Source organism: Micromonospora sp. NPDC047557, from assembly GCF_043205095.1.
Taxonomy (GTDB): domain Bacteria; phylum Actinomycetota; class Actinomycetes; order Mycobacteriales; family Micromonosporaceae; genus Micromonospora.
In genome coordinates, this window is the sequence record NZ_JBIDDK010000001.1 from 170,301 (window position 1) to 283,662 (window position 113,362).

A 113,362-nucleotide genomic window follows, 5' to 3' on the forward strand; every position below is an offset into this window, starting at 1 on the left:
AGCTCGTCGAGGTCGAGGGCCGCCCGGTGGTGAAGCGCTCCGAGCACAAGGCGACCATCGGTGGGCGCAAGGTCGCGGTCCGCCGGCACAAGCCGACCGGCACCGCCACGGAGGAGATCATCGTCCCCCAGGGTGTGCCCGACCGGCAGGCCAACGACCGGATGCTCCAGCGCTCGTACGTGATCGACGGCGAACCCGTGGGTCTGCCCACCCTCGACGAGTCCCGGGAACACCTGCGCGAGTGCCTCATCTCCATCCCGTGGGAGGGGCTGAAGCTCTCGGCCGGCGACCCGGCCGTGCCGGTCACTGTCGTACCCGCCGCCTGAGCCCGCTGATCCGACCTCGAAGGGACCCCGATGGCCGACGCGCTGATCATCGTGGACGTGCAGAACGACTTCTGTGAGGGCGGCTCGCTGGCCGTCCCGGGTGGCGCCGGGGTGGCCGCCGGCATCTCCCGGCTGCTCGCCGCCGAGCCGGACCGGTGGCGGCACGTGGTCGCGACGAAGGACTATCACATCGACCCGGGCGCGCATTTCGGCGATCCGCCGGACTTCGTCGAGTCATGGCCCCGGCACTGCGTGGTCGGCACCAGCGGCTCCGAGTTCCACCCCGAGCTGGAGACCGGTCGGGTCGAGGCGATCTTTCACAAGGGCGAGTACGCGGCGGCGTACTCCGGGTTCGACGGGCACGCCGACGACGGCGAGTGCCTGGCCGACTGGCTGCGTCGGCACGACGTGGACCGGGTCGACGTGGTCGGCATCGCCACCGACCACTGCGTCCGCGCCACCGCGCTCGACGCCGCCCGGGAGGGCTTCGCCACCACCGTCCTGCTGGAGCTGACCGCCGCGGTCGCTCCGGAGACCACCGACGTGGCGCTGCGGGCGATGGACGGCGTCGGCGTGATCCTGCACGGCGAGCCTGTGATCAGGGCCGCATGAGGCGGTAATGGGTTGGCCAATGGTCCGCCGCCGGTCGAGGATGTCGCCGGAGGTACGGACCAACGTGAACATGAAGCCTTACCGCGCAGCCCTCGCCCTGCCCGGCCTGCGGTCGCTGCTGCTGGTCGCCGTCCTCGCCCGCATCCCGCTCACGGCGACCGGGGTCACGCTGACCTTCCACGTCGTGCTCGACCTCGACCGGGGCTACGGCGCGGCCGGCCTGGTGGGCGCCGCCATCACCGTGGGCGCGGCGATCGGTGGGCCGCTGCTCGGCCGACTGGTCGACCGGCGTGGTCTGCGTCCGGTTCTGGTGCTCACCGCCATCGCCGAGGCGATCTTCTGGTCCACCGCGCCCACGCTGCCGTACCCCGTGCTGCTGCCGGCCGCCTTCGTGGCCGGCTCCTTGGCCCTGCCCATCTTCTCGGTGGTCCGCCAGTCGATCGCCGCCCTGGTCCCGGAAGATCAACGACGGCCGGCGTACGCGTTGGACTCCATGTCCGTCGAGCTGTCCTTCATGATCGGCCCGGCGCTGGCGGTGGCCCTGGTCACCGCGATCTCGGCGCAGACCACCATGTACCTCGTCGGCGGCGGCATCGTCGCCGCCGGGATCGCCCTGTGGCTGGTGAACCCGCCGATCCGCGGTGCCGCCGAACCCGCCGGCCCGCGGCGCCGGGTGCCTCGCCGGGAGTGGCTGACGCCCCGACTGCTCGCTGTGCTGGCGCTCAGCGCCGCCGCCACCCTCGTGCTCGGCGGCACCGACGTCGCGGTGGTCGCCGTCCTGCGGGCCAGTGGCGAGGTCGGCTGGACCGGCGTCGTGCTGGCCGGCTGGGCGATCGCCTCCCTGGCCGGCGGCTTCGCCTACGGGGCGGTGCACCGCTCGCTCTCTCCGCTGGCCCTGACCGCCGCACTCGCGCTCTGCACCATCCCGGTCGGGCTGGGCGGCGCGCACTGGTGGCTGCTCTGCCTGGCGCTGATCCCGGCCGGCGCCCTGTGCGCGCCGACCATCGCGGCCTCCTCCGACGCCGTCAGCCGTCTGGCCCCGGCCGAGGTACGCGGCGAGGCGATGGGCCTGCACGGCTCGGCGGTCACCGTCGGCATCGCGGTCGGCGCACCGCTCGCCGGCGCGGTGATCGACGGCAGCGCGCCGCTGTGGGGCTTCGTGGTGACCGGAGCGCTCGGCGCGCTGGTCACCCTGATCGTGCTCCCCGGCGAGCTGCGTCGCCGTCGCCACGCCGACGCGGCCACCCCGCCGGCGGTCGAGGCCGACCTCACCCCCGCCGCCCGCTGACTGCCGCTGGCTACCTCGGGCGACGGCCCGGGGGCGGCGGGCGGTGAAGCCGGTGGTCGGCGTCCCCGGTCGCTTTCCACACGCGCTGTCTGACCACGTCGGCGGCGCTACGCCGGGCCTGGCCTCGCCGTGCCGGACCAGATCACGCCGGGCCGGCCTGACCGGGCCAGATCACGCCGGGTCGGGCCGGGCCAGGCCGGGCGCTAGCGCTCGGGGGCGGCGCCCCGGATCGCCGTCCAGCCTGAGCGGCGGGCCGCCAGGGGTGCCAGGGCCTCGAACCTCGGGTTGCCGGCATGCACACACGCACCGGACATACCTGTGAGGCATAAATATGACTCACAGGTATGTCGCTCGTCAGTACTGTCGCCTCCGCAAGTCGGCCCAGAGGTGCGACATCGGCCGCGCAACGCCGGCGGAGAGCAGATCGGCCTGGGGTCGAGTCCGGCCAGAGCAGGCCATCGCCGAGCGGGGCCATCAGCGCCGAGCGGGCAGCACGGTAGGGCGGGACCGTCAGAGCCGGGTCGGACCGGGGCTGGGCCAGGCAGGCCGAGGCCCGGCTGGACATGGCGAAGGGCGCCGCTCCCGGTGGTCCCGGGGGCGGCGCCCGTCGTACGGTCGAGCGGGTTGAGCGTCAGTGCCGGTCGATGTCGCTGGCGACGTCCTCGCTGTAGCGAGCGCCGCCGTCCGACTCGCTGGTGAGCGGCTTGGAGCCACCCTCCGGCGGGCCGGCCAGGCTCTGACCGGCGGCCAGCTCCGGGAACTTCGCGTCGAACGCCGGCCGCTCGGAGCGGATCCGGGGCATCCGGTCGAAGTTGCGCAGCGGCGGCGGGCTGCTGGTCGCCCACTCCAGCGAGTTGCCGTGACCCCAGGGGTCGTTCACCTCGACCACCGGACCGGTCTTGTACGACTTCCAGCAGTTGTAGATGAACGGCAGCGTGGAGATACCGGTGATGAACGCGCCGACCGTGGAGATCGTGTTCAGCGTGGTGAAACCGTCGCCGGGCAGGTAGTCGGCGTACCGGCGGGGCATGCCCTCGGCGCCGAGCCAGTGCTGCACCAGGAAGGTGGTGTGGAAGCCGATCATGGTGAGCCAGAAGTGCACCTTGCCCAGGCGCTCGTCGAGCATCCGGCCGAACATCTTCGGGAACCAGAAGTAGATGCCGGCGAAGACGGCGAACACGATGGTGCCGAAGAGCACGTAGTGGAAGTGCGCCACCACGAAGTACGAGTCCGACACGTGGAAGTCGAGCGGCGGGCTGGCCAGCAGCACACCGGTGAGACCGCCGAAGAGGAAGGTGACCAGGAAGCCGACCGCCCACAGCATGGGCGTCTCGAAGCTGATCTGGCCCCGCCACATGGTGCCGATCCAGTTGAAGAACTTCATGCCGGTCGGCACCGCGATCAGGTAGCTCAGGAAGCTGAAGAACGGCAGCAGCACCTGGCCGGTGGCGAACATGTGGTGCGCCCAGACGCTCATCGAGAGCGCGGCGATCGCGACGGTCGCGGCGACCAGACCCTTGTAGCCGAAGATCGGCTTGCGGGAGAAGACCGGGATGATCTCGCTGATGATGCCGAAGAACGGCAGCGCCACGATGTAGACCTCGGGGTGCCCGAAGAACCAGAACAGGTGCTGCCAGAGCATCGGCCCGCCGGTTGCCGGGTCGTACACGTGGGCGCCGAGGATGCGGTCCGCGGCGAGCGCGAACAGCGCGGCGGCCAGCAGCGGGAAGACCAGGATCACCAGAAGGCTGGTGACCAGGATGTTCCAGGTGAAGATCGGCATCCGGAACATGGTCATGCCGGGCGCACGCAGGGTGAGCACCGTGGTGATCATGTTCACCGCGCCGAGGATGGTGCCCAGGCCGGAGATGGCCAGACCCATGATCCACATGTTGGCGCCGACGCCGGGCGAGTGCTCGACGCTGCTCAGCGGCGCGTACGCGAACCAGCCGAAGTCGGCGGCGCCGCCCGGGGTGATGAAACCGGCGGTCGCCATCGTGCCGCCGAACAGGTACAGCCAGTAGGCGAAGCTGTTCAGGCGGGGGAAGGAAACGTCGGGCGCGCCGATCTGGATCGGCACGATGTAGTTCGCGAAGGCGAACACGATCGGCGTCGCGAAGAACAGCAGCATGATCGTGCCGTGCATCGTGAAGAGCTGGTTGTACTGCTCGGGCGACAGGAACTGCAGCCCGGGTCGGGCCAGCTCAGCCCGCATGATCAGGGCCATCAGGCCGCCGACCATGAAGAACACGAACGCGGTGACCATGTACATGATCCCGATCTGCTTCGCGTCCGTGGTACGCAGCAGCCGCGCGATGGCCGACCCCTTGACCGGCTCCCGGACCGGCCAGGGCCGGGTCACGACCGGCTTGGGTGCGACGGTGGTCACGAGTGGCCTCCGGTTCTCGGTTGTCCCGCTCGGCACACGCTGTTTATCGGCGGGCCGTCATCCGCAAGGAGGATAGTCCCCGGCAGGTCGCAGCGCCGCGTGGGGTGGCGTGACACGATCTACTACGGGCCTACAGCGGGCCGACCAGCAACCGGTAATGCTCCCCGAAGATCCGTCCGCCGCGTCCGCGCAGCAGCGGGTCGCGCAGCGCCGGCGGCACGTCCCTGGTCCGGTTGCGGTCCCGGGTCCGGTCGGCCACCCAGCGGGTACGCGGGCGACGACGACTCTCGTACGCCACCAGCGCCGCCTCCACACTGCCAGCGGCGCGCAGCGACTCGGCCAGCACCACGGCGTCCTCCAGGGCCATCGCGGCACCCTGGGACAGGGTCGGCGCGGTAGCGTGCGCGGCGTCGCCGACCAGCAGCACCCGCCCCCGGTACCAGCGGCCCAGCTCGACCTCGTCGGTGATCCCGGCGTGCACCCGGTCGAGCATCTCCAGCACCTCGGGCACCGGGCCCCGGTAGTCGGCGAAGAGTTCGCGCAGCCGGGCCAGCGGGTCGGCGGGCGGCTCGGTGCCCGCCTCGTCGGCGTAGCAGTGCAGCCGCCCCTCCCCGATCGGCACCAGCAGCAGACCGGAGCGCTGCCCGAGCAGGGCGGTCCAGTCGGTGACCGGCGGGCCGTCACGCAGGACGGCCCGGTAGACGACGTGCCCGGCCGGGCGGGGCGGACCGCCGAGCGCGGCCAGGGCCCGGACCGAGGAACGCGGCCCGTCGGCGCCGATGACCAGGTCGTACTCGGTGCTGGTGCCGTCGGTGAAGGTGACCCCGACGGCGCGCGGGAGCAGGTCGAGGGTGCGGACCTCGGCGCCGTGTCGGACGGCGCCGCCGGCGCCGCTGAGCAGCACCCGGTGCAGGTCCGCCCGGGGCAGCGCCCGGCACTCGCCGACGCCGCCCCAGAGGGCGTCGAGGTCCACCTCACAGAGGGGCAGCCCAGCGGCGTCGAAGAAGCGCTGCCGGTGGATCACCTGCCCGAGCGGTCGGACCGGGTCGTGCAGGTCCAGCTTGTGCAGCGCGCGGGCGGCGTTGCCGGGCAGGTACAGGCCGGTCTCGGTCGACTCCCCCGGGGGCAGCTTGTCAGTGACGTCCGGCCGGAAGCCCGCCAGGCGCAGGGCCCGGGCCACGGCCAAGCCGGCGATGCCCGCGCCGACGATGAGAATGCGCAGGGGGGAGCCACCCATGGTGGTGTACGCCTCCGGAGGGGGAGCGGCACGCGTCGGAGGCAACACGCTACTCGGAGCGATCGGCGCACACCAGAGCCCGATCGGCCCGCCGGATCCGCTCGTCGGCTGTCCGCGCCGTTTAGCTGGCCGCCCGTGGACGCCCGTTCGGCGGCCGGATGGCAATCGTCACAATTCACCAGTTTGACGCGGGCGGTTGCGCCTCAGTTTCAGGCATGTAAATGTGTCGTTGAGCGTGGGAGCGCTCCCGCACCACCCCACCACATCCGGCGCCCGGCACGCGCCGAGTCAAGGAGCGTCATGAAACGTCAACTTCGGGCCCTGGCCGCCGCCGGGCTGCTGGTCGCCAGCTCGCTCGTCGCCGTGGCCCTCGGCGGCAACGCCTCCGCCGACACCCAGATCTGCGAACAGTACGGCTCCACCGTCATCCAGGGCCGCTACGTCGTGCAGAACAACCGCTGGGGCACCACCGCCCAGCAGTGCATCAACGTCACCAGCAGCGGCTTCGAGATCACCACGCTGAACGGCAGCAGCCCCACCAACGGCGCGCCCACGGCGTACCCCTCGATCTTCTTCGGTTGTCACTACACCAACTGCTCGCCCGGCACGAACCTGCCGATCCAGGTGAGCCAGATCAGCAGCGCCACCAGCAGCATCTCCTACCGGTACGTCAGCGGCGCCACCTACAACGCGTCGTACGACATCTGGCTGGACCCGTCGCCCAAGCGGGACGGGGTGAACCAGATGGAGATCATGATCTGGCTCAACCGCCAGGGCCCGATCCAGCCCATCGGCTCGGTGGTCGGCACGGCCAACCTGGCCGGCCGGACCTGGGAGGTCTGGCGGGGCAGCAACGGCTCCAACAACGTCATCTCCTACGTCGCGCCGTCGGCGATCTCCAGCCTGAACTTCAGCGTACTGGACTTCATCAACGACACCCGCAACCGGGGAGCGATCACCAACTCCTGGTACCTGACCAGCATCCAGGCCGGCTTCGAGCCGTGGCAGGGTGGCGTCGGTCTCGCGGTGACCTCGTTCTCGGCCAACGTCAACGGCGGCGGCAACCCCACCAACCCGCCGCCGACCACCCCGCCCCCGACCACGCCCCCGCCGGGCGGCAGCTCGGGCTGCGCGGTGAAGTACACGGCGAACTCGTGGAACAACGGCTTCACCGCCGACGTGCAGATCACCAACACCGGGTCCAGCACGATCAACGGCTGGACGCTTACCTACAACCTGCCCGGCGGGCAGACGGTCACCAACGCGTGGAACGCCACGGTCAGCCAGAGCGGGTCCGCGGTGACCGCGCGGAACGTGAGCCACAACGGGTCGATCGCGCCCGGCGGCACGGCCAGTTTCGGCTACCAGGGCACGCTGAGCGGGTCGTACTCGTCCCCGACGAGCTTCTCGCTCAACGGCGCCACCTGCTCCAGGACCTGAGGGGTAGCACCACCGACCGGGGGCGTGACCGTTCCGGTCACGCCCCCGCGGCTTCTCTGACCCTGCCGAGTTCCACTCGGGTTCCTTGATGTCGGGGCATCATCGCACCTGGACACCCCGACTTCCGGGAAGTCGAGTCGATCAAGGCGGGGCGGGAGAGGTCAGACCCGGGTCAGGCGTACGGCGTCGGCGATGACGAGACCGGTCGCGTTGCTCCAGCGGCTCACCGCCACCCGGTTGGCGTCGCCCGCCGGCAGGGTGAACGTGCCGAGCACGCGCCACTGCCCACCGGTCACCCGCTGGTCCACGTACACCGTCTGGTTGCCGGTGGTGGTGGCGACGATGTACGGGGTGGCGCTGTTGTAGCCGCTGTTCGTCGGCCACCACGCCTCGACCCGGTAGGTGCCGGTCGCCGGCACGTTGAACCGGTACCAGGCCGGGTCGCTGGCCGCGACCGGGTCGGCGTAGCGGTAGTCGGCGCCGTACCGCTGGCTGGAGAACGTCGACACGCCCCAGTTGGCGCTGGCGGTGAACCGACCGGAGGTCGTGTTGTCCACCGTGGACGACCATGCCGTACTGCCGCCGGCCATCTTCGCGGCGACGTCGGCGCGCATCACGTTCAGGTCGATGAAGGACGGGTCGATCTTGCCGGTGGTGCTGGTCTCCCGGTGGCCGCGGGCATAGCTGCTGTCTCGGCCGAGGCGGGTGAGCACGGCGGCGGTCGCGGCGATCGACGCGTTGTACTGCGCGGCGGTCATCTCCTGGTCGACGCCGTTGTAGTCGATCTCCCACCCGATCATGAGGGTGTTGCCGTCACCGGCGGAGATGGGTCCGCTGCCACCGCTGACCCCGGCGTGGTTGCAGCGGCCGGCGGAGATGACGTGGAAGACGCCGTTGTAGTCGACGAGCGCCTGGCAGAGCGGACCGGCCAGGTCGGAGCGACCGTTGATGCAGATGCCGAGCGCGGGGTGCGGGTTGCTGGCGCTGGAGGTCGAGGCGGTGTGGTGCCAGAGCACCCCGATCGGGTCGAAGGAGCCGGGTCGCATCCGGTTGAGCCAGTCCCCCTCGACGACGACCTGGACCCCGGCGCCGCGCAGCACGTCCACGAGCCACGGAATGGTCGCCATCAGGAGTCCCGCAGCAGGTCGGCCAGGCACTCGGCCTTCGGCGCGGCGCTCGCCGGGGCGGGTCGGACGGCGAGGGTGGTCAGCGCGGCGACCACCAGGGCGGGGATGCCGAGCACCCCACGACGGCGCAGACGGACGGACGGGGATCGGGCCATGGCGGTCCTCCAGCGGCGACGGGTTCACACGCATCGACGAGCGTGATGACGGCACGCTATACCGTCATGAGCGTCGATGTCGATACCCTTCACATTCGGGCCACGCCTTGAAGGAATCCGCCGATTCAGGCGTCGCCGAGCGCGTCGATGTCGCGCATCTCCTCCGCCGTCAGTGAGAAGTGAAAGACGTCGAAGTTGGCGCTGATCCGCTCCAGGGGTCACCGACTTCGGGGTCACCACGATCTCGTGGTCGATGTGCCAACGCAGCACCACCCGGGCCAAGGACGGGGTCGACCAGATGGGGACCATGATCTGGTTCAACCGGCAGGCCCCATCCAGCCAATCGACGCGCCGCTGGCCTCGCCGGGCGCACCTCAAAGGTCGAGCGCGGCAGCAACGGCCAGATCAACCTGACCTCGTACGTCACGCCGTCGCCGATCGCCAGCCTGAGCTTCGGCACGATGATCTTTATCAAAGACATCAAGTTCCGGGGTGCGATCACAGCGGACCGGTATCCGACCAGCATCCAGGCTGGCTTCGAGCCGTGACAGTGCAGTGCCGGGCTCGCGGTGAGCGGCTACTCGCACGGCGTCAACACCGGCGGCGGCCTTGCCCGCCGCCCAGCCCGACCTCGACCCGCATCACGCCTCCGCCGCCGGCCGGTTCGGCATGCTCGGTGAAGTACCCCGACCCACATCGGGAACAACAGCTTCATGGCCGAGGTGACGATCATCAACACCGGCTCCAGCACCATCAACGGTTGGACCGTGAACTACAACCTGCCCTCGGGGCAGAACGTCACCAACGCGTGGAGCGTCACGGTGACTCAGATCGAGTCCGGGATCACCTCGAACAACGTCAGCTATAACGGGACACTCTCGCCGGGCACCTCGGCCAACTTCGGCCACTAGGCAACGCCGAGCGGGCCTATTCCGCGCCAGCAAGCTGCGCCCTTAACGGGCTACCTGCACCAAGTCCTAATTCCAGGCCTACGACGAGGGGCACGGTTCGTACGGACTGCGCCCCTCGTCGTACCGCCCCGGTTCGTCACGCAGCCGGATGCGACATCACTGACGCGCTGGCACTTTAAGGTGAGGTTGCGCCGGTGGAGCCGTCAACGCAACGACCAACGGGCACCGGAAAGAGCGAACAGCACCTCCCCCGACGGGAGTTGGACCGACCAACTCTCCACATCGGTGGGGACCGAAGCCGCGGTGAAGACGACGAGCCGCAGATCGGCGAAGCGGAACGTGAGGTCTAGGAAGCGCGATACGTGCACCGACGTCAGAGTCCGTCCATCAAGTGCGGGCACCGCGGCTCGGATGTGGTCTCGGTGATCCTCGCAGGCCACCAGAAAATCAGAATCCGATTCGATCCGCCAGGAGCACATCTGCAGCCAGACTAGGCCCCCACCGACGGCAATGCTAACCAGACTGCCGCCGAGTTCGCTCAGCCTCGCTTCGTCGACCGGGAAGCCGACGATCGGCGACATGATGCTTTCGAGGATCGCCACCTCAGCCTCACTGAGGCTCACGCTTGGGCCCCCTCTCCCTCAGCGTCCAAGTCTGGCCGGGACCGACGTCGAGCACCCTCCCATCCGCCATCCGCGCCGACCATTGCTGCCAGCATCGCGGATCCACTCGACTGGTGACGGAAAAGACACGGAGCCGAAGATCGCCGAAAACGAAAATCGTGTCGAGGCTGGGCCAACTGACCGACACGTTCGTCATGGTGGCCCCTTCTAGAACGTGCACCATTCGCGGCAGGTCAACAGGATCGTCGTAGGAGCCGACTAGCATCTGTGCCACGGTCTCCACCCGCCAGGCGACGGAGAAGACGCGAATCGCGGTCACATCGCCCGAGGGTGACTGCAGCTCCAAGATCAGAATGTCGTTGTCACGCACGCGGGCGCCCCGCACAGTCGTACCGTGCAGGGCGCCCAGGATGCCGGCAAGCTGCCGAGGGTCAGGCACTATAAGTCGCAGACCTCTCCAGCGTTACCACCCACATCGGTGATCGCCTCCCGTAACTCATCGCGGCTCACGTTAGCGTTTCCGTCCAGCTTCCGATCACCAATGCCACGGTGCACTTCCTCACGCGCCGCACGGTCCTTGGGATCCAGACCCGCGCGCTCCATTTCGTAAGTTACCTTGCTGTTACTCCTTCTATTGTCACCCCGCTCCATCTTCTCGTACGAATCTTCGTCCCAGTCATCGTAGTCCGAGGGCCGGCGGCCCCCCGTGTTGTGCACCAGCACGGGTGCACCGTCCGCGACGACGTAGTAGGTGTGCACCGAGCGCACCGTGAGATCGTGCATGACTCGGGATCCGGTGTAGGACTCCACAGTCTTGACGATGACCTGCTGACCATGCAGCGATAGCAGCGATTCCCCCGGCTTGAGGTCTGCTGCGAACACCCATTTCTGTCGCTGGGCACTCCAAACGGGATGGTGTTGGGTGGTCTGGACCGTTACTTCCGGCTGCCCCGTCACGACGAGGACGAGGTCGGTCAGGGCGACGTCCTGGTTGGTATATGTCGCGACCACCTGTTCCGGGCCGGACTGCCCCGTTTCCGGATCCGTAGCCCTTACTCTGTCGCCGAGTTCGACCGATTCGATCGGCTTTGTCGACCCGTCCTCGAGCAACACGAGGGTCCCTGGAGCGAAGCTGTGGCAGGCCTTCTTGCCTGCCTTGATGAAGTCCTTCACCCCGGTGATCAGTTTGCCGAGCAGGTCCTTGACCCGGACGCCGAGCTGGTAGCCCTTCTCCCACTTCCACGGCGCGCCGTACTTGCTGGCGAGCTTGCCCAACATGCCACCCACAAAGGAGCTGGCGATGGTGATCACCGTGCTGACACAGCCGCCGACGTCGCCCTTGGTGATGCAGTTCAACGCGTCGGTAATGCCCAGCTCGTCCATCGCGATCTTGGCGAGCGCCTTGCCCGCCTCGAGGAGGACGGCCTTCGCCTTGGCGATGCGCTCCTGCCGGGCCTTCTCCGCGGCCGCCGCCGCGTCACCGCCACCGCCACCGCCGCCACCGTTGTCCTTCGTCCGCGGGTGGTTCTCGGCCGGCGCGTGCGGGTCGTACGCACCCGAGCAGCCGTGGCAACCGTCGTTGTGCCCGGGCACGTCGTGGTAGTTGCCGTACATGTCCTCGTAGTCGGCGCCCGGACCGCAGGCGTCGTCCGAGCAGGCCCGCAGGCCGTCCGGGTCGGAGAACGAGACCGGGTTATTGTTCGCGTACGCGTACCCGTGCATCTGCTGCGGATCGTTGACGTCGATGATCGGGTCGATCGAGATGAACCGGCCGAGCATCGGGTCGTACTCGCGGGCGCCGATGTTCACCAGGCCGGTGCTGCTGTCCTGGTTGCCGTTGACGAAGCCCTTCTCGGTGGGCCACTGCCCCGGTCCGGGCGGGGTCCCACGCGACTCGCCGTACGGCGTGGTCCGCCGGTTGACGATCGCCCCTGCCTCGTCGACGACCGCCTGGCCGGTGCCGTGGTGGTCCGGCGCGACGTAGCGGACGCCGTCGAGCTTGCGGACGATGCTGCCGCCACCCGGGACCGGGTAGTAGCGGGTGCCGTCCGTGGAGTGGGTGGTGGTGTTGAGCCGGATCTCCATGCCCGGCAGGTAGAGCGTCGTCGTGCCGGGCTCCTTGCGAAGGATCCGCGACCCGTCGACGTCGTACACGAAGGACGTCGTCTTGCTGTTGGCGGTGGCCGACTCGAGGTTGCCCTCGGCGTCCCAGACCAGGGTCTGGTCCTCGCCGACCTTCGTGCGCTTGGTGGTGTTACCGGCGGTGTCGTATGCGTAGGTGTAGAGCCGGTCCCCGGACGGGGTCGTCTCGGTCATCTTGTCGACCGTGTGCGGCCGGGCCTGGCCGGCCAGCGGGGTCTCGTAGCTGCGGGCGAGCAACGAGGTGCCGTTCGCGGCGAACTGGGTCTCGGTCTTGCGGTTGCCCGTCGCGTCGAAGGTGTAGGCGTGGTGATACGGGGCCACCCCGCCGATCCCGGTGACGCTGGGGCCGCCGGCGCAGGGGTCGGTCGCCGTGCTCCCCGACGTCCAGGCCCGGTCCATCCGGCGCAGGTAGTCGTAGGTGAAGCACTGCACGTCCCGGGCGCCGGTCGGGGTGTCCTCGATCCGGGTGATGTTGCCGGAATCGTCGTAGCTGTACTTGGCGTCGATGTCGATGACCGGCGCGCCGGACCGTCCAAGCTGGAACCGGCTCAGCCGCTTCGACGCCCGCTCGTACGCGTACGTCGACCAGACCTTCTGCGTGTTGAGCTGCACCTCGGACTGGAGCACCTCACCGGTCGCCTGGTAGGAGACGTCGGTGACGTACGGGACGTCGCTCTTGGTGCTCTTCAGCCGCTCCAGCGAATCGTAGGTGTAGGCGATCGACTCGAACGGCAGGCCGCCGCCCTCCGACATCCCGACCGACTGCACCGTGCCGTCGAAGTTGAACTCCGTGCCGAAGGTGTACAGGCCGGCGAGCTCGGCGCCCGCCTGCTCCGGCACCTGGTAGTACGTCTCGTGCGGCCGGTACAGCTCGTCGTAGGCGCTGTAGTAGGTGACGTACGCGCCACCGTCCGGGGCGTACCGGGTGGTGGAGGAGAGCTGGCCGAGCTTCTCCAGGTCGTACTGCCACTCGCTGAGCAGCTGGCCCGTGTCCGGGTCCTTGCCCTTGTACGTGGCGGTCTTGCGGCCGATCGCGTCGTAGCGGTAGCTCAGCGACGCGCCGACGCCGTTGGTGCTGACCGCCAGCCGGTCCTGGTCGTCGTAGGAGAAGTACGAGTGCCCCGCGTCCGGGTCGATCGACTCGGTCTTGCGGCCCCGCTGGTCGTACCGGTTCTCCCACTGGTTGCCGAGCGGGTCCTTCACCGTCGCGAGCTGGCCGGACTGGGTGTAGGTGTACTCGGTCTTGTCGTACGCGCCGGTCGGGCTGTTGCCCTTGTACTGGAGCAGCTGGGTGGTCTGCCCGAGCGCGTTGGAGATGGTGGTGCGCGGCGTCTCGCCGTCCGGCGGGTCGACCGAGACCCGGTCACCGCCGTACGTGGTGGTGGTCCGCCACTTCTCGCTGATGCCGTCCAGGAAGATGGTGGCCTTCACCCGGTCGGCGCCGTCGTACACGAACGCCGTCTGACCGGTCATGTCCGCCGGCACGGCCGGGTAGATCACGTCGGTCGGCGCACCCGCCACCTGGTAGGTGTCGTACGTCCGCTCGACCTGGCCGGTCGGGGTGTAGAAGGTGTCCGCGATCAGCCGGGTGCCGTCCGGACCCTCGGTCTGCAGCTGCCGGGGTCGGAGCAGGCTGTCGTACAGCTGGTACTCGACGGTGTAGGTGCCGTCGTTGCGCCGCTGCTCGGTCTTCACCGCCGCCGGCTTGTCGGTGCGGATCAGGTAGGTGTACTTGGTGTTCGGGGTCAGCCCGCTGACCCCCGTGCGGTCCGGCATCCAGACCTTGGACAGCCGGCCCAGCGGGTCGTACTCCAGGACGCTCTTCATCCCGTTGGGGTCGACCTGCTGCGTCGGGCTGCCCCAGGCCGGCGCGTACGTGGTGACCGTGTCGTAGCCGAGCGGGCTCTTCTCGGTGACCTGCGTGGTTAGTCCGTTGGTCTCGACGTAGGTGGTGGTGGTAACCGCGCCGAGCGCGTCCTTCGCGGTCAGCGGCCGCCCGAAGCCGTCGAAGGTGCCCTCCGCCACCCGGGTGTACGTCGCCGTCGTGCCGTCGTGCGTGGCCAGCCGCTCCGTCCGGGTGGCGTTGCCGGTGACCTTCGCCTTGGCCAGCACCTGCGCGTCGTAGTAGGTGCGGTCGTCCGAGATGACCTGGGTGGCCCGGTTCGGGGTGGCGGAGCATTTCACCGACACCGACTCGACCTGGGAGACCAGGTCCTTGACGTAGACCGGCTTGTTGTCGCCGTAGGTGGTCACGTCGGTGACGTAGGTGGTGCGGGTGCACGCCTCGTCGCCGGTGACGTCGACGTCGCCCTCGTTCTCGGTCCGGTACGCCTGACCGTAGGTGGTGTCGAAGGTCGTGCTGGTCTTCGTCTGCCGCCAGCCGCCGGCCGCGAGCGCGGTGTAGCCGCGGGTGCTGGCGGTGTTGACGAAGTACGACTCGCTGGCCCCCCAGGCGTGCGACTCGCTGCCGGTCTTGTACCGCCACGGCGTCTTGATCATCTTGCTGATCTCGGTCGCGCCGTCGAACGTCTTGCTCTCGTACTCATAACCGGAGAGCTCGTCGTAGTCGGTGTAGGTGCCGCCGGTGGAGTCGGTCACAGTCACCGAGAGCGGGTTGGTGCTGTCAGGGTCGTCGTCCCCGTGCATGCCCCGCAGGTAGCGGTACTCGGTCTTGGCGGTCTGCGTCTCACCGTCGCCCTTGGTGACCTGGACCCGGCCGTAGCCGCGCCAGTCGCTCCAGGTGAGGTCCTTGCCGTCGCTCAGCCCGTCCGGCTTGGCCTTCCGCCAGGCGGCGCCGTCGAGGTAGCTGTACTTCGTGACCATGTCGGGCGAGCGTGCGGTGCGGTCGGTCTCCACCACGGCGCTGACCACGTACTTGTGGAACCAGTCGGTGACCTGGCTACCGCTGCCCAGCGGGTTCCACTTCACCGGGAAGCAGCGGCGGGTGCTCTTGCCCTCGGTCGGGAGGGTGGTCTCCGTGCAGTCCGGCTTCTCGTAGTTGACGTCGATCTGCCCGCCGCTGTCGGTGTAGACCGTGGCCAGGCGGAAGCGGATCAGCGGAGCGATGAAGTCGCCGGTCCTGTCGATCCGGTTGGGCAACTGGATGGCGCCGAACTCCACGCTCGGCATGGCGGCGCTGCCGCCGACCAGACCGGTGTGGGTGATCTTGTTGAGCCAGAGGGTACGGCTGCCGTCACTGTTGTCCATGAGCAGGTGATCGAGCGCCCACTTGTCGACGTCGGTCCAGGCGGTCGCGCCCCGAATCTGGGTGGTGATGCCGACCAGCCGCTTCCGGGTCCAGAAAGTGGGGGTGATCTGGTCGCCCTTGCACTTGGTGCCCTGGGCGCAGTTGCGGTCCCACGGGACGTCCGGCCAGTACGGGGCGGTGGTGGTGTTCAGGTCCTGCTCGTCGCAGTCGATCGTGCCGCCGGGCAGGCAGCGCTCCAGTGTGCTGAAGACCACCCGGGCCGGGGCGTTGGTGGTGTAGACCTGCCCGTCCTTCTGCCCGTAGTCGATCCGCTTCAGCCAGCCGGCCCGGTGGTACTCGACCCCGTTCAGGTCGGTGCGGTTGCCCCGGGCGTACCAGTTGCTCTCCCGCCCGTAGAAGTAGGACGTGACGTTGCCGTGCCGGTCCTTGACGTAGTCAAGGCTCCAGCGCCACGCCTGGTTGCAGTACGAGTCGGCGAAGGCCGGCTTGTTGCACGGCTCGTTGGCGTCGTCGCCGAAGACCGGGACGGTCCAGGTCGACGACGTCTCCTCCTTGCCCGAGACCCAGCCCGGCAGGCGGTTGAGCCCGAAGTAGTACTCGGTGCCGCCGGTCGTGGTTACCCGCCAGTACTCGCCGACGTCGACGCCGGTCGTCCCCTGATCGCCGTTGGCGGCCCCGGTGAGCTTCTCCACCTTGGAGCCGTCGTCGGAGGCGAACTTCCAGCCGGTGGCGGTCTTGACCAGCTCGGTCGACTTGCCGTTGAGCAGGATGGTGGCGTTGTCGTACGCCCAGCACTGGTCGGCGACCTCGCTGTGGCCGTCGTCGGCGCACGCCTTGTAGCGACGCTCGATGTGGCCCGGCTCGTAGTTGAACCCCTCACCGATCCAGGAGCCCTGGTTGTTGGTGGTCGAGGTGCGCCCGTCGACCGACTGCGAGGAGTACGCCAGCGTGATGCCCGGCCCTCCGCCACCGGGCACCGGGGGCGTCTGCAGCGGGTACGACCAGGAGAAACCGCCGGTGGAGGGGGCCACCGACCACTGCGAGGACGGGGCGAGCTTCGACGCCGCGTAGCTGCCCTGGGAGGACGAGTCACCGGCGGTCAGCGCGTAGAGGCTGCCGGCGCTGTCCGTCGCCGTCACCTCGGCCGAGACGGTGTGCTTCTCGCCGTCGTTGACGGTCGGCAGCGGCTGGGCCGCGCAGTCCTTGCGCTCGGGGGTGCGCAGCGCGCACTCGGGCAGCCGGGACAGCCGCAGCCGGCTGCCGAAGTCGCCGCCGAAGGCGCCGGCCAGCCCGTCGTACCCGACGGAGAGCCGCACGTCGCCGGCGGCCTGCTGGCCGTCGGTGCGGGCGACCCGCACGACCGGACCGTCGACCTTGGCGCGCTCAGCCGTCCCGTGGTCGAGCACCTCGACCCGGACCTTGCCGGGGGGCGTGGCCGGGGCGACCCTGCTCGCGGTGCCGGCGGCGCCGCTCGCGGGCGCGGACACCGCGGCGACGGAGACGGTGAGACCGCCCGCCTTGGCGGTGCGTGCCGCACCGGGCGCGACGGTCCGGGCGCCGGCCGAGGCGGGCACCGGCAGGGCGATCTCGGTGGCGCCGGCGGCCGGCCAGGTGACCGACGCCGGCTTGGTGGTCGCCGCGGCCTCGGCGGCGTTCGGCTTCCGGGGCTTGGCGGGCAGCGGGTCCCGCTCGGGCAGGACCTTGCCGGAGTCGGCGGTCTTGGGGCGGTTGCTGCCCTGAGCGGCAGCGGTAGGCATCTCGACGGCCTGGACGAAGGTCAGGCCCAACATGCCGGCCATCGCCCAGGACACGGGTCGCTTGATCCGGCGTTGCAGCACGCCGGAGGCGCCCAGGTGTCGGGAGAACATCAACCCTCCACGGGTGGTCGGGGATAAGCGGAAGAAGCCGTGGGGGGGGGGGCGGGCGGGGGGGGGCCGCCCCGCGGGGGGGGGGGGGGGGGGGGGGGTGGGGGGTGGGGGTGTGGGGGGGGGGGGGGGGGGGGGCGCCCCGCCGCGGCCCCCCGCGGCCCCCCCCCCCCCCCGCCCCGCCGCGGGCCCCCCCCCCCCCCCCCCCCCCCCCCCCCCCCCCCCCCCCCCCCCCCCCCCCCCCCCCCCCCCGGGGGATCAGAGGTTCGGCTGTTCCTTGACGGTGAGGTTCAACCGCTGGAGCAGGTTCTTGTCGGCGACGCCGGTGTAGACCCGGACATCGTCGATGGCGCCCGAGAGGTGCTCGCGGAACTGGTCGTCGATGAAGGCCCGACCCAACTGGAGCCCACCGGTGGCGTTGAACGGCTCGGTGAGCTGGACCGAACCGACCACCTCGGCGTTCACGTAGAACAGGAACTCGTGCGTGTAGCCGTTGTAGACCAGGGCGACGAGGTCACCCTTGGTCAAGGTCTTCGGGGCCTCGTCCACCAGAGGGGTCAGCTCGACCGCCGCGCCCACCGTGTCGGTGCCCGGCACGGCCAGCTCGTACCGGCCTGCGTTGTTGCACCGGACGATGACCGAGCTGTTGTGCAGGCCCTTCTGCGAGAAGAACGTCATCGGGGTACCCGCGCAACTGCTGGTGAGCTTGACCCGGGCGGTGACGGTGAAGCTGCTGGTCATGTTGGCGTTGAGCGTGGTGCTCGCGTAGCTGGTCGCCTTGCCGGCCAGCTTCAGGTGCCCCCCGCCTAGCAGCGCCGCGGTGGGCGGCGGGAAGACGCCCTTGTAGATCGACGCATCCGGCCCGAGGGTCATCGCCGCCTTGGCGTCGTACTCCGGGCTGCTCGTTCCAGTGGCGGTGTTGAGCTGCCAGTACGCCACCCGGTTGAGGGCCGTTTGCTTCAGCCCGGTGGTCTCGGTGGAGAGGATCGGGCGGTCGAAGAAGGCGACGTCGGCCAGTTCACCGATCCAGCTGTCCGCGTAGCCGCCCTTGACGACGCGCCGGCCGAACTGCACGGCACCCCGGGACTTCGACTGCGACCGCCGGTCGGCGGTGTACAGGTTGGTCCCGTTCACCAGGAGGGAGATCTTCTTGGTGGAGTCGTCGTACGAGGCGGTCAGGTGGGTCCAATCCGTGGTGACCGGGGACGGGGTGGTGCCGGTGGAGAAGACCCGCCACTCACCCAGCGAGATCACGTCGTTGGTCGGGATCCGGAACACCCAGTTCCCGCCCTCCGTACCCAGGCTGAACCCGGGTTCGCCGGTGCCGTCCTGGCTCACGATCGTCTGCCGGCGGGTCGGGTCCGAGGTGCGCACCCAGGCGGTCACCGTGAAGCTGCGTGAGGTGTCCACGGCCCAGAGGGTCTTGTCCGGCTCCTCGGGGTCCATGGTCGTCTTCAGGTAACCGTTCCAGGTGCCGTCGAGTTTCACAGCCGTGTCGAACTGCCCACCGGGACCAGGCACACCGAAGGTGACGCCGCTGCCGGCCACGACGTCGTGGTCCCCGAGCGTGTCCTCCGCCTGCTTGGAGCCGGCGACCTCTGAGAAGGCCCATTGGGACACCGGCGGCCGCTTGCCGACCCGGAAGGTGCAGGAGGCGATGGAGCTGCCCAGACCGGCCTTGTCGACGGCCATGACGTTGAGCGTCCAGGGCCCTTCCTTGGTGGGCTTCCACTGGATGGTGGACGGCCCGCCGGCGGTCGTCGGCCTGATGCTGTTCGCCGAGGACGGGTTGGTGTTGAAGCCCCACCGGTACTCGACCACGTCCGCGGCGGCGGAGTCGAAGGTGAAGCTGGTGGTCAGGCCGAGCTTCTCGTGCCATTCCGCGTCGGTCTTGCAGTCCGGCGAACCGCCGTCGCCGGCGTCGTCCGGCAGGAAGTCGGGCGAGTCGACGTCCGGCGGGGCAGGCTTGGTGGCGTCGTAGATGAACTGGCAGGGGTTACGGGTGCCGTCGGAACTCCACGGTCCCCAACTGGTGTTGTCCGACGCGCGGACCTCCCAGGAGACGACGACGTTCTGCGGGATGTCCGACGGCGCGGTGAGCGTGAAGATCGATCCGCTCGCCTTGAGCAGCGTCGTCGGGTACGACCGCACGGTGTCGGCCTGCGCTCCCGGAGCCCGCCAGGTGAGCCGCCACTCGGCCTTGAGCTGCTCGGTGTGCGCCGATGAGTGGTCCGGGTCGCGGAGCACAGCGGAGAGCTTCGGGATCTTCCACACGTACGGGGCGCCGGAGCCGTAGACGCAGGCGCCACCCGGGTCCGAGGTGAGTTCCGACAGGGCGGGGATCAGCGGGGCGCGGTTGTACTTCACCGAGAGCACGGCATTGTCGCAGAACCGCTTGCTGTGCTGGTAGTTGCCCTCGTTCTCGGCCTTGAGGCCGAGGGTGACCGTGCTCCAGCCGCTCGCCGCCGCGATCTGCACGGCTTCCTTGGCGTCCCAGCTGGCGTTCTGGTTGGTGGAGGTGCAGGTCGCCTGGGTGCTGCTGGGCGCCTTGGTATCCAGCCAGTTGGCGCCACTGCTCCAGCTCGACCCGCCCGGCTGGTTGCTCCAGTTCGTCGACGAGTTGATCGCCTTTGGCAAGAGGTAGAGCTGGGCGTCTTGCGGGGTCGAGTTCCAGGCGTGCTGCATGGTGACCCGAAACTCGGCGCTGAGGATCGTCTTGCCGGAGTACGGCGTGGAGAGGGTGTAGATGACCCGCTTCACCTTGGAGCTGTTGCACAGCTCCGGGCAGAGCCCGATCCGCTCGTGCCGCTTGCCGTCGAACTTCCAGTACTCCTCGTTGGGGTAGCCGCTGTCGACCATGGCCCAGGAGCTGTTGGTGGTGGCCTGCCAGACCGGGTCGAGGTAGACCGGCCAGTTGGTGTCCGGGTCGGCGAGCATCGCCGCGTCCGGGGTGAGGGTGAGCGCGCCGTTGGCGTAGTTCAGCCCCATCGGCGCGACCGTCGAGCTGTCCTCCGGGCCGCGCGCCGTCTCCAGGTCGGTCTCACCGGCGACCGTGGCGGCCGTGGTCGACTCCGCGGCCAACGTGCCGGAGGTCGTCTTCTGGGCGCTGGCCGTCGTGGTGCCGCCCTCACCGGTCGGGGTGCCGTTGTCCCACATGGTCGGCTGGTCGGCCTCCAGCACCGGGTTCCCGGTGGCCGGGTCCAGCGCGACGATGCCGCCCTCGGGCGTCTCCTGGATGGTCAGGTTCTGGCCCGTGACGCCCAGCTTGAGGCCCTGGAGTTCGGGCGTGTTCGCGGCCTCGGGAGTCTTCAGGACGATCACGTGGGAGAAGCCCTCGACCGTCATGTTGACCACGAGGTCGACGTGCGGGAAGACGTCCGGGTAGACGGCCTGGTCGCCGTTGAGCACCGGCGCGGGCAGGGTGTACGGCCAGGTGAGGGTCATCACCTGGTCGTCCTTGCGGACCACCAGCAGCGGGTCCGCCGCGCCGGTGGAGATCCGCATGTCGATGAGCGCGGCCTTCGGAGTGATCGTCCCGTCGGCGTTCTGCGCCAGCGTGGCGTCGGTGGGGACCCAGGCGTCACCCTGGACCACCCGGACCGGCTGGTTGTGCTCGTTGGCGATCAGGTTGCCGTCCGGCTGCGCGAAGACGTCCCGGTACTCGGTGCGGAAGGCGAGCACCTCGACCGGCTGGCCGAGCGACTCGGCGGCGAGCAGCGCCTCGGCCTCGGTCTCCCGGACCGGGTTCTCCTCCACCGCCGCCACCGGCGCGGTGGCCGGCGAGCGGTCCGCGTGGTCGGCGTAGACGGTGGTGGAGAGCAGGCCGGCGAGGCCCACCATGAGGCCGAGCGTGAAGAGCCGGCCCCGCTTTCTGCTATGACGGGCCACCGTCAGGTCCTCCCCCGTTGAACTGCGCGATTCGTTGTGTGCCATCAGTTGATCGCCGCCCCGAAGAGACCCTTGGCCGTCGGCAGCCCGTTCAGGCCGGGCTGCCAGGTCTGCGCGGGCGTGGTCGTCCCGCCGACCAGGCTCGACCAGTTGAAGGCGTAGACCGCGTCGTCGCCGTACGGCGTGCCGACGAAGAGCTGCTTGGAGGTGGCGCTCATCGAGGTGCCGACGAGTTCCTGCTCACGGAAGCTGCCCGGCAGGCTGCTGCCGCCGCGCTGCAGCGTCACCGGCGTGCCGATCGGGTTGGCCAGCGCCGGGAAGACCCGCACCCGCCCCGAGTCGACAGTCGAGGTCCCGGCGTCCTCGCCGGGGACACCGATCGCGAGGAACATCGTCGAGTTGGTGCCCTCGCTGGTCGCGGCGGTGTTCGCCAGGACCACCTTCTCACCGAGGTAGTCGCCGTCCTCCGAGGCGTACGTGATCGACGGCAGTTCGGTGAAGGTGTTGGCCGCGGTCACGTGGAAGCGGTGCACCAGGCCGGCGTCGGTCGTCGGCGCGGTCGCGCCGGAGAGGGTGATGTCCTCCCCCGGCACACCCACGGCGACCAGCGAGTCCTGCGTCCCAGCCGCGCTACCGACCGGGCGGTACGGGACGAGCGAGATCGACTTACCGAAGTTGTCGTTGGCCTCTGGGTTTTCGGAGACACCCGTCTGCCCCTGGTCCAACACGGCGGCGAGGGTGGGCAGCCCGCTGGTCAGCTTGTTGCTGAAGACGTCGACGGTGCCGGCGAACACCTCGGTGCCGATCGCCTCACCGGGGGCGCCGACCGCCCAGTGGTACTTGGAGGCGGCCACCGAGAATCCGGTCCGGTCGTCGATCTCCGCGTTACCGGGGATGCCGTTGCCCTGGCTGATCGCCACGTTCACATTGCCGCGGATGTAGTGCACCATGCCAGCCAGGGCACCGCTCGTGAAGCTCTCCCACGGCACTCCGATGACCAGGTAGGGCTCGCCGCTCGCGGTCCGGCTGCCGGCCACCGAGTAGCCGAACACGTCCCAGGCCTCGGCGACGTCCGGGACGTTGGTGACGTCTTGGTGGTAGACCAGCGAGGCCGGCCCCTGGGCGAGCCCGGCCGGTGAGCCGAGCAGCACGTAGACCGCACCGGCCCCGTCCTGGCCGCTGATGTTTTGGTAGGGCACGCCGACCGCAAGGTCCGTGCAACCGTCGTTGTTGGCGTCGTACGGCGAGATCGAGAAGCCGAAGCGGTCACTGGACCCGGGTGCGCCCGGGACCTTGGCCACCCCCTCCTGCAGGGTGTGCACGGTGGTGCTGCCGCCGTAGGTGACGTGCACCTGACCGGCGCCCCAGAGGCCGTTGACGGTCACCTCCGGGTCGGCGATTGCCATGTCGGTGACGCCGTCGCCGTTGAAGTCGTTCTCCGCGGTGCCGGCGCAGCCGGTGACCGGGGCGACGGTGGTGTAGACCTGCATCTCGCAGAACGGGGACCAGCGGTCGCTACCGCTGACGCCGTCAGCGGCCTTGACCCGCCAGCGGTAGATGCCGCCGTCGACGAAGGCTCCGGCCGGGACCGTGCTCGCGGCGGTGGCGCCGGAGGCCACGGCGCTGTAGCTGGCCGAGCCGATCGCGGTCTCCGCGTTCATCGCCCACCACTCGAAGGTGACCGTCATCGCGGTGCCGTCACCGTCGGACACGGTGGCCTTGAGCTGCGGAGTGAGGGTGTTGACCTGGGGCCGACCCGCGCCGGTGACGCAGCTGGTGGCCGGGACGGTGGCCTGGGTGCCGACGGTCGGCCAGGAGTTGTAGGTGACCGACGCCTTCGGGTCCTCGGCGGGGTCGGTACCTTCGCGGGAGCGGAACTGCTTGAACCCGGCCACGTCGGCCTCGTTGGTGGCCCGCAAGCCCATCCCGGCTCGGGTCTTGTTGGCGTCGGCGGCCCGCTGGAAGAAGGTCTTGCCGTCGATGTTCACCCAGGCGTCGGCGCTGGTGCAGCTCGCGCCACCGCCGGCGGTGGCGGTGGACCGGGCGTCGGGCCCGACCGCGTCCCAGGCCGGCTGGTTGGCGAAGGTCGTGGTGTACGTGGCCGGCGCGGTGGTCCAGATCTCCCACGAGACCGGGGTGCAGACCTGCGACCAGTAGTTCCAGAACGACACGGTGGCCGAGTTGATCTGCTTGCCGGCGAGGACCGTGCTGTCCCAGGTGAGGAACGACCGGGTCAACTTGGGGTTGGTCGGGTCGAGCAGGCCGAGCTGGAGGTTGTTCTGCGTGTTCTGGTCCACGCTCGACCCCTCGGTGACGTACGTGTCGAAGGTGGTGCCGAGCGGGTTGACCGTCGGGTCGATGGTCACCGGGTAGGCCGTCGCCGGGTCGCGCAGCCAGGCGCGGTCCGGCGCGAGGGTCAGCTCGACCGTGTCGCCGCGCTCCGCCAGCTCGGTGCGGATCGGCTTCTGGACGGCGGGGTCACCGGTGACCTTGTGCTTCCTGGCGTCCCACATCAGGGGCGCCGGGATGCGGGCGGTCTGCTTGCCGGCGCGGTCCTTGATCGCGATGGCACCGTCCGTGCCCCGGCTCCAGCCGGCCACGCCGGGACCGCTGAATGGGAAGGTCACGCTCTCGACCTGGGCGGCGGCGGCCCGGTTCTTGACCACCAGGAACTGTTCGAATCCGGTCCGGGTCGCCTCGACGACGAGGTCGACGCCGGGGCGGGCGTCGACGTACGTCGCGCGGTTGCCGTGCAGGACCGGCGTGGGCAGCGCCCCCGTCCAGCCCATGGCGACCCGCTGGTCGGCGGAGCCGAGCGCGGCCAGTTCGTGGGTGCCCGCCTCGCGTCTACCCGAGATGCGCAGGTCGCCGGGGTGAGCGACCGGGGTGACGGAGCCGTCCGTCCCGGCCTTGAGGGTGAGATCGACCGGCACCCAGTCGCCGCCGCGGCGGAACCGTTGCATGCCGGCGGCGATCTCGGCCCGGAACTGCCCGTCGGGCAGGGCGAAGACCTCGGTAGTCTCGCTGGTGAGGCTGTCGACCTGCACCGGTTTGCCGGTCTCCCGGGCGGTCCGCAGGGACACCGCCTGGTCGGACCTGTTCTCCACGCCACCCGTCACGCCATCGGGCCCGGCGGCGAGGTACTCCGCCGGTTCGCCCGAAATGCCAGCCAATGCGACCGCCGTCAGCACGGCGACTCCCGCCGCAAGGCATGAACGTACGGTGGCCGTCTTTCGACGTGCCACGAAAACCCCCCGTGTCTCATCCGTTTGTCGGTCGGGACTGTAGGGAGCGGCCCGCTCTACGCACAAGTAGCGTTACAACTGGTGAGCACAGACGCGGCAATACGGACCTTCCGCCCGCAGCGCTCACTCATCGGAGTTTTACCTGCTCAGAACAGATGCGGCGGGCTCGACGAACAGTCGACCCGGCATCCGCCGAACGACTGGAACGCGCCACCGCCAGACGCCGGCTATTGCTACCCGATCAGCGCGGACAGGTCGATCCGACGGCGAATTGCGGGCTCCGCGGCGAAGCGCCTGGGGTGGACAGGAATCGCGGAGCGGACGATGAGCAATTCACCGACAGCCACCAGCCGGAATTCCTGCATTCGGCCGGCCGAAGAGCCTCGTGGGATGCGCCCGAATAGGGGCCCCCGGACCCACACCCCATCGACGTCCAGGCAGCTCACAGCAACCGCTCCCGACGGCGCACCACCGCTCGTGAATCGACGTCCGGTCGAGGCGCGAATGGAACGATGTCCCGGTGGTCGGACGCATCCGTCGATCGAGTGGAGACATGCTCGGGTGGCGACCACACCGCCGAGGGGGACAACAGCCGCGACCATCGGCGCAGGTAGTTGCCTCAGCCAACCACCCCGCGGAACGCCCACAGGCGGCCGGCAGGTGAATGCCGCCGCCCCCTACGATTCCGGGGCGCCCACCTGCCGGACGGCCATCTTACAATGTGGTCAGTCGCCGAGCGCGTCGATGTCGCGCATCTCCTCCGCCGTCAACGAGAAGTGGAAGACGTCGAAGTTGGCGCTGATCCGCTCCGGGGTCACCGACTTCGGGATCACCACGATCTCGTGGTCGATGTGCCAGCGCAGCACCACCTGCGCCGGGGAGACGCCGTGCGCCGCGGCGATCCTGGTCAGCACCGGATCGCTGAGGTCGCTGTTCTTGAACGGGCTGTACCCCTCCAGCACCACTCCCCGGTCCCGGTGCTCGGCGTGCCGCTGCCTGTCGTACAGCGCAGGGCTCCACCGGATCTGGTTGACCGCCGGGTTCTCCTCCGTCGACTGGATCAACTCGTCGATGTCGCCCGTGCTGTAGTTGCTGACCCCGACGGCACGGGTCAGGTTCTCGTCCCGGGCGGCCAGCAGCTCCCGCCACATCGGGATGCTGGCACTGGCGGACGGCGGCCAGTGGATCAGCCAGAGGTCCACCTGGTCGACGCCGAGCGCCTCCAGGCTGGCCTCCAACGTCTCGCGCTCCCGGCCCGTCCGGTCGGGCGGGAGCTTGGTGGTGATGAAGATGTCCTCGCGACGCAGCCCGCTCTCCTGGACCGCTCGGCCGACCTCCCGCTCGTTGCCGTACATCGTGGCGGTGTCGAGGTGCCGGTAGCCGGTGTCGAGCGCGGCCAGCACGGCGTCGTAGCCCGCCTGGCCGGTGGCCTGCCAGGTGCCGAAGCCGAGCAGGGGGATCCGCACGTCACCCGGGAGCAGGGCGGTGGGCTGGTCGCTGAGGTCCATGAGGTCCGTTCTACCCCGCCGCGCCCCTGGACGCCGAGCGAACCGGACACTCCGGCGACCAGCGCACTGGCCCGGTTTGCCGGAGAATGCGGGTGTGACGGACCGGCTGGAGGAGTACCGGCGCCGGCGCGACGCGGCCCGTACGCCCGAGCCGGTGCCGGAACGCGCCCCCACGGCGACCGGGCCCGACGAGGGCGCCGGCCGCTTCGTCATCCAGCAGCACCACGCCCGCAGCCTGCACTGGGACCTGCGATTGGAGCACGAGGGTGTACTCGCGTCCTGGGCGGTGCCGCGCGGTCTGCCCCGCGATCCGGGCCGCAACCACCTCGCCGTGCACACGGAGGACCACCCGATGGAGTACCTCGACTTCTCCGGCGAGATTCCCGCCGGCGAGTACGGGGGCGGCCGGATGGTCATCCACGACCGGGGCACGTACCGCTGCGAGAAGTGGCGCGACGACGAGGTCATCGTGACCCTCTCCGGTGACCGCACCGCCGGCCGCTACGCGCTGTTCGCCACCGGCGGCCGGGACTGGATGATCCGCCGCACCGATCCCGCGCCGCCGGGTTGGACGCCGATGCCCGAGCTGGTCCGCCCGATGCACGCCACGCCCGCCGCCCGGCTGCCCCGCGACCGCGCCGAATGGGGATACGAGTTGCGCTGGGACGGGGTCCGGGCGATGGCGTACGTTTCCGGCGGGCGGTTGCGGCTGCTCTCCGAGACCGACGAGGAGATCAGCGGCGGTTACTCGTGGCTGCGCGCGATGGCCGAGGCGCTGGCGCCCACCGAGGCGGTGCTCGACGGCGTGCTCGTCCGCATCGACGGCTCGGGCCGGGTGCGTCCCGCCCGCCCGTCCAGCGGTGCCCGGGTCCCGGCCGGCGCCCAGTTCCTGCTCGTCGACCTGCTGTGGCTGGAGGGCGTGAGCAGCGTCGACGTCCCGTACGCGCAACGCCGGGAACTGCTCGATGGGCTGGCGTTGGCCGGTACGCACTGGCAGACTCCGCCGTGGTTTCCCGGTGCCGGCGACGAGGCCCTGCGCACCGGGCGGGAGCAGGGGCTGCCGGGTGTGGTCGCCAAGCGGCTGGACTCGGCGTACGAGCCGGGCCGGCGCAGCCGACGGTGGCTGAGCATCGACGCGGCCTGACGGCGAGGAGCGACGTGTACCTGACCCATCTGGACTGCCCACGCTGCGGCCTGGAGTACGCCGCCGACAAGCTGCAGAACCTCTGCGAGTGCGGCTCGCCGCTGCTGGCCCGCTACGACCTGCCGGCGGTGGCGAAGGCGGTCACCCCGGAGCGCTTCCCGCTGCGTCCGGCCGACCTCTGGCGGTACCGGGAGCTGCTGCCCGTCGCCGACCCCCGGCACGTCACCACGCTCGGTGAGGGCTGGACGCCGCTGTTGCGCGCACCGGCGTACGGCGCCGAGATCGGCATCGCGGACCTGATGGTCAAGGACGAGGGGTTGATCCCGACCGGCTCGTTCAAGGCGCGCGGCGCCGCGGTCGGCGTGAGTCGGGCTCGCGAGTTGGGCGTCGAGCGGATCGCGATGCCCACCAACGGCAACGCCGGTTCGGCGTGGGCGACGTACGCGGCACGTGCCGGGATGGGCGCCACCATCGTGATGCCGCTGGCGGCGCCGACCATCTGCCGGCGCGAGTGCGTGGCCGCCGGAGCCGATCTACGCCTGGTGGACGGGCTGATCAGCGACGCGGGCCGCCGGGTGGCCGAGCTGATCGCCGAGTCCGACGGGGCGATCTTCGACGCCGGCACGCTGCGCGAGCCCTACCGCCTGGAGGGCAAGAAGACGATGGGGTACGAGATCGTCGAGCAGCTCGGCTGGCAGGTGCCCGACGTGATCATCTATCCGACCGGTGGCGGGGTCGGCCTGATCGGCATCCACAAGGCGCTGCACGAGATGCGCGAGCTGGGCTGGGTCGGCGACAAGCTGCCCCGGCTGGTGGCGGTGCAGTCGACCGGTTGCGCGCCGATCGTGCGGGCCTTCGCCGCCGGTGAGTCCCGGGCCCGGCCGTGGGAGGACGCGCACACGGTGGCGTTCGGCATCACCGTGCCGTCCCCGTTGGGTGACGAGCTGATCCTGGCCGCGCTGCGGGCGTCCGCCGGCACCGCGGTCGCCGTCGACGACGCGGAGATCCTGGCCGACCTGCGGGACTTCGCCGCCCGCGAGGGTTTGCTGCTCTGCCCGGAGGGAGCGGCCTGCCTGACCGCGGCGCGGCAGCTACGCGCCGGTGGCTGGATCCGCGCCGGGGAACGGGTGGTGGTGCTCAACACCGGCGCGGGGCTGAAGTATCCGGAGACGGTCGACGTCTCCGGCATACCCGTGCTGGCCTGAGCCGGCACCCCACGGACGGTGGGGTGCCGGCGGCCGAGCCTACTGGTAGATGATGTCGGACGGCGTGTAGAAGCAGTTGACGCCGTCGGCTCCCTCGCCGATCTTGGTCGGCTCGCTGCCCTTGGGTACGCCCTTGTACTTGACGCAGATCGAGGTCTCCCGGTCCGGGTCGCCGACGATGGTGATCCGGCTGAACCGGGCGGTGTCGCCCCAGTTGGTGTTGATGCCGGCGATCGCGTCGGTGTCCCGGACGACCACGTTGTCGATCACCACGTGCCGCTGGTACGACGTGGAGCAGTTGCCGCAGGCCCGGTAGAGCTTCCCGGCGTTCTCCACCCGGAAGTTCTTGATGTAGACGGTGCCTGGGCCGTTGTGCTGGAAGACCTTGTCGCTGGCGGACCGCGCGCCACCGCCGTCGACGGTGTACGTGCTGCCGCCGCGGAAGGTCGCGGCGTCCTCGCCCACGTCCTCCCACCAGACGTTGACGAGGGTGCAGTCGCCCTCGCAGTGCACGCCGTCGCCGGCCGGCGCACCGATGATCACGTTACGCAGGGTGGCGCCGGCGGCCAGCTCGAACATCGGATCCTGGCTCTCGCTCTGCCCGCCGTCGCCGATGCCGTAGTAGCGCTTGAGCCCGCCGTCGAAGGTGCCGCTGACCCCGATCGTCGCGTCCACCTTCTGGCTGCTGGTGGGCGTCGGCCAACCCGCCGGCGGTGGGGTGGTCGGGCCCGACGTGGTGGGTGGCGGCGTGCTCGGCGCCGCGGTGGTCGCCGGTGGCGTGGTCGGGGTGCCGCCGCCGGACGAGTCGACCACCACGTCGTCGAAGCCGCCGCTGGCGTACGCGGTGACCAGGCCGATCCGGCCCGCACTGGCCAGGCTGTTGCTGCCGGAGGCGATCTGGGTGCCGTTGACGAAGCCGCGGATGGTGCTGCCGCTCGCCTCGATGCGCAGGGTGTACCAGGTGCCGGCGGCGACGCCGAGCGACGCGGAGCCGATCGCGGTGATGCTGCTGCCGTTGACCGCCTGCAACTCGGCCCGGCCGGAGCCGAGCAGGGCCAGTCGGTACATCTTGGTGCTGCTGGTGGATCGGGCCGCCAGGCCGACCAGGGCGCTGGACGAGCCGAAGCTCGCCGGCCGGACGCGGGCCTGTACGGAGTAGTTGGTCCAGCTGGTCTGACCGGCGAACTGCCGGGCCAGCTCGCTGCCCGCGTTCGACTGGTTGAGCACGCCCGAGCCGTCGACGGCCCAGGTGCCGCCGGACTTGGACCAGCCGGAGGCGTCGCCGTCGTTGAAGGTGTCGGTGAAGATGGTGGCCGCGAAGGCTGAGGTCATGCCGACGGTCAGCGCCGCCGCCGTCACGCCGGCGCCCACCGCCAGCACCAGTGGTCGTCGGCCGGGGTGTCGTCTCTTGTGCACGGTTGTCCTCCTTGACGCGTGTGGTGGCGATCCCTGGATCTGGCCGCGCGGGAACGTGCCGGCACGGCGCGCTGCCGCGAAGGCGGGGATCGGTGTGCCCCGTCGGATGCCCGGCTCCGACAGTGGGATGAAGCGTGATGAAAGCCGTGGGGAAAGGGCTTTCCCGCCTCTTTCGAGGCTAGGACTGCGCACGCATCAGCGTCAATGCCTGACGCTTGCAGGTCTGTTGCAGGATTTCGGCGGACCAATCAGGAGCTGTTCGGCTCGGTCAGCCGCCAGGCCGCGTTGATCAGCCCGATGTGGGACAGCGCCTGCGGCATGTTGCCGAGCTGCGCACCGGTGGTCAGATCGATCTGCTCGCTGAACAGGCCCACATCGTTGGCGTGACCCACCACGCGTTCGAACAGCTCCTCGGCCCGGCGCGGCTCACCCGCCATCACCAGGCACTCCACCAGCCAGAACGAGCACAGCAGGAACCCGGCCGGATCGGTCGTCCACCGCCGGAGCAGCCCGTTGTCGGTGCCCAACTCCCGCTCCACAGTCGTGATGGTCGACCGCATCCGGGGATCGGTGGCCGGCAGGAAGCACGCCATCGGCAGAGTGAGCACCGAGGCGTCCAGCTCCGGCGACCCGAACGCGCCGGTGAACGCCCCGATCCGGTCGTTCCAGCCCTCGCGCAGCACCGCCGCGCGGATCTCGTCCCGGACGCCGGCCCAGCGCCGTGGGTCGGCCCGTTCGCCGAGCCGGTCGGCGAGCCCCACCGCCCGATCCATGGCCAGCCAGCAGGAGACCTTCGAGGAGAGGTAGTGCCGCTCCCCCTCCCGGGTCTCCCATATCCCCCGGTCCGGCAGATGCCACGTCGCGGCCACCTGCTCGGTCAGCCCGAGCACCATCTCCCGCAGCTCCTCCTCAAAGGTGGCGCCGAGGTAGTCGCGCAGCCTCCACACCGCCGACAGCACCTCACCCGGTACGTCGAGCTGCCGCTGCCGCCAGGCGTCGTTGCCGACCCGCACCGGGCGGCTGTCGCGGTATCCGCGCAGGTGATCGCAGTGGTGCTCGGAGAGGTCACGTTCGCCCTCCACCCCGAAGAGGACCGGAACCGGTTCGTCGCCGAACCGGCCGATCGACCGGGCCGCCCAGGCGAACAACCGCGACGCCTCGTCCGGGCAGGCCGCCACCCAGAGCGCGCGCATGGTCAGTGAGAAGTCCCGCAACCAGGAGTAGCGGTAGTCGTAGTTGCGGTCGCCGCCGATCTGCTCCGGCAACGAGCTGGTCAGCGCTGCGGTCACCGCGCCGCTGCGGGCGTACGTCAGACCGGTCAGCACTGTTGCGCTGTGCCGGACCAGCTCGGGGTACCGGCCGTCGTACCGGTGCGCCTCCCGGAACGCCTCCCACGCCCGCGTCGTCTCGGCGATGGCGACCAGCGGGTCCATCCGGGGCGGCGGGGCTCCGTACGCCTGTCCGAAGGCCGCGTCCATCCCGATCACCTGACCGGCGGAGACCTCGAACTCCTCGGTGACCCGGTCCCGGCCCGCCCGCAGCGGCAGGTCGCCGGCGCGCAGCACCAGCACCACCGGGCCGGCGTCGGCCCGCACCCCGCCGCCCGGCTGCTCGTGCAGGTACGGGGTGAGCAGCCCGTACTCCGGACGGGGCGCGAAGTCCAGCTCCATCCGGACCCGCCCGGACAGGCCCTCGACCACCCGGATGAGCACGGCTGGCGAGTTCATCCCCAACTCGTGGGCGCGCGCGCCGGTCTCGGCGGCGAGCGCGTCGGTGACCGCCACGCTGCCCTGCGGCGTGTGGTGCACCGTGCGCAACACCAGGGTGTCCGGCCGGTACGAGCGCTCCACCCGGAAGCCGGGGCCACCGACGCCGACCGGCGCCAACCGGAAGTGCCCGGCGCGCGGGTCTAGCAGCCGCCCGAAGACCGAGGCGCCATCGAACCGGTGCGGGCACCACCAGTCGATCGAACCGTCGATGCCGACCAGCGCGCCGGAACGGGAGTCCGAGAGGAACCCGTAGTCGGAGATCGCCGGCTGCGTCACCCGCCGGGCGTACCCGGATCGGCCCGGATCAGGCCGCCGCCGTCACGACGTCGGCGGCTCGTCCTCGCCGGCTGCCTCGGCCTTGTCGGCCTCCTCCTTGGTGTGGTGCACGGCCTGGTCGGCGTGCTCCGGAGGGCCGTAGACGGTGTAGAGCACCAGCGGGTTCGGGCCGGTGTTGACGAAGTTGTGCTTCGTGCCGGACGGCACGACGACCAGGTCGCCCGCGACGACCTCCCGCTTCGCACCGGCGACCCGGGCCTCGCCCGTCCCGCTGACGAAGGTCAGGATCTGGTCGATCCCCTCGTGCACCTCCTCACCGATCTCCCCGCCCGGCGGAATGGTCATGATCACCAGCTGGGTGTGCTCGCCGGTCCACAGCACCCGCCGGAAGTCCGGGCTCTTCTCGGCGACCGTCGCGATCGTGAAATGCTCCATGGCCCGCTCATACCCCGTTCGGTCGCGCGTCACGCCGGGACTGGCAGATGGTGGAATTCCCCACGGTCGGCAGGTTTGGATCCGCCCCGACCGGGGATCGACAAGGCTGACCGGCGCGAGCGGCCGGTCGAGCCAGGTCCCCGCTGGCGTACCGCCGAACGGCTGCGGTGGTGGGAGACGGCCAGAGCGCGGCGACGTTCCGACCACTGTCGAGGCGGCGCCGCGCGCTCGTCTGCGCACCCTCAGGCGTCGCGGTGCAGCCAGGCGAGCAGGTCGGGCGGGGCCAGGGCCCTCGCCCGTTCCTCGTAGCGGGCCAGACCGGCCGCGTCCAGCAGGCTGCGCCCCTGCCCCGAGCCACCCTGGCGGAAGAACGCCCGGCGGTCCCGCAGCACGCCCAGCATGTCCGGGGCGAGCTGGTCGGCGCGTTCCCGCATCCGGCCGAACGTGGCCGCCTCGACCAGCGCCGGCCAGCGCTCGGCGGGCACCGGGAGACCCCACCGGTCGGCCAGGCGGCGCATCTGGGCGCCCAGGTCGGCCTGGAGGTCGTCGTAGTGCACCAGCAGAACGTTCGGCTCGTGTCGGCGGGCCCAGGCGTCGGTGAGGTGCCAGAGAACCCCGGGCAGCGAGTCCAGTTCGGCGCGCGGGTCCACCTCGCGGTCGACCCAGCTCGGCAACCACTGCCGCACCGACGGACGGGCCGGGGGCGGTCCCGCCGGCACGGGCTGGCCGGTCAGCTCGGCCATCCGGACGCGGTTCAGGTTGCCGGACTGGTGATAGAGGGACACCGCCATGTCCAGCGGATGCCGCGCCACCACCACGTAGTGCGCCCGAGGGTCGAGCGGCACCCCGTCCAGCGGGGTGTGCGTCTTGATGAACCGGCGGTGTGGTTGGGAGGCCAGCCGCTGGTACACCGCGTCGCGCGGCTCGCCCAGCCAGTCCAGCCAGGGCGACAACTCGGGCAGCGGCGCCGGCAGCTCCGCGGTGCCGAGCACCAGCAGCGCGCAGATCATCTGCATCCAGGTGGTGCCACTCTTGGACCGGGTGCTGATCACGATGTCGCCGTCGCGGAACGGGAACCCGACCCAACGGGCGCTGTCCTCGTCCACGGAGCGGTAACGGTGGGGTGACGCGGACATCGGGCGAGCTTAGTCGCCGAAGCGACAGCAAGGCAGCAGATTTTCCGCCCGGATCGTGTGGACGCATGCGAATGCCTGACTAGATTGAAGTATGGTGCCCGCCCACGGGGGCCGGGCGGCGGAACCGGTCTACCGCCCCATCCTCGCCAGCCGCCGACGCGGCGAGCTGGAAGCGTTGAACCACCTCGACCCCGCGGTCGCCCCACTGCTCGCCCCGATCCTGGAGGTCAGCGCCGTCGACCGCTCCACCAGGGACGCGCTGCGCCGCCTGCCGTCCGGCCTGCTGCCGGCCGTCGACGTCACCGCCCTGCCCGACTCGCCCGACACGGAGCTGGCCCGGTGGGGCGTACCGCTGATGCCGGTCATCGGGCTCGCGGAGAGTGACCGGCGGCTGGTCGCGCACGGCACGGCGGCCCGGGCGTACGCGCGGCGGGCGCTGGTCCGGCTGCGCGCCGCGCACGACCGGGCGGGGCCGGACGCGGACACGACCGCCGTCGAGCGGATCTGGCGGCTCACCGGCCTCGCGCCCGAGGAGTGCGACCTGCTGGTGGACGCGGGTGACGTCTGCTGCCCGGCGGACGTGCGGGTGGCCGAGCCGCGGGTACGCCGGCTGCTGGACTGGGCCCGCCGCCACGCCTGGCGCTCGGCGACGGTGGCAGCCGGCGGTATGCCGCCGACGCTGTCCCGGCTGCCCACCGACGAGCCGGTCCGGCTGGAGCGCTGGGACTGGCAGCTCTGGCAGCGGCTGGCCGACGTCGGGGTGGACTACGGCGACTACGGCGTCGGTCCGGCGCTGTCCGACTCCGGCGATCCGGGCGACCGGACGCCCACCGTGCGGTACACCGCCGACGATGGCTGGTGGGTCTACCGCTGGTCGCGCCGTGGCGGCCGGGGCGACGACCGCTTCGCCGACCTGTGCCGCACGCTGGTGGCGGCGCCGCACTGGTCGAGCGCCGGGGCGGCCTTCTCCTGGGGCGACCACGAGTTGCTGCGCCGCGCCCGTCGGGGCGCCGGCGCCGGGTCGATCGCCAACTGGACGGCGTGGAGCACGTCGCACCACCTGGCGCACGTGCTCGCCACGTTGGTGCGACCGGACGACGCCGCAGGGCCCGAGTGGAACCCTCGGCCGGGCCCGTCGCAGCGAGGGCGATCGCTGCGGTGAGAACCGCCGTGGACGTGCCACCGCAGCCCGGTTTAGGTGCTACTGCCGCTCGGTGAAACCGAACTGGATGATTCCCTCGTCGTCGACGGTGGCGTCCACCGAGGCGTCGCCGAGCAGTTCGGCGGCGTCCGGGTCGAGGAAGATCCGGGCGCCCTGGTTGTCGACGACCTGGTCGCCCTGCTCCGGCTCGGGCACCAGTTCCACGGTGAGCGAGCCGGCGTCGGCGTCGGCGGCGATCCGCACACCGCCGTCCTCGGCCACGTCCTGCTGGTTGGCGAGGTCACGGATGACGAGCACGGCGTTGTCGGTCATGGTGAGCATTGGCGGAACTCCTCGTGGATTCTCGGCTCGCGGTCGGTTGTCGCGCAGACCGGACAGTTGGCCCGCGTACGAGCACGCGTGGGAGGCGACGGGAGGGACGGTCATCGCCGTCGCATCGAATCGGGGCAGCTGACGGGCCCCGTCCCTGCCCACGGTGCCCGCTGCCAGGCGATCCGTCAAATAGAGCCGGATCAGTCGAGCACGGGGGCGGGGGCGAGCAACGAGCGGATCTCGTTGACTGCCGCGCGGCCCGCCCGGTTGGCGCCGATGGTGCTCGCCGAGGGGCCGTAGCCGATCAGGTGGACCCGGTCGTCGGCGACCACGCGGGTGCCGTCCATGACGATTCCGCCGCCCGCGGCGCGCAGCCCGAGCGGTGCCAGGTGGTCCAGCGCGGCGCGGAAACCGGTGCACCACAGGATGATGTCGGCGGGGACGAACCGCCCGTCGGCCCAGGCCACCCCGTCGGGTGTGATGCGGTCGAAGACGGGTAGCCGATCGAGCACACCACGCTCGCGCAGCCGGCGGACCTCGGGTGTGACCGGCAGCCCGGTCACCCCCACGACGCTGCCCGGCGGACGTCCGGCCCGTACCGCCGCGTCCACCCGGGCCACGGCGGCCCGGCCCAGCTCCGGGCCGAACTCGCCGTCGCTGAACTGCGGTGGCCGCCGGGTCACCCAGGTCGTGCTGGCCGCGACGGTCGAGACCTCCGCGAGGAGCTGCACCGCGGAGGTGCCGCCTCCGACCACCACCACCCGACGGCCGGTGAACTCGGCCGGCCCCTGGTAGTCGGCGGTGTGCAGCTGTCGCCCGCCGAAGGACGAGCGACCCGGGTAGTACGGCCAGAAGGGCCTGGTCCACGTGCCTGTCGCGTTGATCAGGGCCCGCGCGGTCCACCTGTCGCGTCCGGCGTCGACGTCGAGTCGGCCGTCCGGGCGGGAACGCACGGCACGGACCCGCACCGGCCGGCGGACCGGCAGGTCGAAGGCCCGCTCGTACGCGGCGAAGTAGGCGCTGACCGCTTCGGCGGCCGGGCGCTGTGGGTCGGCGGGAGGGAAGGGCATCCCGGGCAGGTCGTGGAAGCCGTGCACACGCTCCAGGCGCAGGGTGGGCCAGCGGTGCCGCCACGCCCCACCCGGACCGTCGTCACTATCGAGGACGACGAAGCCGTCTCCGGGAGCGAAACCGGTGCGGCGCAGGTGGTGAGCGGCGCTCAGGCCTGCCTGACCGGCGCCGATCACCACGACGTCGACGGAGTGGGTGTTCACGCGTTGTGTAACGCGATGTCCGGCTGCGCTGTGCCCACCGCGGGTCGTCGCCCTGCTCACAGCGCCGATTCCCCCATCGGTTCGCCCGAATTGTCCATACGCTGAGTGAATGGATGATGCCCGTCGTGCCGCTGCCGAATTCCTCGGCACGCTGCTGCTGGTCTTCTTCGGCGTGGGCGCGGCCGTCGCCGCCCGGGTCCAGGGTGGCGTGGTGGTCGTCGCGCTGGCCTTCGGATTCGTCATGCTGGCCCTCGTCTACACGATCGGCCCGCTCTCCGGCAGTCACGTCAACCCGGCGGTGACGCTCGGCGTGCTGCTGTCCGGCAAGATCTCGGTGATCGGCGCGGTGGCCTACTGGATCGCCCAGTTCGCCGGCGCGGCAGTGGCCGGCTTCCTGCTCTGGGCGCTGACCCGCTGGGGTGACGTGGCGGACCAGACCGGGGCGCTCGGCTCGAACGGGTACGGCGCACACATCAACCGGGGCGGCGCGGCCGTGCTGGAGATCGTGCTGACCTTCCTCTTCGTCCTCGTCATCCTGGTCGTGACGAGCCGCAGCGAGAACCCGGGCGTCGCGGGGGTGGCCATCGGCCTGGCCCTGGCGGCGACCCAGCTGGTCGGCGTGACGCTGACCGGCGCCGCGGTCAACCCGGCCCGCGCCTTCGGTCCGGCCGTCTTCGAAGGCGGCACCGCGCTGCGCCAGCTCTGGGTGTTCATCGTCTTCCCGCTGCTCGGCGGGGCGCTCGCCGCGCTGGTGGCACCGCTGGTGATGGGCGCGCAGCGGCACTACTGGGGCGGGCACGACAGGTCGGTCGGCCGACCGGGTAAACGCGAGCGGCAATAACCTTCGGCCGGGGCTCTTCTCTGGCGATTATCTTCGTGGCAGCATCGGCGCATGCATCGTCGTCTCTTTCCGCGCGCTGTCGCGCTGCTCGCGCTGGCCGTCACCGCGGCCACCGTCGGCGCGTCCGGCGCCACCGCCGAGTCGCCCACCCCCGCGACGACCCGACTGCGCGCCACCATCGACACGATCCTCGCCGACAGCCGGCTGGCCGGCGCACAGACGTCGGTGGTCGTCGTCGACACCAGCACCGGGCAGACGCTCTACGACCGCAACGGCGACCGGCGGTTGGTCCCGGCCTCCAACACCAAGTTGCTGACCTCGACCGCCGCCCTGGAGCTGCTCGGCCCCGGGCACCATTTCAGCACCGACGTCCACACCACCGGCAAACGGCGCGCCGGCCTGCTCTCCGGCAACCTGTACCTGCGCGGCGGCGGTGATCCGACCATGCTCGCGGCCGACTACGACGCCCTGGCCGCGCAGGTCGCCGCCGACGGCGTCCGGGTCGTGACCGGCAACCTGATCGCCGACGACACCCGCTACGACCGCACCCGGCTGGGCCCCGACTGGACCTGGGACGACGAGCCCTACTACTACGCAGCGCAGGTCTCCGCGCTGACCGTCGCGCCGGACACCGACTACGACGCGGGCACCGTGATCGTGCACGCCGCGCCGGCCGGCCGGGCCGGCGCCAAGCCGGTGGTCAGCACCACGCCGCCCACCGGCTACGTCCGCATCGACAACCGCGCCGAGACCGTCAGCGAGGGCGAGACCTCGATCTCCATCGAACGCGAACACGGCGGCAACACGATCGTGGTGACCGGTCAGATCGCCGTCGGCGACGAGCCCGCCAGCGACTGGGTGACCGTCTGGGAGCCCACCGGCTACGCGGCCGACATCTTCCGGGCGGCGCTGCACCGGCACGGCGTGCGGGTGCTCGGCCGGACGGTACTCGGCGAGGCCACCCCGGAGACGGCCCACCCGGTGGCCCGACACGACTCGATGAGCCTCGGTGAGCTGATGACGCCGTTCCTCAAGCTCTCCAACAACGGGCACGCCGAGGTCCTGACCAAGGAGATCGGCCGGGTGCTCTCCGGGGCCGGCAGCTGGTCCGCCGGTCTCACCGCGATCAGCGAGTACGTCGCCGACACCGGGATGGACACCGGGACGCTGCGCCAGCGCGACGGCTCGGGGCTGTCCCGGCGCAATCTGGTGCCGGCGGCAGAGTTCGTCGACCTCCTGGCCGCCGTCCGGGCCGAGCCCTGGTTTCCCACCTGGTACGCGGCGCTGCCCATCGCCGGGCAGCCGGAACGGTTCGTCGGCGGCACGCTGCGCAGCCGCATGGCCGGCACCCCGGCGGCGGGCAACGTGCACGCCAAGACCGGCAGCCTCACCGGCGTCTCCGGGCTGTCCGGCTACGTCACCAGCGCGGACGGCCACCTGCTGGCGTTCTCCATCCTGCTGAACAACTACCTGACGGCGTCGGTCAAGCCGCTGGAGGACCAGATCGCCGTGGCGCTGGCCGGCCATCGGGACGAGGGCGCGAGCGCGGCACGGGTCGCGCCGGCCGCGGTGCCGGAGACGCCGCGTACACCGGAGGGCGTGGAGTGCTCCTGGGTCAAGCCGATCACCTGCTGACCGAGGGCCGGGAATCGGCCTGGCCTGACTGCGGGGTCAGGCCGGGCGGTTCGGTGTGGGGGGCACCGCCGCGGGGTCGCCGCGCTCGATGAGCGCGGCGATCTCGGCGGCCCGCAATCCACGCAGCGCCAGCACCCGAGTCCCCCAGCGGTGCAGCCGGCACGGGTGCGGGCTGGCGTCGTTGCGGCAGACCACCCCGCCGGACCAGCGCCGCGGCGCGTGCACCACCACCGCGCGCACCGCGAACTGGGCGTCCTCGCCCGTCACGTACGGCGGCAGGGGAATGTCGCGGAGCACCTCGCCGGGCAGCTCATCGGCACCGGAGGAGACGGCGGGACGGACGCGGTGGGCGGTACTGCTGCTCATCTGCGCTTCCTCCACAATGGAAGGTGAGACGGGGACAGCAGAAAGTTACGTCGCTGTCGACCGAGAGCGACGGACAAACTGTCCCGCCACGTGGACGGTTCAGCGCAGCGCGACGGCCTGGAGGCCGACGCTGCCGCAGTGCTCGGTGAAGACCTTCTCGACGGTCCAGGTCAGCACCAACCGGGCGTTCTTCGGCACCTCGAAGCGGATGGTGAACTGGGCGCTCTGGCTGGTGTACGGATCCTCCAGGCGTAGGGTGCTGACCGGCCCGCCAGTGGACAGCCGGGCGTCCAGCCGACCCCGTGCCATCCAGATTCCAGCGTAGAGCTGGACGGTGCGCGGCGCCCCACTGCCGGCGACCGTCAGCGTGAACCCGTTGCCCACGCCACAGGTGTAGACGCCGTTGGAACTGCCGCGATCGGACCGCTCGGGTGCGCCGTCGGACCAGCGGACGACCTCCTGATTGCCGTCCCAGCCGACCCGGTTGCCCTTCCCACCACCGTCGACGATCTCCCCGGAGCCGGCGCGCTTGCGAACTGTCGAGTTGCCGCCGCGCAGCCCCCAGTGCATCCAGTCACGGGTGCCCACGGCGGTGAGGTCGACCTCGGCGGGCACCTCGGCGCGGCTCACCGACAGCGGCGAGGCCCCCGGCTTCTTCGGCGGCGGGGCGGGCGCGCTCGTCGACGGTGGCGGCTCGGGCGAGGGCGGCCGCTCCCGGGGGCGCAGACCGGGCAGCGCCGGCCCGGCATCGGTGGCTTGCCCGTCGGCGGCCGGAAGGGCGGACGGTCGGGTGGCTCCGGCGGGGACGCCACCCGAGCCACCGACCGGACCATCGTCCGACTCCGGGCCGGGCCGCGTGCCGACGTACGCGACGAGCAGCACGAGGCAGACGAGTGCGCCGAGCCCTTCCAGCGCCCAGAGCCGCCGCTGTCGGGCGCGGGCGAGCCGGCGCAGCGCCCGGTGGTTCAGCCCGAGGGCGACGCTCCGCGGCCGGTGCGACGGCGGTCGGCCGGTCGACTCGTCCTCGGTCCGCGAATCCGCCCGCGTACGGTCCTCGTCCGCCACCGACCCCTCCAGTCCGCCGCCCGGCCACCACCGCACGCGTCGGGATCGACCGTCCACTGTGGGTCGCTTCACGTTTGCACGGGCGTGGTCGACACGCTAAATCGGGACAGGCTGGCGTGTCCAGTCCGGATCGGGACGGTATGGGACAGCCGGCGGTCCCGCGATCGATCGACCGGGAGCGACCCGTGTCAGCCGATCCGGAAGCCGAGCGCCTGCGCGATGACGAGGGCCTGCTCGGCGTCCACGATGGCGCCGGCCCGTTCGACCGACGTCGGATCCAGCGCGGTGAGGTCGCTGCGCCGCAGGTCGGCGCCGCCGAGACGGCAGTTGTGCAGCTGTGCCCCGGAGAGGTCGACGCCGGTCACCGTGGCGCCGGTCAGGTTGGCCCCGGTGAGGTCGGCCTCGCGCATCCGTACGCCGCTCAACCAGGCGGCGCGCAGGTCCGCGCCGGGCAGCGCGACGAACGACCAGTCGCCGCCGTCGACTCGCAACGGACGAAGCTCGCACTGGACGAAGCTGCTCCCGACCAGCTTGCAGCCGGTGAACTCGGCCTCGAAGAAGTTGCAGCGCCGAAAGACACAGCGGGTGAACGCCGAGTCGAGGTGCCGGGACGCGTTGAACTGCACGTTGCCGAACGTGCAGCCGGTGAAGACCGCCCCGCGGGTGACCGCCTCGGTCAGGTCCACGTCGAAGAACTCGCACGCCACGAACTGGCGGTCGGTCAGCTCCTCGGCGTACCAGTCCTCGTGGCGGAAGGTCATGTCCTCGGTCAACTCCGGCATCCGGCCAGGCTAGTGCCGCCCACCGACGCCCCGGGACGGCCCGGTGTGGGGCGGCCCCTTCCGGTGGCGGCGTACCGGCGAGTAGGTTCGGCGACGTGAGTGTGGCGCGGAGCAAGGACCCCGATCAGATCGGCTTCGACCCGGCGCGGCTGGCGCGGATCGACGAGCACTTCGGCGGGTACGTCGACGACGGCCGGCTGGCCGGCTGGCAGGTGGTGGTCACCCGGCGCGGCGAGGTGGCGCACTCCTCGACGTACGGCCTGCGCGACCGGGAGTCGGGCGCCCCGGTCGAAGCCGACACGCTCTGGCGGATCTACTCGATGACCAAGCCCGTCACCTCGGTCGCCGCCATGATGCTGTGGGAGGAGGGCCGCTTCGAGCTGACCGACGAGATCAGCCGCTGGCTGCCCGAGTTCGCCGACCTGCGGGTCTACTCGAAGGGCTCGGCGCTCAAGCCGTACACCGTGCCGGCGACCGAGCCGATCCGGGTCTGGCACCTGCTCACCCACACCGCCGGCCTGACGTACGGCTTCATGCAGACCTCGGTGGTCGACGGGCTCTACCGGGCGGCCGGCTACGACCTGTACCCGCCGGCGGACGTCGACCTGGCTACCGCCTGCGCGGCCTTCGGCGAGCTGCCTCTGCTCTTCCAACCCGGCACGGCCTGGGGTTACTCGGTCGCCACGGACGTGCTCGGCCGGCTGGTCGAGGTGGTCTCCGGGCAGAGCCTGGACGCCTTCTTCGCCGATCGGATCTTCGGCCCGCTGGGCATGACCGACACCCGCTGGTGGGTCGAGGGCGACGAGGCCGAACGGCTGGCCGCGCTCTACGCACCAGATCCGCGTAGCGGGCGGGCGGTCCGCTACGACCGGCTCGGCGCGCTCGCGCACCACAAGCCCGGCCTGCTCTCCGGTGGCGGTGGCCTGATCTCGAGCGCCGCCGACTACCACCGGTTCACGCAGATGCTGCTGCGCGGCGGCGAGCTGGACGGCGTACGCCTGCTCGGGCCGCGCACGGTGCGATTCATGACCCGCAACCACCTGCCCGGCGGGCAGGATCTGGGCACCCTGTCCACCGGCGGCTTCGCCGAGACCACCCTCGACGGGATCGGCTTCGGCCTCGGCTTCGCGGTGGTCGAGGACCCGATCCCCAGCCGGGTGCCGAGCAGCGTCGGCGAGTACTACTGGGGTGGGGTCGCCAGCACGGCGTTCTGGGTGGACCCGGCCGAGGAGATCACCGCGCTGCTGTTCACCCAGCTCATGCCGTCGAGCACCTACCCCCTCCGCTCCCAGCTGCGCCAACTCGTCTACGCCGCCCTGGTCGACTGACCGGTGCGGGGCCCGTCGACACGCGGGCCCCGCACCGCGGCTCAGCCGAGCTGCTGCGCCTGGATCGCGCGAATTTTCGCCGGCTTGCTGACGGAGAGGTTCGAGATCAGGTACGCCCGCACGCTGCCGTCGGGGAACACCGCCCACAGGTCGGCCACGCCGTCGGCGTTCAGGTCGGCGGCGATGAGGCTGCTGATCGCGACACCGGTGTTCCAGCCCGAGGCGAGCCGGTACTGGGTGTAGGCGAGCGTGCCGGTCCCGTCGCCGTTGTCGGTCATCGTCACGCCCTGCCACAGGTACAGGTCGCCGGTGGTGGCGTTGCGCAGCACCAGGGCCACGCCCGAAGCCAACTCGGTGCTGGCCAGGGTCCAGTTCTGCCAGTCACTGCCGCCGGTCGGGGTGGCGGTGTTCAACGCCACCCGGAAGTAGAGGCCCGCCGCCCAGACGCTCGGGTAGTAGGCCAGTCGGTAGCCGTTCGTCGTGTCGCCGACGATCCCGAGCAGGTCAGGGATGGAGTCGCCGACGCCGTCCGCCACGTACCCGTTGACGAGCTGGATCGGGGCGTTGCCGTAGTCGTCGGCCAGGAACTCGCGCGCGAGGCTGACCGAGGCGTTGTAGGGCTTGGCCATCGTTCCGTCGCCGACACCCTTGATGATGACGCCGCCACCGGCGTTGTCGCCACCCGGGTAGTAGGCCAGGAAGTCCTGGTTCGCGGTGCCCCAGAACGTGCCGGTGATCATCTGGGCGCCGTCGAAGTCGGCCGGCGATTCGTTGCCGGTGACGCCGTTGCCGTAGATGCCGATGTTCACCGCCGGGACCTTCACCCGGCCGGTGCCGACGCCGGTGGTCGCGTTGATCCGGCCCCGCGCCGCCCAGACGCCGGAGTCGAGGCCCGTCGTGGTGCCGCCGGCGGTCACCAGATCCGGTACGCCGTCACCGTTGAGGTCCTTGTCGACCGGGCCGGTGACAGCGGTGGTCGGCGTGTTGACCGGTGCGGCCTGAGCCGGCAGGGCCGGGACGACGGCGAGCGCCAGGGCGGCAGGCACTGTCCAGGCGAGCAGCCGGCGACGGGCCGAGAGGTGCGTCATGGATTCCCCGTTCAGGTCAATGGATCTTGCGCGGCTCACCGTAGTCGATCCACGCCAGTCCGACGTTCCCCCGAACGCCCCGCCGGGTTCGTCATTACGGCATCTCTGGGGCGAGTCGGCCCTAGCCTGGGCTGGTGAGCACCATCGTCGTGTTTGGCGCGGGCGGCACCGCCGGGTCGCGGGTCACCGCCGAGGCGGCCGACCGTGGGCACCGGGTGATCGCCGCGGTCCGCCGCCCGGAGGCCACCTCGTACCTGCCGGCCGGGGTGCGGACGGTCACCGGCGACGCCACCAGCGAGCGCAGTGTCCGGGACCTGGCGCCGGAGGCGGACGCGCTGGTGGTGGCGATCGGCGGCGGCGAGCGCGGGCTGTGGCGCAACGCCGCCGAGAACCTGGTGACCACCCTGCGGTCGATGCCGGCCGCACCGCGGATCATCCATCTGGGCGGCGGGTCCACCCTGCTCACGCCGCGTGGCACCCGCATCCTCGACGAGCCGGACTTCCCGGAGCAGTATCGGGACGCGGCGCTGGGCCAGGCCGACGCCTTGGACTACTACCGCACCGCCGCCGACGGGGTGAGCTGGACCTACGTCTCACCGCCGCCGCTGGAGTTCCATCCCGGCGAGCGCACCGGGCACTACCGCACCGGCACCGACCAGCCGGTCACCGACGACCAGGGCCGGTCGGTGCTCACCTACGAGGACCTGGCGGTGGCGATCGTCGACGAGATCGAGCAGCCCCGGTACGTCAACGCACGGTTCACCGCCGCGTACTGACGATTGCCGTAACCGACTGTCGAGCCGCCGAACCGACCTCCCCTCGCCCCCTGTAGAGCTGCCCCAGATATGGGGCAGACCCAGCGGACAGCACGCAGGGAGCAGCACGGCATCCGCGCACGACGGACGGGCCGCCGCCGTCGCCCGCCCCATATTCGGGGCAGCTCTACAGCACGGCACCCGCGCACGACGGACACGCCGCCGCCGTCGCCCGCCCCATAATCGGGGCAGCCCTACAGCACGGCACCCGCGCACGACCGACACGCCGCCGCCGTCGCCCGCCCCATAATCGGGGCAGCTCTACAGCACGCCAACCCATCCGGCGGGTGCGGGCGCGCTCAGGGGTTCGAGCGCCGCCGGACCTGGGGTGGCGGTCACCGCCGCGTACGGAGAAGGCGCAGTCAGTCGGCGAGGCGGGCCGGGAAGCCGCCGGTGGCGATGGGGCCCCAGGCGTCGATGGTGACCCGGATCAGCGACTTGCCCTGGCGCACCATGGCCGCCCGGTAGTCGTCCCAGTCCGGGTGCTCACCGGAGATGCTGCGGAAGTACTCGACCAACGGCTCCAGCGCCTCGGGCAGGTCCAGCACCTCTGCGGTGCCGTCGAGCTGCACCCAGGGGCCGTTCCAGTCGTCGGACAGCACACAGGCCGAGACCCGGGGGTCACGACGGATGTTGGTCACCTTCGCGCGCTCGGGATAGGTGGACACGACGAGCCGGCCCTGGCCGTCGATGCCGGCCGAGACCGGGGAGGACTGCGGGCGGCCGTCGGCCCGGGTGGTCATCAGCACGACTCGGTGCCGAGGCCGGAGGAAGTCGAGCAGGGTGTCCCGGTCGACCCGGGTGTTCTTCGCGATGCTGGGCGCCATCACTCGTTCCTACCAGGGTGGCCACCGACCAGCGGCGGCAGGTCGGCCGAGCGGCAGGTCGGCCGAGGCGGGTCAGCGGGGGTTGGCGGCGGCGCGGGGCACCGCCTGGGTGGGGACGCGAGGCCGGCCGGCCGGGCGCCAGGCCCGGCCGTTGGCATAGATCACCCGAAAGCCGAGGTACGAGGCCAGCGGCGCCCAGTGCGCGGAGCCCATCCGCAGTTCGGCGGCGTTGTGCCGCTGCCCGTTCGCCAGCACGTCGAGCAGGACGGTTTCGAAGGCAGCCGATTCGACCCAGTCGACGTCCCGGGTGAAACCGCAGATCAGGGCGGCCCCGGTGACCTCCAGGAACTCGCGCAGCACCGCGTCCGACGCGCGGAGGACCGAACAGCTGCCGAAATAGAGCCGGCGTCCCTCGCAGCGGCCGGCCATCAACTCGGCCACCTCGTTCAGCTCCACCGACTGCCAGTCGGTGAGGCAGAGCCGGCTCGGCTCGCCGTGCATGGCGAAGAAGCCGACGCGGTGGTCGGCGTACTGCTTGAGCAGCCAGCGGTCCAGGAAGTAGAACAGCTCGTCGCGGGTAGCCGCGTCCTTGTGGATGAAGCGGATCTTGCCGAGCCGCTCCAGCAGTTCGAGGGTGGGCAGCACGGAACCGCGTTCGTTGAGGTCGCGGTGCCACTGACCCTCGACACAGAAGACGCCACCGCGTGCCACGTGCACCTCCGCCAGTCCGCCGCCCGGGGCTGACGTTACCGGCCCTCGACGGGCGAGGAACATCACCCTGGGTGTGGCCGAATGCGACGTTCGGTGTGGTTCTTGCGGCACCGGGTCGATCGGGGGGAAATGGCTGTTTCACAAATCAGTCGAATTCACAGCTGATGCCCAGCAACGACGAATCATGAGGACAATTCTCGTTAATTGCCGCCTACCGCACGGATCAGTGCGAGGGTGGAAATCACGGGATGTCCCGGTCGATGTCCCGAAGCAACCCCATTCGCTCTCCTATCGGGAGGACTTCTGTGCGCGTAAACACCTTGAAGCGAATTGCTGTCGCTTTCGCCCTGGCACTGCCCGGGGCAGCGATCGCATCGGTGGTCGCCGCGCCGGCAGCGTACGCGGACGGCTGCTACACCTGGAACCGCAACCTGTACCAGGGGCGCTCCGGCGACGACGTCCGTCAGCTGCAGATCCGGGTCGCCGGCTGGGCCGGCTACCGGGACATCGTGGAGAACGACGGTCGCTACGGACCGAAGACCGCCGCCGCGGTCAAGCGGTTCCAGCAGGCGTACGGGCTACGCGCCGACGGTATCGCGGGGCCGCAGACCTACGCCAAGCTGTACCAGCTCCAGGACAACGACTGCACACCCGCGCACTTCACCTACAAGGAGTTGGACAACGGCTGCGGCGGCAGCGGGTGGAGCGGCGGTCCGCTGTCGGCGGACCAGACGAAGCAGAACGCGCTGCGCACCATGTGGAAACTGGAGGCGCTGCGCAAGAGCCTCGGCGACAAGCCGCTGAACGTGTCCAGCGGATTCCGCAGCCGCGCCTGCAACGACCAGGTCGGTGGCGTGTCGGACAGCCAGCACCTGTACGGCAACGCCGCCGACGTCACCTCGCGGACGTCCTCGCTGTGCCAGGTGGCCGAGAGCGCCCGTAACAACGGCTTCAGCGGGATCTACGGACCGGGCTACCCCGACCACGACGACCACGTGCACGTCGACTCGCGGCGCGAGAACAACAGCGACCGCAGCTCGAACACGACGAGCTGGTCCGCGCCGGACTGCGGCATCGGCGCCGGTAACGACTGAACGAGCCGGCCGGTGTGACGTCGGCCCGGCGCGGGTGGGGAATCTCCGCGTCGGGCCGACGTCGTGTCGCCCCGGACAGGGCGGGCGGGGGTGACGCCGTTCAGCTAGCCCGGGGCCAGCGCGGCGCGGTGACGGGGGGAGTCACCGGCCGGCCGGCAGAGGCAGGTCGTACCCCCGCAGGGGTGACCCGCGCGGCCTGGTGTCGCGCCGGCAGCCCGCCGCGGCCGGGAGCCGGCGCCGGATAGCCGGCGGTCGCCGCCGGCCGGGCGCCGGTGGGACGCGCGGACGACGGCCCGGTCGCGGTGAACGGGAAGGGCACGTGCACGAAGGGGTTGCCGTGCTGGATCAACGCCTCGATCTGCCGCTCGTTGAGCCCGTGCGTCTGAAGAACCCGACGCCCCCACCGGTGCAGTCGGCACGGGTAGGAGGCGCCGTCGTTGCGACACAGCGGCCCGGTCGGCCACTCCTCGGCGGTGTGCACGACCACCGCCCGGACCGCGAGCCGGACATCCTCGGGTGTCAGTGGTGCCGGCATCGGCACCTCACCCAGCACCTGGTCGATGGGATCCGTCGACTGCTCACCAACACGCACGGCAGGCCTCCCGCAGCTCGGCAGCGGTACGGCGGACCCACCGCACCGACATCCTCGGGCAGTGGTACGGCCGGCATCGGGCGAAAGTTCAAGCCCCGGCCCCCTAATCGTCCCCCTAACGGGCGCTCAGACGAGGTCGGCGTCGTGCACGAGCAGGGCCACCTGGACCCGGTTGTTGAGATCGAGCCGGGTCAGCAGCCGGGAGACGTACGCCTTCACCGTCGCCACGCTCATGAACAACTCCCCCGCGATCTCCGCGTTGGTGCGGCCCCGCCCCAGCGCGACCGCCACCTGACGCTCCCGCTCGCTGAGCCCATCGAGCAGCCGCAGCGCCCGCTCGCGACGCGGATCCGGGCCGGCCAGACCCGGTGCGGCGGCGGTCACGTGGTCGATCAGCGTGCGGGTCACCGTCGGGGAGAGCATCGCCTCCCCCGCGGCCACCCGGCGTACCGCGTGCACGATGTCCGCCGGAGGGGTGTCCTTGAGCAGGAAACCGGCCGCGCCGGCGCGCAGCGCCCGCAGCACCTGCTCGTCGGCGTCGAAGGTGGTCAGCACCAGCACCTCCGGCGGGTGCGGTCGCGCGCGGAGCGCCTCGGTGGCGGTGAGCCCGTCGACCCGGGGCATCCGGATGTCCATCAGGACCACGTCCGGGGCGTACGCGGCGATCGCCGCCGGAACCTCGCCGCCGTCGGCCGCCTCGCCCACCACCCGCAGGTCCGGCAGGCCGCCGAGGATCATCGAGAGCCCCGCCCGGACCAGCGCGTCGTCGTCCACGATCAGCACCCGCACCGGCGCGGTGGCCTCCCCGGCCCCGCCGGACGGCCCGGTCACGCCGGCCACGGCAGCCAGGCGGCCAACCGGAAGTCGCCAGCCTCGTCCCGCCCGTGCGCCAACCGGCCGCCGGCCAGAGTGACCCGCTCGGTGATGCCGACCAGCCCGGTGCCGGCACCCGGCAGACCGCCGGCACCCGGCAGTTCGACCCCGGCCGGCGTGCCCAGCGGCCACCGGTTGGCGATCGCCACGGTCAGCCCGGCGCCCGGACCACCGGCCACGTCCACGGTGACGGCCGCGCCGGCCGCGTGCTTGCGGGCGTTGGTCAGGCCCTCCTGCACGATCCGGTACGCGGCCCGCCCCAGCGCCGCCGGCACGGCCGCCGGCGCGACGACGGTGTCGGTGACGTTCACCCGCATCCCGGCCGCACGCGACTCCGCGATCAGGGCGGGCAGGTCGGCGAGGGTCGGCTGCGGCGGCTCGGGGGCGTCGCCGACGTTGCCGCCGTCGGCCCGGAGCACACCGATGACCTCCCGCAGGTCCTGCAGGGCGGCGTGGGCGCTGCCCCGGATCACCCCGGCGGCGCGGGCGACCTCGTCGGCCGGCGCGTCGGGGCGGAACTCCAACGCGCCCGCGTGCAGGCTCAGCAGCGAGATCCGGTGGGCCAGCACGTCGTGCATCTCCCGGGCGATGCGGGTGCGTTCGAGGTGCCGGGCCTGGGCGACCCGCAACTGCTGCTCGGCCTCGGCCCGCTCGGCCCGTTCCCGCAGCGACACGATCAACTGTCGCCGGGCCCGGACGAACATCCCCCAGGCCAGCACGGCGAGGGTGATCACCACTCCCCACGCGACGGTGGCCCAGTACGGCCAGTTCGGGTCCGGGCGCGCCCAACTGAAGATCAGGTTGGTGACGAGGCCGGCAGCGGTGAACGCGATCGCGACTGCGGTGCGGCGGTGCACCACGACGGTGAAGTACAGAATCAGCAACGGGACGGCCGCGGCCATCGAGAACGCGCTCAGCGGCAGGGTGGCCACCGCCAACCCGAGCGGCCACCGCCGCCGCACCCACAGCAGTCCGCAGCAGGCCAGCCCGAGCAGCGCGTCCACGCCGACCATCCAGTCGTGCGGCAGCGGAGAGGCCGTCTCCGGAGTGGGCGACAGGGCGTCCACGGTGATGAACAGCACCCACGCCAGCCCGGCCAGGAACGCGAGGCTGTCCACGATCCAGTCGCGGGTGGTGCGGCGGGGGTGTGCCCGGTCACGTTCGCCCGGCACGACCAGCTCCCCGGGCAGCAGCCAGGGGTGTTCCGGGACGGCGAGGCTGGTCACGCGCCCATGCTAGGCAGCAACGGGCACCGGCAACCAGCTACCAAAGTATCGACCCGAGCCTCGACCAAGGTCGGTGCGGCACCGACCGGCGGCCGCAGCGGATGGCCGGGTGGCGCGGGCACGCTCGTCGGCATGATCACCGTGGAGAACCTCACCAAGCGGTACGGGCCACACCCGGCGGTGGACGACGTGTCGTTCCAGTGCGAACCGGGCACGGTCACCGGCTTCCTCGGCCCCAACGGCGCCGGCAAGTCGACAACCATGCGCATGATCTGCGGGCTCACCGCGCCGACGGCCGGCCGGGCCACCGTCTCCGGGCGCCCCTACCGCGACCTGCCCAACCCGGGGCGGGAGGTCGGGGTGCTGCTGGACGCCTCCGCCCAGCACGCCGGGCGCACCGGCCGCGAGGCGTTGACGCTGTCCGCGTACACCATGGGGTTGGACGGGCGCGAGGTCGCCGCGAAGCTCGACCTGGTCGGGTTGAACGCGGTGGCGGCGAAGCGTCGGGTACGGGCGTACTCGTTGGGCATGCGCCAGCGGCTCGGGCTGGCGCACGCGCTGCTCGGCGACCCCCGGGTGTTGATCCTCGACGAGCCGGCCAACGGCCTGGACCCGGAGGGGATCTTCTGGATGCGCGGCCTGCTGCGCGACTTCGCCGACCGGGGCGGCACCGTGCTGCTCTCCTCCCACCTGCTGCGCGAGGTGGAGGCGGTCGCGGACCGGCTGGTGGTGATCGGGGGCGGCCGGATCGTGGCCCAGGGCGACAAGAACGAACTGCTCGCCGGCGGCGGAACGCTCGTGCGGGCCCGCGACGGCTCGGCACTGCGCCGGGCACTGGGCGCGGCGGGTCTGAGCGCCACCGACGGCACCGACGGGCTGCTCGTGCAGGCTGACGCCGAGACGGTCGGGCAGGCCGCCGCGGACGCGGGCGTCGCCCTGGCCGAGCTGCGCCCCGCCGGCAGCGGCGGCCTCGAACAGCTCTTCCTCACCCTCACCGCCGGCGAGTCCACCAAGGAGGCCGTCCGATGACCACCACCACCGCACCCGCCGCCGGCGCCGTCGCGCCCCGGCAGCACCCGGCGGTACGCCGTCCGTCGCTGCTCCGGCTCACCGCCGTGGAGTTGCGCAAGCTCGTCGACACCCGGGCCGGCCGTTGGCTGCTGATCACCATCGGCCTGGTCACCGCCGCGATCGTCACCCTCCAGTTGATCTACGCCAAGGATGCCGACCAGACCTTCCTCAACTTCTTCGTCCCCTCGCTGCTGCCGGTGTCGGTGCTGCTGCCGGTGCTGGGCATCCTGTCGATCACCAGTGAGTGGTCGCAACGCACCGCCCTCACCACGTACGCCCTGGTGCCCCGCCGTGAGCGGGTGATCGGGGCGAAGCTGATCGCCGTGCTGCTCACCGCGCTCGCTTCGGTGCTGGCCAGCCTGGCCGTCGCCGCCGTCGGCACGCTCGTGGCGTCCGCCACCGGTGGCGCGGGCACCTGGCAGTTCGACTGGTCGCTGCTGCTGAACGCGGCGATCCTCCAGGTCGCCAGCGTGCTGATGGGTGCGGCCTTCGGTCTGTTGCTGCTCAATCCACCGCTGGCGATCGTGGGGTATCTGCTGCTGCCCACCCTGTGGGCGGTGCTCGGCGAGATGGTCCGGCCCCTGCGCGGCCCATCCGGCTGGCTGGACACCAACAAGACGATGGAACCGCTGTTCAGCAGCGACGCGCTCACCGGTGAGCAGTGGGGGCGGATGGCGGTGTCCCTGCTGGTCTGGATGGTCCTGCCACTGGCCGTCGGCCTGGTCCGGACGCTCCGCCGCGAGGTGTCCTGACCATGGACCTGGCCGGCTACCGTCCGCGCACCACGGTCAGCGGCGGGCCGCTGGAGCTGGCGGTCCTGTGGGGTGGTTTCCCGCTGCTCGGCGCGGGGGCCGGGTGGCTCCTCGCGGCGACGACAGGCTGGCTCGCCCGGCTGCCCTGGGTGCCGTTCAGCGACCTCGTCGAGTGGCTGGACCGGCTGCCCGAGCCGCAGGCCACCGCCGGCACGATCGCCGTGGGCGCCCTGGCCGGCCTGGTCCTCGCCGGGATCGGCACCGCCGAACGGCTGATCGTCAGCGTCGACGCGGCGCAGGTCCGGCTGCGCCGCGCCGATGAGAACCGGACCGTCGCACGGGCCGACACCCGGGTCGTCTTCGTCGCCGACAAGCACCTGGTGCTGCTCGACGCCGACGGGGCGGAACTGGTCCGGGAGTCGACGGACCTGCCCGCCGCCCGGCTCGCCGCCGCGTTCCGGGCGCACGGCTGGGCCTGGGCGGACGACGATCCGCACCGGTCGGCGTACCGGCTGTGGGTGCCCGACCTGCCCGGTCTGCCCGCCGGCGCGGACGCGCTGCTGCGCGCCCGTGAGCGCGCGGTCGCGCGGGACCGTCGCGATGACGCCCGGGAGCTGCGGCGGGAGCTGGGCCGGCTCGGGGTGGTGCTGCGCGACGAGGGCAAACGCCAGTACTGGCGGGTCGTCGTCCCCGGTGCGGGACAGTCGACTTCGGCCGAGCGGGAGCGGGAGGGGCGGTAGCGTCTGTCCCAGGAGATCCTGGGAGCGCGCGATGACCGAGCAGCAGCCGTACCGGGTGGTGTCCCGACACCCCGGCTTCGAGCTGCGCCGCTACCCGGCTCACCTGGTGGCCGAGGTGCAGATCCAGGCGTCGTTCACCCGGGCCCCGATCGAGGCGTTCCGACCGCTGGCCGCCTACATCGGGGGCGCCAACCGGGCCCGGCACCCGATCGGCTCGGCCGGGCCGGCGATGTCGGCGGCCAGCGACTCGGAGAGGATCGCCATGACCGTGCCGGTGGTCCAGATCGAGGGCGAGCGGCCGGGCGCGTACCTGATCCAGTTCGTCATGCCGGCCACCTTCACCACCGCCACCCTGCCCGAGCCAGTGGACACCCGGGTGCGCATCCGCGAGGTTCCGGCACGCCTGGCGGCGGCGATGCGGTTCTCCGGGCGGTGGACGGAGCAGGCGTTCAGTCAGCGGGCCACCATGCTCGGCCGGTCGGTGACCGCGGCCGGGCTGCAACCGACCGGCGCGATCCGGTACGTGCGCTTCGACCCACCGTGGAAGCCGTGGTTCCTGCGCCGCAACGAGGTAGTGCTGCCGGTCGTGGAGTAGCTAGCGGCGACCGTTGTCGACGGTCGGCCAGGCCAGCAGCAGCGCCATTCCCAGCCCGGCGAGCAGCCCGGCCAGCGAGAGCAGCAGATCGGAGTCGGCGGAGTTGATCGGGCTGTTGCCGGCCAACGCGGTGAACGTCGCGCCGACCGGGAGCAGCACCATCATGGCGATGGTCGCGACCAGCAGCATCGACACCGGGCCCACCAGCGCGGCGAGACCGGCGAGCCCGTGCCGCCGCCACACCGGCCGACCGCCCGGCCAGTCCCACGCCAGCAGGGTGACGCCGGTGAGCAGCACCGCGCCGAGCCCGATCATCGGCAGGATGCGCGGGCCGGGCGGGACCGTCCGGCCCAGCGCGACACCGCCGATGGCGACCGCGCCGAGCCCGACGGCCAGCAGGCAGCGGCCCCGGGTGCGGGCCGGTGCCGCCGCCAGGGCGACGACGACGGTCAGGGCGACCAGGAGTACGCCGGTGGCGAAGGCCGCCGTCGTCAGCTGCGGCTCCCGGTCGGTCGGTGACTCGATACCGGCGGCCACCACCGCCAGCACCCCGGCCACGCAGGCCGCGCCGGTCAACACCCGCCGGTCGGTGCTGGAGGGCCGGCCGCGATCCCGCCACGAGAGGGCGGCGGCCAGCACCCCGAGCACCGCAGCACCGCAGACGGCGAGCAGAATGGTCGACCCCGTGCCGGCCGGGTCGGCCCGGTCGATCGCCACGTCGGCCGCGATCCAGAGCCCGCCGAGCACGACCGCCGGAGCGCTCCACCGGAGCTGCCCCCGGCCGGCCAGCAGCAGCCCGAGCACGATCGCGACGATCGCCACGAACCGCAGATCCCGTGCCCAGTAGGCGTTGTTGCCCGGCAGCCGCTCCGACCACGGGCCGATCGGCTCAGTCAAGGGTTGCCACACCGTCATGCCGACCGCCCAGAGCAGCATGGCGGCGGCACTCAGGAGCAGCCCGACCGGGCGCGCGAATCGCATCCATCGACGGTAGCGGCCCGGCCGGTCTCCCGGAGGCCGGGGACGCGGTCACCCGACGACGCCGACCCATGACCGCGCGGGGCGGCGACGCAGTGACCGCCACGTCGGCACCGCGCTCGCCAGCGCCGCGAGCAGCAGGCACAGCCCCACCACACCGGCGACCACCGACCACGGCACCACCAGGTCGACGGGGGCACCTACCTGCTCGGCGAGGCCGGCGCGGATGCTGAGCAGACCGACGAACGCGACAGCCCCACCCAGCAGCGCGCCGATCAGGACCACCAGTGCCGACTCGGCCGTGACCAGCCAGAGGACCTGCCGTCGGGTCGCCCCGGCCAGCCGGATCAGCCGCAGGTCCGCGGCGCGGCCAGCAGCGGCCAGCAGCAGCGTGTTGGCCACCGCGATGGCGCCGTAACCGGCCGACACCCCGATCAGCAGCAGCGTGAAGAGCCAGACGAGACGGTCCTCGGCGGCGTCCGCCTCGCCCGCCCAGGTCGCGACGTCGACGACCCGCGCGCCGACCGGAGGATCGATCCGGTCCCGGACGTACACCGTGGACGTGAGCGCCGACGGGTCGTGCGTACGCACCACCGCCCGGGGTACGAGCAGGTCGCCGGGGATCGAGGTGTCGGTGACCACGGCGACGACGCGCAGCGACACCGACGTCCCGTCCGCGAAGACCACCGGGTACGGCTCGGACGGCCGCAGGTTCGTCGCGGCGGTGACCACCACCGTGTCGTCGCCGCGCAGGTCGTCGAGCGAGCCGGCGACGACTGTCAGCGCCCGGTTCGCGGCGGCGAAGCCGGCCGGGTCCACGCCGAGCGCGGTCAGCGGCCGATTGGCGGGCGCTGTTTCGGGATCAGTGCGGTAGACGGTGGTGGGCAGGAGGGCGGTGCCACCGGCCCCGGCGACGGCCTGGTCCGACAGACCGGGTGCCCGGTCGGGCACCAGGATCCAGCCGGCGTTCACGTTGTCCGCCCGACCTGCCGCGTAGGCGGCGGTGGTGGTGCCCACCATTCCGGACACCAGCACCGCGAACGCGACGGTGAGCAGCACCGGCGCGGCGATGGCGGCGGTCCGCCGGGTCGCGGTCAACGCCCCGCCCCGGACCAGCATCCCGATCGCGCCTCCGGGCCGCCGCACCGGCGACCGCAGCAGCCGTACGACCGGTCCGACCACCGCCGGGGCGAGCACTGTGGCACCGGCCACCAGCGCCATCACCGCGTACAGGGCGTACTGCGCGGCGATCCGGGCCTCGTCGGCGGTCGCCGTCCCGACGCTGAGCGCGAATCCCGCCGCGACGAGGAGCGCCCCGGCGGCGACGCGAATCCGCCCGATCGGTCGCTGTTCCACCGCGGCCTCGCGTAACGCCTCCAGCGGGCGGACCCGCGCCGCTCGGCGGGACGCCGACCAGACCGCCAGCAACGCGATCACCGGCCCGGCGGCGAGCGAGACCACGACCGGCCAGAGTTCGTAGCGGACCCGGAAGGTCGACGGTTCGTAGCCGACGTCGACGAGCAGTCGACCCAGCAGCGGGGCGAGCGCCGCGCCGACCAGCAGGCCGACGAGCCCGGCTGAGGCGCCGACGGTGAGCGCCTCCGCGTACACCATGCGGCGGACCTGACGTCCGGTGGCGCCGACGGCGCGCAGCAGGCCCAGCTCGCGGCGGCGCTGCGCGATGGTGAACGCGAAGGTGGAGGCGACCACGAACACCGTGACGAAGCCGGCGAGGGCCGCCGTGGCGGTGAGCACCTGCATGCCGATCCATCGGGTACGGGCGTCGCCGCGCGGTTCCAGCGCACCACGGGCAGCACCGGTGAGCACCCGTCCATCGCCGCCGACGACTCCGCGAGCCGCCGTGGCGACCCGCTCGGGATCGGCCCCCGGCGCGAGCACGAGCCCGATGGCCCGGACGCCGGGGGCGAGCGCGGCGGCGACCTCGTCCGCGACGTGGACGCCGGGCCCGTCGACCAGACCGGTGACGGTGTACGGCTGCGCACCCACGGCGGTCAGCAGGGTGACCGGTGCGCCGGCCCGCAGCCCGAGCGCGCGGTCGACGACGACCTCGCCGGGCCTGCGGGGCGGCTCGCCGGCCGTGAGGCGCAGTCCACCCAGTTGGGCGCTGGACCAGCCGTGCCCCTGGTGGGCGTCCTCCCGCCGGGTGTCGCTGGCCGACGGCCGACCGTCGACGAGCGGCTGAGCGTAGAAGGTCCGGTCCGGCACCGCCGCCGCGACACCGGGCAGCGCGGCCAGCCGGCCGACGAGTCCCGCGGTCGCCGTGACGGACCAGGGCCGGGTCGGCACGAAGGCGTCGGCCGACGCGCCCGCCTCGGGGCTCTGCACCACGACCGCCGCCCGCGCCAACCGGTCCGGCACCTGCGGACGCCCGGAGGCGAGGAGCAGGGTGGCCGCCGCGACCAGCGCGACTCCGAGGGCGACGGCCACGAACGCGCTGGCCGACCGCCGGACGGTCACCACGACCGCTGCACAGTCGGCTCGGCCGGGATGGTCTCCCGCTCGGTGATCCGGGCGGCGACGGCAGCGGCGGTGATCCCGCCGGTCAGCTCGTCGACGACGCGACCGTCGGCGAGCAGGAGGACCCGATCGGCGTACGCGGCGGCGGCGGGATCGTGGGTCACCATCACCACGGTCTGCCCGTGGTCGTCGACGAGCGCGCGCAGCAGCCGGAGCACCTGCCGGGACGCCGAGCTGTCCAGCGCCCCGGTCGGCTCGTCGGCGAACACCACGGCCGGACGGGTGATCAACGCGCGGGCCACGGCGACGCGCTGCTGCTCCCCGCCGGACAGCTCACTCGGCCGGTGCCCGGCCCGGTCGGCGAGTCCGACCGCGTCGAGCGCGGCGGCGACGTCCCCGGCCGGCGGGCGGCGGCGGGCCAGGCGCGAGGGCAGCTCGACGTTCTGCGCGGCGGTCAACGTGGACACCAGGTTGAACGCCTGGAACACGAAGCCGATCCGGTCGCGCCGTAGCCGGGTCAGCTCGTCCTCGCCGAGGTCGTCGAGGCGGATGCCGTCGATCGTGACGACCCCCTCGGTCGGACGGTCCAGTCCGGCCGCGCAGTGCAGCAGGGTGGACTTTCCCGAGCCCGAGGGGCCCATCACCGCCGTGAACGTGCCGCCCGCGAAGCTGGTGGTCACGCCGTCGAGCGCCGTCACCCGCCGGGTTCCGGTGCCGTACACCGCCCGCAGCCCCGTGAGGGTCACCGTGTGTGTGGTCATACCGTTACGGTCCCGAACGCGGGGGGTGCGGCGCGTCGTGCCGGGGCGGGCACTTTCCGGCCCTCCCCCGGGCGGAGCCGAAGGCCCGCAAGCGCCGGCGGATCGTCCTCGGGGATGACCACCCACGGGTGGACGCGGCCGGACCGTCCCGCCGATACGGTCTGACAGGTGACCGCTCTCCTGCTGACCCGGCGGCTACGGCCGGTGGACCTGTACATCGTGGACGCCGCGCTCGCCGCGGCGGTCGGCGGGCTGCTCTGCCCGTACGCGGCACTGGAGTCACCACTGCACGGGGGCGTCGACGAACCGCTCTGGGTGTCGGTGCTCGTCGGGATGGCCATCGGGCTGCCGCTGGCCGCCCGGCGACGGTGGCCGATCCCCGTCGCCGTGGCGATCAGCGCCGTCACCACCGTCGCCCTGATCACTGGCGTGATCCCCAACTTCGCCGCCGCCGCGCCGGCCCTCGCCATCAGCCTGTCCTTCTACACGGTGGCCGTGTCGACCACCACGCGTCGGTCGATGCTCTGCGCCGCCGGTTGTCTCGCTCTGGTGAGCGTCGCCCTGGTGCTGACCGCGGGTGACCTCTGGTCGCGGACCGGGGCTGTCGTCTACGCCGCCGTCATGGTCGCGCCGGCCTGGGTGATCGGTTGGCTGATCCGGGAGCGACGCGCCCTCGCCACCCGGCAGAGCGACCAGCTGGTCCGTCAGGCCGCCACCGAGGAGCGGCTGCGGGTGGCGCGCGAGCTGCACGACGTGGTCGCGCACACGCTGAGCCTCATCGTGGTGAAGGCGGCCGTCGCCAACCACGTCGCCGAGGCCGACCCCCGCGAGGCGGGCGCCGCGCTCCGGGTCATCGAGGAGACTGGCCGCACCGCGCTGACCGACGTGCGTCGCGTGCTCGGCGTCCTGCGCGAGGACAGCCCGTACGCGCCGACGCCCGGGCTGGACGAGTTGCCGGTCCTCGCCCGGCAGGCGGCGATCGGCGGCGTCGACGTGCAGCTCGACGTGCGACGGGAGGAGCCGGTCGGGACGGTGCCGGAGTCGGTGGGCCTCGCGGTGTACCGGATCGTGCAGGAGGCGGTGACGAACGTGGTGAAGCACGCGGCGCCGGCAGCCTGCCGGGCCACGGTGACCGTCCTGCCCGACGAGGTGCGGGTGGAGGTGACCGACGACGGCCAGCGGCCGGTCCTGCTCGGCGGGGAGGGGCACGGGTTGATCGGCATGCGGGAACGGGTGGCGTTGCACGGCGGGGAGTTCCGCGCCGGCCCACGCTCCGGCGGCGGCTTCGCGGTGACGGCCAACCTGCCCTACCGGGTGGCCGCGTGATCCGCGTCCTGATCGCCGACGACCAGGCACTGCTGCGTGGCAGTTTCCGGCTGCTTGTCGATCTCAGCCCGGACTGCGCCACCGTCGGCGAGGCGGGCACCGGCGTGCAGGCCGTCGCCTTGGCCGAGCAGCACCGACCGGACGTGGTGCTGATGGACGTCCGGATGCCGGAGATGGACGGCATCGAGGCGACCCGGCGGATCTGCGCCGACCCGGCGACGGCCGGCACCCGGGTCATCATCCTGACCACGTTCGACCTGGACGAGTACGTCTACGGGGCACTGCGCGCCGGGGCCAGCGGGTTCCTGCTCAAGGACACCCCACCGGCGGACCTGCTGACCGGGATCCGGGTGGTCGCCGCCGGGGAGGGCCTGCTCGCGCCGACGGTGACCCGCCGGCTGATCGACGAGTTCGCCCGACAGCCGGAGCCGACCCGGCCGCTGCCCCGACAGCTCGACGGCGTGACCGACCGGGAACGGGAGGTGCTCGCGCTGATCGCAAGGGGCCTGTCCAACGCGGAGCTGGCGGCGCACCTCAACCTCAGCCAGGCCACCGTCAAGACGCACGTCGGGCGGCTGCTGACCAAGCTGTCGGTACGCGACCGGGCGCAACTGGTCATCGTCGCGTACGAGACGGGCCTGGTGGGGCCGGGCGGCCTACGCTGAGCCGGTCGGCCGTGCACCCAGGAGGAGCCATGACCCGGTACGTCGCGCTGCTGCGCGGAGTCAACGTCGGCACCACCCGCCTCGCCATGGCCGATCTGCGCCGGATCGTCACCGACCTCGGGCACGAGGACGTCGCGACGTACCTGCAGAGCGGCAACGTGGCCTTCGGCAGCACCGTGCGCGACGCGGAGAAGCTGGCCGCCGGCATCGAGCGGGCGCTCGCCGACGAGCTGGGGCTGACCGTGCCGGTGCTGGTCCGCAGCGGCCGGGAGTTGGCGGCGGTGGCGGGTGGCAACCCGTACGCCGAGGTCGAGGACGATCCGAAGCTCCTGCTGGTGGCCTTCCTGGCGGCCCCTCCGGCGAAGGCCACGGTGGACGCGCTCGCCGTGCCCGGCGGTGAGAACGTGTCGTTCACGGTGACCGGCCGGGAGGTCTTCCTGCACTTCCCCGATGGCGGCTACGGCCGGACGAAGTTCACCAACGCCTACCTGGAGAAGAAGCTCGGCGTGGTGGCCACCACCCGCAACTGGAAGTCGGTACGCGCCCTGGCGGAGCTGGCCGCCGGCTGACCGGGCGGGCGCGGGCGCCCGCCCGGAACCGGTCAGAAGTGGTACGCGGTCTCGTACTCAGGCACCAGCACCCGGCTGCGCGGCGAGATCCGACGCACCGCCGCGATCATGTCGTCGAGCCGGTTGCGGTCGGCCGGCGCGACGACCGGCGGGTTCTGCAACGGCGTCTCGAAGTTGTCCCAGTGCACCGGCACCACGACCTTCGGGTAGTCCAGACCGGCCAGCAGCCGGGGCAGGTAATCGCCGGTGGTGGTGGCGCTCTGCATGGCCACCATCGCCACGTCCGGCGCCAGGCCGGTGAGGTTGCGCTCGGCGACGTCGCTGGCTCCGGTGAAGTAGACCGACGGGCCGCGCTCGACCCGCAGCAGGTAACCCAGCGTGTCGCCCTCCGGGAGGTCGGCGATGGTCGCCGGCCGCGCCGGCTGGCTCACTCGCACCCCGGGGAAGGCCACGGAGTACGACGCGTTGCGGCTGTGCAGCGAGCCGACCACCTCGACGCTGTGGTCGCCGAAGTCGAGCACCTCCCCGCCCTTCACGGCGCTGAGCTGCGTCGACGGCACCCCGTAGGCCAACCCCAGGTGGTACGCGGTGAGCGTGCCGAACACCCGCGCGCCGGTACGCGCCGCGATGTACGGGACGTCCATGAAGTGGTCCCAGTGGGTGTGCGTGACCAGGACGGTCGTGGCCTTCTCGACGCGCGGGTCGATCACGTCGGCGCGCACGGTCAACGGGGTGTCCGTCTTGAACGCGCCGGTGAACAGCCCGGTGTCGATCCGGCTGAGGAACGGGTCGACCAGGACGGTCCGGTCGGCGATGTCGATGCGCCAGCCGGCCGTACCCCACCAGCGGAAGCTGACCGCGCCGGTGCGGCGGCGCTCGGGCGTCGGCGCGGCGGCCGGCGGCGCGGCCTGGGCCGGGGTGGTCGAGGTGGCGGCGAGGCCGCCGGCCGAGACCAGGGCGGTGGTGGCTGCGGCGTCCCGCAGGAAGCGACGGCGGTCGAGGTTGGACATACGGATCTACTCCCCGTGCTCGGGTGATCGGTCGGCACGAGCCAACCAGCGCCACCGCGTCCCGGTCCAAGATCGAACGCTGTCAGCTCCCATATGGCATGGCATATCGTGCCTGCTCAGCGACTGCCCTTCGGCGCTCGGACGCCCGGAAAACTCAGTCGCCGCGCAGCGCCTCGACGGCCGTGCGAGCGGCCTTTCCCACCGCCAGGTCCACGTCGATCCGGCGCGGGGTCAGCTCGTCGGCGCGGGCGAAGACGGCGATGGCGTACCGGCCGCCGTCGGGATATTCGGCGACGCCGGCCTCCAGGTGCAGGCCGGGCAGGGTGCCGGTCTTGCCGGAGACCCGGACGCCGGGCGGGAAGCCTGCGGCCAGCCGGGTCCAGAAGAGCTGCCGGGCCATCCAGCCACGGACCATCGCGCAGGCCGCCGCCGTCCCGGCCTCGTCCCGCCAGATCAGGGTGAGCAGCCGGGTGATCTCCCGGGCGGTGCTGCTGGTGCTGTGCGCGGGGTCGAAGACCCGCATGGCCTGGACCCGCTCCGCCGGCAGCGTCGGGAAGATCCGGGCGAACTCCGCCTCGGTGCGCGCGCCCACGTCGGCGAGCATCATCTCGACCAGCTCCCGAGGACCGCCGAGAAGGCGGGTGCGGGTGAGGCCCAGCTCGGCGGCGAGCATCGGCAGCAGGTCCGGGCCGACCCGGCGCAGCAGCAGGTCGGCGGAGGTGTTGTCGCTTACCGACATGGCGAAGTACGCGAGGTCGCGCAGCGACACCTCGGCGTCGTCGACGCAGCCGGCCAGCCCCCACCCGCCGAGCCGGTCGGCGGCGGTGACCAGGACCCGTTCGGTGGGGTCGAGCTGGCCGGCGTCGACCTGCCGGGCGAACTCCAGCACCAGCAGGATCTTGAAGATCGACGCGATCACCACCTGCTCGTCGGCCCGCACCCCGACCTGCCGGTCCACCGCCGCTGGGCCCACGGTGTCGACGTCCACTGCGTCCAGGTCCACGGCGTCCAGATTCACGGCGTGCAGGCTGGCGGTCACCCCGACGTCCGCGAAGATGGCCTCGATCCGCTCCCTGACGTCCACCCGGGCACGGTATCCAGTGGCGGTGGTCCGCCGCTGGCGTAGGGTCCGGGCCGTGGACCTGCTCCGGCACCTGCGGCACTTCGTGGTGGTCGCCCACGAGCTGCACTTCGGGCGGGCGGCCGAACTGCTCGGGATGGCCCAGCCGCCGTTGAGTCAGTCGATCCAGCGGCTGGAACGCGAGCTCGCGGTCGAGCTGTTCGACCGCTCCCGCCGCCAGGTGCGGCTCACCACCGCCGGCGGTCTGCTGCTCGCCGAGGCAGAGGAACTGCTCGCCGGCGAGGGCCGGCTGCGCAACCTGATGGGGCAGGTCCGCGCGGGCGAGCTGGGCATCCTGCGTGCCGGTGTTCCGCCGGAGACCCCGGCGGTGACGTTGCGCGCGCTGCTGGACCAGCTCACCGGCCGGGCGCCCGGCCTGGACGTGGAGCTGCACGAGCTGACCACCGCCGAGCAGGTGCGGATGCTCACCGAGCGAAGGTTGGACGTGGGGCTCGTGCACCATCCGGTCGAGGCGGACGGGCTGCGCTTCGGCGCCCCGGTGGACGTACCCCTGGGGGTGTTGCTGCCGCGGACCTCGCCGCTGGCCCGCGGCCGGGAGGTGCCGCTCGCGGCGCTCGCCGGCCTGGACCTGGTGGCCGCGCCCCGGGCCACCGCGCCGGGCTGGCACGACCACCTGCTCACGGTGTGCCGGCGGCACGGGTGGCGGCCGGCGCGGGTGCGGCCGGCGCGCAACCCGGAATTCCTGTTCGGGCTGGTGCTGGCCGGCGGTGGGGTGGCCGTGGAGCCGGCGACGCTGGCCCGCCGGGAACCCCGGATCGCGTGGCGACCGATCGCCGACACCTCGCTGACGAAGCGCACCTCGGCGGTCTGGCCGCAACGGTCAGCGCATCCGGCGGCCCCGATGGTCGGGCAGCTCGCCGCCGAGGTGCTGGCCGTCGCCGAGCCGTCGCCGCCCACGCCGCCCTCGGTGCCGGCGGCACGGCCCTGGCCGGTGTTGTTCGACACGACCGGGTGAAGCGGGCCGACGTTGCGCTCGTCACCTCGCGTTGGGCGGTGAATCGTCCACCCGCCCGGGTATGGATGACGGATAACGAAGACGCGAAGGAGCCGCAGTGGCACTCACGATTCCTGACATCAGGCTGAACGACGGCACCACAATCCCGCAGCTCGGCTTCGGGGTGTTCCAGATCGAGCCGAAGGACACCGTCGCGGCGGTGACCACGGCCCTCGAGGTGGGCTACCGGCACATCGACACCGCCGAGATGTACGGCAACGAGGCCGAGGTCGGCGAGGCGATCCGCATGTTCGGCCTCGACCGGGACGACGTGTACGTGACGAGCAAGTTGAACAACGCCTTCCACCGCCCGGACGACGCCCGCGAGGCGTTCGACTCGACGCTGTCGGCGTTGAAGATGGACTACATCGACCTGTTCCTGATCCACTGGCCGCTGCCAACCCTGTACGACGGCGACTACGTCTCGACCTGGAAGGTGCTGGAGGAGTTCCAGCGCGACGGTCGGGCCCGCTCGATCGGCGTCTCCAACTTCCAGGTGTCGCACCTGCAGCGGCTGATCGACGAGGCGAGCGTGGTGCCGGCGGTCAACCAGATCGAGGCGCACCCGTACTTCACCAACGACGAGGTCCGCGCCTACGGCCGCGAGCACGACATCGCCACCGAGGCGTGGTCGCCGATCGCGCAGGGCAAGGTGCTGGACGACCCGACCATCGTCGACATCGCCGAGCAGGTGGGTCGCACCCCGGCGCAGGTCGTGCTGCGCTGGCATGTGCAGCGCGGCGACATCATCTTCCCGAAGTCGACCACGCCGAAGCGGATCGAGGAGAACACCCGGATCTTCGACTTCGAGTTGGACGACGCGGCGATGGAGCGGATCACCGCACTGGACAAGGGTGAGGCCGGGCGGCAGGGCCCGAACCCGGACATCTTCGCCTACGTGCCCCGCTGACGCTCGAATGACGGTGCTGCCGCTCGGTCATCAATGTGACTGAGCGGCAGCGCGCTCCTTCTCGGAGGTTCAGGAGCCGACGCGCTCGGCGAGTCGGCGGAACACCGCCTGGGTCGGCGAGTCCGGCTCGGCAACGTAGACGATTAACCGCTGCTCGGTCTCCGGCACCAGCAACACCCGGCACTCGAACTCCAGCGGCCCCAGCTCGGGATGCGCCACCCGCTTCACGACGGGACGGCGCTCCTCGACCTCGTGCTCGGCCCACAGCCGGGCGAAGTGGGGCGAGGTGCCGAGCAGTTCGGTGACCAGCTCGCGGATCGCCGGGTCCGCCGGATAGCGGCCGTAGGCGGCGCGCAGGTCCGCCACCGTGCTGTGCACGAACCGGCGTACGTCGGCATCGGTCCAGTGGGCGTCGGTCATCGGCTGCCGGAACGTCCAGCGGATCATGTTGCGCCCGGCGACCGGCACGTCCGTGAGATCCCCCACGAAGTGCGTGGCCAGACGGTTCCAGGCCAGCACGTGGTACGCGGCGTCGACGAGGTACGCCGGGGTTTCGGTCATGGCGTCGAGCAGGTGCCGCAGCCCAGGGGTGACCTCCCGGCTCGGGCCGACGGTCGCGGGTGGGTGCTCCCCGGCGATCCGGAACAGATACTCCCGCTCGTCGCGGCTCAGCAGCAGCGCCCGGGCCATCGCGGCGAGCACCTGTCGGGACGGGTGTGGCCCGCGGCCCTGCTCCAGGCGGATGTAGTAGTCGATCGACATCCCGGCGAGCTGAGCGACCTCCTGTCGACGCAGTCCGGGGGTGCGCCGACGTATCCCGTCGGGGAGGCCGACCTCGGCGGGGCTCAGGCGGGCGCGGCGGGTGCGCAGGAACGCCGCCAGTTCGTCGCGTCGCAGGCCGCTGCTCGTCATCCCCCCAGCATGCCTCGGGTGGGGTCAGCCAGGGTGGTACCGCCGGTCCCAGGCTCGGCCCGTCCCTGTCCGCGGGCCGTCGCCGGGGTGAGGCTCGACGGCATGACCAACACGATCGCCCTGATCACCGGGGCCAACAAGGGAATCGGCTTCGCCACCGCACGACAGCTCGGCGGCCTCGGGATGACCGTCCTGGTGGGCGCGCGCGACGCCGAGCGGGGCCGGGCCGCGGAGCGGGAGCTGCGCGACGGCGGCGCGGACGCGGTGTTCGTGCCGCTGGACGTCACCGACGCCGAGTCGGTGACGGCCGCCGTGAAGCGGGTGGAGGCGGAGTACGGCCGGCTGGACGTGCTTGTCAACAACGCCGGCATCGTGCTCGCCGACGGTGCGCGAGGGCTGCCCAGCGAGACGACAGTGGCGACGCTGCGCCGGCTGTACGAGACGAACGTCTTCGGGGTGGTGACGGTGACCAATGCGCTGTTACCGCTGCTGCGCCGGGCGCCGGCGGCGCGGATCGTCAACGTGTCCAGCGAGGTCGGCTCGATCGCCGTGATGACCGACCCGGACGGCGCGCTGTTCGGGTTGACCTCCGTGCCGTACCCGTCGTCCAAGGCGGCGCTGAACATGCTCACCGCCATGTACGCCAAGGAGTTGCGGGACACCCCGATCAAGGTGAATGCGGCGAACCCCGGCTACTGCGCCACCGACTTCAACGGCAACAGCGGCTTCCGCACGGCCGAGCAGGGCGCCGAGGTGAGCGTGCACCTGGCGACGCTGCCGGCCGACGGCCCGAGCGGGCTGCTCTGGGGCTTCCAGATGGACGCCGGCGGCGGGTACGGCGTACTCCCCTGGTGAGACGCGCGCTTGACCTGGAGTGCACTCCAGCCGCCACTGTGGTCCTCGGGCGCCCACCGCCAGGGCGCACGAAAGGAGATCTGATGCGGTACCGCACCATCGGCACCGACCCGGCGACCCGGCGCGAGGTCAGCGTGCTCAGCCTCGGGGCCATGCTGTTCGGCAGCGTCACCGACGAGGCCACCTCGTACGCCATCCTCGACCGGTACGTCGAGGCGGGCGGCACCTTCATCGACACCTCGGACAACTACGCGTTCTGGGTCGACAGCTCGCAAGGCGGCCAGAGTGAGGAGCTGCTCGGGCGGTGGCGGCGCAGCCGGGGCATCGGCGCCGAGATCGTCATCGCCACCAAGCTGGGCGCCCGCCCGCTGGCCCCCGGCACCAGCTACCTGGACAACGCCGAGGGCCTGTCGGCGAAGGTGATCCGCGAGTCGGCGGAGCGCAGCCGCGACCGGCTCGGCGTGGAACGGCTGGACCTGCTCTACGCACACATCGAGGACCGGACGGTGCCGCTCGCGGAGACCGTGGAGGGCTTCGCCGAGCTGGTCGCCGAGGGGACGGTGGGCCTGCTGGGCGCGAGCAATCACCGGGCCTGGCGGGTGGAACGGGCCCGCGCGCTCGCCGCAGCCGCCGGCCTGCCGGGGTACGAGGTGCTCCAGTACCACCGCAGCTACCTGCCCAACCGCACCGACCTGATCAGCGAGCTGGACCCGGACGGCGAGCCCGGCGGTGTCGGCGGTGACCTGCTCAGCTATCTGCGCGCCGAGCCGGAGCTGACCCTGGTGGCGTACTCGCCGCTGCTCAAGGGGGCGTTCAGCCGGGCGGACAAGCCACTCAGCGACGCGTACGACCTGCCGAGCGCGCCCCGGCGGCTGGCCGCCCTGCGGGAGGTGGCCGGGCAGACCGGCGCGACGGTGAACCAGGTGGTGCTCGCCTGGTTACTGGGCGGTGACCTGCCGTCGATTCCGCTGGTGGGCGCGTCCTCGGTGGCCCAGCTTGAGGAGAGCCTGGCCGCGGTGGACCTGGAGTTGACCGCCGAGCAGCGACACCGCCTCGACACCACCTGGTGACCTGCGACGGCCGCCCCGCCGACCTCAGTCGTCGGCCGGCGGGGCGGTCAGGTCGAGCTGCCAGTCGTTGGCACGCATCAGGTGCCCGGGTGGGTACTCGAAATCCGTCTCTCCCAGCAGGGTGAAGCCGGCCTTGCGGCAGACCGCGTTCGAGGCGGGGTTGTCGACGGACGGGTACGCGTGCGCGTAGCGCCGGTCCCGTCGGGCGCGGACCACGTCGAGGGCCGCGCGCACCGCGACGGTGGCCAGCCCCTGCCCCCGGTACGCGGGCAGCACGGCCCAGCCCAGCTCGTACACCGGTTGGTCACGCCACTCGCGGCTCCAGTAGCCGACGCTGCCCGCCCGCGCGCCGTCCGGCAGCACCAGAGTGAACATGCACCCCTGCCCGCCCTCGGCGAAGTGCACGTACCGGTCGTGCCGGGCGAGCACCTGCTCGTCGGTCTCCGGGCCGCCGGTGTGCCTGCGCGTGTCCGGTGAGTTGAGCTGCCGCAGCAGGTCGAGGTCGTCCTCGCGCCACGGCTCGATGCGTACCTGTGTCATTCCGTCCCCTTCGTCGACCCCAGTCAAGCCGATCCCACCGACATTGCGTCCCGGAACGGCGCCCGCTAGTTCCGATCTAGCGGCGGTCGGTCGTCACCTCGCGCCTTGTGGTGGGCGGCGTCGTTGATTTCACCAACCACGACGTCCCGGCCATCGGACGAGAGGTACGGATGATGAACAGACGCTCCACCGGACTGGCCATCGAGGCCGAAGGGCTCACCCGCTCGTTCGGGGAGACCCGGGCGCTGGCCGGCATGGACCTGCGGGTGCCCGCCGGCACCGTCTACGGCCTGCTCGGCCCGAACGGGGCGGGCAAGACCACAGCGGTCCGGGTGCTGGCGACGCTGCTGCGCCCCGACGGCGGCACCGCGCGAGTGTTCGGGCACGACGTGGTGACCGAGGCTGACCAGGTCCGCAGCCGGGTCAGCCTCACCGGCCAGTACGCCTCCGTCGACGAGGACCTGACCGGTACGGAGAACCTGGTTCTCCTCGCCCGCCTGCTCGGTCTGCGCAAACCGGCCGCCCGCGAGCGGGCGGCGGCGCTGCTCGCCGCGTTCGGTCTGACCGAGGCGAGCGACCGTCAGGTGAAGAAGTACTCCGGTGGGATGCGGCGGCGGATCGACATCGCCGCGAGCATCCTCAACACGCCCGACCTGCTCTTCCTCGACGAGCCGACGACGGGTCTCGACCCGCGTAGCCGCAACCAGGTGTGGGAGATCGTCCGGGCCGTGGTGTCGCACGGGACGACAGTGCTGCTGACCACCCAGTACCTCGACGAGGCCGACCAGCTCGCCGGGCGGATCGCGGTCGTCGACCACGGCCGGGTGATCGCGGAGGGCACCCCGGGCGAGCTGAAGTCGTCGGTTGGCTCCGGCACCGTCCACCTGCGACTGCGCGACCCCGGTCAGCGGCCGCAGGCCGAAAAGGTGCTCCGGGAGGCACTCAACGTGCCGGTGCAGCTCCCTGCGGATCCGGTCGCGTTGACCGCCCGGGTCGGCGAGGCGGGCACCGACCTCGACGCCAGCGCGCAGGCCGCCCGCGCGCTCGGTGACCTGGCCCGCGCCGGCATCGTCGTCGACGACTTCTCCCTCGGCCAACCGAGCCTGGACGAGGTATTCCTGGCCCTGACCGATCATCCGGCCGTGTCGGCCGACGAGCGCGACGACGAGCTGGAGGCAGCCCGATGAGCGACACCACCACCACTACCGAACGGGCGCCGTCGGTCTACGTGCCGTCCGCCGAGGCGCTGGCGACAGTCCTCGCGCCGGGCGCGCGACCGTCCCGACCCAGCGCGCTGGGGGCGTCGCTCACCTTCGGTTGGCGGGCCCTGCTGAAGATCAAGCATGTGCCGGAGCAGCTGTTCGACGTGACCGCGTTCCCGATCATCATGGTGCTGATGTTCACGTACCTGTTCGGCGGCGCCCTCGCCGACAGCCCGCGCGATTACCTGCAGTTCTTCCTGCCCGGCATCATGGTGACAAGCGTCGTGATGATCACCATGTACACCGGCGTCGGCCTCAACACCGACATCGAGAAGGGCATCTTCGACCGCTTCCGGACGCTGCCCGTCTGGCGGCCGGCCGCCCTCGTCGGCATGATCTTCGGCGACGTGCTGCGCTACGTCCTCGCCGCCCTGGTCATCCTCGGCGTCGGGTTGGCGCTCGGCTTCCGACCCGCCGGCGGCGTCGCCGGGGTGGCCAGCGGGATCGGGCTGCTGGTGATCTTCTCGTTCGCGTTCTCGTGGGTATGGACGTTCTTCGGGCTGATCCTGCGCAGCGAGAAGTCGGTGATGGGGGTCAGCATGATGGTGCTGTTCCCGCTGACGTTCCTCAGCAACGTCTTCGTCGAGCCGAGCACCATGCCCGGCTGGCTCCAGGCGTTCGTGAAGGTCAACCCGGTGACGCAGCTGGTGGCCTCGGTGCGCGCGGTGATGGCCGGCGAGTCGGACCCGTCCGCCACGATGTGGCTGCTGGCGTGGAGCGTCGGCTTCGTGCTCGTCTTCGGCACGTTCACCATGTACAAGTACAACCGCCGCTGACCCGTCGGAGCCAGCGGCGGGATCAGAGCCGCCAGCGCAGTGGCTCGGGCGGCAGATAACGGCAGGTGCTACCGGTCGCGACGGACTCCCGCAGGTGACCGCTGAGCAGCGGATGGCGTTCGTCGAGCTTGCGCAGTGTGTCCCTGATCCGCGCGGTGACCGTCTTGCGGGCCCGCTCGGCCTCGTCGCCCAACCGCCGGCTCCGGCCGGCCAGCCCCGCCGCGGCGCGCAGCTCGTCGAGCAGCGCGCCGCGCTCGGCGTCCAGCGCGGCCACCCTGCGCTCGTCGCCGCGCGCGGCGGCCCGGTCGATCTCCTCGTCGAGGCGGGTCAGGTGCCGCCGGTAGCGGGCCTTCGCCTCGTCGTCGAGGACCGGATCGCCGCCCATCCGGCGGGCGGCCACCAGCTCCGGCCCGGCGGCCGGATCGAGCAGCTCCACCGCCGGCACGTCACGGCCCGGTCGACTCAGCAGCAGGTGCAGGTCGTGCAGGCCCTTGGCGTCGGGCAGATGCGCCACGACACCGGCGTACGCGAGCTGCCAGACCGGGCCGTCGCGCCGGAACGCGTACGCCTCGGCGGGCGGGTCGGACGGCGTCACCTGACGCCGCCCGACGACCTGGCCCGGCTCGGTGGCCCGGCCCGGAAGGCCGACCCGGTCTGGCCCGGCGTCCTCGCCCCGGCCGGTGTCCTCGTCCCGGCCGGCGTCCTCGTCCCGGCCGGCGTCCTCGCCCCGGCCGGCGTCCTCGCCCCGGCCGGCGACGTGGCCCGGCTCGACGCCGGCCGGTTCCGGGACGGCGAGCCGGAGGAGCACCTGTCGCATGCCGAGGGCGGTGGCGTCCCGCGTGGTGGCGGCGCGCAGCTCGGCCAGCGTCGCGGCGTCGCCCGGGTGGTCGCGGCCGGCCAGGGCGTTCACCAGCCCGGCGCGGGCGATGAGCGACCAGGGTCGGGAGCCCATCCGGTCGGCGGCCTCGCGGGCCGCCGTGAATCCGGCGATCGCGTCGTCCCAGCGTTCCTCGGCGGCGTCGACCACGGCGAGCCAGTGATCGATGGGCCCACTGATGTCGCAGCCGAAGAGCCCGACCGCCCACTGGCCCCGGTGCGGGGTCAGCGCCGCCCGCGCGTCGCGGCAGCGCCGCGGATCGCGGGACGCGGCGGCGGCCTGCGCCCGCAGACGCAGCCACAGCGGTGACACCGGGCGCGGGTAGTGGATGTCGGCGGCCTCGATGACAGCCGTCAGCCGCACCGCCGTCTCGTCATCGCCGCGCTCGGCCGCCGTGATGGCCGACAGCAACTCCCGGTAGGGGTAGTCGGTCGGCGCCCACTCGCGCAGCAGCGCGTCGATCTCATCGAACCGCCCCTGCAACAGCAGCCGGGCCCAGCGCAGGTGATGGCCCATGAAGGCGAACTCGGCGTGCCCCGGGTCGGACAGGTCGGCGATGACTGTGAACCGCTCGTCGGCCTCGGCGAAGTCACCCCGGAATGCCGCGATGATCCCGCCGTCGACGGCCGCCGCCATCCGGGGACGGGCCATGTCACCCTGCTGACCCACTGTGACGAAAGCGGTGAACTCCTCGACGAAGCGGGGGTCGCCCAGTTCCAGCAACGCCACCCAGCGCAGCGAGGTGGCCCAGAGCTCGGTCTCCCGGTCGCCCGAGCGGCGGGCCACCTCCCTGATCTCGGCGGTGAGCGCGGCTCTCGCCGCCGCGGTGCCCAGGCCCCAGGTGGTGTCGTGGCGGGCCCACAGGCTGAAGGTGAGCGCCTCGTCGTCGCGGCCGGAACGGGCGATGGTCTCCGTCGCGGTGATCAGATCGGCCACCAGCGTGGCCACCGACGCGGTGGCGGACGGCTCGCCGATCAACCGCTGGTACGCCTCGCGCACCAGATTCGCGGTGTCGACCGAGCGGATGGTGTCCACCTGGCGCGACCGGTGAACGGTGAGCGCGACGCGGGCCAGCAGCACCGGGTCGTCGAGCGTGCGGGCCAGCGCCGCGGCCTCGGCGAGCAGGCGTACGGCCTCGTCCCGACCCGCGTGGTGATATTGCACCTCACCGAAGTCGACGAGTAGCCGGACCCGCTGCGCCGGGTCCTCGACGATCTCCAACGCCCGGCGGAAGTGCACCCCGGCCTCGTCGGCGGCGAGCCGGGCGAACGCGTCCCGCCCGGCGGCGACCAGCAGCTCGACGACCCGGGCCCGGTCGAGCGCGGCGCCGGCCAGGTAGGCGTGTCGAGCCAGGTCGGCCGGGATCAGCCGGTCCGTCAGCGCCGCTGGCGGGTCCACCGCACGGACCACCGCGGCGTGGCGAGCCTGCCGGTCGTCGGCAGTGAGCCCGTCGTAGAGGGTCTCCCGGACCAGGTCATGGGCGAAGGCGAACCGGCCGCCGCTGCGGGCGACCACCAGCCGGGCCGTCACTGCCTGGTCGAGCAGCGAGTCGACCTCCGCCGCCGGGGCCGCCGCGCTGGCGGCCAGGACCTCCCGGTGGAACTCACGGCCGAGCACGGCGGCGACGGTCAGCGCCTCGACCACCGCCGCGGGCAACTGGTCGAGCCGCCGGCGCACCGCCTCCCGTACTCCGGGCGCGATGGTGCCGGTCGTGCCGTCGGCATGCCACAGCCTCGCGGTCTGTTCGACGAAGAACGGGTTGCCGCCGGTACGCCGGTGCACCTCGTCGGCCAGGTCGGCATCGGGCTCCCGCCCGGCGGTACGCGCCATCAACGCGGCCACCTCGTCGCGGGCGAGGCCGGTGAGAGTGATCGTGGTGGCCTTGGCGACCAGCGGCATCAGCAGCGGGCGCAACGGGTGCTCGCCCGCCTCCACCTCCGCGTCGCGGTACGTGCCGATCAGCAACAGCCGCTCGAACCAGGTGTGCTGGGCGGCGAACGCGAGCAGCCGCAGCGAGGCCGGATCGGCCCAGTGCAGGTCGTCGAGGACGACCACCACCGGCCGGTGCGCCGAGACCGCGACCAGCGCGGCGGTCACCGCGTCGTACAGGGCGAACGCCTCCTGGTCGGCGACGTGGCTGCCGTCGTCCGGAGCTGTCCAGGTGGCGGCGAGGCCGGGCACGTCACCGGTGCCGGTCTCGCCGAGCAGGGCGGCGAGGGCCGGCTCGGCGTCCGGTCGGGCGAGCGCCCAGTCGTCGGCGGAGCGGCGCAGGGCGCGCAGGACCTGCACCCACGGCCAGTAGCCGGGGGCGCTGTCGGAATCCCAGCAGGCCGCGCCGAGCACGAGCGCGCCACGCCGGCGGGCCTCCCGCGCCACCGACGTGACGAGGGTCGTCTTGCCGATGCCCGGCTCGCCGGTGACCAGGACGAAACCGCCGTGACTCGTGGCGGCCCGATCCAACTCGGCGCGCAGCAAACCCGCGGGGTGATCCCGCCCGATGATGGCGTCGCCGACGCGCGCGTCCATGGTTCCCAGACGGTACTGGACCCCACCGACGTTGAGCGTTGAGGCTATCCCATGAGTCCGTATCCTTCCCTATCAGGTTAGGATAGGGAACGATGACGGAAGAAATGTACTCGGTTGAACAGGTTGCCGACCGGCTCGGCCTGCACGTACGGACGGTGCGCGGCTACATCCGCTCCGGCCGGCTGCGCGCCGTGCGGATCGGCAAGCAGTACCGGATCGCCGCCAGCGATCTCGACGCGCTCACCGGACGGCCGCCCGCCGCCACCGCGGCCAGCCAGGCCGAGGTGTCGAGCATCGTGCAGATCGACGGTGTCGACCGGGCCGCCGCCGACCGGCTCGGCACGCTCGTGCTGGCCAGCATCAACACCGGGCACGACCCGGCCCGGCCGCTGCGGGTGCAGACCGTGCACGACGATGACCGCCGCCGCCTGAAGATCATCATCCTCGGTGATCCCGCCGGCACCGCCGAGGTGCTGCACCTGCTCGACGCCGTCCTCAATGCCGACAACGGCCTACTCCACCGGGAGGTCCACGATGCCTGACGAGATCCAGGAACGCGCCGGAGTGCCGGTGCTGGTCTGCGACCCGGCCGGCCCGACCGTCGCCACCGAGCAGGACGCGCTGGACCTGATCGGCGCGGCCTTCGCCGGCGCGCAGGTGGTCGCCGTGCCGGCCAACCGACTCGACGAACGCTTCTTCTCGTTGGGCACCCGCTTCGCCGGCGAGGTGATGCAGAAGTTCGTCAACTACCGGCTGCGCCTGGTCGTCGTCGGTGACATCTCGACGCACCTGGATGGCAGCTCGGCGCTACGGGCCCTGGTGCACGAGTCGAACCAGGCCGGGCACATCTGGTTCGTGCCCGACCTCGACGCCCTCGACGAGCGCCTGCGCGCTATGGCGTAGCCGCCTCGGCGTCGTGCACGACAGCCATCTCGACCGCGTCCGGTTCAACGCCTCTGACCTGTGCCTGCTCGGCCGCCCAGCGCAGGTACGCGAGCCACTCCTCGGACAGCCAGCCGGAATGACGACCGACGCCGGCCTCGCTGGGGAGACGGCTGGCCACGACGCGGTCGAGGATCAACGGCTGCACACCGCCAGCCCCTCGCCGGTAGCCGACGAAGTAGAGGACCTTCGTGAACAGCCCCGGCCCCAACCACGGCAGGCGAGCGTGGTTGGGGTCGCGGAAGCGGCGGTACGCGGTGCGCAACGCGGCCTCGCTGGGTGCTGATGCGGACACCTCCTCAAGCGCGTACGCCAGGCGTTTGCCATCGGGGTCGGCGCCGAGCGACCTGGCGGCGCGCCACGGCCCGTACCCGATGGGGCCGTAGCCCCAGACCAGCACCGCGGTCAGCAGTTGCCGCGCGCTGGCGTTGCTGGCTCGGTACGCATCGGCAACGGCGAAGACGTCGCGCCGCCAGACGTCGCCGCTCATCGGAAAGGTGTCCGGCCAGGCGTCCGGCGGCAACCCCGCCCGCCATTGGTCCAGCTTCACGGTGATCGGGGCCTGCTCCCCCGGTAACGGCCTCTGCATGGCTACCTCCCTCAGGTCGCGCGGTTGGGCCTACGCCGTTCGGACGCTACGGTCGGGCACTCGTGCACGCCGTCCGCTGACGCCATATCGCGGTATCGAGCGTCTGCCTGCCCTCCGCGCATCTTCCGCACGGTCAGGTCGGCGAGTCGAACGCATCCCCCGGCGACGGGACCACGCAGTCTGTTCGGCATGGGCCAGAAATCGTCATCGCAGTGGTGTCCGCCACCGTGTCGCTGATCAGCGTCGCGGTGACGTACCGGACTGAGCGGCCTTCTGCGACCGCCTCGAAACCGACCCGAGGTTCGCATCCTGGTTCACCCACCCCCTGGCGGAGGTGGACGACGTGGAAGCCCAAGGCCACCGCGGAAATGAGCGGCTGGTACGCCTGCAGAACGAACTCGTCGAGCTCATCGAACTGCTCGGCCCCAAGGGTGAATGGCTCCCGTTGGAGCAACGCGAGCGACTGCCACGATCGACCCCGCTCCTGCCCACCTCACGGACACCGGACGGCTGACGTTCGCCGGGTGGCTCGTGACTAGCCGCCGGGTGACCGGGTACGCGCGGTGCATGGGTAGCCACAAGCAGAACAAACACGACAGCGGCGGCGAGTCGGCACGAGGCCGGCGCCATCCGGGCAGCGGCGCTCCGGGCCGTCAGGGTTCAACGGTGGAGCACTCGCCCGACCAACGGCACCGCCGTACCGCGACCGGCCCCGCTGGCACTGAGCGGGACATGGGTCGAGCCAAGGTCTCCGGCGATGGACGGGTCCAGCGCCAGGGTGGCTCCTGAGCTGCCGGTCAACGGTCTGGCCCCCCGCGAACGCGCGGGGCGGCCACACCGGATGAGTGACTGCTACGCCGTGGCGCAGATGGCGTACGCCGTGTCGGACCAGTTGCCGGCGAACGCGTCCTTTTCGTACGCACCCGTGGCGGCCGACGTCGGGGCGGTCGCGGGACCACCGTTGGGGCGGGAGCCGTCCACGATGCCCTCACCGGTGACACCGTTCAGCTCGTAGCCCGCGCCGGTCAGCACCTTCCGATGGGCAGGTCGCTGTGGCGCTGTGGCGCTGTGGAAGTCTGCGGAGTTGCTGACGCTGGTGGCGGAGACCCGCACCAGACCGGGGACCGCTGCGGATGCCAGGCTCGCAGGGGCCATTAGGTAGCCGCCTGACCAGGCATTATTTCCAAATCGACTACGTCGTGTCATCGACCGGAAGCGTTCAGATCCGGCGTCACCTCGACGCTTAACGGTGCCCCTTCTGCTCCCGACGCATCCTCGTTACTTGGGGACCTGTCGGTTGAAGCGGGGTTTCAAGGCCACTACCAGGGATTCCTTCGCGCCCTCCGGGTTGTCGGTTTCGTGCCAGCGGACCTCGCGCTGAGCCAACCAGTCCGCAACGTCGGAGGCGGTCGCCTCGGTGCCCCGCTTATCGATTTCGTGGCCGACCTGTTCGTGCAGGACCGACGCGATTCGGTCTCCGGTCAGATGCTGCCGAAGGCGATCCCGCAGATTTTTCGTTCGTCCCACATAGATGACCACACCGCGCTCCAGGACCACATGCACGCCGGGTGAGCGGGGAGCGCGGGCAACCGTGTCCCTGGTGTATGGCTGCGGTGCGGTGAAGTCGGCCAGCAGATCTACGGCATCGGGCATCCCCGAACGCTACCGATGCGAATCCGTTTCCGTGATCCCGTCAGCGCCGGGGATGCCCATCGTCATACCGCCGGAGGCAAATGACTCGACGTCACCGCCCGTAGGTGGTCACGGTCTTCGGTCGAGACTTCTTGTAGTAGAGCAAGCCATATACCGGCAGCCAGCATCCACCGGTGAGCACGGAGAGCGTGATGTGGGCTACGTGGAACCCGGTGCCGATGTACTCCCTGGTGTAGACGGGTGGAGGCATCGGCGCGGCGAACTGCGGTGGATAGGGCGCCTGCTGGGCCGGGTACGGGTATGCCTGGTGGGGCGGAATCGGCGGTTGGGGCGCGTACGGCCCCGGCGGATACGCGGCCGGAGGGCCGGAGTAGGGCACAGCCGACTGCGGCGGGTAACCCACCGGCGGGCCCGAGTACGGCACAGCCGACTGCGGCGGATGAACGGCGGGCGGACCGGAATACGGCGCGGCCTGCGGCGGTGGATATTGGCCGGGCGCGGTCGGGTACGACGCGGTCGGTGAGATCGGCTGAGTCGGGTCCGATGGCTGCGGGTAACCATTGCCCGCGTCAGGTGACGGATTGGGTTGCACAGGAACACCCTGGGTGGTCCGATCCTGAATGGGCCATCGCCTGGACGGTTGACCATACTCAGCAATCAGCCAACCCAGGGCCTTGATCATTTGTGCGGTGGTACCGAATAGTTGGACCGACACGCTCGGCTCGTGGTGCCCGAATGGGCCTTAACGCGCACCTCGCCATCACCGGCACCCAACCGGTCCTTGAAGAGCTGCTCGGGTGACCCCGACGTGGGAGGCAGTAGCAACTGTTGCGGCAGGGCAGGCCTTGCCTTGCCCCCTATGCCTCCCGACCGAAGAAGGTCAAGCAAGCGACCCGGTCGGGGGTGAGCGGCCCGGTCAGGGTGTGTCGACTGCGGTGGACGGCCATCAGCGGGTGAAGCTCGCGGGCAGGTGGATGCGGGCGGCGGGGACACCGAGAGCGAACAGCCGTGGTCGCGCAGCGGCCAGCATCGCGGGTGGGCCGCAGAGGTAGACCTCCTGGTCGGGCTGGTGGTGGTCGAGGGCGATGGTGAGGGCGTCGCCCTGCTCGGCCGGCTCCGCCCAGGGGTCATCGGAGAACGCCGGCACGATCGTCAGCCAGTCGTGTGCGCATTGCAGCTTGTCGAGGGCTATCGCGTCGTACAGGTCGATGAAAGCGCGGACGCCGACGACCAGGGTCACCTGCCGGCCGTCTGGTGCGGCGGCGACCTGTTCGACCAGGGCGCGCAGCGGCGCCAGACCGGTGCCACCGGCGACGAGCAGCAGATCGCCGGTACGCGTCGGGTCGAGGCGTAGGCCGGTGTTGCCGGGTGGGCCGAGCCAGAGCAGCTCTCCGGGGCGTACCTCATGGACCAGGCGGTGGGAGAGGGCGCCGGCGGGTATGGCGCGGACGTGCAGCTCGACGGTGCCGTCGGCGCGTGGGAGGTTGGCCGGCGAGAGCCAGCGCCAGCGGCCGGGCAGGCGTGGTGTGCAGACGGGGACGGCCTGGCCGGGGTGGTGGGGCAGCCGCCGCCAGGGACGTACCGTGAGGATGGCGATGCCGGGCGACGGCCGTTCGTGGCCGATCACCTGGGCGGGCCACCAGGCCGGGCCGTCGCCGACGCGGGCGGCGGCGCGACGGACGGCGTGCGTGGCGCGGTCCACGGCGCGCTCCCCGACGGTCGTCCACAGGGGATGCGGCGCGTGCCGGGCCAGGGCGGCGAGCAGCGCGTCGCCGATGGTGGTGGCGTGTGGGAGCAGGTCGTAGCGGCGGTACGCGCGGCCGAGCACCATGAGCAGCGCCGCGCGGCCCGCCCGGTCGTCATCGCCGGCCACGAGACCGCCAAGCGCGGCGAAGAACAGCGACGCCTCGCGCTGCGGCAGCAGCCCGGGGCAGCGGTCCTCCAGGGTGCACCAGAAGTCGGCGGCCGCCCGGTCGTCGACCGACGCCCAAGCGGCGGCGAGGCTCATGCGGCCACCTCGAACGCCCGCCTGACCTGGGCAATCCGGCCGTCCGGCAGCTCGGCCGCCCTCAGGACGCCCTCCAGGTAGTCGACGACCCGCCGATGCTGCGCCTCCGACAGCCCCAGGCCGCACCATTGGGTTGCGTTCCCGTCGAGCACGGTCACCAGGTGCGCGGCGAGCCGGCCCAGATCAACCCCGATGAGGTACGGCGACAGCTCCGCGTCCGCCGCGACCAGGCGCAGCCAGCGGGCGACCAGGTTGGCCGGTGTCGTGGGTTGCTCAGGGGTGGTCATGGCGGCTCCGAGACGTCGACGGATCAAGTGGCGCCGGGGCGGGCGGGTGCGGGGCTGCGCCGTTGAGGGCCAGCGCAGCTCCGGAGCCAGCACCCGCCCCGGGCCATGCGTCCACCCTGGCCAGGCCCTCGGCTTCCCGGTATGACTACTCGCTGTATCTGCGCTGTACCTGCGCTGCACCGGGAGCCGATAGGCTGCCCGAAGCGCCATGATGCGATGGGAGGCGAGAGCTTTGCCGACTGTCGAGGCGTGGACAGGTCGCGAAACCCGTGCGCTGCGACAAGCGCTGCGGATGAGCATTCGCGACTTCGCGGAGAACCTCGGTGTCAGTGAGCGCACCGTCTCCAAGTGGGAGGCAGGCCGAGAAGCGGTTCACCCTCGGCCGGAGATGCAGGCCGCTCTGGACACCATGCTGAGCAGAGCCGGCAGTCAGGTGGCAGATCGGTTCGTCAGCGCCACCAGCAGAGCCGTTCCACAGCTCAGCACCGTCAGTACGGGCTACCGGGTCCAGTCCCACAAGTTCATACCGGCCTACGTGGGTGCAGCCGCAGCCGCGGAGTTGATGGCGCAAGGAGCCTTCCAGCCACGTCATCACGAGTGGCTGGACGTCGCAGTCGCGGGGTTGCCACACCCCGGGGGAACGTGTATCGCTCACGTCTTCGCCTGCGGTGTCGTAGTACTGCACATCGCGCAGAAACTGCACTTTCCTACTCTGGCCGCCCTGGCGGCATGGCGATACGCCAGCTACGAGAACGACGTACCCTGGGCTGCCGAGCAGGTTACGAGGCTTCTCTTACGTCTTCCGTCGTCCGCTCACGTCGGGCCCGAGTATGTGCTGTCGATGTACGTCCTGGAGGAATCGGCATGGACCGGCGACGAACTTGAGAACGCCCTGCGCCTGATGAGCCTGCCGTCCGTGCTGGTCAACCGTCAGGCACTGTCCCTTCCCGAACCAGTGGGTGACCACGTCGAGCGCCGATTGCTAGCCGAAGGCTTCGATCAGCCCTCCCTTCAGCCCTTTGGTGTGCAGGGAGTCTCGGTCGGCTATGCCAGTTGGGCAGGCGTGGCCTACCACGCCCTGTCACCCGAGCGGGCGCTCATGGTTGACGACCTGGTGTCCTGTGAGGTGGACGTGCAGATGCTCTGGGCCTACTGCCGCCACATCGAACGCCAGGTCGAAGACGGACGAGACCCGGTCATGCCGCCAGAGTTCGGCTGGCGTTTTCTGCGCGCTGCCCACTCCCGATTGACGACAGCCAGGGCGCGCGAGACAGCGCAGCACTGCATGATGCGCGAGGCGACGCTCTCAACGAGCGGCCTACCGGCACGTCTGATGCAGGCGCAGGTCGCCCTTCGCGAGACTGCGGCGTTGAGTGGCAGAGTCGACGAATGAGCGAGAGACACGCCGCGCTGATCGTCATCGACATGCAGAACGGCTTCATCAACGATCGAAGCCGCGGCGTCATCCCGAAGGTCGTCGAGCTGGTCGAGCATTGGGAGGCGACCGGGCGGCCGGTGGTGTTCACTCGCTACCACAACTACCCCGGCAGCCCATTCGAACGACTGATCCATTGGTCCTCGGTGCAGCATCCTCCCGAGACGGAGATCGTGCCCGAGCTGGCGGAACATGCGAGCCGCGCCAGAGCGGTGATCGACAAGAAGATCTACTCGTACTTTTCATTCGATGGCGCTGCCCTGACGGAACAGGAGGGATGGACCGACCTGCTGTTCTGTGGTGTAGCGACGGAGAGTTGCGTGTTGAAGTCAGCGGTCGATGCCTTCGAACGTGACCTGACACCGTGGTTCGTGACGGACGCGTCCGCCAGCCACGGCGGACAACCCGCACACGAGGCGGGCCTGTTGGTTGCCCGCCGGTTCATCGGAGCCGGACAGCTCATCGACGTTCAGGACGTGCGCGACAAGCTGTGAGAGACGCGACGACAGCCGAACGCCCCGGCGCCCGATCAGACGGCAGCCAAGTCCGGCAGACTGCGGGCATGACCGAACGCCCGGTGCTGTATCTGGTCGTCTGCGCCGCAGGTCCGGCGGAGCACATCGACGAACTGGTCGACCTGCTGATCGCCGACGGATGGCGCGTTTGCATGATCGTCAGCCCCACGGCCGCGCCATGGCTTGACCGGGCGGCGTTGGAAGCCAAGACCGGCTACCTCGTACGCGTCGAGTGGCGGATGCCCGGCGATCCCGAGCCACACCCGCCGGCTGATCTGGTGCTGGCCGCACCGGTCACGTTCAACACGGTGACGAAGTGGGCGCTCGGCATCAACGACACGTTGGCGCTTGGAGTCCTCAACGAGTCGCTCGGGGCGGGCCTACCGATCGTTGCCTTTCCGCACGTCAAGCCGGAACTGGCCGCCCATCCGGCTTACCTGGGCCACTTGACGGTGCTGCGCGGTGCGGGTGTTGCCGTGGCCGACGGAAGGGCGCTGAACCCGGCCGGGCGGGATCGGTGGGACGTCGCCATCGAGGCCGCGCGCTTGGCTCGACGGCCCTAGAAGGCAATCTCTGTCGACAATCGAGCTGCGCTGGTCTTCACGGGCGGGACCGGCGGGCGCACTTGGCACAACTCCTTCGGGTCCCCCGCGAAGACGGACGCCCGACGGCAATGGAAACAACGCCTACACCAGCCCGCACGAAGGGAGGAGAGCCAAGGGTAGGTTTCTGCTGGTTCCGTCGCTTCATTCGCTTGGGTTCCGGGCTTCGGGAGGCTGCTCCAGATTCTGCTGACGCTTCTTCTGTTCGGACTTCAGGCGGTGCACTTCCTCCACAAACTCAGCCAGAGCCTCCCCCTCCTGATCCTCTCCGAACCGCTTGTAGCGTCCGACACCAACTTCGACAGCTTCCCATTCATTTTCGATGGCATCTGCGGTTTGCTGTAGGTAAAAGCTCCGCTCCTTGTATTTATAATAGCCCATAAAACCGCTTGAGATACCTACAGCCAGCGTGAGGCCGAGAGTGACCCACCGCAAAAAGTTGAACTCCGCAACCAACCCGGCCGCTCCAGTAGCAGCTATGGAACCAATAATCAAGACGCCTTGCAATATGTTATTAAACCGCCTGTATCCCTTACTCTCAAGCCGGAGTCGGTCGATATCAAAGAAGGCATCCTCCTTGTACGCGATGCGCCTCACTTTGGTATCAGTATCGACACGCGCCAGAAAATGCTTGCGATTATCTCTCTGCCGAGCCAGCTTGAGCTCTAGATCGCCCTCCTTTAGATATTCCACCTTCCCGCTAGGCAACCTCTCCGGATAACCTGCATGCGTCTTGAGGTAATACGATGCGATACAGAAAGCGATGGCAACCGGGATAGCCGGAAGGTATACAGCTTCAAGCACCACTTCCGGTATTCCCGGAATCCAATAGAGCATGTACAGGACAACTCCGAGGAGCGGACCTAGCAGCATCGATACGTTCGACCACGACTTCCGACTCCGTGCAACAGCGAGGCGATGCTCGGTCTCGCGGACCTGGTGAGTCAGCAGCAGCAGTCGGTCATTCCCCCTGTATTGCGCTGCGCTGCTGTCCGCCGATTCCTCGACTGAAGGGTCGCGCTCATCATCTTTCCCCGCCATCGTTATACCTCCCCGCTTTCGCGATCCCTTCAGGACCGATGATCGCCAGTGCCAGGCGTTAAAAGCACTACAAAATCCGCCACCCGGAGAACCCAACCACCCGAGGAGGCCGACAGCCCGCTACAAAAATCAGCAACCCTGATAACTTCGCCCTGAGGCAGTCCGCCACAGTCAAGCGAGACCGTTCTGCCACGTCGATAATGTGCCGAAATCTGAATTACCGCCTCGCCGTAAAGCCGAGGCCTACACCGGACGGGCTCCGACATGTCCATCCCAGGCGCTTCGCCTTGCGAAACCCTATAGGGATACATTTTTGCGAGGTTGTCAATAACGACATCCACTTGCCTAGAGACTGGCAATGGGGTTGCCTCATCGTAACCGTTCGGAAAATTCCTAGCCAGCCTTACCCCACCTCGCACAGCAGCGGCAAACATGCGAGAAAGGGTTGCCAGACAAATCAGAATAATTAGGCACAGCGCCGTGGCAGCCAGCAGCAAGAGGTTGTCTTTCACGTAGATGGAACCCCTCACACGGCGTCATCACGTCGACCGAATCTACACGTTCTTGAAAGCAGCAAGAGATCCATCTTATGAGTCGTTGATCCACTCTGTCCAGAGGTGTCGGGCTCCCGACAGAAGAAGGAGGCGCCTGCTCCAGCCAGACCTGTTACTACCGACGCCGCGAGAGACATGACCTATGAGAATATCGGAGAAATCAATACCCACCGGGCTGCGTTTTCGGCGCAAATCGGATAGCTTGCTCTAATGGTTGACCTTGGCCGGGGTATCTACGAGCAGCTGATCACTCGCGAGCTGGCCGACCAACTCCAGCACGTCGACCCCGCCCTGATCCAGCAGCACAAGCTCGACCCAGCCGACGCGCACCACACCCTCGCCCGGCACATCGCCACCCTGGCCGCCCGCGCCCTTCAGGCCGTCCCCGGCGGCGACGACAAGCTCCACCACCAGGTCGAAATGGCGAACCGCATCGCCGACGCCATCGCCTCCCTGAGCCCAAAGGCGGCGACCGACGACGACCAGGTAACCGACGCCAAGCACCTGCTCCACGCCATCGCCGCTCCGCCGACCCCTCCCGCGGAGCCGACTTTCCCGCAGCGCCCCACCACTCCCCTCTCCACCGGTGCCCTACTGGTCAACGGCCGTCACCAGCCCCGTATCGGCCACGAGGTCAACCACGAGATGGCATCGGCCGAGAGCGTCGACCTGCTCTGCGCGTTCATCAAGTGGTACGGCCTGCGCATCGTCGAGCCGGCTATCCGCGAGCTGATCGCCCGAGGTGGCAAGGTCCGCGTCATCACCACCACCTACCTCGGCGCGACAGATCAGCGAGCGCTCGACCGGCTGAAGGAGTTGGGCGCCGAGATCAAGGTGTCGTACGAGACGCGGACCACTCGACTGCACGCCAAGGCGTGGCTGTTCCGCCGCCACAACGGCACCACCACCGCGTACGTCGGCTCGTCGAACCTGTCGAAGACCGCCCTGGTGGACGGCGTGGAGTGGAACGTCCGCATCTCGAATATCGAGCAGCCGCACGTCATCGACACGTTCACGGCGACGTTCGAGGACTACTGGAACGATCCGGCGTTCGAGGCGTACGACACGGAACGGGACGCCGAGCGGCTGCGGCACGCACTCACCGGGGAGCGTCGCGACGGCGCACCGACCGAGATCTCGAACCTGGACGTGCGCCCGTACCCGTATCAGGCGGAGATCCTGGCCGACCTGGACGCCGAGCGGTTGGTGCACGGGCGCTGGCGCAACCTCGTCGTGATGGCGACGGGCACCGGCAAGACCGTCGTCGCCGCCCTCGACTACCGCCGGCTGCGACGCAACAACGGAGTGGACTCGCTGCTCTTCGTTGCCCATCAGGAGCAGATCCTGCGGCAGAGCCTGTCGACGTTCCGGCAGGTGATCGGGGACGGCAGTTTCGGCGAGATGCTGGTCGCGGGCGAGAGGCCGAACGGCTGGAAGCACGTCTTCGCCTCCATCCAGTCGCTGCACCGCCGCGAGGTCGACCCTGAGGCGTACGACATGGTGATCGTGGACGAGTTCCACCACGCGGAGGCACCGACGTACGCGCGGCTGTTGGAGCGGCTGCGTCCCCGCGTACTCCTGGGGCTCACGGCGACTCCCGACCGGGCCGACGGCGCCGACGTGCGCCGGTGGTTCGACGGTCATGCGGCAGTTGAGCTGCACCTGTGGGACGCGTTGGAGCGGCAGTTGCTCGCGCCGTTCCAGTATTTCGGGCTGCACGACGACGTGGACCTGTCGCACGTCACCTGGAAGCGCGGCCAAGGCTACGACCTGTCCGAGCTCACCACCCTCTACACCGCCGACCATGCCCGGGCACGGACAGTGTTGCGAGCGGCTCGCGAGAAGGTGGATGTCGGGCGAATGCGTGCGCTCGGGTTCTGCGTGAGCATCAGGCACGCGGAGTTCATGGCGGACTGGTTCAACCGGCACGGCGTAGCGTCGGCGGCGGTGACCTCGCGGCCAGGCACCGACCGGACGCGGCTGCTGCGGGACTTCAAGGCGGGCAAGCTGCGGGTGCTCTTCACCGTGGACCTGTTCAACGAGGGCGTCGACCTGCCGATGGTCGACACGATCCTGATGCTGCGGCCCACCGAGAGCGCCACGATCTTCCTGCAACAGCTCGGCCGCGGCCTGCGCCTTGACGACGACAAGCCCTGCCTGACGGTGCTCGACTTCATCGGCGGGCAGCACGCCAACTTCCGCTTCGACCTGCGGTGGCGTGCCCTGACCGGGGTGAGCCGGAGGGCCATCACCGAGGCGGTCCGCGACGACTTCCCGAGCCTGCCCAGCGGCTGCCACGTCGAGCTGGACCGCGTGGCAAAGGAGGTGGTGCTCGCCAACCTGAAGAGCGCGCTGCCCACCTCGAAGGCCGGCCTGGTGGCCGAGCTGCGGCAACTCGGGGACGTCAGCCTGACGACGTTCCTGCGCGAGACCGGCCTGGAGATCGAGGACGTGTACCGGTCGGCCAGCGTCGGCGGCTGGACCGGTCTGCGCCGAGTCGCCGGCATCGAGACGTCCGCGCCCGGCCCGGATGACCGGGAGTTGGCCCGGGCCATCGGCCGCATGCTGCACACCGACGACACCGACCGGCTGGAGCTGCTGACCCAGGTCGCGGCCGGCCCGCCCGCGCCAGGCCAGCAGGTGTACGCGGGCAACGGCCGCCTGGTGGACATGCTGCACTTCAGCCTCTGGGGGCCGAACGCCCCGCTGGCCACGCGCGACGAACGGCTGGCGCGGCTGTGGAAGGAGCCGGCGCGCTGCGCCGAGCTGCGGCAGGTCGCCGAGGTGCTGCGCGATCGCATCCACCGGGTCACGCCGACTGCTGCCGCGGGTGCCGTGCCGCTGCGGGTGCACGCCCGCTACAGCCGCAACGAGGCGTGCGCCGCCTTCGGGATGCCCAACCCGGGCTCGCTGCGCGAGGGGGTGAAGTGGTTGCCCGACGCCCAGGCCGACCTGTTCTTCGTCACCCTGGTCAAGTCGGAGGCGCACTACTCCCCCACCACCATGTACGCCGACCGGGCCATCACCGACACGCTGTTCCAGTGGGAGTCGCAGAGCACCACCTCGGCGGCCTCGGCGACCGGGCAGCGCTACACGTCGCGCGGTTCGACAGTGCACCTGTTCGTCCGGGAGACCCGGATCGCCGACCGCGACCTGGGCGCGCCGCCGTACCTCTACGCCGGCACCATGACGTACGAGTCGCACACCGGCGACCGGCCGATGCGGATCCTCTGGCGGCTCCACCACGCCCTACCCGCCGACGTCTACGCCACCGCCCGCACCATCGCCGCCTAGTGCTGCTAGGGCAGTGGGTCGGGGATCGTCGTGTCGATTCGAATCCCGCCGTGCAGTGCCACTAGCCCGGCTGGCCGGCGGCACGGGCGTGTCGCCCGCTGGTCGGCCGCTCGTCGCCGTGCCCCGGCCACCACGCCTTGTGCCCGATCAGCGCGGTCAGCGCGGGAACGAAGAACATCGACATCACGAACGCCGACAGCACGATGCCGATCGCCACCGCGAAGCCCATCTGCTGCAGGAACGAGATCGGCGCGAGCAGCAGCACCGCGAACGTCCCGGCCAGGATCAGTCCTGCTGCCGCGACCGTCGGACCGGCGTGCTGCACGCCGATGGCGGCTGCCTCATGTGGCTCGTTGCCCTCCCGCGCTTCCTCGCGTAGTCGGGCAATCATCAGGATGTTGTAGTCGGTCCCGATGGCCACGACGAAGAGGTAGAGGATGATCGGCAACTGGAAGGTGACACCGGGCTCGCCTTGCAGCCCTTGGAAGAGGTAGACGGTGGCGCCCAGCGTGGCGGCGAAGTTGAGCAGCACCGCGATCACGAGGTAGATCGGCGCGACCAGGCTGCGCAGCAGCAGCGCGAGGATGAGCGCGATCAGGCCGGCCGCTACCGGCAGGATCACCGACAGGTCGCGGTTGTTCGCCGAGTTGATGTCCGCGAAGATCGCGGTGGTCCCGCCGACCAGCGCCCGGGTGCCAGGCGGCGCCGACGCATGCACGGCGCCGCGCAGGTCCTCGCGGACGAGGGTGATCGCCTTGTTGGAGACCGGGTTCTCGTTGAGCAGCAGGTTGACCCGGGCCACACTCGGGTCGGTGCTGCGCTCCGGAGGCTGCGCCTGACCCACACCCGGGGCTTTCGCTACGGCTGTAGCAAAGTCGTTGACCTGTTGCTCGGTCAGCGGCGACCGGTTGGTGGTGGTCAGGTAGACCTCGGTCGGGGCGAGCGCACCGGCGGCGAACCCGCGCTGGAGGTCCTGCGCGGCCTTCGCCGACTCGGTGTCCTGTGGGAAGCCGGCGCTGAAGTCGTAGTCGGCCTTGTAGCTCAGCACGCCTGCGGCGAGCGCGACCAGGATGACACCAGAGATCGCCGCGACGAGTGCCGGCCGGCGCCCGACGGTGGTGCCGAGCCGGTGGGACAGGGTGGCCTTGGGCGTACGCTGCCACGCCTTCGACGGCCAGAAGACGTACCGGCCGAGCAGGGAGACGACTGCGGGGACGAGGGTGAGCGAGGTGACAAGCATGACGCCGACCGCGATGGCGAGCGCCGGGCCGAGCGAGCCGAAGAAGCCCAGGGAGGCGAGGAGCAGCACGAGGAACGCGACGATTACCGCTCCGGCGGCCGAGGTGATGACCTCGCCGACCCGCTGGACGGTGACGATCATCGCGGTGCGCTTGTCGTCGCCGGCGCGCAGCCGTTCCCGGTAGCGGAAGAGCAGAAACAGGATGTAGTCGGTGCCGATGCCGAACAGCACGATCAGCAGGATCGTCTGCAGGTCCTGGCTGACACTGAGGTCGAATGCCTTGCCGGCGGCGGCGACGAGACCCGTCGTGATGCTCAGGACGACGCCGACGACCACCACGGGCAGCAGCGCCGCGATGGGGCTGCGGAAGATGATCAGGATCAGTCCGATGATCAGGATGATCGTCGCGATGCCGACCACGGCGAAGGCGTTGTTGAAGGTGTCCTCGTTGTCGACGAAGCTCGCCACGTCGCCGGCCACGCCCGCGGACAGTCCACTGTTCGCCAGCTCCGGGCCAATGTCCGTCCGCAGATCGCGGACGGCGTCGAGCAGCGTCGGATCGTCGGGGGTGGGGGCGTCCAGCCCGACGTTGATGATCTGCACCGACTTGTCCGGCGCCACAGCTGGCGGACCGGTCAGGTAGCCGGACGTGTGTGGGATGTTCTTGGCCTTGAGCGCCTGGGCGAGCTGGCCCACCCTCGCCTCATCCGCCGGCGTGAGTTTCTGACCGTCGGCGCGCTTGATCACGATGACGGCGGTCGCGGTGGCCTGCTGCGGAAACGCCTTCTGCCCGAGCTCGGTGGCCTGTACGGACTCGTACGAGCGGGGCAGGAAGCTCTCCTGATCCGCTGAGGTGATGTCGCCCAGCGATGGTGTGGTGAGGATGATGGCGGCCGCCGCCAGCACCCACCCGGCAATCACCCACCACGCTCTGCCCACAACGAATCTGCCCAGCCGCTCGAACATGGTTTCCCCCGTACGTTCGACACCACCGTCGTCTGGGCCTGGAGCGCCCAGGGCGCACACCCCATCACTCTTGCGGGCGGTCTTCACTACCCGCTGTGCAGATTACAGTCGTCCGCCACTCCTTTTCGGATGCATGGCCTTCGAGGGCTGCGGGAGTTTCAGCTGTTGGAGTCGGCGAGCACCGCGAGCACCCACCGGTTGTCGTCATCGGACAGCTTGTTGACGCCCCTACGCCGGCACTGAGGCGTACTCGGCGTGGCGCCGACGTGGATAGGCGAGCCTCGCCGCGCACCTCGACGCTTGCCGCCGAGGGCGCGGCGATCGACAGGCGGCTCCGATCGGAGCCGTACGACCTGCGGTTATGTCCTACGACTGCTCACGGGCTGGCGCAGGTCGGTGACGCGTTTGCTGGCGTACCGGACCCGAGGAAGCCGAAGCTCGTCGTGCCGCCCGGGGCGAGCGACCCGTTGTAGGAGACGTTGCGTACGGTCGCCGTTGAGCCACTGGTGCTGAGGGTGCCGTTCCAGACCTGACTGATGCTCTGACCGCTGCTCAGGTTCCACCTGACGGTCCAGCCGTTGATGGCGGCGGTGCCCGCGGTCACGGTGACCTCGCCCTGGAAGCCGCCGGACCACGAGTTGACAGTGCGGTACGTCGCGGTGCAGGCAGCGCCGGAGGGCGGCGGCGTGGTCGGCGCACTAGTGGTGGGCGGGGCGGACGTGGGCGGGGTGGACGTGGGCGGCGGGGTGGTCGTGGGTGGTGACGTTGGCCCGTCCGGCGGCACCAGGGGGCAGGTGGCGTTGTACCGCGAGACGCCGGTGCTGTCGGCCAGTGGGCAGAGGAACTGGGTGTAGCGGGTGTCGTTGTCCAGGAACGTCTTGAGCCACGGGATCAGGAGTCGCATCTCGGTGGGGTTCGACCTGGTGAACGAGAGGTGGTCGTTGCCGGCCAGCTCCGCCCAGGCGTGTTCCACGCCGGCGGGCAGGGTGTTGTAGATGCCCTGCACGTAGGAGGGCGTGACCGTGCCGTCGTTCTGTCCCGACAGGAGCATGGTGGGGACCTGCGTGGTGGACATGTTCAGGTTGTTGCCGGGCGTACCGGGTGCGAGGCCGACCGCCGCCTTCAGGGTCGGCCGCCGGAGGGCGGCGAGGAGGGTTCCGGCCCCACCCGCCGAGTGGCCCATGACGCCCAGCCGGTTGGGGTCGACCCGGTTGCGGATCGGGCTGGTTCGGGTGAGGTAGTCCAGTGCCGCGAGCAGCTGAGTGGCGCGGGCGTCGGCGCCGTCGGTGCGGCTGTTGGTCTCGATCCCGATCACCACGAACCCGAAGGACGCCAGCCAGGGGCCCATCCAGGCTTCCTCGTTGGCGAACAGGGCGGAATAGCCGGGAACGATCGCTACCGCACCCCAGGTGCCCAGGCTGGTGTCGGTCGGGTAGTAGACGTACCCACCGTTGAAGCCGTTGCCGGCGGGCACTGTCGCCTGTGTCGTGGCGAACGGGCCGCGGGTGGCGGCGACGCTGGCCGGGGTCGGATCCGGACCCCGCTGGTACGGGCTGTCCGCGGCGGCCGCGTCCCGTGTCGCTGTCGCCAGCGCCAAGCCGAGGACCAGCGCGAGCGCGGCCGTCAGCCACCGTGTTGGCTGCTTCATCGACGGCTCCACTGCTGGTTGGCCTGGCCGGTGCAGGTCCAAAGGACGAGCTTCGTGCCGTTGGCGGTGCCCTGGTTGTACGGGTCCAGGCAGAGGCCGGACTGCACGCCGGTGATGGTGCCGTTGGCGTTGACGTTCCACTGCTGGTTCGTCCCGCCGTGGCAGTCGTAGATGGTGACCTGGGTGCCCGGGGAGGTGCCGTAGCCGGCGGCGTCGAGGCACTTGTTGCCGTAGACGGTCAGCGCCTTGCTGGACGTGTAGGTCCACTGCTGGTTGGTGCCGCCGTGGCAGTCCCACAACTGCACCTGGGTGCCGTTGGTGGTGGTGGAGCCGGGGACGTCGACGCACCGGCCGGACCGGGTGCCCACGATCGTGGTGCTCTGTCCGCCGCCGCCGCTGCTCGGGTTACCGATGCTGCCGGGCACCGACTGCAACGCGCTGTACCAGCGGGCGGCCATCTTGTCGTAGCCGCCGGCGGTGGGGTGGACGCCGTCGATCAGGTCGGCGGTGGTGAGAGCGCTGTGCATGTCGACCAGGTGCACCCGCTTGCCGGCGTTGACCTTGCTCTGGACGATGCCGGGGATAGCCGCGTTGAAGGTGCGGGCGGCCGCGTCCTGTCCGCTGTTGGAGAGCGGGATGATCTGCGCCACGAACACCTCGGCGGTGGGCACCGTGGCAGTGATCTTGTCGATAAGCGTGGAGAGCCGGTTCGGCGCGGTGCTCACGTTGTAGTTCTGCAGGATGTCGTTGGTGCCGATGTGCAGCAGGACGGTCTGCGGTCGTTGGGTGTTCAGCCAGCCGACGATGTTGGCGTCGATCTGGTCGATGCGCCAGCCGGGATGCCCCTGGTGGTCGTGGTCGCCCAGGCTGGCCGGCCCGTTGAACTGCGATCCGACGAAGTCCACTGTGTACCGGCCGCTGGCGAGACGCTGCCAGAGCCCGATGCGGTACCCGCCGGGCACCTGGGTGCCCTCGGTGATGGAGTCGCCGAGCGGCATCACCCGCACCCCGCCGTTGGATTCCGCGTTGGCCGGCCCGGTGGGTGTCACCACTGAAGCGATCACGACACCGAGCGCGGCGAGCGTTGCGAGCCATCGTGCCCTCGTTCGCATAGCTTTCTCCCCTGGGTTGGTCGAGCTGGCCGAGGGCATGGGCCGACCGGTGGGGCCGCCACGGGCAGCCGGCAACCGTCTGGGAGCGGGGCCGGCCGGACCGAGCAGCCGCCGGCTGCCGGGCGTTCACCCGGCGCGCGCCGATCGTCACATCGGCACGGCGTCACTGCCTCAGCACTGGGACGAGTGTGAGCGTTAACAGCGATGATTGTAGATACATTGGATTGCTCTGGTCTACCGGCAACGTCGGGGCCGGTTGCCGAGGGATCACGCGTTAGGTTACGAAGATGGAGCAGCGGATCAGCCTGATCACTCTCGGTGTCTCGGACCTGCCACGCGCCAAGGCCTTCTACGAGCACCTCGGCTGGCGCGGCCAGGAGGTCGAGGGGACGGTCTTCTTTCAGGCCGGCGGCCTGGCCGTCGTCCTGTGGAGCCGCGACAAGCTGGCCGCCGACGCGGACGTCCCCAACCCGGACACGGGTGGCTTCGGCGGAATGACCCTGGCCCAGAACGTCCGCTCACGCGCGGAGGTCGACGAGGTGATGGCCACCGCGGGCGAGGCCGGGGCCGAGGTGACCCAGCTGGCGCGGGAGACGTTCTACGGCGGCTACGCCGGCTACTTCGCCGACCCGGACGGTCACGTCTGGGAGATCGCCTGGAACCCCGGCTTCACGCTCGGCCCGGACGGCTCGCTCACTCTGCCCGACTTCGGCGCCACGACCTGACCCGAGCCGCGGCAGCCACCGCAGCGGCGGCGGCAGCGGCGATCAGGCTGAGCCCCAAGGGCGGGACGGCAACGGCCCCGCGATCACGGCCCGGCCGGCGGGCAGAGCAGTCGGTCCACCAGCGGTAGCAGCGGATCCAGGCACGCCGTCAGCAGCGTGGAATCGGGCGTCGTGGTGGGTGACGGGGACGGCGCGGCGGGCCGAGCTGCCGTCGGCGGGGCCGCCGGCGTCGGAGCGGACGTCGGCGTCGCACTGGCCGACGAAGTGGGAACGCTGGCCGACGGGGTGGGAGCGCTGGAGGGCACCGGCTCGGTCGAGGCCACCGCAGCGGGGGTCGGGACCGGAGCGGCAGCCACAACCACGTTCGGGCCCGACGTGACGGGCTGCGGCGGGCTGGCCGCCGGTGCCCGCGCCGGCTCGGGCGGCCGGGTGGGCGTGACCGGTGCCGGAGGTGCCACCAGGACGATCGGTGCCCGCAAGGGGGCGAGCACACTGGTGTGCCGTACGGCCGGCTCGATGGGCGCGATGGTCGCCGCCTCCGCCCGTCGCAGGGGGCCGGTCTGCGACGGTCCCACGGCGCCGGGGCCCAGCGCCGCGAACACCACAGCCGCGACTGCGGCGACGGCGAGCGCCCGGCGGTCGGGGCGTACCGCCGTCAGTGGTGCGTCGGCCGGCCCGACCGTCGGCAGGGGCACGGGCGGGGATGCCTGGTGCGCTGCCAGCAGGGCGTCGAGCTGCGCGGTGACGGCGGCACGATCCCCGGCAGCCGAAGCAGCCGCCAGGGTGAGATAGAAGCGGACGTTCACGGCGGTGCTGGCCGGGACCAGCAGCCCGGAGAGTCGGCCGTCGTCGTGCAGCAGGGTGACCGGCACGCCGGGGTGGTGGGCGACGCCGCGCAGGTCCGCGTACCGCCACTCGCGCCGGTGCTCGCGGCCGGCGAAGGCCACGCGGTGGCTGGTCACGACGGCCATGCCACTGTCGACGGTCCGCAGGCCCGCCGGCAGGGCCGCGTCGGGTGTCTCGGCGAAGGCGCAGCCGCCGGGCGTGGGCAGGCCGGCGACGTGCCGGGCCTCCGCCTCGACCAGCTCTGCGACGGGTACGACCCGGAAGACGAGTTCGTCGACGTCGAGGTCGACGGGGAGGCCGGCGCGTGGCTGCGTACACCCGAGGAACCCGGCGGCTTCGATCCGTAGCCGGACCAGGTGGTCCCCGCGTCGGCGCCAGGCGGCGCTGGCGTCGCGGTACGCGCGCTGACGCCGCTTGTTCTCGCGCTCGGCCCAGGCGAGCCGCCAGGAGGTAGGTGCCAGTGCGGTCACGGTCACACGCGGTACAACCGCTCACGTACGTGACAGGCAACGCTCGTCGAATCGATGTTTCCCTTTGCGCCCGAAAGGAGAGAATTGACGGACGCCGGCGGCCGCTCCGGCGGAGAACCGGAGCAGCCGCCGGTCAGGACGGGAAGAGGGCAGCCCTACGAGCGCAGCGAGGTGAAGAACTCCCTCAGCTCACCGGCGAGCAGGTCCGGTTCCTCCAGCGGCATGAAGTGCCCGCCTCGGCCGGGTTCGCTCCAGTACCGGATGTCGGTGCAGGCCCGCTCGGCGATCTCCCGGGGGAAGTTGGCCTGCGAGGGTTCGGTGCTCACCGTGAACGCGGCGGGCACGGTGATGTCGGGCCGTGGGGTGTTGTGGCCGAAGTCGACGTACTGCCGGAACGACGAGCCGATCGTGCCGGTCACCCAGTAGAGCGTGATGATCGTGAGCAACGTGTCGGTGTCGAAACTGTTCGACAGGTCGCCACGGTTGTCGCTCCAGTCCCGGTACTTGTCGACGAGCCAGGCGGCCAGCCCGGCCGGGGAGTCGGCGAGCGCCGCCGCGAGGGTGTCCGGCCGGGTGCCCATGATGGCGCTGTAGCCGCCGTCGGTTTCGTCGTACGCGGCCTCGGCGTCCAGAAACGCCTGCTCGGCCGCCGACAGCGGTCGGTCGTCGAAGCTGGCCGGGAACGGTGGATGGATCATGTGGATGCCGGCCACCTGCTCTGGATAGAGGGCACCGAGCCAACCGGTGACGACCCCGCCGACGTCGCCGCCGAAGGCGCCGTACCGCTCGTAGCCGAGCACGTCGGTCATCAACTCGTGCAGCGTCCGGGCGAGGACCGCCCGGGTCAGCGGCACGTCGGGCAGCTCCGAGTAGCCGAAGCCGGGCAGTGAGGGCACCACCACGTCGAACGCGCCGCCGAGAGGGCTGGTCAGCCGGTCGACCAGGGGCAGCATCTCGACGAAGCTGCTGGGCCAACCGTGGCTGAGGAGCAACGGCGGCGGCGCTGGCGTGCCGGCCGGACGGGCCGCGCGGACATGTACGAAGTGCAGCTTCCGGCCGCCGACGAGCGCCAGATACTGGGGGTACGCGTTGAGCGCGGCCTCCCGGGCACGCCAGTCGAACCCGTCGTGCCAGTAGGAGACCAGGTCCCGCAGGTAGTCGGGATCGGTGCCGCCCTGCCAGGGTCGGTGGCCGTTGCGGTCGGTGAAGCGGGTACGGGCCAGTCGGGCCCGCAGGTCGTCGAGGACCGCATCGGACACGTCGATGCGGAACGGGGAGACAGACATTGATCCTCCGATAAAGGAGGGCGCACTCCCCGACGCGAAGACGTCAGCTGCGGGGGACGGACGAGAAGGGCGCCCAGGCGTGACAACTGGTGTTCACGGGGCTCACCTCCTTCTCGTCGCTGACGCGGATCACCGTACCCCGGTCAGCCGGCGCGCCGCCGATGGGGCAGGGGGCCGAGCAGTGGTCCGTCGGCCGGAAACCGCGACCGGGTACGCGGCGGGTACGCCTCGCAGTGCCCGGCCCACTGGTCGGCGGCGACGGCGAGGGCGTCCGCGGAGACGGTGAGGACCAGCGGATAGACGGCGTTGGTCGGCCGGCGCATCCACGGGGGTAGCGACTCGGCGGAGAACTCGACTGTCAACTCCAGCCGGCGGCGGCGGATCGCCCGGGTGCGCAGGGCCAGGTTGGGCTCGGTGAAGCGGACCATGGCCGGCGGCGGGGTCGGGGCGCCGGCCGCCGTCGCCTGACCGTGCAGCCAACTGCCCAGCGCGCGGGCCTCCTCGACCAGCAGGCTCGGGTAGTGGTGCGACCAGGTCTGGCCGTCGGCGGTGCGGGCGTCCACCTCGATGACCAGCCAGTCCTGCCATCCCGGCGCGGCCCGCTCGGGATCGTCGGGCGGGTCGATGCCAGGCTGGTAGCCGACCGGGCGGATCCGCACCCGGGCACCATCATCGGACCGGATCTCCACCCGATCATTCTGGCCGACCGAAGCGGACAATAACCCCCAAATCACGTTACTGAGTGATGGTCCGCCGGACGCCTCGATGGTCGGCGCACGCGCGCGCCCGGCCACCGGTCAGGCTGACCGAGCCGTCCCGGCACTGCACCAGATAGCCCCGGCCCGCCCAGAACTGCGGCACGCAGTCGAACCAGTCGCAGACCTCGGCGGCCGGCCGTCGGATCCGGGTTCCGGCACAGAAGTCGTACCCCAGGGGATTTTCCGGCGCGCCGCAGCGCGGCCCGGGGGTCGCGGTGGACGACGGGCGCGGCGACGACGGCCGCTTCGGCGCGGTGGTGCGCGCGGGCGGCGGGGACGCCGGGCGCAGCAGCGCGGGAAGCGCGCTGGGGGTCGACGCCGGAGTGGCCGCCACCGCGACCTCCGCGCTGCCGGTCGGGTCCGACGGGCTCGAGTCGACGAGCGCCACCGGCACCAGCAGCGCGATGCCCGCGGCCACCGCGATGGTCCGACGACCACCGGGAACGAGCGAGGAGAGCCGGGCCTGCGCCGGCGTGGTCACCGCCGGCCGGAACGGCTTGAGCTGGTCGTGCTCCGCGATCAGTTCGTCGAGCTGGGCGAGCACCGCGGCGCGCTGCTCGATCGCGTCGGCGAAGGCCAGCGTCAGCTTGAACCGGAAGTCCGCCGCCGCGTCGGTGGGCAGCAACAATCCGGAGGTACGCCGCCGATCCAGCACCTGGATCAGGGTCACCGGCGCCGCCGGGTCGTGGGCCAGGCCGGTCATCCGGCCGTACGCCCAGTCGCGCCGGCCGCGTCCGCCGAGCAGGACCAGCCGACGGCTGGTGATGACGGCCATGCCGGCATCGGTGACGCGTACGCCGTCGGGCCGGCGTGGGCGCAGCGGCGCGGCCGGCGCGGCGACCGTCAGGTCCGGTGCGGGCAGCACTGTCGTGTGTCGCACCTCGACCAGTTGCGCGGCGGGCAGGGCCCACAGCACGACCTCGTCGTCGACCAGCTCGAGTGGCAGGCCCGCGCCGGCCGCCGCGGAGCCCTGGAAGTCGGCGGCCAGGGCGCGCAGCCGCCGTAACTCGTCGTCGCGTCGCCGCCAGGCCGTCTCCGCGCCGCGGTACGTGCTGACCCGCCGCACGTTCTGCCGCTGCGCCCAGCGGTATCGCCACGTGGAACCCGTCGATTCAGTCCTTGCCACGCCGACTCCTTCGCCGCGCAGGCCACCAATCCGGGGTGCACTCGGATTAACAGTGTTGACGGTCGGCCGGGACACGCCAGGACCGGCGAACTATCCGAATGGCGGAGCAACCCGGACGATAGGGCGATACTGCTGCGTCGATTCACCTTCCGCCGTGTCGTGCGGGGCGGTCGCTGTCTCGGTAACGTCAGCCGCAGCCGGGTGGCGACGCCGCCGCACCGCCCGCACGGAGGGGGTGAGGGTCATGCCGCCAGACACCCTGCCCGGTGTGGTCATCGGGGTCGACATCGGCACCACGAGCACCAAGACCATGGCGTACGACACCGAGGGGCGGCTGCTCGCCAGCCACTCCGCCGCCTACCCCCTCGACGACCCGCACCCGGGGTACGCCGAGCAGGACCCGGAGGTGATCCTCGCCGCCGTCGTCGAGTCGATCCGGGCCGTGGTGACCGAGCTGACCGTCCCGGTCTCCGGCCTGGCCTTCTGCTCCGCCATGCACAGCCTCATCGGGCTCGACGCGGCCGGCAACCCGCTCACGCCGTCGGTGACCTGGGCCGACTCCCGGGCCACCCGCCAGGCCGAGCGGCTGCGGGCCGTGCCGTCCGGGCTGGCCCTGCACCGGCGCACCGGTACGCCCATGCACCCGATGTCGCCGCTGCCCAAGCTGCTCTGGTTCGCCGAGCAGGAGCCCAAGCTCTTCGAGCGCGTCGCGCACTGGGTCGGCATCAAGGAATGGGTGCTGCTGCGACTCTGCGACGCGCTGGTCACCGACCACTCGATCGCGTCGGCCACCGGCCTGATGAACATCCACACCCTGGAGTGGGACACCGAGGCGCTGACCATCGCCGGCATCACCGAGGAGCAGTTGCCCCAACTGGTCGCCACCACCGCCGTCCTGCCCGGCCTCGCCCCGCAGGCCGCCACCGCCCTCGGCCTGCCGCCGCGCACCCCGGTGGTGGTCGGCGCCGGTGACGGACCGCTGGCCAACCTGGGCCTGGGCGCGGTGCACCCCGGCATGGTGGCCTGCTCGATCGGCACCAGCGGCGCCATGCGGGTCATGGTCGAACGCCCCGGCGTGGACCCGCTGGGCGGGGTGTTCTGCTATGCGCTGACCGAGGACCGCTGGGCGGTCGGCGGCGCGATCAACAACGGCGGCATCGTCCTCAAGTGGGCGAGCGAGGCGCTCGCGCCGGAGTTGGGCGAGCACCCCGAGGAGGAGCTGGTAGCCCTCGCGGCCCGCGCCCCGGTCGGCTCGGGCGGGCTCATCATGCTGCCGTACCTGCACAGCGAACGCGCTCCACACTGGAGCGCGCTGCCCCGCGGCGCGTACGTCGGGTTGACCCACGGGCACCGCCGCGAACACCTCGTCCGGGCCGCGATGGAGGGGGTCTGCCAACAGCTCGCGCTGGTGCTCACCTCCGTGCGCGCCGCCGGGAACGAGGTCCGCGAGATCCGGGCCGGTGGCGGTTTCGCCCGCAGTGGCCTGTGGCGGCAGATGCTCGCCGACGTGCTCGGCATGCCGGTGAGCTTCCCAGCCGGCCGCGAGGGGTCGAGCTTCGGCGCCGCGCTGCTCGGCATGCAGGCGCTGGGCCTGATCCCCAGCATCGACGTGGCGGCCGACCTGGTCCGCATCGAGGAGGTCATCCGCCCCGACCCGGCCGCCGCCGCCACGTACGCGGCGCTGCTGCCGCTCTTCGCCGAACTGTACGACGCGCTGGTGCCCACCTTCACGTCGATGCGTCGGCTGGCACCCAGCCTGCCCGCCGAGCCGGCCACCCCCGCAGGACCACCGATGTAGGCCCTTCGGCCGGCCCCGCCCAAGCCGACCCCCGTCCCGAAGGTCGTGATCGCCGTGCTTCCACCCCTCGCCCTCGCCGAACCGCTGACCTCCCTCGCCACGCCGACCTCCCTCGCCACGCCGACCTGGCTCACCGCGCCGGCCTCGCTCGCTGCGCCGGCCGAGCCGGTCACCACCGCCGGCGACGGCCAGCTCATCGCCGCCGCGCTGCTCGGCATCGTCGCCGTGGTGCTGCTGATCGCCTGGGCCAAGGTCCACCCGTTCCTGTCGCTGATCCTCGGCGCGGCGGTGCTCGGCGTGGTCGCCAGCGTCGCGCCCGACAAGATGATCACTTCGTTCACCGGTGGCGTCGGCACCACTGTCGGCGGCGTCGGGCTGCTGATCGCGCTGGGGGCCATGATCGGCGGTCTGCTCGCCGAGTCCGGTGGCGCGGACGGCATCGTCAACCGGGTCGTCGGCCGGGTGTCCGGCCGTGCGCTGCCCTGGGCGATGGCCGGGGTGGCGGCGCTCATCGGGTTGCCGCTCTTCTTCGAGGTCGGCGTGGTGCTGCTGGTGCCGATCGTGCTGCTCGTCTCGATGCGGACCGACGTACCGCTGATGAAACTCGGCATCCCGGCGCTGGCCGGCCTGTCGGTGCTGCACGGCCTCGTGCCACCGCACCCCGGCCCGCTGGTGGCGATCTCGTCGCTCAACGCCGACCTGGGCCTGACGCTCGGGCTGGGCCTGCTGGTGGCGATTCCCACGGTGATCATCTCGGGGCCGGTCTTCGGCAATTTCATCGCCCGGTACGTGCCGGCGACCGCGCCGGCCGCACTGCTGCCCACCCGCCGCCAGCCCGCCACCCCCGCGGGCACAGCCGAAGCGACAGGCAGCGCCGGAACGACGGGCACGGCTGGGGCGCCGGGGCGGCGCGATGTGGACGGTGACCTGCTCACCGACGACGATCTCGTCAACCCGGGCGGCGGTCGACCGGGTGAGCCGGTGGACGACAGCGGCACGGAGACCGCCCGGCGTACCCCGGCGTTCTGGCCCGCGGTGATCACCGTGCTGCTGCCGGTGGTGCTGATGCTGCTCCGCGCGATCGGCGAGCTGACGCTGGACGAGGGCACGGCGGGCCGCAAGACGCTCGACATCGTCGGTACGCCGATCGTGGCGCTGCTCGCCGGGGTGATCCTTGCGATGTTCACCCTCGGCTACCAGGCCGGCTTCAGCCGGTCCCAGGTCTCGTCGGTGCTCGGCGGTTCGCTGCCCCCGATCGCCGGCATTCTGCTGATCGTGGCGGCCGGCGGCGGGTTCAAGCAGGTGCTGGTGGACGCCGGGGTGGGCAACCTGGTCGCCGACGCCGCCAAGGACGCGAACCTCTCCCCGCTGCTGCTGGGCTGGCTGGTCGCGGTCGGCATCCGGGTGGCCACCGGCTCGGCGACGGTCGCCACCATCACGGCGGCGGGCATCGTGGCACCGCTCGCCGCGACCCTGGACCGGCCGGGGGTGGCCCTGCTGGCGCTGGCCATCGGCTGTGGGTCGCTGTTCTTCTCGCACGTCAACGACGCCGGGTTCTGGCTGGTCAAGGAGTATTTCGGCCTGACCGTCGGCCAGACCATCAAGAGCTGGTCGGTGATGGAGACGCTCATCTCGGTGGTCGGCTTCGCCGGCGTACTCCTGCTCGATCTGCTGGTGTAGCGCGCAGGGCGGGTCAGGCCGCCTCGACGCCGGAGATCAGATAACGGTGCACGTCGGCGTCGAGGATGGCCGCCGTCTGGGCGTCGCTCGGCCCGGCGCCGCGGAACGCCGCCAGCTGCTCCGGGGACTCCCAGCGCTCGAAGACGTGGATGCGGCCCGGGTCGAGCGGGTCCGCCGCGAGCAGGAAGTCGAGGCAGCCGGCCGCCGCGCGGGCCTGTTCGATGACCTGCCGGCAACCGGCGAGGTAGTCGTCGCGGGCGTCCGGCTCGACGAGCAGACTGCCGGCAATGATCAACATCGGTGCCTCCCCGGGCCGGGTATCGCTGATGCCCTTGATACCGCAGAGTCATCTTTATACCTCTGAGGTATGTCCCTCCCGGGGACATCCGCGCCCGGACGGGTGACGGCTGTCCCGGCCGCCCCATCCGCCTCCCCCGCTTCTTATCGTGCAAACGTGAGAAAAAGCGACAAGAAGCGCTCATCTTTCCTGTTCGCGCCGCACCCCCACGTACCCCTGGGGTGGCTGGCGGCGGCGGTCGCGCTTGTCGTCGTCGCGACGACCGGGCCGGCCACCGCCGACGGCCCCGGCCCGGACCGCCAGACCACCCCGGGGTACGGAACCGAGCCAGCCAACGACGGGTCGGCGGGGAACGACGGACCGGCCGACGGGAACGGGCCGGTGGACGGGGGCGGGCGCAGCGACGAGCCGGGCGTGGAGCCCGCGCCGGAGCGGGCGCCGACAAGTGAGGTGTCCTGGCTGTCGTTTCCCGGCGGGGCGTTCGCGGTGGACTCGCTCGGGCACACCGTGCGATACCGGGCCTGCGACGGTGACACCGGCCGGGTCGCCGATCCGGACATGCGGGTCGCCGCCGGGGTGGCCAGCGGCGAGGTCACCGTCGAGGGCAGGAGCTTCCGCTACCGAGTGCCGCTGATCGGGCGCAGCGCGGGCACACTCGTGGTGTCCGGGCCGCAGGCTCAGCCGGTGGAGCTGCGCGGCGTGGTGGTCACCAGCCCGCAGCCACCCACCGACCCGGTCGAGGGCGCCCGGCTGTTCCCGCTCAGCGGGCAGCTCGCCCGGGTGGTCGCCGACGCCAGCCTCAACCCGTCCGGCGCCACCGTCCGGGACCTGTCCGGCCGGTACGGCGACCAGCAGATCTCGGTGAACGGCGCGCTGCGCCCCAAGGCCGCCAGCGTCATCAAGCTGTGGATCCTGGTGGAGCTGCTGCGCCGGGTCGACTGTGGACAGGTCTCGCTCGACGACGGCGTGCTGGTCACCCCGGCCGACGTGGTCGGCGGCACCGGCCAGCTCCAGTTCGAGACGTTCCCGCAGGTGGTCACGCTGTACCGGCTCGCCCGGTATCTGATCAAGTACAGCGACAACGTCGCGGCCAACGTGCTGATCACCTACCTGGGCGGGTTCGCCCCGGTCAACGCGCTGATCGACTCGATGAACCAGCGGTCCACCATCCTGGCCCGCCGGATGCTCGACAGCGCGGCGGCCCAGCGCGGCGAGGAGAACTACACCAGCCCGGACGACGTGGTGTCGCTGCTCGGCGCGGTCTGGGACGGCGAGATTCTCGCCCCGGCCTCCCGCGACCTGATGATCGGCTTCATGCGGGAGCAGACCCTGAACACCAAGATCCCGGCGGCGCTGCCACCCGGGGTTCCGGTGGCCCACAAGACCGGCGACCTGCCGGACGCCTCCCACGACGTCGGCTACTACCTGATCCCCGGCACCGAGACCGCCGTCGCGTTCCTCACCGCCGGCCCGATGGCGACCGGCGACGAGACCGTCCGCCGGATGGCCCGGACCGTCTACGACTTCCTGGTCACCCCGAGCGACGAAGCGGTGGAGGAGTGAACCGGCGTCAGGCGCCGGGGATGTTCGCCGGCGGGTCCTCCCCGACCAGGTCGGCCGCCGGCGGATCGGCCGTCACCGGCAGCCCGAAATCCGAGTACGTCAGGTCGAGTTGAGCCGTCTTGTCCTGCTCGGTGGCCAGCTCGATCCGGTAACGCACCAACCGACCCTGCTCGTCCACGCTGGCGGTGAAGGGCACCTTCGCGGCCCGGTCGCCGAGCACCCCGCCGATCCCGCCGCCCAGCACGGCGGCGCTGTCGCGCAGGTCCAGCGTGCCCGCGTACTCCCGGGTGCCGGTCTGGCGGACGGCGGCCGGCGCGGTCAGCGTGCTGGCCAGCCGGGTGTTGTCCAGGCCCTTGTTGGTGACCGGCCGACCCGGCCTGCCGACGTGCCACCAGGTCTTGCCGTCCCAGACCGGGATCCGGCGGTCCGGGGCGCTGACCCGCACGTAGACGTCCGGACCGGTGGTCAGCCGCTCGATCTTCACCTCGCCGTTGGGCACCTTGAGCGAGGTGGTCTCCGTGCCGCGTCGCGCCTTCGGGTCCCACACCAGGACCGTGGTGTCCCCCTCGGCCGTTCCGCCGCTGCCCACCGTCAGCCGGTACGGCTGCTCGTCGAGCTTCGCGGCGGCGGCGACCAGCACACCGGCCGGATCGGTCGGGGCCGGAGCCGCGCCGGTCGCCGCGGTCGACGTGCCGGCGGACGGGCGGCCCGCGTCAGGCTCGTCACCGGCGGCGACCAGGGCCCACACGCCGGCCGCGACCGCCACGACGAGGACAGCGCCGACGGCGACCAACTTGGGCTTCTGCACGGTCATCTCCCCTGAGCGGGGCGCGCCCGCCGGCCGGTCGCCGATCGACGCGTACCGCGGTGCGGTCCGGCCAGAGTAGCCGGACCGCACCGACCGCCGTTTCCGGCCGGCCACCTCGTCGATCAGGCGCGGCTGATCGCGTTGGCGTGGATCGCCTCGTGCACGTACGCCGCGAGGCCGGGAGCGATGTTCTCGTAGTACGCGGTGAACCGCTCGTCGGCCAGGTACATGTCGGCCAGCCCCGTGTGCATCTCGTACGAGCACTCGTAGAACCACCGGCTGATGAGCTGCCGGTGCTCCTCGGCCAGGTCCATCGCCTCCGGGCCGTCCGCCGGTGCGCCCGAGGCCAGCAGCGCGACGATCCGCCGGCCCCAGTCCTCGTTCTCGGCCTTGTGCCGCAGCCAGTCGTCCTTGCGGTAGCCGGCGACCCGCCGGTTCGACTCCCGGTACGCGTCGGTGTCCCCCCAGCGCCGCTCCGCCTCGGCCTCGTGCTCCTCCGGCCTGAAGTCGCCGAAGACCTCGAACCGTTCCTCCGGCGTGAGTTGGATGTTCAACTTGCTCGCCTCCATCGCGAACTCGACCGCCGCGACCATCTCCTGCAACCGCTTGATCCGTACCGTCAGCAGCTCGTGCTGTCGGCGCAGGTGCGCGGCCGGGTCGGCCGCCGGGTCGTCGATGATCGCGGTGATCTCCTCAAGTGGGAAACCCAGCTCGCGGTAGTACAGGACGAGTTGCAACCGTTGCAGGTCCGCGTCGTCGTAGCGGCGGTAGCCGGTCGGCGTCCGGCCGCTCGGCGAGAGCAGGCCGATCTCGTCGTAGTGGTGCAGCGTCCGTACCGTCACGCCGGCGATCTTCGACACCTGACCCACCGTGTACGCCATGGTTCCCCTCCCTTCCGGGAACCAGGCTCCCGCCTGCCGTTACGTCAGGGTCAAGCCCGATTCTGACCCACCGTGGCGGGGCTGTCCGGACGCCCGTACAGATAGCCCTGACCGCGTGGGCAGCCGATCGCGGCGACCGCGTCGTGCTGGCGTTCGGTCTCCACGCCCTCGGCGATCACCGCCAGGTCGAACGCGCCGGCCAGCCGGGTGACCATCTCCACCGTGGCGTACGCCCGGTCGTCCGTGCCCAGCCGCGCCACGAACGACCTGTCGATCTTCAGCTCGGTGGCCGGGATGCGGTGCAGGTAGCTCAACGACGAGTAGCCCGTACCGAAGTCGTCGATGGCGATCTGGATGCCCAACTCCCGCAGCTGGTGCAGCCGTTCCAGCACCGCGTCGGTCCCCTCGATCAACGCCGACTCGGTCAGCTCCAGCGTCAACGCGCGCGGCGCCAGCCCAGCGCTGGCGGTGGCCGCCGTGACCGTGGCGATCAGGTCGGGCCGGCGCAGGTGTGCCGCGGCGATGTTCACCGCGACCGTCGCCTCCGGCGCGCGGGCCCGCCAGGTCGCCGCCGCCCGACACGCCTCGTGGATCACCCAGCGGTCGATCGGGAGGATCAGCCCGGTCTCCTCGGCCAGCGGCAGGAACTTCGCCGGTGGCAGCATCCCGAGCCGAGGGTGGCGCCAGCGCACCAACGCCTCGGCGCTGCGGACCGCGCCGCTGGACAGGTCGACGATGGGCTGGAACTCCAGGTGCAGTTGCTCCTCGTCGACGGCCCGGCGCAGGTCGGCGATCAACTCCGCCCGCGACACGGCCGACTCGCGCAGGCCCGGGGTGCACGTCCGGTACGCGGACTTGCCGGCCGCCTTCGCCGCGTACATGGCGATGTCGGCGTCGCGCAGGAGGTCGGTGTGCGAGGCGTGCTGCGGCCCGTACTCGGCGATGCCGATGCTCGCCGACGGGTGCACGCCCACGTCCTCGTCACCGTCGGAGGGCCGCAGGGCATCCAGCAGACGTTCGGCCAGCCGCTCCGGCGACACCGGCCCCTCCCCCTCGACCAGCACCGCGAACTCGTCCCCGCCGAGCCGGGCGATGGTGCCGTCGCCACCCACCGCCGTCCGCATCCGAGCCGCCAAGCCGGTCAGCAGGGTGTCGCCGGTGGCGTGCCCGAACCGGTCGTTTACCTGCTTGAACCCGTCGAGATCGAGCAGCAGGACGGCCACCGGCCGGCCGTCGCGCAGAGCCAGGCGCAGCAGCCTGTTGAACAGCAGCCGATTCGGTAGGCCGGTGAGCTGGTCGCCGTACGCGAGCCGGCGCAGTCGCGCCACCAGGCGCAGGTTCTCGTTGGCGGCCAGCCCCTGACGCACGGCGAGAGCCGCGAGCAACGCCATCATGGTCACGAAGACCAGCGGCGGGGTCTGGCCGGTGGGCCGGCGGGCCAGCAGCACCGCGATGATCGCCCCACCGACCGGCAGGTACGGCAGCGCCACCCGCCACCACGGTGGCAGCGGCGACTCCGCGGTCTCGTCGGTGCCGTCGCAGTCCGGCGGCGGCCGGTTCCCGGTGGCCAGGCCGATCAGCAGGTAACTCAGCGGCCAGCACAGGTCGATGGGGTGACCGGCGGCGTAGTCACCGCGGGCGACCAGCGAGACGTAGACGACGTCGGCGACCACCCGGATGGTGAGGCTCACCGCGAGCACGCTCATCGGCCGCCACAGTGGTCGCGTCGGCCCGGCCACCGCCACCAGAATGGTGAGCTGCATCAGGTCGAACATCGGGTAGAGCAGCCCCAGCGTGCGCGCCGGGTCGGCCAGCTCGGCGGCGGCGACCCCGCGGAACACCAGCACCCAGCCGATCGGCACCAGGGCCAGCGCGACGATCACGCCGTCCAGCAGCGTCCGGGCCCGCCCCACCCCGGTCCGGGGCCCGGACGGCGAGCTGAGCAGCGCGGCGGTGCCGGTGAGGATGCCGGCGGTGAAGACCACCCCGACCAGCGGGGTGTGCGGCAGGTCGCCGCCGACCAGCCGCTGCGCGGTCCAGAGCGCCCGGCCCAGCGCGGCGAGCGCCATGGTCACGGCGAGCAGCGTCCAGAACCTGCGCAGCGCGGTCGGGTGTCGCCGGGCCACACCGGCACAGGCCACGGTCGCCCAGCCGGCCACCAGCAGCGCGCCCACGTCGCTGACCAGCGCGGCCCCGGGCAACGCCGCGACCAGCCAGAACGCCTCCAGGAGAACCACCGAGCCCGCGGCGACCAGCCCGACGCGGCTCAGCCGGGTCGGCGCGACGCGAGTGGTCCGCGCAGCCTGCTTCACGTCCTGTCGCGACACGGTCGCTCCGGATCTTCGTCGTACGTGCACCCTCGGCGGACCTGTCCACGGCAAACCCCGAAAGCCTAGCCAGCGCCCCGGGTGCCCGCCAAGGTCCGGACGGCCGCGCGAGTCGACCCGGTCCGGTCAGCGGCCCGCGGAGCGGTTCCACGGCGAGCGCGGCAGCGTGGTGCCGGCCGTCGGCCGACGGGCGCGTCGGCGCCTGCGCCGGCCCGGGGTGCAGGGTGGACGGCGAACGGTGTGCACCGGAGGGCCGGCGGGCCGGGGTTGCCGGCCGATCAGCCAGCACAGGAAGCGGGCCATCTGCGGCTCAGCCGACCGGGAGGCGCTGAGCGTCGGACTTGGCGATCTCGTACTGCGCCCCGCAGAACGTGCACTGCTGCGCGTACCGGGTGCGGATCGGGATGAGCGGGATGAAGAAGAGAGTGAACTTGGTCGACCGGCGGGTGATGACCTGCGCGGCGTGGTTGCCGCAGTGGCGGCAGACCTGCTGCACGACGCCGGACCGGTCGACCTTCGTACGCAGACCGAAGATGAAGAACATCGCCCGCCAGTACCCACTTGACCGCTGGAAGTCACCCGATCGCAGCGGCAGATCGTGCTCGATCCAGGATGTGGTGGCCTCCGGTGTCAACGAGGCCACCACATCCCTGATCGAGCACGATCACGGCGCGACGGTCAGCTGGCCGGCTCGGGCTCCAGGCCGGGCACCTCGGTCGCGAGCCAGATCGGCTGCCAGCCCGGCACCTCGTGGAAGCGGCGCAGCTCGGCCAGGCCGGACACCGACCCGGTCCAGGCAGCGTACGGGGGGTTGGTCTCGTCGAAGCCGCTCTGCACGAAGGTGAGCGTGGTCCGGCCGTTGGACTCGGCCAGCTCCCAGTTCGTGACGCCGGTCGGTCCCCAGTCCACGGACATCCTCCGGCCCGGCTCCAGGTCGACGATCTTGGCCGCGTACCCGCTCTCGAAGCCGCCCATCGCGTACCGGCCGCCGACCCACGGCTCGATCCCGATGGGGTAGCCGAACCAGGCGCTGGCCTGCTCGGAGTCGGTCAGCGACTCCCACACCTTGTCGATGGGGGCGGCGATGACCAGCTCGCCGCGCAGGTCGGCGGAGGTGAAGTCGGTGCGCGGCAGCAGGGGCCGACCCTCCAGGTGGGCGGCCAGGTTGGCGATGGACAGCGCCCAGTACGTCTGGAGCACGCCCCGGATGCTGGAACCGCTCATCGCCTCGGCGAAATCGAAGTGGCTCTGGGTCAGCGTCAACACCGTGCTGTCCGTGCTCTCGGCGGTCAACTGGAGCTCGGTGGTGGTCTCCACCCCGTCGAGCAACCAGCCGAAGCGCAGTGTGTCGTCGTCGGCGTGCAGCAGGCGCTGGTGCGGGGCGTCACCCTCGGGCGTGTAGCGGCCCCAGAACTCGTACCGCCGAGGCAGCTCGACCTCGGCGTGCTCGGCCAGCCAGAGTCGCAGCTCGGCCGGGTCGGTCAGGGCCTCGCGGACGCGCCCGACGGGCGCGGAGAGGCGGGCCTGGACCTTCAACGCTTCACTCATTGTCGTTCCCTTTCGGATAGCAGGCGACGGCGAGCTTGAAGGCGTCTCCTTCACTGCCGCCGTAACGGGCGAACAGGTCCTGAAGTGCGGTTTGCAGGTCGTGCAGGAACTGCGGGCGCTGCTCCGCGGGCACCCGGATCTCACCGGAGACCCCGATGGACGGCAGCTCGGGCGCGGCCCGGTCCAGGGCGGCGACGTCGGCCTGGACCTCCTCCATCAGGTCGAGCAGGTAGCCCAGGCTCAGCTCGTCGCGGGCCCGGCGCAGCCCGATCCGGCCGACCAGCCGCGGGGAGAGCCAGTAGGACCGGGCGGCGGCCTGGTAGATGCCTTCGGTGATGCCGCGGACCTTGCGCTCGTTGACCAGCTCGACCAGGCCGGCCGCGACGAGCTGCTTGACGTGGTAGTAGACGCGCTGCGGCGTCTGGTCGAGTCGGGCCGCGACCTCGGTGCAGGTGCGCGGTTCGGCGAGTTGCCGCAGCACCTCGACACGCTGCGGCTTGAGCAGGACTTCGGCCTGCTCGATCTGCTCCAGGTACAGGACGTCTCTCATGGCAAAATCAGTTTGTACGTACAAAACTTGTTTGTCAATCGCTTCGCGAGAAGCCGCGCCGACTTTCTCGACGCGGCTTCAGGCGACGTTCAGCAGATGATCAGGGCAACCAGTCGGGGCGCAGCGGGTAGCCGTTCACACCGTCCGGGCCGTTGTGGGTGGCGAGCACCTGGTGCAGTTGGATGCCGTTGCGCTCGAACGCCATCCGCGACCCGGCCATGTAGAGCCCCCACACCCGGGCCGTGCCCGCGCCCACCTCCGAGACGCAGAAGTCCCAGTGCTCCACCAGGTTGCGACACCACGCGGCCAGCGTCAGCGCGTAGTGCTGGCGCAGGTTCTCCTCGTGGTGCACCTCCAGCCCGGCATCGTGCACCTCACTGATCAGCCGACCCGGGCCGGCCAGCTCACCGTCCGGGAAGACGTACCTGTCGATGAACGCGCCCGAGCGGTGGGGCGCCCGGTTGTCGGCCCGCGTGATGGTGTGGTTCAGCAGCCGCCCACCCGTACGCAACCGCGACCGCAGCGCCCCGAAGTAGGACGGGTAGTTGCGCACCCCGATGTGCTCGGTCAGACCGATCGAGGAGATCGCGTCGAACTGCTCCGCCGGCGCGTCCCGGTAGTCCAGGTGCCGCACCTCGGCCAGCTCGGTCAGCCCCTCCCGCTCGATCGCCGCCTGCGCCCACTGCGCCTGCGCCTTCGACAGGGTCACCCCGAGCGCCTTCACGCCGTACTCCCGCGCGGCGTGCCGGACCATCCCACCCCAGCCGCAGCCCACGTCGAGCAGCCGCATGCCCTTCTTGAGCGCCAGCTTGCCGGCGACCAGGTCGTACTTCGCCGACTGGGCCTGCTCCAGCGTGTCGTCCGGGGACCGGTAGACCGCGCAGGTGTACGTCATCGACGGGCCGAGCACCTTCTCGTAGAAGGCGTTCGAGACGTCGTAGTGGTGCGAGATCGCCGTGCTGTCGCGCACCCGCGAGTGCCGCAGCCCATTCATCACCCGCTTCCAGCGTGGAAGCGCCTCCTGCGGAGGAGCCGGTGGCGGCAGCAGCCGCTCCCAGCCCAGCCCACGCACCAGCGCCACCCCGTCGGCCACCGACGGTGGGCGCAGCCGCAACTCGTCCTTGAGCACCCGCAGCGCCTCGTACGGGTCACCCGGGTGCACCCCCTGCAACGCCAGGTCACCGCTGACGTACGCCCGGGCCATGCCCAGGTCGCCGGGGGCGGTGAGCAGGTACGACAAACCCCGCTCGGAACGGATCGACAGGGTGATGCCGGCGTCGGCCGGGCCGACGGCGCTGCCGTCGTACCCGGTGATCCGCACCGGCAGCGGCCCGGCGGTGACCGCGCGGACGACGTCCGCCACGGTCGGACCGGTGCGCCGGCCCCCCGCCGGCGGGGTGGCGGGAACGCTCGCCGCCCCCTGGTCTCGATCGGTCAGGCTCATGCTCGTGCTACCGCCTTCTCGTACAGTCCCGTCAGCCGGTGGTCCGGGTCGTAGCGGTCCTTCACCGCGCGCCAGGTTTCGCCGCCGTAGAGGCGATCGAAGGCGTCCCGGTCGTAGTACGCGTCGGAGTAGAGCGACTTGTGCCCGCCCGACTCCGACACCCTGCGTTCGATCGTGCGGTTGACGTCGCCGTCGGCGGCGCCGGGCGCGATCGGCACGCTCCCCCAGAAACCAATGTTGACGTAGTCCTGTCCCGCGTGGAGCGGATACAGCGGCCACGACCGCGCGGAACCGGGACCCTCCGGTTCGCGCAACCGCAACGGGCAGAGCCACACCGGGGTCATCCCCACGCTGTCCGCGAACCAGCGCAGGAAATCGGCCGTGCGGTCCAGCGGGATCTCCACGTCCTGCACGACCCGCTCGCGGGCCGGCTGGCCGCGCAGCCGGTCGATCCGGGCCGCCACCTGGTGCCGGTGCTCCAGGCGGACCAGTCGGTGGTAGACGTCGCTGCGCCGGTAACGCGCCGGCCAGAGCCTGCGCACGACCGGGTGCTGCGCGCCGAACGCCGCCGAACACCAGAACCAGTCGGTGTCCCAGCGCCACAGATAGTCGTACGCGGTCAGCACGTCCCGGGTGCGCCGGCGCAGCGACCGGTAGTAGATCTCCTGGCCGGTGTAGTCGCTGGGCGGGTCGGCCGCGGCGGTGAAGGTGCCCAGGATCAGGTACGCCTCACCGGGGCTGAACATCACGCCGTCCATCACGTCGACCGGTTCGCCGGCCCAGGACCGGGTGGCGGTCACCTCGGCGATCGCGTCGGTGAGCGCCTCCAGCTGGGTGAACCTGATGTTGCGCAGCGCCACGTACCGGCCGACCGGTTGCAGCTCGATGCGCAGCCGGGTGGCGTACCCGAGGCTGCCCAGCGAGTTGGGGAACGCGGTGAACAGGTCGGCGTGCTCCCCGTCCGGCCGGGCGGTGACGATCTCGCCGGAGCCGGTGAGGATGTCCATCTCGCGTACCGACTCGTGGGGCAGGCCGTTGCGGAACGAGGTCGACTCGATCCCGAGGCCGGTCACCGCCCCGCCCAGGGTGATGGTGCGCAGTTGCGGCACCACCAGGGGCATCAGCCCGTGCGGCAGCGTCGCGTCGACCAGGTCCTCGTACGTGCACATGCCCTGCACGTCGGCGGTCCGGGCGGTCGCGTCCACCGCGAGCACCCGGTTGAGGCCACTCACGTCGAGGCCCGGGGTCCGGGGAGCGGACCGGGGGCGGAACAGGTTGGAGGTGCGTTTGGCCAGCCGGACAGGCTCGCCCGTGGGCACCGCGGCGTACGACCGCCGCAGCGTGTCCACCGCTTCATCATGGTCAATGGGGTGATCCACACGCTCCGCGCGCATGTGATCACCTTACGCCCGCACCCCGGAAACGGTGGGATGTCAACGCCTGCTGTTTCCCGTCCGACGCCAGGTTGGACGGTTACCGTGGCGGGCATGCCGTCGCCCGCGATCGCCGCCCTGGACTCCGCCGGACTGCCGTATCGGCTGGTCAGCCACGGTGCGGTCGGCAGCCTCGCGGAGGCCGCCGCGGCCCGTGGCGTGGCCGTCCCGGATGTGGTCAAGACCATCGTCGTCCGCCGGGGTGCCGACGATCACCTGTTCGTGCTCACCCCCGGCGACCGGGTCATCTCCTGGCCCAAGCTGCGCGCCCTGCTCGGTGTGCAGCGCATCTCCATGCCGGACGCGGCGGGGGCCCTGGCCGCCACCGGGTACGAGCGCGGCACCATCACCCCGTTCGGCGCGAGCACGGCCTGGCCGGTGATCGCCGACGAGCGCCTGCGGGGCCGCCAGATCACCCTGGGCGCGGGCGAGCGGGGTCTCGCCGTCGCGGTCGACGCCGACGCCGCGATCGCCGCGCTCGACGCCACCGTGGCCGACGTCACCGACCCGCAGCCCACCCGCTGAGCACTGCCGGCCGGCGGCGGGACGGCCTAGTGTTGGGGCATGCCGAAAGCCGTGTGGAACGACCTGGTCGTCGCCGAGAGCGACGACACCGTGCTGGTGGAGGGCAACCACTACTTCCCCCGCTCCGCCCTGCGCGACGACCTGATCCGCGAGTCCGCGACGCACACCGTCTGCCCGTGGAAGGGCACCGCCTCCTACTACTCCCTTGAGCACGAGGGCAGCAGCAGCCAGGACGCGGTCTGGTATTACCCGGACCCCAAGCCGGACGCCGAGATGGTGCGTGACCGGGTGGCGTTCTGGAAGGACGTCCGGGTCGTCGACTGACCCACCGACTGGCCGTGCCTGACGGCGGTGGGTGAGGATGGCTCGTATGCCCGCGCCCGAGGAACGCCCCGACCCCGTCGGCACCGTCTACGGCGGGCGTCGACGGGCAGCACGTTCCGGCCCGCTCGCCGATCCGCTGCTGCGGGTGGCGTTGGCCCTCGGGCTGGTGGGCGTACTCCTCGGTGTGGTCTTCGCCACCGGCCTGCTCGACGGTGACGACAAGCCGGTGGTGCCCGCCACGGTCACCGCGCCGTCCAGCGCGGCCGAGCCGACCACCCCGGCGGCCGAGCCGAGCCCGACCCCGTCGGTCGAGCCGTCGCCGACCCCGTCGGCCACCCCGGCCGTCCCGACCACCGGGCCCCGCGTGCTGCGGTCGCCCTCCGGGCTCTGCCTCGGGCTCGACGGTGACGGCGAGAAGGCGCAGGCCGAGTTGGCCGCCTGCACCGGCGGCCCGGAGCAGCAGTGGGTCGTCAACCCGATCGGAACGGACGCGCTGACGTTGACCAACGCCGCCTACGGGCAGTGCCTCGACGTCGAGGGCGGCAGCGGTGACGACGGGGCGACGGTGCAGCAGTTCCCCTGCCACGGTGAGGCCAACCAGCAGTGGCGGCTGAGCCCGACCGGCACCGGCCCGGTGCTGGTCGTCGCGGTGCACAGCGGTAAGTGCGCGCAGGCCGACGACGACGGCGCCGAGGCCGGGGACGAGATCCGGCAGCGGCCCTGCGACGGCCGACCCGCCCAGCAGTGGACGCTGAGCTGACTCAGCCCCGGAAGCTCCACGCCCGGGGTGCGGTCGCGGCGACCAGGACGGCCTCCGGCACCGGCCGGCCCGGCCGTCGACGCAGCAGCAACGACAGCCCGGCGGCGCCGATCGACAGGGCGCCGGCCACGTACCAGGCCAGCGCGTAGTCGCCGAGCCGGTCGCGGACCAGCCCCGCGCCGGTCGCGGCGATGGCCGCCCCGAACTGGTGCGCGGCGAACACCCAGCCGAACACCACCGCCCCAGCGCCGCCGAAGTACTCCCGGCACAGCGCGACAGTCGGCGGCACGGTGGCCACCCAGTCCAGGCCGTAGAAGACGATGAACACCAGGATGCTCGGCTCGGCCGTGCCCGCGAACAGGCTCGGCAACACCAGCAGCGACAACCCGCGCAGGGCGTAGTAGGCGCCGAGCAGCAACCGGCTGTCCACCCGGTCGGTGAGCCAGCCGGAGGCGATCGTGCCGACGATGTCGAAGAGCCCCACCAGCGCGAGCAGGCCGGCGGCCGTGGTCTCGGCCATGCCGTGGTCGTGCGCGGCCGGCACGAAGTGCGTACCGACGAGGCCGTTGGTGGTGGCGCCGCAGATCGCGAACCCGCCGGCCAGCAGCCAGAACGGCCGGGTCCGGGCCGCGGCGGCCAGCGCGCCCAGCGCCCGGGTCGCCGCGCCGCCGGTCGGCGGCGGCGCCGCGACGACCTCGGTCGCGCCGTATGCGGGCAGGTCGAGATCCGCCGGGTGTTCGCGCAGCAGCCACACCACCAGGGGTACGACCGCCAGGGCGGCTCCGGCCACGACGAGCGCCGCCGTGCGCCACCCGTGGTCGCGCACCAGCACGGCGATCAGCGGCAGGAAGATCAGTTGGCCGGCCGCCCCGCCCGCGGTCAGCACCCCGGTGACGAGGCCCCGTCGACGGACGAACCAGCGCCCGGTGACGGTGGCCACGAACGCCAGCGCCATCGAGCCGGTGCCCAGGCCGACGAGGACGCCCCAGCACAGCAGCAACTGCCAGCTCGCGGTCATGAAGACCGTCAGGCCACTGCCGGCGGCGACCAGCAGCAGCGCCACCGAGACCACCCGGCGGATGCCGAACCGGTCCATCAGCGCGGCGGCGAACGGCGCGGTGAGCCCGTAGAGGAGCAGGTTGACCGAGACCGCCGCGGAGATGGTGGCGAGCGGCCAGCCGAACTCCGCGTGCAACGGGTGCAGCAGCACCGACGGGGTGGCGCGGAAGCCGGCCGCGCCGACCAGCGCCACGAAGGCAACGGCGGCGACGAGCCAGGCGGGATGCAGGCGACGGTTCTTGGTCACGCTGATCAGTCTGGGTCGCGCCCTCGATGGCGACGAGTGGCCGGAAAGCCATCATGCGCAATAATCGGGCCATGAGCACTGGCCCGCACCGGATCGCCGTCCTCGCCCTCGACCAGGTCGTCGGCCTCGATCTGGGCACCCCGTCCCAGGTCTTCAGCACCGCCCGGGGCGCGGACGACGAGTACCGCTACGACGTGCGGGTGTGCACCCCGGGTGGGCGGCCGGTCCGCAGCACCGCCGGCTTCCAGGTGCTCCCCGACCACGGGCTGGAACTGCTCGACACCGCCGACACGGTGATCGTCCCGGGCATCCACGACGGCGCCGCGCTGACCTCGGGCAGCATCGAGCCGGAGGTGGCCGAGGCGCTGCGGTCGGCGTACGAGCGGGGCGCGAGGATCATGTCGATCTGCACGGGCGCGTTCGTGCTGGCCGCGGCCGGCCTGCTCGACGGACGCCGGGCCACCACCCACTGGGCGTACGCCGAGCGGTTCCGCCGCCTGTACGACCGGGTGGACCTCGACCCGGACGTGCTCTTCATCGTCGACGACCGGGTGTTCACCTCGGCCGGAGTGGCCGCCGGCATCGACCTCTGCCTGCACGTCATCCGCCTCGACCACGGCAGCGAGGTCGCCAACCGGGCGGCCCGCCGCTGCGTGATGCCGCCGTGGCGCGACGGTGGGCAGGCGCAGTACATCGAGCAGCCGGTGCCGAAGGCGACCGACACCAGCACGGCGGGCGCCCGGGAGTGGGCGCGGCAGCGGCTGCACGAGCCGATCGCGCTGCGCGACCTGGCCGAGCAGTCGCGGATGAGCGTGCGCACCTTCACCCGACGCTTCCGCTCGGAGACCGGCCTGAGCCCCGCCCAGTGGCTGTTGC

Annotated in this window: 99 protein-coding genes and 1 pseudogene (2 of these 100 only partly in view); 42 read left to right on the plus strand and 58 right to left on the minus strand. The window is 71.3% G+C overall.

Features of this window, described 5'->3' with window-relative positions:
* The 3 genes in view from ACGGAQ_RS00760 to ACGGAQ_RS00770 are tightly spaced (at most 40 nt apart) and all read left to right on the plus strand, a layout consistent with a single transcriptional unit that may run on beyond the window.
* Positions 1–326, plus strand: partial view of a nicotinate phosphoribosyltransferase gene (locus tag ACGGAQ_RS00760; protein ID WP_354855127.1) — the end only. Its footprint begins 961 nt before the window's first position; only the last 326 of its 1,287 coding nucleotides appear in the window; its start codon lies beyond the left edge, outside the window; the stop codon is at positions 324–326.
* 30 nt (positions 327–356) lie between these two features.
* Positions 357–938: an isochorismatase family protein gene (locus ACGGAQ_RS00765; protein WP_393043351.1), complete on the plus strand. Its 582-nt coding sequence runs from the start codon at positions 357–359 to the stop codon at positions 936–938.
* 40 nt (positions 939–978) lie between these two features.
* Complete coding sequence (locus ACGGAQ_RS00770; RefSeq protein ID WP_393045597.1) at positions 979–2,226, plus strand: MFS transporter; 1,248 nt, start codon at positions 979–981, stop codon at positions 2,224–2,226.
* A gap of 631 nt (positions 2,227–2,857) precedes the next feature.
* Here ACGGAQ_RS00770 and ctaD read toward each other — a convergent pair.
* Together ctaD and ACGGAQ_RS00780 are read right to left on the minus strand one after the other, a co-directional pair.
* Positions 2,858–4,615: a cytochrome c oxidase subunit I gene (gene ctaD, locus ACGGAQ_RS00775; RefSeq protein WP_393043353.1), complete on the minus strand. Its 1,758-nt coding sequence runs from the start codon at positions 4,613–4,615 to the stop codon at positions 2,858–2,860.
* A gap of 130 nt (positions 4,616–4,745) precedes the next feature.
* A complete protein-coding gene (locus ACGGAQ_RS00780) occupies positions 4,746–5,852 on the minus strand; it encodes an FAD-dependent monooxygenase (RefSeq protein WP_393043354.1) in 1,107 nt (368 codons plus the stop codon).
* 300 nt (positions 5,853–6,152) lie between these two features.
* On the opposite strand from ACGGAQ_RS00780, the gene ACGGAQ_RS00785 reads away from it, so the two are divergent.
* A complete protein-coding gene (locus tag ACGGAQ_RS00785; protein WP_393043356.1) occupies positions 6,153–7,292 on the plus strand; it encodes a cellulose binding domain-containing protein in 1,140 nt (379 codons plus the stop codon).
* 161 nt (positions 7,293–7,453) lie between these two features.
* Here the strand turns inward: ACGGAQ_RS00785 and ACGGAQ_RS00790 are convergent, their stop codons facing one another.
* Positions 7,454–8,419, minus strand: coding sequence for an N-acetylmuramoyl-L-alanine amidase (locus ACGGAQ_RS00790; protein ID WP_393043358.1), 966 nt, complete (start codon positions 8,417–8,419; stop codon positions 7,454–7,456).
* Complete coding sequence (locus ACGGAQ_RS00795) at positions 8,419–8,574, minus strand: hypothetical protein (protein ID WP_393043360.1); 156 nt, start codon at positions 8,572–8,574, stop codon at positions 8,419–8,421. Before ACGGAQ_RS00795 ends, ACGGAQ_RS00790 begins: the two co-directional genes overlap by 1 nt.
* A 362-nt stretch (positions 8,575–8,936) precedes the next feature.
* On the opposite strand from ACGGAQ_RS00795, the pseudogene ACGGAQ_RS00800 reads away from it, so the two are divergent.
* Both ACGGAQ_RS00800 and ACGGAQ_RS00805 read left to right on the plus strand, forming a co-directional pair.
* Positions 8,937–9,122, plus strand: a pseudogene (locus ACGGAQ_RS00800) (glycosyl hydrolase family 5); the annotation flags it as partial.
* Positions 9,123–9,287: 165 nt separating this feature from the next.
* Complete coding sequence (locus tag ACGGAQ_RS00805) at positions 9,288–9,485, plus strand: cellulose binding domain-containing protein (RefSeq protein WP_393043362.1); 198 nt, start codon at positions 9,288–9,290, stop codon at positions 9,483–9,485.
* Between the two features lie 203 nt (positions 9,486–9,688).
* Here the strand turns inward: ACGGAQ_RS00805 and ACGGAQ_RS00810 are convergent, their stop codons facing one another.
* The 6 genes from ACGGAQ_RS00810 to ACGGAQ_RS00835 all read right to left on the minus strand — a co-directional run bounded on the left by ACGGAQ_RS00810 (position 9,689) and on the right by ACGGAQ_RS00835 (position 25,964).
* Positions 9,689–10,108, minus strand: coding sequence for a hypothetical protein (locus ACGGAQ_RS00810; RefSeq protein ID WP_393043364.1), 420 nt, complete (start codon positions 10,106–10,108; stop codon positions 9,689–9,691).
* Positions 10,095–10,478, minus strand: a complete 384-nt coding sequence (locus ACGGAQ_RS00815) for a hypothetical protein (RefSeq protein WP_393043366.1) — start codon at positions 10,476–10,478, stop codon at positions 10,095–10,097. The genes ACGGAQ_RS00810 and ACGGAQ_RS00815 overlap by 14 nt, the downstream gene beginning before the upstream one ends.
* Before the next feature lie 68 nt (positions 10,479–10,546).
* The gene (locus tag ACGGAQ_RS00820; protein ID WP_393043367.1) at positions 10,547–17,326 is read right to left on the minus strand and encodes an RHS repeat-associated core domain-containing protein; all 6,780 of its coding nucleotides are present in this window, start codon (positions 17,324–17,326) and stop codon (positions 10,547–10,549) included.
* A 255-nt stretch (positions 17,327–17,581) separates the two neighbouring features.
* Complete coding sequence (locus tag ACGGAQ_RS00825) at positions 17,582–21,163, minus strand: LamG-like jellyroll fold domain-containing protein (RefSeq protein WP_393045599.1); 3,582 nt, start codon at positions 21,161–21,163, stop codon at positions 17,582–17,584.
* A 92-nt stretch (positions 21,164–21,255) separates the two neighbouring features.
* Positions 21,256–24,456, minus strand: a complete 3,201-nt coding sequence (locus tag ACGGAQ_RS00830) for a DNRLRE domain-containing protein (RefSeq protein WP_393043369.1) — start codon at positions 24,454–24,456, stop codon at positions 21,256–21,258.
* 725 nt (positions 24,457–25,181) lie between these two features.
* Entirely contained in the window at positions 25,182–25,964 is a 783-nt protein-coding gene (locus ACGGAQ_RS00835) for an aldo/keto reductase (protein WP_363939234.1), read from the minus strand.
* Between the two features lie 94 nt (positions 25,965–26,058).
* On the opposite strand from ACGGAQ_RS00835, the gene ACGGAQ_RS00840 reads away from it, so the two are divergent.
* Together ACGGAQ_RS00840 and ACGGAQ_RS00845 are read left to right on the plus strand one after the other, a co-directional pair.
* Positions 26,059–27,108, plus strand: a complete 1,050-nt coding sequence (locus tag ACGGAQ_RS00840; RefSeq protein WP_393043371.1) for a DNA polymerase ligase N-terminal domain-containing protein — start codon at positions 26,059–26,061, stop codon at positions 27,106–27,108.
* A gap of 14 nt (positions 27,109–27,122) precedes the next feature.
* Positions 27,123–28,313, plus strand: coding sequence for a threonine synthase (locus ACGGAQ_RS00845; protein ID WP_393043373.1), 1,191 nt, complete (start codon positions 27,123–27,125; stop codon positions 28,311–28,313).
* 39 nt (positions 28,314–28,352) lie between these two features.
* On the opposite strand, the gene ACGGAQ_RS00850 is transcribed toward ACGGAQ_RS00845, so the two are convergent.
* The 4 genes from ACGGAQ_RS00850 to ACGGAQ_RS00865 all read right to left on the minus strand — a co-directional run bounded on the left by ACGGAQ_RS00850 (position 28,353) and on the right by ACGGAQ_RS00865 (position 33,345).
* On the minus strand, positions 28,353–29,729 hold the full coding sequence (locus ACGGAQ_RS00850; RefSeq protein ID WP_393043374.1) for a pectate lyase: 1,377 nt from the start codon (positions 29,727–29,729) through the stop codon (positions 28,353–28,355).
* Between the two features lie 248 nt (positions 29,730–29,977).
* Complete coding sequence (locus tag ACGGAQ_RS00855; RefSeq protein ID WP_393043376.1) at positions 29,978–31,774, minus strand: glycoside hydrolase family 15 protein; 1,797 nt, start codon at positions 31,772–31,774, stop codon at positions 29,978–29,980.
* Between the two features lie 42 nt (positions 31,775–31,816).
* Positions 31,817–32,209, minus strand: a complete 393-nt coding sequence (locus ACGGAQ_RS00860; protein ID WP_354855826.1) for a cupin domain-containing protein — start codon at positions 32,207–32,209, stop codon at positions 31,817–31,819.
* Positions 32,210–32,451: 242 nt separating this feature from the next.
* Positions 32,452–33,345, minus strand: coding sequence for a sulfotransferase domain-containing protein (locus ACGGAQ_RS00865; protein WP_393043378.1), 894 nt, complete (start codon positions 33,343–33,345; stop codon positions 32,452–32,454).
* 91 nt (positions 33,346–33,436) lie between these two features.
* Here ACGGAQ_RS00865 and ACGGAQ_RS00870 point away from each other — a divergent pair, with 91 nt between their 5' ends.
* Positions 33,437–34,507, plus strand: a complete 1,071-nt coding sequence (locus tag ACGGAQ_RS00870) for a hypothetical protein (RefSeq protein WP_393043380.1) — start codon at positions 33,437–33,439, stop codon at positions 34,505–34,507.
* 39 nt (positions 34,508–34,546) lie between these two features.
* Here ACGGAQ_RS00870 and ACGGAQ_RS00875 read toward each other — a convergent pair whose 3' ends face one another.
* Together ACGGAQ_RS00875 and ACGGAQ_RS00880 are read right to left on the minus strand one after the other, a co-directional pair.
* Positions 34,547–34,828 carry an adhesin gene (locus tag ACGGAQ_RS00875; RefSeq protein ID WP_393043381.1) on the minus strand — a complete coding sequence of 94 codons (282 nt, stop codon included), beginning with the start codon at positions 34,826–34,828 and terminating at the stop codon, positions 34,547–34,549.
* A 191-nt stretch (positions 34,829–35,019) separates the two neighbouring features.
* Positions 35,020–36,093: an NAD(P)-binding domain-containing protein gene (locus tag ACGGAQ_RS00880; RefSeq protein WP_393043383.1), complete on the minus strand. Its 1,074-nt coding sequence runs from the start codon at positions 36,091–36,093 to the stop codon at positions 35,020–35,022.
* A 109-nt stretch (positions 36,094–36,202) separates the two neighbouring features.
* On the opposite strand from ACGGAQ_RS00880, the gene ACGGAQ_RS00885 reads away from it, so the two are divergent.
* Positions 36,203–36,934: an MIP/aquaporin family protein gene (locus ACGGAQ_RS00885; protein WP_393043385.1), complete on the plus strand. Its 732-nt coding sequence runs from the start codon at positions 36,203–36,205 to the stop codon at positions 36,932–36,934.
* A gap of 51 nt (positions 36,935–36,985) precedes the next feature.
* Positions 36,986–38,569, plus strand: a complete 1,584-nt coding sequence (gene dacB, locus ACGGAQ_RS00890) for a D-alanyl-D-alanine carboxypeptidase/D-alanyl-D-alanine-endopeptidase (protein ID WP_393043387.1) — start codon at positions 36,986–36,988, stop codon at positions 38,567–38,569.
* 36 nt (positions 38,570–38,605) lie between these two features.
* Here the strand turns inward: dacB and ACGGAQ_RS00895 are convergent, their stop codons facing one another.
* The 3 genes from ACGGAQ_RS00895 to ACGGAQ_RS00905 form a co-directional block, all read right to left on the minus strand.
* Positions 38,606–38,935: a hypothetical protein gene (locus ACGGAQ_RS00895; protein WP_357493960.1), complete on the minus strand. Its 330-nt coding sequence runs from the start codon at positions 38,933–38,935 to the stop codon at positions 38,606–38,608.
* A 99-nt stretch (positions 38,936–39,034) separates the two neighbouring features.
* Positions 39,035–40,000: a hypothetical protein gene (locus ACGGAQ_RS00900; RefSeq protein ID WP_393043389.1), complete on the minus strand. Its 966-nt coding sequence runs from the start codon at positions 39,998–40,000 to the stop codon at positions 39,035–39,037.
* Positions 40,001–40,188: 188 nt separating this feature from the next.
* Positions 40,189–40,782 carry a pentapeptide repeat-containing protein gene (locus ACGGAQ_RS00905; RefSeq protein ID WP_354855835.1) on the minus strand — a complete coding sequence of 198 codons (594 nt, stop codon included), beginning with the start codon at positions 40,780–40,782 and terminating at the stop codon, positions 40,189–40,191.
* A 95-nt stretch (positions 40,783–40,877) separates the two neighbouring features.
* On the opposite strand from ACGGAQ_RS00905, the gene ACGGAQ_RS00910 reads away from it, so the two are divergent.
* The gene (locus tag ACGGAQ_RS00910) at positions 40,878–42,110 is read left to right on the plus strand and encodes a serine hydrolase domain-containing protein (protein WP_393043391.1); all 1,233 of its coding nucleotides are present in this window, start codon (positions 40,878–40,880) and stop codon (positions 42,108–42,110) included.
* A gap of 41 nt (positions 42,111–42,151) precedes the next feature.
* Here ACGGAQ_RS00910 and ACGGAQ_RS00915 read toward each other — a convergent pair whose 3' ends face one another.
* Positions 42,152–43,198, minus strand: coding sequence for a hypothetical protein (locus ACGGAQ_RS00915; protein WP_393043393.1), 1,047 nt, complete (start codon positions 43,196–43,198; stop codon positions 42,152–42,154).
* A gap of 134 nt (positions 43,199–43,332) precedes the next feature.
* On the opposite strand from ACGGAQ_RS00915, the gene ACGGAQ_RS00920 reads away from it, so the two are divergent.
* Complete coding sequence (locus tag ACGGAQ_RS00920) at positions 43,333–43,974, plus strand: NAD(P)-dependent oxidoreductase (RefSeq protein WP_393043395.1); 642 nt, start codon at positions 43,333–43,335, stop codon at positions 43,972–43,974.
* A gap of 401 nt (positions 43,975–44,375) precedes the next feature.
* Here the strand turns inward: ACGGAQ_RS00920 and ACGGAQ_RS00925 are convergent, their stop codons facing one another.
* Both ACGGAQ_RS00925 and ACGGAQ_RS00930 read right to left on the minus strand, forming a co-directional pair.
* A complete protein-coding gene (locus ACGGAQ_RS00925; RefSeq protein WP_354855839.1) occupies positions 44,376–44,840 on the minus strand; it encodes a PPOX class F420-dependent oxidoreductase in 465 nt (154 codons plus the stop codon).
* A 72-nt stretch (positions 44,841–44,912) separates the two neighbouring features.
* Positions 44,913–45,551, minus strand: coding sequence for a DUF6642 family protein (locus ACGGAQ_RS00930; RefSeq protein ID WP_393043398.1), 639 nt, complete (start codon positions 45,549–45,551; stop codon positions 44,913–44,915).
* Between the two features lie 305 nt (positions 45,552–45,856).
* On the opposite strand from ACGGAQ_RS00930, the gene ACGGAQ_RS00935 reads away from it, so the two are divergent.
* Positions 45,857–46,645, plus strand: coding sequence for a D-Ala-D-Ala carboxypeptidase family metallohydrolase (locus tag ACGGAQ_RS00935; protein WP_393043400.1), 789 nt, complete (start codon positions 45,857–45,859; stop codon positions 46,643–46,645).
* 100 nt (positions 46,646–46,745) lie between these two features.
* Here ACGGAQ_RS00935 and ACGGAQ_RS00940 read toward each other — a convergent pair whose 3' ends face one another.
* The 3 genes from ACGGAQ_RS00940 to ACGGAQ_RS00950 form a co-directional block, all read right to left on the minus strand.
* Complete coding sequence (locus tag ACGGAQ_RS00940; RefSeq protein ID WP_393043402.1) at positions 46,746–47,237, minus strand: hypothetical protein; 492 nt, start codon at positions 47,235–47,237, stop codon at positions 46,746–46,748.
* 126 nt (positions 47,238–47,363) lie between these two features.
* A complete protein-coding gene (locus ACGGAQ_RS00945) occupies positions 47,364–48,086 on the minus strand; it encodes a response regulator (RefSeq protein ID WP_393045601.1) in 723 nt (240 codons plus the stop codon).
* Positions 48,065–49,336, minus strand: coding sequence for a sensor histidine kinase (locus ACGGAQ_RS00950; RefSeq protein ID WP_393043404.1), 1,272 nt, complete (start codon positions 49,334–49,336; stop codon positions 48,065–48,067). Before ACGGAQ_RS00950 ends, ACGGAQ_RS00945 begins: the two co-directional genes overlap by 22 nt.
* 132 nt (positions 49,337–49,468) lie before the next feature.
* On the opposite strand from ACGGAQ_RS00950, the gene ACGGAQ_RS00955 reads away from it, so the two are divergent.
* From ACGGAQ_RS00955 to ACGGAQ_RS00970, 4 genes are read left to right on the plus strand one after another with little or no spacing between them, the layout of a single operon-like run.
* Positions 49,469–50,365, plus strand: coding sequence for an ABC transporter ATP-binding protein (locus ACGGAQ_RS00955; protein ID WP_393043406.1), 897 nt, complete (start codon positions 49,469–49,471; stop codon positions 50,363–50,365).
* Complete coding sequence (locus tag ACGGAQ_RS00960; protein WP_393043408.1) at positions 50,362–51,159, plus strand: ABC transporter permease; 798 nt, start codon at positions 50,362–50,364, stop codon at positions 51,157–51,159. Before ACGGAQ_RS00955 ends, ACGGAQ_RS00960 begins: the two co-directional genes overlap by 4 nt.
* Before the next feature lie 2 nt (positions 51,160–51,161).
* Positions 51,162–51,899 carry a hypothetical protein gene (locus tag ACGGAQ_RS00965; RefSeq protein WP_393043410.1) on the plus strand — a complete coding sequence of 246 codons (738 nt, stop codon included), beginning with the start codon at positions 51,162–51,164 and terminating at the stop codon, positions 51,897–51,899.
* Between the two features lie 31 nt (positions 51,900–51,930).
* Positions 51,931–52,494, plus strand: a complete 564-nt coding sequence (locus ACGGAQ_RS00970) for an SOUL family heme-binding protein (protein ID WP_393043412.1) — start codon at positions 51,931–51,933, stop codon at positions 52,492–52,494.
* Here ACGGAQ_RS00970 and ACGGAQ_RS00975 read toward each other — a convergent pair whose 3' ends face one another.
* The 3 genes from ACGGAQ_RS00975 to ACGGAQ_RS00985 are packed head-to-tail and all read right to left on the minus strand — an operon-like array spanning position 52,495 to position 56,711.
* Entirely contained in the window at positions 52,495–53,475 is a 981-nt protein-coding gene (locus ACGGAQ_RS00975; protein WP_393043414.1) for a hypothetical protein, read from the minus strand.
* A gap of 48 nt (positions 53,476–53,523) precedes the next feature.
* Entirely contained in the window at positions 53,524–55,953 is a 2,430-nt protein-coding gene (locus tag ACGGAQ_RS00980) for an FtsX-like permease family protein (protein ID WP_393043416.1), read from the minus strand.
* Positions 55,947–56,711, minus strand: a complete 765-nt coding sequence (locus ACGGAQ_RS00985) for an ABC transporter ATP-binding protein (RefSeq protein WP_393043418.1) — start codon at positions 56,709–56,711, stop codon at positions 55,947–55,949. Before ACGGAQ_RS00985 ends, ACGGAQ_RS00980 begins: the two co-directional genes overlap by 7 nt.
* Positions 56,712–56,879: 168 nt before the next feature.
* On the opposite strand from ACGGAQ_RS00985, the gene ACGGAQ_RS00990 reads away from it, so the two are divergent.
* Genes ACGGAQ_RS00990 through ACGGAQ_RS01000 form a run of 3 tightly spaced genes read left to right on the plus strand, consistent with a single transcriptional unit; the run spans position 56,880 to position 59,271 of the window.
* Positions 56,880–58,037, plus strand: a complete 1,158-nt coding sequence (locus ACGGAQ_RS00990; protein WP_393043420.1) for a sensor histidine kinase — start codon at positions 56,880–56,882, stop codon at positions 58,035–58,037.
* Positions 58,034–58,702 carry a response regulator gene (locus ACGGAQ_RS00995; RefSeq protein ID WP_393043422.1) on the plus strand — a complete coding sequence of 223 codons (669 nt, stop codon included), beginning with the start codon at positions 58,034–58,036 and terminating at the stop codon, positions 58,700–58,702. The genes ACGGAQ_RS00990 and ACGGAQ_RS00995 overlap by 4 nt, the downstream gene beginning before the upstream one ends.
* Positions 58,703–58,731: 29 nt before the next feature.
* Positions 58,732–59,271 (plus strand): DUF1697 domain-containing protein, encoded by a 540-nt coding sequence (locus ACGGAQ_RS01000; protein WP_393043424.1) that lies wholly within the window; start codon positions 58,732–58,734, stop codon positions 59,269–59,271.
* A 32-nt stretch (positions 59,272–59,303) separates the two neighbouring features.
* On the opposite strand, the gene ACGGAQ_RS01005 is transcribed toward ACGGAQ_RS01000, so the two are convergent.
* Together ACGGAQ_RS01005 and ACGGAQ_RS01010 are read right to left on the minus strand one after the other, a co-directional pair.
* A complete protein-coding gene (locus ACGGAQ_RS01005) occupies positions 59,304–60,281 on the minus strand; it encodes an MBL fold metallo-hydrolase (protein WP_393043426.1) in 978 nt (325 codons plus the stop codon).
* 154 nt (positions 60,282–60,435) lie between these two features.
* Positions 60,436–61,365, minus strand: coding sequence for a serine hydrolase (locus ACGGAQ_RS01010; RefSeq protein ID WP_393043428.1), 930 nt, complete (start codon positions 61,363–61,365; stop codon positions 60,436–60,438).
* A 52-nt stretch (positions 61,366–61,417) separates the two neighbouring features.
* On the opposite strand from ACGGAQ_RS01010, the gene ACGGAQ_RS01015 reads away from it, so the two are divergent.
* The gene (locus ACGGAQ_RS01015; protein ID WP_393043430.1) at positions 61,418–62,377 is read left to right on the plus strand and encodes a LysR family transcriptional regulator; all 960 of its coding nucleotides are present in this window, start codon (positions 61,418–61,420) and stop codon (positions 62,375–62,377) included.
* Positions 62,378–62,474: 97 nt separating this feature from the next.
* Entirely contained in the window at positions 62,475–63,326 is an 852-nt protein-coding gene (locus ACGGAQ_RS01020) for an aldo/keto reductase (protein ID WP_393043432.1), read from the plus strand.
* Between the two features lie 69 nt (positions 63,327–63,395).
* Here ACGGAQ_RS01020 and ACGGAQ_RS01025 read toward each other — a convergent pair whose 3' ends face one another.
* Positions 63,396–64,238, minus strand: a complete 843-nt coding sequence (locus ACGGAQ_RS01025) for a helix-turn-helix transcriptional regulator (protein WP_393043434.1) — start codon at positions 64,236–64,238, stop codon at positions 63,396–63,398.
* Positions 64,239–64,340: 102 nt separating this feature from the next.
* On the opposite strand from ACGGAQ_RS01025, the gene ACGGAQ_RS01030 reads away from it, so the two are divergent.
* Entirely contained in the window at positions 64,341–65,093 is a 753-nt protein-coding gene (locus tag ACGGAQ_RS01030) for an SDR family oxidoreductase (protein WP_393043436.1), read from the plus strand.
* An 83-nt stretch (positions 65,094–65,176) separates the two neighbouring features.
* Entirely contained in the window at positions 65,177–66,163 is a 987-nt protein-coding gene (locus tag ACGGAQ_RS01035) for an aldo/keto reductase (RefSeq protein ID WP_393043438.1), read from the plus strand.
* Positions 66,164–66,187: 24 nt separating this feature from the next.
* On the opposite strand, the gene ACGGAQ_RS01040 is transcribed toward ACGGAQ_RS01035, so the two are convergent.
* Positions 66,188–66,703, minus strand: a complete 516-nt coding sequence (locus ACGGAQ_RS01040) for a GNAT family N-acetyltransferase (RefSeq protein WP_393043440.1) — start codon at positions 66,701–66,703, stop codon at positions 66,188–66,190.
* Positions 66,704–66,876: 173 nt separating this feature from the next.
* Between ACGGAQ_RS01040 and ACGGAQ_RS01045 the strand changes: the two genes are divergently transcribed.
* Positions 66,877–67,890, plus strand: coding sequence for an ATP-binding cassette domain-containing protein (locus ACGGAQ_RS01045; protein ID WP_354855897.1), 1,014 nt, complete (start codon positions 66,877–66,879; stop codon positions 67,888–67,890).
* On the plus strand, positions 67,887–68,741 hold the full coding sequence (locus tag ACGGAQ_RS01050) for an ABC transporter permease (RefSeq protein ID WP_393043443.1): 855 nt from the start codon (positions 67,887–67,889) through the stop codon (positions 68,739–68,741). Before ACGGAQ_RS01045 ends, ACGGAQ_RS01050 begins: the two co-directional genes overlap by 4 nt.
* 22 nt (positions 68,742–68,763) lie before the next feature.
* Here ACGGAQ_RS01050 and ACGGAQ_RS01055 read toward each other — a convergent pair whose 3' ends face one another.
* Complete coding sequence (locus ACGGAQ_RS01055; RefSeq protein ID WP_393043445.1) at positions 68,764–72,144, minus strand: ATP-binding protein; 3,381 nt, start codon at positions 72,142–72,144, stop codon at positions 68,764–68,766.
* A 92-nt stretch (positions 72,145–72,236) separates the two neighbouring features.
* Between ACGGAQ_RS01055 and ACGGAQ_RS01060 the strand changes: the two genes are divergently transcribed.
* Positions 72,237–72,686 carry a helix-turn-helix domain-containing protein gene (locus ACGGAQ_RS01060; RefSeq protein ID WP_393043447.1) on the plus strand — a complete coding sequence of 150 codons (450 nt, stop codon included), beginning with the start codon at positions 72,237–72,239 and terminating at the stop codon, positions 72,684–72,686.
* A complete protein-coding gene (locus ACGGAQ_RS01065) occupies positions 72,679–73,047 on the plus strand; it encodes a DUF4180 domain-containing protein (protein WP_393043449.1) in 369 nt (122 codons plus the stop codon). The genes ACGGAQ_RS01060 and ACGGAQ_RS01065 overlap by 8 nt, the downstream gene beginning before the upstream one ends.
* On the opposite strand, the gene ACGGAQ_RS01070 is transcribed toward ACGGAQ_RS01065, so the two are convergent.
* On the minus strand, positions 73,037–73,675 hold the full coding sequence (locus tag ACGGAQ_RS01070) for a hypothetical protein (protein WP_393043451.1): 639 nt from the start codon (positions 73,673–73,675) through the stop codon (positions 73,037–73,039). The genes ACGGAQ_RS01065 and ACGGAQ_RS01070 overlap by 11 nt on opposite strands.
* A 343-nt stretch (positions 73,676–74,018) precedes the next feature.
* On the opposite strand from ACGGAQ_RS01070, the gene ACGGAQ_RS01075 reads away from it, so the two are divergent.
* Positions 74,019–74,189, plus strand: a complete 171-nt coding sequence (locus ACGGAQ_RS01075; RefSeq protein ID WP_393043453.1) for a hypothetical protein — start codon at positions 74,019–74,021, stop codon at positions 74,187–74,189.
* A gap of 338 nt (positions 74,190–74,527) precedes the next feature.
* Here ACGGAQ_RS01075 and ACGGAQ_RS01080 read toward each other — a convergent pair whose 3' ends face one another.
* The 5 genes from ACGGAQ_RS01080 to ACGGAQ_RS01100 form a co-directional block, all read right to left on the minus strand.
* On the minus strand, positions 74,528–74,707 hold the full coding sequence (locus tag ACGGAQ_RS01080) for a hypothetical protein (RefSeq protein WP_393043455.1): 180 nt from the start codon (positions 74,705–74,707) through the stop codon (positions 74,528–74,530).
* A 246-nt stretch (positions 74,708–74,953) separates the two neighbouring features.
* Positions 74,954–75,328 carry a GIY-YIG nuclease family protein gene (locus tag ACGGAQ_RS01085; protein ID WP_393043457.1) on the minus strand — a complete coding sequence of 125 codons (375 nt, stop codon included), beginning with the start codon at positions 75,326–75,328 and terminating at the stop codon, positions 74,954–74,956.
* 91 nt (positions 75,329–75,419) lie between these two features.
* Positions 75,420–76,010, minus strand: coding sequence for a hypothetical protein (locus ACGGAQ_RS01090; RefSeq protein WP_393043459.1), 591 nt, complete (start codon positions 76,008–76,010; stop codon positions 75,420–75,422).
* Between the two features lie 264 nt (positions 76,011–76,274).
* Complete coding sequence (locus ACGGAQ_RS01095) at positions 76,275–77,336, minus strand: FAD-binding oxidoreductase (protein ID WP_393043461.1); 1,062 nt, start codon at positions 77,334–77,336, stop codon at positions 76,275–76,277.
* Positions 77,333–77,623, minus strand: coding sequence for a hypothetical protein (locus ACGGAQ_RS01100; protein WP_393043463.1), 291 nt, complete (start codon positions 77,621–77,623; stop codon positions 77,333–77,335). The genes ACGGAQ_RS01095 and ACGGAQ_RS01100 overlap by 4 nt, the downstream gene beginning before the upstream one ends.
* Positions 77,624–77,834: 211 nt before the next feature.
* On the opposite strand from ACGGAQ_RS01100, the gene ACGGAQ_RS01105 reads away from it, so the two are divergent.
* The 3 genes from ACGGAQ_RS01105 (at position 77,835) to ACGGAQ_RS01115 (ending at position 80,136) form a co-directional block, all read left to right on the plus strand.
* Positions 77,835–79,016 (plus strand): helix-turn-helix domain-containing protein, encoded by a 1,182-nt coding sequence (locus ACGGAQ_RS01105; protein ID WP_393045603.1) that lies wholly within the window; start codon positions 77,835–77,837, stop codon positions 79,014–79,016.
* On the plus strand, positions 79,013–79,552 hold the full coding sequence (locus tag ACGGAQ_RS01110) for an isochorismatase family cysteine hydrolase (RefSeq protein WP_393043465.1): 540 nt from the start codon (positions 79,013–79,015) through the stop codon (positions 79,550–79,552). The genes ACGGAQ_RS01105 and ACGGAQ_RS01110 overlap by 4 nt, the downstream gene beginning before the upstream one ends.
* A gap of 68 nt (positions 79,553–79,620) precedes the next feature.
* Positions 79,621–80,136, plus strand: coding sequence for a flavoprotein (locus ACGGAQ_RS01115; RefSeq protein ID WP_393043467.1), 516 nt, complete (start codon positions 79,621–79,623; stop codon positions 80,134–80,136).
* Between the two features lie 183 nt (positions 80,137–80,319).
* Here the strand turns inward: ACGGAQ_RS01115 and ACGGAQ_RS01120 are convergent, their stop codons facing one another.
* Entirely contained in the window at positions 80,320–81,216 is an 897-nt protein-coding gene (locus ACGGAQ_RS01120; protein ID WP_393043469.1) for an SLATT domain-containing protein, read from the minus strand.
* Between the two features lie 29 nt (positions 81,217–81,245).
* Positions 81,246–81,650 (minus strand): cell division protein SepF, encoded by a 405-nt coding sequence (locus ACGGAQ_RS01125; protein WP_393045605.1) that lies wholly within the window; start codon positions 81,648–81,650, stop codon positions 81,246–81,248.
* Between the two features lie 330 nt (positions 81,651–81,980).
* Here ACGGAQ_RS01125 and ACGGAQ_RS01130 point away from each other — a divergent pair, with 330 nt between their 5' ends.
* Positions 81,981–85,064 carry a DUF3427 domain-containing protein gene (locus tag ACGGAQ_RS01130; protein ID WP_393043471.1) on the plus strand — a complete coding sequence of 1,028 codons (3,084 nt, stop codon included), beginning with the start codon at positions 81,981–81,983 and terminating at the stop codon, positions 85,062–85,064.
* A 61-nt stretch (positions 85,065–85,125) separates the two neighbouring features.
* Here ACGGAQ_RS01130 and ACGGAQ_RS01135 read toward each other — a convergent pair whose 3' ends face one another.
* From ACGGAQ_RS01135 to ACGGAQ_RS01145, 3 genes are all read right to left on the minus strand, one after another.
* Complete coding sequence (locus ACGGAQ_RS01135; protein ID WP_393043473.1) at positions 85,126–87,225, minus strand: MMPL family transporter; 2,100 nt, start codon at positions 87,223–87,225, stop codon at positions 85,126–85,128.
* 421 nt (positions 87,226–87,646) lie between these two features.
* Positions 87,647–88,918 (minus strand): cellulose binding domain-containing protein, encoded by a 1,272-nt coding sequence (locus ACGGAQ_RS01140; protein WP_393043475.1) that lies wholly within the window; start codon positions 88,916–88,918, stop codon positions 87,647–87,649.
* Entirely contained in the window at positions 88,915–90,030 is a 1,116-nt protein-coding gene (locus ACGGAQ_RS01145) for an RICIN domain-containing protein (RefSeq protein ID WP_393043477.1), read from the minus strand. Before ACGGAQ_RS01145 ends, ACGGAQ_RS01140 begins: the two co-directional genes overlap by 4 nt.
* Positions 90,031–90,317: 287 nt before the next feature.
* Between ACGGAQ_RS01145 and ACGGAQ_RS01150 the strand changes: the two genes are divergently transcribed.
* Positions 90,318–90,755 carry a VOC family protein gene (locus ACGGAQ_RS01150; RefSeq protein ID WP_393043479.1) on the plus strand — a complete coding sequence of 146 codons (438 nt, stop codon included), beginning with the start codon at positions 90,318–90,320 and terminating at the stop codon, positions 90,753–90,755.
* A gap of 83 nt (positions 90,756–90,838) precedes the next feature.
* Here the strand turns inward: ACGGAQ_RS01150 and ACGGAQ_RS01155 are convergent, their stop codons facing one another.
* The 4 genes from ACGGAQ_RS01155 to ACGGAQ_RS01170 all read right to left on the minus strand — a co-directional run bounded on the left by ACGGAQ_RS01155 (position 90,839) and on the right by ACGGAQ_RS01170 (position 95,241).
* The gene (locus ACGGAQ_RS01155; RefSeq protein ID WP_393043481.1) at positions 90,839–92,071 is read right to left on the minus strand and encodes a hypothetical protein; all 1,233 of its coding nucleotides are present in this window, start codon (positions 92,069–92,071) and stop codon (positions 90,839–90,841) included.
* A gap of 155 nt (positions 92,072–92,226) precedes the next feature.
* The gene (locus tag ACGGAQ_RS01160) at positions 92,227–93,357 is read right to left on the minus strand and encodes an epoxide hydrolase family protein (RefSeq protein ID WP_393043483.1); all 1,131 of its coding nucleotides are present in this window, start codon (positions 93,355–93,357) and stop codon (positions 92,227–92,229) included.
* A gap of 143 nt (positions 93,358–93,500) precedes the next feature.
* Entirely contained in the window at positions 93,501–94,046 is a 546-nt protein-coding gene (locus tag ACGGAQ_RS01165; protein ID WP_393043485.1) for a hypothetical protein, read from the minus strand.
* Between the two features lie 46 nt (positions 94,047–94,092).
* Positions 94,093–95,241, minus strand: coding sequence for a hypothetical protein (locus ACGGAQ_RS01170; RefSeq protein WP_393043487.1), 1,149 nt, complete (start codon positions 95,239–95,241; stop codon positions 94,093–94,095).
* 244 nt (positions 95,242–95,485) lie between these two features.
* Between ACGGAQ_RS01170 and ACGGAQ_RS01175 the strand changes: the two genes are divergently transcribed.
* Positions 95,486–97,039 carry a gluconokinase gene (locus ACGGAQ_RS01175; RefSeq protein WP_393043489.1) on the plus strand — a complete coding sequence of 518 codons (1,554 nt, stop codon included), beginning with the start codon at positions 95,486–95,488 and terminating at the stop codon, positions 97,037–97,039.
* 195 nt (positions 97,040–97,234) lie between these two features.
* Positions 97,235–98,719, plus strand: coding sequence for an SLC13 family permease (locus ACGGAQ_RS01180; RefSeq protein ID WP_393045607.1), 1,485 nt, complete (start codon positions 97,235–97,237; stop codon positions 98,717–98,719).
* 13 nt (positions 98,720–98,732) lie between these two features.
* On the opposite strand, the gene ACGGAQ_RS01185 is transcribed toward ACGGAQ_RS01180, so the two are convergent.
* Positions 98,733–99,017 (minus strand): antibiotic biosynthesis monooxygenase, encoded by a 285-nt coding sequence (locus ACGGAQ_RS01185; RefSeq protein WP_354855893.1) that lies wholly within the window; start codon positions 99,015–99,017, stop codon positions 98,733–98,735.
* A 156-nt stretch (positions 99,018–99,173) separates the two neighbouring features.
* On the opposite strand from ACGGAQ_RS01185, the gene ACGGAQ_RS01190 reads away from it, so the two are divergent.
* Positions 99,174–100,580 (plus strand): serine hydrolase, encoded by a 1,407-nt coding sequence (locus tag ACGGAQ_RS01190; protein ID WP_393043491.1) that lies wholly within the window; start codon positions 99,174–99,176, stop codon positions 100,578–100,580.
* 7 nt (positions 100,581–100,587) lie between these two features.
* On the opposite strand, the gene ACGGAQ_RS01195 is transcribed toward ACGGAQ_RS01190, so the two are convergent.
* The 8 genes from ACGGAQ_RS01195 to ACGGAQ_RS01230 form a co-directional block, all read right to left on the minus strand.
* Positions 100,588–101,388, minus strand: coding sequence for a hypothetical protein (locus tag ACGGAQ_RS01195; RefSeq protein WP_393043493.1), 801 nt, complete (start codon positions 101,386–101,388; stop codon positions 100,588–100,590).
* A 122-nt stretch (positions 101,389–101,510) separates the two neighbouring features.
* Positions 101,511–102,269 (minus strand): MerR family transcriptional regulator, encoded by a 759-nt coding sequence (locus tag ACGGAQ_RS01200; protein WP_393043495.1) that lies wholly within the window; start codon positions 102,267–102,269, stop codon positions 101,511–101,513.
* 50 nt (positions 102,270–102,319) lie between these two features.
* Entirely contained in the window at positions 102,320–104,596 is a 2,277-nt protein-coding gene (locus ACGGAQ_RS01205; protein ID WP_393043497.1) for a putative bifunctional diguanylate cyclase/phosphodiesterase, read from the minus strand.
* Between the two features lie 310 nt (positions 104,597–104,906).
* The gene (locus ACGGAQ_RS01210; protein WP_393043499.1) at positions 104,907–105,239 is read right to left on the minus strand and encodes a zinc-ribbon domain-containing protein; all 333 of its coding nucleotides are present in this window, start codon (positions 105,237–105,239) and stop codon (positions 104,907–104,909) included.
* Positions 105,240–105,274: 35 nt separating this feature from the next.
* A complete protein-coding gene (locus tag ACGGAQ_RS01215; RefSeq protein ID WP_393043501.1) occupies positions 105,275–106,144 on the minus strand; it encodes an SRPBCC family protein in 870 nt (289 codons plus the stop codon).
* Positions 106,137–106,694: a helix-turn-helix domain-containing protein gene (locus ACGGAQ_RS01220; protein ID WP_354860773.1), complete on the minus strand. Its 558-nt coding sequence runs from the start codon at positions 106,692–106,694 to the stop codon at positions 106,137–106,139. The genes ACGGAQ_RS01215 and ACGGAQ_RS01220 overlap by 8 nt, the downstream gene beginning before the upstream one ends.
* Before the next feature lie 100 nt (positions 106,695–106,794).
* On the minus strand, positions 106,795–108,138 hold the full coding sequence (locus ACGGAQ_RS01225; protein WP_393043503.1) for a class I SAM-dependent methyltransferase: 1,344 nt from the start codon (positions 108,136–108,138) through the stop codon (positions 106,795–106,797).
* Positions 108,135–109,532 carry an FAD-binding oxidoreductase gene (locus ACGGAQ_RS01230; RefSeq protein ID WP_393043505.1) on the minus strand — a complete coding sequence of 466 codons (1,398 nt, stop codon included), beginning with the start codon at positions 109,530–109,532 and terminating at the stop codon, positions 108,135–108,137. Before ACGGAQ_RS01230 ends, ACGGAQ_RS01225 begins: the two co-directional genes overlap by 4 nt.
* 93 nt (positions 109,533–109,625) lie before the next feature.
* Between ACGGAQ_RS01230 and ACGGAQ_RS01235 the strand changes: the two genes are divergently transcribed.
* From ACGGAQ_RS01235 to ACGGAQ_RS01245, 3 genes are read left to right on the plus strand one after another with little or no spacing between them, the layout of a single operon-like run.
* Positions 109,626–110,096, plus strand: coding sequence for an aminoacyl-tRNA deacylase (locus ACGGAQ_RS01235; protein ID WP_393043507.1), 471 nt, complete (start codon positions 109,626–109,628; stop codon positions 110,094–110,096).
* A gap of 39 nt (positions 110,097–110,135) precedes the next feature.
* A complete protein-coding gene (locus ACGGAQ_RS01240) occupies positions 110,136–110,420 on the plus strand; it encodes a DUF427 domain-containing protein (RefSeq protein WP_387112130.1) in 285 nt (94 codons plus the stop codon).
* 46 nt (positions 110,421–110,466) lie between these two features.
* Positions 110,467–111,180: an RICIN domain-containing protein gene (locus ACGGAQ_RS01245; RefSeq protein ID WP_393043509.1), complete on the plus strand. Its 714-nt coding sequence runs from the start codon at positions 110,467–110,469 to the stop codon at positions 111,178–111,180.
* 1 nt (position 111,181) lies between these two features.
* Here ACGGAQ_RS01245 and ACGGAQ_RS01250 read toward each other — a convergent pair whose 3' ends face one another.
* Positions 111,182–112,486, minus strand: coding sequence for an MFS transporter (locus tag ACGGAQ_RS01250; protein ID WP_354860780.1), 1,305 nt, complete (start codon positions 112,484–112,486; stop codon positions 111,182–111,184).
* Between the two features lie 53 nt (positions 112,487–112,539).
* Between ACGGAQ_RS01250 and ACGGAQ_RS01255 the strand changes: the two genes are divergently transcribed.
* Positions 112,540–113,362: the 5' portion of a GlxA family transcriptional regulator gene (locus ACGGAQ_RS01255; RefSeq protein ID WP_393043511.1), read on the plus strand. 185 nt of this gene lie beyond the right edge of the window; the window shows 823 of its 1,008 coding nt (coding positions 1–823); it begins with the start codon at positions 112,540–112,542; its stop codon lies beyond the right edge, outside the window.

Bases quoted from the DNA above. Each gene is read 5' to 3' on its own strand.
- ACGGAQ_RS00765 (WP_393043351.1), top strand. From the start codon at position 357: ATGGCCGACGCGCTGATCATCGTGGACGTGCAGAACGACTTCTGTGAG.
- ACGGAQ_RS00770 (WP_393045597.1), top strand. From the start codon at position 979: ATGTCGCCGGAGGTACGGACCAACGTGAACATGAAGCCTTACCGCGCA.
- ACGGAQ_RS00780 (WP_393043354.1), bottom strand. From the start codon at position 5,852: ATGGGTGGCTCCCCCCTGCGCATTCTCATCGTCGGCGCGGGCATCGCC.
- ACGGAQ_RS00785 (WP_393043356.1), top strand. From the start codon at position 6,153: ATGAAACGTCAACTTCGGGCCCTGGCCGCCGCCGGGCTGCTGGTCGCC.
- ACGGAQ_RS00790 (WP_393043358.1), bottom strand. From the start codon at position 8,419: ATGGCGACCATTCCGTGGCTCGTGGACGTGCTGCGCGGCGCCGGGGTC.
- ACGGAQ_RS00795 (WP_393043360.1), bottom strand. From the start codon at position 8,574: ATGGCCCGATCCCCGTCCGTCCGTCTGCGCCGTCGTGGGGTGCTCGGC.
- ACGGAQ_RS00805 (WP_393043362.1), top strand. From the start codon at position 9,288: ATGGCCGAGGTGACGATCATCAACACCGGCTCCAGCACCATCAACGGT.
- ACGGAQ_RS00820 (WP_393043367.1), bottom strand. From the start codon at position 17,326: ATGTTCTCCCGACACCTGGGCGCCTCCGGCGTGCTGCAACGCCGGATC.
- ACGGAQ_RS00825 (WP_393045599.1), bottom strand. From the start codon at position 21,163: ATGGTGGGCCTCGCCGGCCTGCTCTCCACCACCGTCTACGCCGACCAC.
- ACGGAQ_RS00835 (WP_363939234.1), bottom strand. From the start codon at position 25,964: ATGGACCTCAGCGACCAGCCCACCGCCCTGCTCCCGGGTGACGTGCGG.
- ACGGAQ_RS00860 (WP_354855826.1), bottom strand. From the start codon at position 32,209: ATGGAGCATTTCACGATCGCGACGGTCGCCGAGAAGAGCCCGGACTTC.
- ACGGAQ_RS00865 (WP_393043378.1), bottom strand. From the start codon at position 33,345: ATGTCCGCGTCACCCCACCGTTACCGCTCCGTGGACGAGGACAGCGCC.
- ACGGAQ_RS00870 (WP_393043380.1), top strand. From the start codon at position 33,437: ATGGTGCCCGCCCACGGGGGCCGGGCGGCGGAACCGGTCTACCGCCCC.
- ACGGAQ_RS00875 (WP_393043381.1), bottom strand. From the start codon at position 34,828: ATGCTCACCATGACCGACAACGCCGTGCTCGTCATCCGTGACCTCGCC.
- ACGGAQ_RS00885 (WP_393043385.1), top strand. From the start codon at position 36,203: ATGGATGATGCCCGTCGTGCCGCTGCCGAATTCCTCGGCACGCTGCTG.
- dacB (WP_393043387.1), top strand. From the start codon at position 36,986: ATGCATCGTCGTCTCTTTCCGCGCGCTGTCGCGCTGCTCGCGCTGGCC.
- ACGGAQ_RS00895 (WP_357493960.1), bottom strand. From the start codon at position 38,935: ATGAGCAGCAGTACCGCCCACCGCGTCCGTCCCGCCGTCTCCTCCGGT.
- ACGGAQ_RS00905 (WP_354855835.1), bottom strand. From the start codon at position 40,782: ATGCCGGAGTTGACCGAGGACATGACCTTCCGCCACGAGGACTGGTAC.
- ACGGAQ_RS00915 (WP_393043393.1), bottom strand. From the start codon at position 43,198: ATGACGCACCTCTCGGCCCGTCGCCGGCTGCTCGCCTGGACAGTGCCT.
- ACGGAQ_RS00925 (WP_354855839.1), bottom strand. From the start codon at position 44,840: ATGGCGCCCAGCATCGCGAAGAACACCCGGGTCGACCGGGACACCCTG.
- ACGGAQ_RS00955 (WP_393043406.1), top strand. From the start codon at position 49,469: ATGATCACCGTGGAGAACCTCACCAAGCGGTACGGGCCACACCCGGCG.
- ACGGAQ_RS00960 (WP_393043408.1), top strand. From the start codon at position 50,362: ATGACCACCACCACCGCACCCGCCGCCGGCGCCGTCGCGCCCCGGCAG.
- ACGGAQ_RS00965 (WP_393043410.1), top strand. From the start codon at position 51,162: ATGGACCTGGCCGGCTACCGTCCGCGCACCACGGTCAGCGGCGGGCCG.
- ACGGAQ_RS00970 (WP_393043412.1), top strand. From the start codon at position 51,931: ATGACCGAGCAGCAGCCGTACCGGGTGGTGTCCCGACACCCCGGCTTC.
- ACGGAQ_RS00975 (WP_393043414.1), bottom strand. From the start codon at position 53,475: ATGCGATTCGCGCGCCCGGTCGGGCTGCTCCTGAGTGCCGCCGCCATG.
- ACGGAQ_RS00985 (WP_393043418.1), bottom strand. From the start codon at position 56,711: ATGACCACACACACGGTGACCCTCACGGGGCTGCGGGCGGTGTACGGC.
- ACGGAQ_RS01000 (WP_393043424.1), top strand. From the start codon at position 58,732: ATGACCCGGTACGTCGCGCTGCTGCGCGGAGTCAACGTCGGCACCACC.
- ACGGAQ_RS01005 (WP_393043426.1), bottom strand. From the start codon at position 60,281: ATGTCCAACCTCGACCGCCGTCGCTTCCTGCGGGACGCCGCAGCCACC.
- ACGGAQ_RS01025 (WP_393043434.1), bottom strand. From the start codon at position 64,238: ATGACGAGCAGCGGCCTGCGACGCGACGAACTGGCGGCGTTCCTGCGC.
- ACGGAQ_RS01030 (WP_393043436.1), top strand. From the start codon at position 64,341: ATGACCAACACGATCGCCCTGATCACCGGGGCCAACAAGGGAATCGGC.
- ACGGAQ_RS01035 (WP_393043438.1), top strand. From the start codon at position 65,177: ATGCGGTACCGCACCATCGGCACCGACCCGGCGACCCGGCGCGAGGTC.
- ACGGAQ_RS01040 (WP_393043440.1), bottom strand. From the start codon at position 66,703: ATGACACAGGTACGCATCGAGCCGTGGCGCGAGGACGACCTCGACCTG.
- ACGGAQ_RS01045 (WP_354855897.1), top strand. From the start codon at position 66,877: ATGAACAGACGCTCCACCGGACTGGCCATCGAGGCCGAAGGGCTCACC.
- ACGGAQ_RS01050 (WP_393043443.1), top strand. From the start codon at position 67,887: ATGAGCGACACCACCACCACTACCGAACGGGCGCCGTCGGTCTACGTG.
- ACGGAQ_RS01055 (WP_393043445.1), bottom strand. From the start codon at position 72,144: ATGGACGCGCGCGTCGGCGACGCCATCATCGGGCGGGATCACCCCGCG.
- ACGGAQ_RS01060 (WP_393043447.1), top strand. From the start codon at position 72,237: ATGACGGAAGAAATGTACTCGGTTGAACAGGTTGCCGACCGGCTCGGC.
- ACGGAQ_RS01065 (WP_393043449.1), top strand. From the start codon at position 72,679: ATGCCTGACGAGATCCAGGAACGCGCCGGAGTGCCGGTGCTGGTCTGC.
- ACGGAQ_RS01070 (WP_393043451.1), bottom strand. From the start codon at position 73,675: ATGCAGAGGCCGTTACCGGGGGAGCAGGCCCCGATCACCGTGAAGCTG.
- ACGGAQ_RS01085 (WP_393043457.1), bottom strand. From the start codon at position 75,328: ATGCCCGATGCCGTAGATCTGCTGGCCGACTTCACCGCACCGCAGCCA.
- ACGGAQ_RS01090 (WP_393043459.1), bottom strand. From the start codon at position 76,010: ATGATCAAGGCCCTGGGTTGGCTGATTGCTGAGTATGGTCAACCGTCC.
- ACGGAQ_RS01095 (WP_393043461.1), bottom strand. From the start codon at position 77,336: ATGAGCCTCGCCGCCGCTTGGGCGTCGGTCGACGACCGGGCGGCCGCC.
- ACGGAQ_RS01100 (WP_393043463.1), bottom strand. From the start codon at position 77,623: ATGACCACCCCTGAGCAACCCACGACACCGGCCAACCTGGTCGCCCGC.
- ACGGAQ_RS01105 (WP_393045603.1), top strand. From the start codon at position 77,835: ATGCGATGGGAGGCGAGAGCTTTGCCGACTGTCGAGGCGTGGACAGGT.
- ACGGAQ_RS01110 (WP_393043465.1), top strand. From the start codon at position 79,013: ATGAGCGAGAGACACGCCGCGCTGATCGTCATCGACATGCAGAACGGC.
- ACGGAQ_RS01115 (WP_393043467.1), top strand. From the start codon at position 79,621: ATGACCGAACGCCCGGTGCTGTATCTGGTCGTCTGCGCCGCAGGTCCG.
- ACGGAQ_RS01120 (WP_393043469.1), bottom strand. From the start codon at position 81,216: ATGGCGGGGAAAGATGATGAGCGCGACCCTTCAGTCGAGGAATCGGCG.
- ACGGAQ_RS01125 (WP_393045605.1), bottom strand. From the start codon at position 81,650: ATGTTTGCCGCTGCTGTGCGAGGTGGGGTAAGGCTGGCTAGGAATTTT.
- ACGGAQ_RS01130 (WP_393043471.1), top strand. From the start codon at position 81,981: ATGGTTGACCTTGGCCGGGGTATCTACGAGCAGCTGATCACTCGCGAG.
- ACGGAQ_RS01140 (WP_393043475.1), bottom strand. From the start codon at position 88,918: ATGAAGCAGCCAACACGGTGGCTGACGGCCGCGCTCGCGCTGGTCCTC.
- ACGGAQ_RS01145 (WP_393043477.1), bottom strand. From the start codon at position 90,030: ATGCGAACGAGGGCACGATGGCTCGCAACGCTCGCCGCGCTCGGTGTC.
- ACGGAQ_RS01150 (WP_393043479.1), top strand. From the start codon at position 90,318: ATGGAGCAGCGGATCAGCCTGATCACTCTCGGTGTCTCGGACCTGCCA.
- ACGGAQ_RS01160 (WP_393043483.1), bottom strand. From the start codon at position 93,357: ATGTCTGTCTCCCCGTTCCGCATCGACGTGTCCGATGCGGTCCTCGAC.
- ACGGAQ_RS01175 (WP_393043489.1), top strand. From the start codon at position 95,486: ATGCCGCCAGACACCCTGCCCGGTGTGGTCATCGGGGTCGACATCGGC.
- ACGGAQ_RS01185 (WP_354855893.1), bottom strand. From the start codon at position 99,017: ATGTTGATCATTGCCGGCAGTCTGCTCGTCGAGCCGGACGCCCGCGAC.
- ACGGAQ_RS01200 (WP_393043495.1), bottom strand. From the start codon at position 102,269: ATGGCGTACACGGTGGGTCAGGTGTCGAAGATCGCCGGCGTGACGGTA.
- ACGGAQ_RS01215 (WP_393043501.1), bottom strand. From the start codon at position 106,144: ATGAGTGAAGCGTTGAAGGTCCAGGCCCGCCTCTCCGCGCCCGTCGGG.
- ACGGAQ_RS01220 (WP_354860773.1), bottom strand. From the start codon at position 106,694: ATGAGAGACGTCCTGTACCTGGAGCAGATCGAGCAGGCCGAAGTCCTG.
- ACGGAQ_RS01225 (WP_393043503.1), bottom strand. From the start codon at position 108,138: ATGAGCCTGACCGATCGAGACCAGGGGGCGGCGAGCGTTCCCGCCACC.
- ACGGAQ_RS01230 (WP_393043505.1), bottom strand. From the start codon at position 109,532: ATGCGCGCGGAGCGTGTGGATCACCCCATTGACCATGATGAAGCGGTG.
- ACGGAQ_RS01235 (WP_393043507.1), top strand. From the start codon at position 109,626: ATGCCGTCGCCCGCGATCGCCGCCCTGGACTCCGCCGGACTGCCGTAT.
- ACGGAQ_RS01240 (WP_387112130.1), top strand. From the start codon at position 110,136: ATGCCGAAAGCCGTGTGGAACGACCTGGTCGTCGCCGAGAGCGACGAC.
- ACGGAQ_RS01245 (WP_393043509.1), top strand. From the start codon at position 110,467: ATGCCCGCGCCCGAGGAACGCCCCGACCCCGTCGGCACCGTCTACGGC.